The following is a 115,343-nucleotide window of genomic DNA, read 5'->3' as shown; positions in this document are numbered from 1 at the left end:
GATCGGCCAGTTCCTCTTCGAGTTCGGTATCTCGGTCGCGTCTGCCGTGCTGATTTCGCTCTTCGTCGCGTTGACCCTGACCCCCATGCTGTGTTCGCGGATCCTGAAAGTATCGCCCAAGCATGGCCGGATCTACGAGTTCCTCGAACGGGGCTTCAAATGGCTCGAGACCGCATACTCTAGGTCCCTCGACTGGGTTTTGCGGCACAAGATCCTGACCCTCACCCTCTCGACCATCGTCGTCGTCGCGAGCCTCGGGCTGGTGCCCTTCATCGGTGCCGAGTTCGCGCCCGCCGAGGACATGTCCGCGTTCATGGTTCGCGTCGAAGCGCCGGTCGGCACCTCGCTCGAGGCGATGGATCGCAAAATGCAGGAGGTCGAGCGGATCGTCCTCGGACAGCCGGAGATCCTCTCCGGCTTCGCAGCCCTCGACATCGAGGAGCGCGGCCAGGTCAACTCGGGCATCATGTTCGTGCAAATGTCCAAGCCCTCGCAGCGCGAGGCGCCGCAGTCCGAGATCGTGCAGCGATTGCGGCGCGATCTGGCCGAGATCGACGGGCTGCAGTCCGCGGTTATCGAGTTCAGCTTCTACAACGTGGGTGGCGAGGGCGGCGAGAGTGCCCTCGCCTACTCGATCCGCGGGCCCGACCTCGACGAGCTCGACCGGATCGGCAACCGGGTCATCGAACGCCTTTCGGCCGAGCCGGGATTCGTCGATCTCGACACCAACCTCGATCTCGAGCAGCCGCAGCTTTTCGTCAACGTCGACCGCGACCGCGCTGCCGACCTCGGCCTGGATGCGGCGACGATCTTCGAAACGGTCTACGCGCTCATCGCCGGGCGTGAGGTCGGGTCCTTCACCGACCAGGGCAAGCGATATGACGTACGGATCAAGGTCCACCCGACGCAGGCCATGACGCCGGAGGACATCGGACGGCTCGAAGTCCGGTCGAAGACCGGTGAGATGGTGCGCCTCGACTCGGTCGTGGAAATCAGCCACGGCGTCGGACCGATCAACATCAACCGCACCAACCGCGAGCGCAGCGTGCTGCTGACTGCGAACCTCGAGAACGTGCCGCTCAACCGGGCGCTGCAGACGGTCGACGCGATCTTCGCCGAGGAGCTGCCCGACGGATATCACGCCAAGGCCACCGGCCAGGCCGAGGAGTTTGCCGAGTCGATGAACTCGCTGCTCTTCGCACTCGGCCTCGCGATCCTCATCGTTTACATGCTGCTGGCGAGCCAGTTCGACTCGCTGCTCCACCCCTTCACCATCATGTTCGCCCTGCCGCCGGCGATGACAGGCGCCCTGCTCGCGCTCTTCGTGACCGGTTACACGATCAACATCATGTCGGTGATCGGCATCATCCTCCTCTTCGGCCTGGTGACCAAGAACTCGATCCTGCTGGTCGACCTGACGATCCAGAAACAGGAAACCGGCCTCGACCGCGAGGCGGCCCTGCGCGAGGCCTGCCCGATCCGACTACGTCCAATCCTGATGACTGCGGTGTCGATGATCTTCGGCGTGCTGCCGGTCGCACTGGCGATCGGCGAGGGCTCCGAGGCGCGGGCACCGATGGCGGTCGCGACCGCGGGTGGCATGACCACCTCCACCTTCCTCACCCTCTTCCTGGTGCCGGTGGTCTACTCCTACATGGATCGGATCGGTGAAAAGCTGCGCGGCAAGAGGGAAAAGCACGGGCGGGCCGAAACGGTGGCCGAGGAAGCGCAGTAATCCGGATGGGGAATTAGGAATGAGGAATTAGGAATTCCCGACCGTCCCCCCATGGTCGGATTGGCCCGGGCGGCTGGGTGACATTCCTAATTCCTACTTCCTAATTCCTACTTCCTAATTCCGATTTCAAGAACAAGCCCCGGTCCGAAGACCGGGGCGTTGATGTCACGAGGTGACGATTATCAGAAGCGAATACCGACCGAGAAGCGGTACAGGCGCGGGTTCTGGAAGCTGCCGTCGGTGGATGGCTCGCCGAAGTCCTCGTCTCTCTCCCAATCCACGCCTTCGACCGGGGTCGTGGTATAGGGATTGAAGTCGTTGAGGACATCTATAGTGGTAATGCCACCGTCCTGTGCGCCCTCGTTGAAGACGTTCAGCATGTCTCCCTGGAAGAACAGCTCGACGCTCTTGATGAAGAAGCCGTAATTGATCGAGAAGTCCGAGCGGTGGACGTTGTCCCAGTGCTCTGCGTTCCGGCCGCCGAAGTAATAGGTCAGCGAGTCGGGCGGGTCTTCGTAGCCCGGGTTGTCTACCCAATCGCTATCGATTTCGATGGTTGCGGTCAGGGAGTAGGGATTTCCGGACCAGAAGTTCTCCAACCAGCTGAGGCTCAGGTTGTGGCGCGAGGTCGATATCGCGTCCCACACTGCGTAGGCACGCAACCTGTGGCGCTGGTCGATGTCGAGGTAACCGGTCGGCACGTTCCACTGGTCCGAGCGGTACTCGGTGTACTCGTGCCATGTGCCCTGGACGGCGCCCGAGTTCCACGTTTCACCGTCGAAGTTGCCCTTCGATTTCGAGTACGTGTACGAGGCGCCGAGATCCCAGCGGTCACCGATGCGGTACTGGAAGTTGGTGTGCAGACCCTGGTATTTACGCTTGTAGAAACCGTCGTCGTTTTCCATCGTCGACAGGTCGGTCGGCCCCGAGGGAACCTCGACGGTTCGGTTGGGGACGGTTCGGTAGATATAGAAATCGTGGCCCTCACGGTTGACAAAATCAACCCGCAGGACGCCCCTGCTGCCGAGACGCTTGGTCAGACCGACGACGAACTCGGCAGTGTAGGGTGAGGACATCGATTCCAAGATCTGCGGCGTCAGCCCGCGGATCGTGGTCGAGGTGTTGTTTGGTGGATTCTCGTAGCCGCCGTTGGCGATGAACCAGTCATACCAGGCCTGGATGACCTCGTCCTGGGTCATGAGGTTCGAGTAGTCGCCGGTGAGGTAGGCGTCGCAGTTGAGGCAGGGCCCGTCATAGCGCGTGTTTTGGGAGTTGGCATTTCCGGCGGGCGAAGCGTCGTTCGCGATCCCGTTGGCGAGCGCGCCGACGTAGTGGGAGTACGAGGCGTTGAAGATCAGGTCGCCGTTGCCCTTGACGTCCCACGCCGCGCCCAGCCGCGGGCTCACGCGGCTGTCGTCCGAGACCTTGACACCGTTGCTGTCGACACCGTCGTTGCCGTCGTAACGCAGACCAACGTTGAAGGTCCATTTGTCGTTCAGGCGCCAGGTGTCGTTGACGAAGAGGGAGTTGGTCCGGAAGTCCGTGCCCTGCGATGTAGCGGCCATGTCGTACACGTAACCGTAGCTACCCCGACTGATTCCGTCGGGACGGTTGGCGCTGTAGTACGAGGCCATGACCGGGTAGATGGCGATGCCGCCTGGCTCATTGGGATCGTCGATCCAGATCGTGTCCGACACGTAGAGCCGGAAATCCCCCGCCTGCTGATAATTGTCAACCTTGCGGATGTCGTTGAAGGTGTCGAAACCGAAGACAATATCGTGGCTGCCGGCCGACGAGGATGTCAGGAAGTAGGAGGCCTTGAGCAGGCCGTTCTCGTTGTTGCGATCCTCGTCGCCGCACTCGGGTGCGGAGCAGAAGGTCGGCGTGTGGAAGCGGGCGCTGCTGTGTGAGCGGTCGAGCAGCAGAGTGCCGCGGAGCAGCGAAGTGTCGTCCCCACCCGAGCCGATGCCGATGATGTAGTTGCGCTCTGAGTACTGCCCCTCGATGAAGAAGTTGTCGGTGATCACGCCGGTGTAGTTGATCGAGGTAATGTCCTGCGGGTCCTCGCGGTGCGGGTTGACACTCGCCAGGTCGAGAACATCTCCGTAAACCGTGTTCGTCCGCACGTAATCGATCTCGGCGTAGGAGCCGATCACTCGGTGGCTCGGGGTGATCGACCAGGTCAGTTTCCCTTCGAGCCGCGTCTGCTCAGAGGTTTGCGGAAACTCGATGTTGGTGAGGTAGGTGGTGTCAGTCTCGGACCGCGAGAGGTCACGGCCGGCGGTGAAAAACCACAGCCTGTCCTTCAACACATAGCCGCCAAATGTCGCCTCGTAGGTGGTGTTGACCTTGTCGTCACGCTCGGGTGTGAGCTCGCCGGCGTTGCTGGACTGCCAGCTGTCGCTGTCGAGGTTGGCCCTGAAGGAGCCCGAGAACTGGTTGCCGCCGGACTTGGTGAGCATATTGACCACACCGCCCTGGAAGCGTCCGTACTCGGCCGACACGCCCGATGTCGAGGTCGTCGTCTCCTGGATCGCGTCCTCGATGTAGAGATCCAGCGGCTGGCCGCGAAGATTCTCGTTCACCACCACGCCATTGATCATGAACAGGTTTTCGAACGACATCGCGCCCGAGATCGTTATGTAGCCCGAAGAAGTCCCGGTGTTGGTGACGCCAGGAGTCATCAGCACCGTCGACTCGATTGTTCGCTGAATCGGCAACTGTTCGACCAGATCCAGCGTGTAGGTGGTGGAGGCCTCCGTCGAATCCGAAACCGTCTCGTAGGCCGAGGTCACCATGATCTCCTCAGCGTAGCTCTCGTCGTACATCTGCGCATCGACCCGGCGGCTCTGCGCGGCCGAGATCTTGACGTCGTACTCGAGGGTCTTGAAGCCGGCGAGCGCGAAGGTCACCGTGTAGGTGCCCGCCGGCAGACCGCGGAAGTTGTAGTCGCCGCTCGACCCGGTCACTTCGACGCGGGTACCCTGCAGCGAGGGCGAATCGACCGTCACGGTCACACCCGCCTGCGGCTGTCCTTCGTAGCTGACCCGTCCGGTCAACACGCCAGTCGGGTTCTGCGCGATCACCGGTGCGGCAACGGCGAGTGCCACCACCACGACCAGGGTCGCAAGTATGGTTCTCTTCATTGTCCTTCCTCCCAAACAGTCCTCAATGAATTGTCGGACTCCCTCCTCAAGAGACTCTGGTATCCCTGTGACCTCCTTCCTCGTGTATTGCTTCGACAGCAACAATCACCCCGGTCCCAGGTTCCGGTTCAGGTGAAGCGTCGGTCGTCGGAAGCACGATGCAAAGATCTACGCAAAAACCGTGCCTCGAGTTCAGCAAATCTCGCTACTCCTGTCTTTATTTTGAGACCAAGAATCGTTTCTGGACTCCTCACGCGTATCTTCTTTTCGATTCAGCGTTTTACTGGCGAGAGGCCCTTACTGGCTTTCCCAGAGGTGGCTGGCGAGTGGGGGCAGCCGTCAGTTGCGAAAAAAGATTATCCGAGAACCCGGAGTAACGGCGCCCGGATATACGGGTTTCCGAACACGAATTGCCGGGAACCCGGCTGTCTCAGTCACCGAGGAGGAACGGAATCTCGAGGACCGATTCCTCCAACTCGATGACCAGCTTCCACCTGCCCGGCTGGACGCCTCCCTGAACCGGGAAGCTCAGCATCCCGACGCACAGCTGGCGTTGGGTCACCCACACCGATGTCCGGGTCGTGCCGGTGCCCGGAATTCGCTGGAAATCGAGCTCGCAGGGGCGGCGTCCGCCCCGAGTCGCTTCGAGCGGCTCGCTCGCCACAAGGGCGCGGCGGAGAGTGCTCTGCAGCTCGGGGTACGCTTCGATGAACTCATCCTGGGGCGGCAGAGGAATGCTGCGGCCGTCCGGCGTGCGAACCGAGATCGATTGCTGCCGGATCTCGATCGCTTCACCCCGCAGACCACCGATGGCGACGGTGATGATCAGCCATTCGTCGCCCAGGTTGGCGTTGGCGAACTTGTAGCTCACCACGCCTTCCAGGTCCGCTCCGACGGCCTTCACCTGGTTCCGACCGATCTGCGAGACCCCGGGCGTTGACGACGGGCTGCCGGCGGCGTTACCGACCGAACCACAGCCCGTGTGCAACAGCAAAAGGAGACCGATTGCAGCGAGCGGAAAGGACACATATGCTTTCGACATCAGATCCTCCTCAGCGAGCCGGCTCGATCGGATTCGTCCCGCTCGGGCCTCCGAGCCGTTGCAGCTCGTCACCGAGCTCGATCCAATCGACATGTGAATCATAGAATACGTGCGCTTTCGGCGAACGGTCGATCGCGCCTTCCATGCAGGCGAGGGCGATGTGCACCTCATCGGCCCATCGCTCGCTCTCGAAAAAGATGGTCGAGCCGCATCGCGAGCAGAAACCGCGTCGCGCCGCCGGCGTCGACCGGTACCAAGACAGCTCATCGGCTCCGGTCACCAGCTCGAAGCTCGAACGTTCCACTCCGAACCAGGTCACGAAGGCTGCGCCGTGTGCTCGGCGGCAGAGCGAGCAATGACAGTGTGCGCACCACCTGGTCGGGGGCGTGACTTCGAATCGGATGGCGCCACAGAGGCATCCTCCGGTCAGAAAAGCGTCGGCTGCCATGATTGCCTCCACAAGTGATTCCACGGGCAAACGTGTTTCGAGATGCTGGATGCTGGATGCTGGATGCTGGGTTCAACAAATCGATAAGTCGTCAGGCTGGGTTGTCAAGGGGTGGGCGGGCGGATCGGGTATCCGACATCCAGTATCCAGTATCGGGCGGCGGAGCTACGACGCTCCCATGGCAGCGAGCTTCTGCATGATGGTATCCGCATGCGCGGCATCGATTGAAATGAAAGCGATTCCCACGTCGAAGGATCCGTCTTCGGCCGGCTTCTCCCACACAACTCTGCCGGTGGCTTCGACCTCTTCCGCCTCGATGGTGAGCTTCAGCCGGAGGTAGGAATCCACTCCCAGGGACTCGACGCTGGAGATCATGAGACCGCCGAGGCCGATCTGTCGCGCGGTCGTCTGCTCCTCCTCCTCAGCCGGGCCGAGGCGGTGGATCATCACGACGTCTTCGGACGGGACCCTGGGGAACTGCCGCCGGGTGGGTGTGAGTTCGTCTTCAAGCATGATCGATACCTCACCAAATATTGTACCCCGAAGACGCTCAAGACGACGTTTCGAATTCGAATTAGGAGTGAGGAGTCAGGAATTAGGAATGCCGCCCATACCGCCTCAGAACGGGAGGGCGGGTGGGAATTCCTAATTCCCAATTCCTAATTCTCGATTTTGCCGTTGACATGGTCATCAACGACCTTCCCGTCGCGGATCTCGATCACCCGGTTGGCGCGGTTGGCGAGGGCCTTGTCGTGCGTTACAACCACCAGGGTGGCCCCCCCTTCCCAGAGCTCCTGGAGGGCGCCCATGACGTCGGTTCCCGAGCCCGTGTCGAGGTTGCCGGTGGGCTCGTCGGCGAGGACGATGTCCGGCTCCATGGAAAGGGCACGGGCAATGGCGACGCGTTGCATCTGGCCGCCGGAGAGCTCGGTCGGCTTGTGCTCCACGCGATCGCCCAGTCCGACCGACTCGAGATGCTTCGCTGCGCGCTGTTTTCTTTCCTTGCGGCCGACGCCGCCGAAGAGCATCGGCATCTCGACGTTTTCGAGGGCCGTGAGCTGGGGCAGCAGGTTGAAATTCTGGAAGACGAATCCGACACGGCGGTTACGGATGTCGGCAAGCTGATCGCGATCGAGGCCGGCCACGGTCTCGCCGCTCAAGCGGTACTCGCCCCCGGTCGGCGTGTCGAGGCAGCCGAGAAGGTTGAGCAACGTCGACTTCCCGGACCCCGACGGCCCGACGATTGCAACGAACTCACCCTTCTTGACCTTCAGGTCGATGCCGCGGAGCGCTTCAACCTGGATCTTGCCGGTGTCATAGACCTTGGTGATCGCGTGCATGTCGATGATGTGGCCGTTCGACGCCGCGGCACCGTTCTTCTTCTTCATGGGCCAGTTCATATCAATCTCCCGAGTCCACCCCCCAGGGGTGGGTGGGTGGGAATTCCTAATTCCTCATTCCGAATTCCTAATTCATTATTCATAGCGAAGTGTCTCCGCCGGATCGACCGTCGCGGCGCGGCGCGCCGGGAAGTATCCGGCGAGGATGCCGATGCCACCGAGAATCCCCGCCGTCGCGAGCGCGATCTGCCACGAAAGGGTCGGCTTGCCGAGGAACTCGAGGGCCTGGTTGCCCTCGACCGGGATCAGGCCGAGGAGGATGATCAGAACCATCGCGATCACCAGACCGAGGGCGCCACCGACCAGGGTGTAGGAGAGCCCCTGGAGGACGAACGGGCCGGTGACCCACCCCCTGCGTGCGCCGAGCGCCATCTGCACGCCGATCTCCCGCGTCTTCTCCTTGACCACGGCGTACATGATGTTGGCGACGCCGATGCCGCCGATGAACAGGGTGAGGGCGCCGATGATGCCGAGGAAGCCCTGCAAGCCAATCATGATGTTGGCCATCACCTTGGCCCCCTCGACCGTGTCCCACAAGCCGGTCACCTGCTCGTCCGTCGGATCGAATCGGTACCTGGCGGCAAGCGATTCGTTGAACTGCTGCCGCGCCAACGGCATGTCCTCGGGGACGGGTACCTTGAAGACGATATTTGTCAGCCGTTGGCGACCGAACTGCGCCGCAAAGGTCGTGATGGGGATGATCGCACCGTCCTCGTCCGGTCCCTTGTAGGTCCCCATCTGCATCTTGTGCTGCATCACGCCGACAACCAGGTAGGGCACGCGATCGAGGAACATCGTCTCCCCGACCGGCTCGACATCACCGAAGATCTCCTCGGCGAGCGCGTCGCCGAGAAAGATCACCCGCCTCTTGTCTCGCTCGTCATTGGCGTTGATGAATCGCCCACCCGACTGCGGGAAGTGGTGGCGAATCTCCCCGTACTCCCAATGAGCTCCCGTCACCCGGCCGGTGATGGTCGTTTGGCCATAGGTCATCGAGGACGACCAACTGGTCATCTCTCCTATGACGCCCGAGGCGGCAGTCATCCGTCCCCGCAGGTAGTCAATGTCGTCGACTCGGGGACGGATAGGTCGGCCTTCCGGGAGCCCCTCCCAGACCTTCGAGGTCTCGTCGGGCCACCACACGGCGATGTTCTCGCCCATCCCTCTTTTGCCCTTCATGAGCTGGAGCTTGAGTCCCTCGCCAAAGGAGAGCAGCATGATGATGGCCACGGTCCCCCAGGCGATGGCGGCAACGGTCAAGGTCGCGCGCTTGCGCTGCAGCGACGAGGCCTTGAGGAAAAGCTGGCCCACGACCCGCCAATCGAGAAGCCTCATACGGCCCACCCCACGCATTTCGGATTTCGGATTTCGGATTTCGGATTTCCCACCCACATCCCCGGAAACACCGGTTGGGCGGCCGGGGGGGAAATTCGCAATTCGCAATTCGCAATTCGCAATTCGCTGCTCCAGTTCACAGTTTCATCGCCACCACCGGGTCGAGGTGAGAAGCGGAGCGCGCCGGGAAGTAACCGGCGATCAGGCCAACCAGTCCGAGAACCGAGGCGGTGAGCACGGCCAGCGCCGGCGAAAGCGTAGGCAGGCCGACGTACTCTTCGAGGTCGGTCGGAAAGGCGGTGCAGATTCCATAGGAGATAGCGAGCCCGATGGCACCACCGATCGCGGTCAACACCATGGTCTCGAGCATGAACTGTCCCAGCACCGACTTGCCGCGAGCGCCGAGCGCCATCTTGATGCCGATTTCTCGGGTCCGCTCCTCGACCACCACGTTCATGATGTTGGAGACGCCGATGCCACCGACGACCAGGGTCAGCACACCCATGATGCCGAGAAATACTTGAAAACCGAGCATGAACGCATCCATGAAGACGAACATCTCGCTGGTATCCCAGAGCTGGACCGCCTGGTCGTCATCGGGGTGAAATCGAAGGCGACCGCTGAGGGCTTGTCGTACCTGATCATTGAGGGTGTCGTTGAACTCCGGGCTCGGTGCCTTGTAGATGAAGTTGTCGATGTACTTCTGTCCGGTGATCGCGCGGAAGGTCGACTCCGGAACGATCATCTTCGAGTGATCCCGGCCCGAATAGGAGGAGTCCTGCTCCTTGGGCTGCAGTACGCCGACCACCAAAAACGGGGAGCCGTGGAGCATGACAGTCTCACCCACGGCCTCCTGAGTCCCGAACAGATCGTCGGCCAGCTCGTTGCCCACGAAGACCACCCGGCGGCGCTTCTCCACGTCGAGATCGTTGATAAAACGTCCACCCACCGCGGGGATCATGTTACGCATCGTTCCGTAGACCGGGGACACGCCGGACACGGATACAGACCGCTGCCGATCCCCGTAACGTGCCAGGAGGCTTTGTTCGTACTCCCCGGAGATTCCATCGATCAACTCGACATGAGCCTTCAGGTATTGAATGTCTTCTTCCATCATCCGCATCCGGCGGCCCTTGCCGAGGCCCTCGTAGACCATCGATGTGCGCATCGGCCAGGCGATGACGATCCGGTCGCCGAGACCTGCTGTGGTCTTGATCATCTGCCGGTGGAGGCCATTCCCGAACGCGAGCAACAGGCTCACCGCGACCGTGCCCCAAATGATGCCGAAGGTCGTGAGGAATGTGCGCAGCTTCTGGCTCCACAGGTCGCGTCCCAGCTGACGGAAGAAGGTGCCAAACCCCGTCATGGTCAGGCCTTCCGGCCCGAATTCCGAATTCTGAAGTCTGAATTCTGAATTACCAGCCACCCGACCACGCCGTCACAGCACAGGGCGAGCGGGAGTTCCGAATTCCGAAATCCGAAATCCGAATTCATCAGCTGATTTCTCTTGGTGGCCGCTGCACGACCTGGTCACCCGCGGTGACACCGGAAACGATCTCGACATTCAGGCCGTCCGACAATCCGAGCTCGACCTCAATCTTCTCCGGCTCGGCCTCGGGGCCGGTACCGGGGATCTCGACGAAGGTCTTTTCGTCTTCGAAGAGGACCAAGCGCTCCGGCAGGAGGACAATGTCGTTCTTTTCGCGAATCACGACGTCGGCATTCGCCGAGTATCCCGCGCGCAGGGTGACCTGCTGGTCCGGATCGAGCTCGATCTCGACATCGAAGAGGGTCGCACCCTCGTTCTTCTGGGCCTGGGGTGCGATGCGCGAGAGGCGGCCAGTAACGATGTCTTCGGGCAGGGCGCCAACCTTGATCCGGCACGGCATGCCGACCTCGATTTTGCCGACGTCGATCTCGTCTACCGTCCCCTTGAATATGAGGTCTCCCATGTCGGCCACTGCCGCGAGCTCGGTGCCGGGCTGGTACGAGGTCAGGGGCACTACCGGATCACCAACGTTGACCGCTCGGGAGAGAACGGTGCCGCTGGCGGTGGTCCGAATGATCGTTTCGACCTGGGTGTCGCCACCCGTGACACGACCGCTGCGGGTCAAATCGCGATTGTCGACCGCCTGCTGACGTGCGATCCGAGCGAGCTCGAAGCTCTCGCGGAGAGCATCGAGGTCACCCTTCGCCATCAGTCCATCGTCATGCAGCTCCTGGCCTCGTTCGAAATCCGCCTTGGCCTTCAGATACGTGGCCTCCGACGAGTGGACGCGATGGCTCACGTTCAGGAGCTCCTGCGGGGTGGGATCGGGCGCTATCTCGAAGAGGGCATCGCCCCGATCGACGGTGTCGCCAACCTCCACGAAGCAGCGCGCGACGATGCCGGAGATCTTCGATTTGACCTGGAATCGTTCGCGCGGCTCGATCTGGCCTACGGCCAGAGCCTTCTCGGTAATCGAGCCGATTTCGGCCTCGATCAGGGTGTTCCCGTTCTCATCCGTGTCGCGCGATCCGACCCACGCGTAGATGCCTCCGGCGGCGCCGGCGACAACCACTACAATCAAGAGAAATTTCAATACTTTTGCCATGCTCGACCTCCGCTCGTCTTCCGACCCTGCCTGCTAGTACGTAAATCCCGGGGAAGAAGTTCGGATGACCCGTGTCCGTCTTCGTCTGCGTCTCCGTGCCCGTTTTATTTGACGCTTCGAGGCGCCAAGAAGTTGCAGTCGGTCCGGCGGCCAGGGGCAGCGATTCCGCCCCCCACCCCGTCGGGGTCGGGAGCGGGATGGGGATCGGATGACGGGGGAACTTGACAGGCTTCGAGGCCTCGACGAATCTGGCACGCGGGGAGGATGCCCATGCGGAAGCACGTGACACTTATCACCGGCGCAAGCGGAGAGATCGGTCACGGCCTGATCGAGCGGCTCGCGGCCGACGGTGACACCGCGATCATCACCATCGACCTCAGGCCGCTGGAACCGGAAATCGCCGCATGCGTCGAGCAGGAGTACCTGGGTTCGATACTCGAGACCCATTTGCTCGAGCGGATTCTCTCGGAGTACGAGGTCGAGAGGATTTACCACCTCGCAGCCATTCTCTCCACACGGGCCGAGTTCACACCCGTCACAGGGCACCAGGTCAACGTCGAGGGCACCCTCAAGCTCCTCGACTTCGCCCAGTCGCAGGGTGAGTCCCACGGCAGGGCGGTGACCTTCCTCTACCCATCGTCGATCGCCGCTTACGGGCTGCCGAATCTCGAAACGAAGGCCAGCGAGGGAGCGGTGAAAGAGCACACGTGGAATAATCCAACCACGATGTACGGCTGTAACAAGCTGTACTGCGAACACCTCGGTCGCTACTACGACCATCACTACAAGCAACTCGCCGCCGAGACCTTGTCCGGCAAGGTGGACTTCCGTGCCATCCGGTTCCCGGGTCTCATCTCGGCGGTTACCGTGCCGTCAGGGGGCACCTCGGACTACGCCCCAGAAATGATCCACGCGGCGGCGAGGGGCGAGGCCTACGCGTGCTTCGTGCGCCCGGACACTCGCATCCCATTCATGGTGATGCCAGACGCGGTCGACGCGCTTCTGGACCTGGCCAAGGCGGACCGTTCGGCCCTCCGTCAAACCGTTTACAACATCACCGCGTTCAATCCTTCGGCCGAAGAGATCCGCTCGCTCGTGCTCGAGGGTTTTCCTGAGGCTGACATCAGTTTCGAACCAGACGTCAAACGGCAGGCGATCGTCGACAGCTGGCCGGCAGATGTGAATGACTCGGCAGCACGTTCGGACTGGGGGCTATCGCCCGTTCATGACCTTCAAAGCGGGTTCGCCGACTATCTCATCCCCCTCATCCGAAAGCTCTATCGCTCATGAACCCGGCCTTCGGCCGGTCCCGGACCGACAGGGCAGGGTGCCGAATCGACGTCGTCCACATCGCGATCGGAGGGCCATACGACGTCTCCTCTTCGGGTTCGATTTCGAGAAGAATTCGCGCTCTGCAATATGGGTCGAACCGGATGTTCAGAAGTGACTCATCAGTAAACACTTCCGGACCGAAAAAATTACTCCAAGACCGCAAGATATAGTGTTGACAACGGTTAGGAACGCAATATATAGTGGTCGGAGTCGAGCCTATTCTTGCCGCGAGCCGGTGCTTCTGGTACAGACTCAAGGGGGGATTTCTCGCGCCAAAAAGCGGGTTCTTGAGGGAGGACGAGGGCACAGTATGAAGGTCACGCGTCGCTTCACACGCGTCGGAGAAGACCCCTACGAAAACCTCAATTTCATCGAACGGTCGTCGGAGATCCGAAACCCGGACGGCACGCTCGTATTCTCGATGGATGGGGTCAGGGCGCCGGAGAGCTGGTCGCAGGTCGCGGTCGATGTCCTGGTCCAGAAGTATTTCCGCAAGGCGGGAGTGCCGCAGATCGGCGAAGACGGAACGCCGGAGATTTCCGAAAGCGGCGAGCCCCTGACCGGACCCGAGCGCGACGCGCGACAGGTGTTCGACCGTCTCGCCGGGTGTTGGACACACTGGGGCAGGGAGCACGGATACTTCGACACCGATGAGGACGCCGACGCCTTTCACGATGAGCTCAGTTTCATGCTGGCGTCCCAGTACGCGGCGCCCAACTCTCCGCAATGGTTCAACACCGGTCTGCACTGGGCGTACGGCATCACCGGCCCGGCCCAGGGTCACTGGTACGCCGACCCCAAGACCGGCAAGCTGAAAACCTCCTCCAGTGCCTACGAGCACCCGCAGCCCCACGCCTGCTTCATCCAGTCGGTAAACGACGACCTGGTCAACGACGGCGGCATCATGAACCTGTGGGTTCGCGAGGCGCGCCTCTTCAAGTACGGCTCTGGCACCGGCACGAACTTCTCGAGACTTCGCGGCTGTGGAGAACCCCTCTCCGGAGGTGGCCGTTCCTCGGGCCTGATGTCCTTCCTCAGAATCGGAGACCGAGCTGCCGGAGCCATAAAGTCAGGTGGCACGACCCGTCGCGCCGCGAAAATGGTGTGCCTTGATCTCGACCACCCGGACATCGAGGAGTTCATATCGTGGAAGGCGGTCGAAGAACGCAAGGTGGCTGCCCTGGTGGCGGGCTCACGGCTGCTGCGTCGGCAGCTGCAGGAGATCCTCGACGCGTGCTTCCCCGAAGACTCGTCCAAGCCTGTCATGGACATCAATAAGAACACCGAACTCCGCGGCCGCATCGTGATGGCGCGCCGCCGCGGCGTGCCCGACGGCTCGATCCAGCGGGTGCTCCAGCTGGCAACCCAGGGCGTGCGCACCTACCCGGTCGAGGAATACGACACCGACTGGGATTCCGACGCCTACTACACGGTGTCGGGGCAGAACGCCAACAACAGCGTACGCGTGCCGAATGCCTTCTTCTCGGCCCTCGAGGTCAACCGCAACTGGACTCTGATGAACCGCACCGACGGCGAGGTCGCAAAAAAGGTCCCGGCGGCCAAGCTGTGGAATGACATCACTCTCGCCGCCTGGGAATGTGCCGATCCCGGGCTCCAGTTTGACGACACCATCAACGAATGGCACACCTGCCCCGCGAGCGGCCGTATCAACGCGTCCAACCCGTGCTCGGAGTACATGTTTCTCGACGACACGGCCTGTAATCTGGCATCGTTGAACCTGGTCAAGTTCCTCCGTGAGGACGGGCACTTCGACATCGAGACCTTCCGCCACGCGGTGCGCCTGTGGACCATCGTCCTCGAGATTTCGGTGCTGATGGCATCTTTCCCGTCACGCCGCATCGCCGAGCTCAGCTATCGATACCGCACGCTCGGCCTCGGATTCGCCAACATCGGGTCGTTGTTGATGAGGATGGGCATACCCTACGACTCGGATGCCGGCCGCTCGATCTGTGGTGCCATCACCTCCATCATGACAGGTGAGGCCTATACGACCTCTGCCGAGATGGCCGGAGAACTCGGAGCCTTCCCGGGCTACCAGGAGAACCACGAGGACATGTTGCGGGTGATCGGGAACCACCGCCGGGCGGCGTACGATGCGCCGACGGAGATGTACGAGGGTCTGACGATCAAGCCAATGGGTCTGTCGGCCGACACGACGCCGCCGGACCTAGTGGCGGCTGCACGGGAGGTCTGGAACCGGGCCGTCGAGTTCGGCACCGAGCACGGCTTCCGCAACGCCCAGACCACGGTTGTCGCCCCGACCGGGACCATCGGCCTGGTAATGGATTGCGATACGACCGGGATCGAGCCCGACTTCGCACTCGTCAAGTTCAAGAAACTGGCCGGCGGCGGCTACTTCAAAATCATCAATCAGGGCATCCCGGCCGCGCTTTCGACGCTCGGCTACACCCCTGAGCAGATCGACGACATCGTCTCCTACACCGTCGGTCGCGGTACGCTCGAAGGCTGCCCAACGATAGATCACCAGGCGCTCAAGGATAAAGGATTCAACGACAAGGACATCGAGGCGATCGAAAAGAACCTTCCCACCAGCTTCGAGATCTCGAATGCGTTTGCTCCTCATGTGGTGGGGGAGGACAGGCTGCGTGAGCTCGGCTTGTCGAACGAGGAAATCGCCGATTGGAACCTCGACGTTCTCGCCCGTCTCGGTTTCAGCCCAGACGAAATCGAACAGGCCAATACCTGGGCCTGCGGAACCATGACCGTCGAAGGCGCGCCGCACCTTCAGGCCAAGCATCTCGCCGTCTTCGATTGCGCCAATCGCTGCGGCAAGCACGGCACGCGGTCGATCCAATACGACGGCCACATCCTGATGATGGCCGCCGCCCAGCCGTTTATCTCCGGCGCCATTTCGAAGACCATCAACATGCCGGCGGAGGCCACCCTCGACGATATCAAGCGCGCCTACTACCTGGCCTGGCAAAAAATGCTCAAGGCGGTCGCGCTCTATCGAGACGGTTCCAAGCTCAGCCAGCCGCTCAGCATCGCGATGGATGTCGAGGATGAGGAGGCGATCGCCGAAGCCGTCGCGACCGGGGATCCGGCAAGGGTCGCCGAGTCGATGGCCGAGCGCGTCGTCATCCGATACCAGGCGCGCCGCCACCGCCTCCCGGGCCGCCGCACCGGCTTCACCCAGAAAGCCTCGGTCGGAGGGCACAAGGTCTACATCCGCACTGGCGAGTACGAGGATGGCTCGGTCGGCGAAATCTTCCTCGATATGCACCGCGAAGGTGCCGCATTCCGCTCGCTGATGAACTGCTTCGCGATCGCTGTCTCGCTCGGCCTGCAGTACGGAGTGCCGCTCGAGGAGTACGTTGACGCCTTCGTCTTCACCCGCTTCGAGCCCTCGGGCATGGTCGGCGGCCACGATCGCATCAAAATGGCGACCTCGGTCATCGACTACATCTTCCGCGAGCTCGCCATCACCTACCTCGATCGCGACGACCTCGCCCAGGTGTCGCTCGAGGACCTACGCCACGACGCCGTCGGCACCGGTTCCGACCAGCACAAGCTGCCGCCCAATCCGGACGATATGGCCGAGGTCCGGCCGATCGCAGTCGGCCAGAGCCAAAGGGATGGAGCGACTGAGTCGGCGCCGATCGCAACCGGCCGCGCAGCCCTCGACAGAGAGCAGGCCGCGGCGCAAAAGGCACGCTATATGGGCTACGAAGGCGACCCCTGCCCAGAGTGCGGTGCGCTAACTTTGGTGCGCAACGGCACCTGCCTCAAGTGCGACTCGTGTGGGGGAACCACCGGTTGTTCCTGAGGGAGCGACAATTTTGAATTAGGAATTATGAATTTTGAATTCCCACCCACCCCGGGTGGGTTTGTGTTTCGCCACCACGACGCCACACACGCCAGGTGATAATTGGCTCATCATGAGGCGGCTACCGTTTCTGACAGGAAATGAGCGCAAGTATTGGCGATCGCAATCCGATGAGCGAGGTATTCATTCACGGAAGACCCTTGGCGGTCTTGGTGACTTGGTGGTTCAACCTCGGGTACGGGAATGGTGCCCGGAGCTGACTCCGTCTATGGCGCCCCGTATGGCCTCGGCGAAGCTTGCGGGGTCGCCGTTCAGGAACTGGCGCGACGGGAGACGGTGCGGGGGCTCGGGAGACCGTGATAGGAGTACGCAACCCACTCGAGCTGGCGCTTCAACGCGGCTTCAGAGTACCAGCGGCCTCGCGCCATGACCCCGACTCGCCGTTTCGCGTTTGACAGGAAATCGAGGGGATTGGCCTCGAGCAAGAGGAGATCGGCGCGCTTCCCCTCCTCGATCGTGCCGAACGCCTCCCCACCCGGAAGGTGCTCGTCCATGAAACGCCCGGCGTTCGCGGTGGCAAGCCTCAGCGCATCGAACCTGGTCATGAAACCGTCCGCGATCCTCATCTCGTCGTGCAATGACCAGCCTGGAACGCCGACAACCGGTGGTGCATCGGTGCCGAGCACCATCGGCACTCCGGCTTCATGGAGTTCTTCGGAGTACCAGAGAAGGAAGTCCCAGGCCTCCTCGATGTCGCCTCCTCTGCACCCGGCGGGATTCCACGAACCAGTCACCAGGTTGTACCAGTGGCCGATGATATCCGGGTGGATGAAACGCCAGTATTCCTGGAGGACATAACGCTCCAGGGCACCCACGTCGCCGCAGTACATATCCTTGTAGTTCCGGTTCAGAGAAAGAGTGGTCGCTACCCACGCCCCATGCGTGACCATGGGGTTCACGGCGTCGCTCAACCGGTTTTCATTCATCCCGCAGTCGAACGCGCGGCACCAGAAATCGTTGAGATGTGTCACCATCACAAGCCCGTCGGCCAGCGCCTGATTCAACCCAACTGCGCGCGGTACGTGGCCGACGACGGCCATCTCCTCCACCCGCGCCTGATCGGAGATGCCGGCGAAGGTCGCGGCGGTGGTCGAGGTGTAGACCTTCATGAAGTCGTAGCCGGCCACCTTGCTCGCGGTCACGAAATCGCGACCTTCGTTGGCGGTCGTGAAGGTATGTGAGGAACGGGCACCCGTGTCCGGCCCGTAGGCGATGCTTGCAGTGTAGATCGTGGGGCCGGGGCGGACGCCCCTGAGAATGTCGTCACGAAGCTCAATGAGCCCATCGCCCAGGGGGGTTATCTGGTCCCCGAGGTTGAAGATCGTCGTCACGCCGTTTGCCAGCCACAGCACCGCCTCGTTCGCCCCGTCCCCGAGCTCGATATCGAGGTGGGTGTGCATGTCGGCGAGGCCCGGCATCAGGAAGCGTCCCGAGCCGTCGATCGTGATCGCTCTGGCGGGGATTTCGATCTCATCCACCGGCCCAACGGCGTGAATCCTGCCGTGCATCGTCACCACAGTCTGGTGCTCGAGAACTCCATTAAACGTCATCGGGAGAACGGAGACGTCGACAAAGGCCACAGGTCGGGATGATGGCACGCGGTCGGGCGTGTACGGGCTATCAATCGTTGATTTGCGATCCTGAGCGGCCGCCCCGAACGCCAACGACGCGAGGACGCAAATACAGAACACTCGATGTCGATTCATCGTCCCACCTCGACGAGATACGCGCAAGATCGGCTCGAAACCCACAGTCACCCCGTCGCAGGAGAGATACGCAGGAACTCGCGGCCGGGTTGCCGGGCAGATCCTCCGAATCAGCTCAGCCGGCGGCAAGTCGATCGATGAGATCGATGTATGCCTGCATTGCAGCGTCGGAGGACATGCCGCGTCGTTTTTCCCAGGCGTCGTACTTGGCCGCGCCACGGAAATCGAAGCCGGACGGGCGCTCCCCTTCGACGTCGCCGACCGTGGCCTGCTTGTAGAGGCCGTAGAGCTCGAGCAGCGTCTCGTTCGACTGATCGGGCAGCCCCTTCGCCCTTTCGATCGAGCCTTCGAATTGTTCTTTCAATTCCATTCGTCGCACCTCCGGTGGATGGGCATTGTACCCGGAGTATGCGAGGTGCGAGAGCCCAGATGCTCGATGCTGGATGCTGGATGCTGGATGCTGGATGCTCGATGCTGGATCTGCACATCCACCCCGGAGGAAACCGCAGATCACGCAGATCGACGCAGATAATGAATGACAAGAAGCGGAAGTAACCCTGTGGCCAGGTCTTTATTCACTCCCTCCCCTCAGAAAACCGTCGCGCGAAGCGCGAGGATTTCTGAGGGTGGGTGGAGGGAGGGGGCGGGATGCAAACGGGCACGGTCGACACCGGCTTCGGCAGCGGCCCGCCGGCGCAGCGAAGCTGCGCAGCGGACGAGGGAGGATCGATCGACACGAGCGTGGTCGTGGAGATCGGGAGTCCCGAGGACGCGTGCCGCGATCGCAGATCGCGGCGGCGGGCCTTTCGGACCCGGGCTAGAACGGTGAAAAACCGGAGTCCGACCAGAAGTCCTGGCGGACGCCGTTGTAGAGACCCTGCAGCGCGTCGAGGTGTTGGCGCTCCCAGTCGGCGAGAAATTCGTAGAACTCCCGCACCTCCTTCTCGGCGGTGCTCTCGGCCGCACCCGTGAAATATTTGATGGCATTCGTCTCGAGCGTCATCCCGATCGAAAGCGCGCCGAGCTCGAAGTCCGCACCCTCGGCCTGCGTTTTGAACTCTTCGGTGAAGATGCTGGCGGTGAAGGCCCGCAGATCCGGATCGCGATGTTTGATGTTGAACGCGGCCAGCCCCTTTTCTTGGTAAGAGCCGATCACCGACTGCAGGTAGGCCTTGTGCTGTACCTCGTCGCGGGCGAGCTTGTCGAAGAGCTCCTGCACCGCGGGTTTGGACGCGCGATCGGCAGTCATCGAGTAAAAAGTGTAGCCATCGACTTCAATCTGGTACGCCTTCTTCAGAATCTCGAGAATCTCGTCGTGTGTTTGAGTCATTTATCGGCTCCGTTCCCGATCCCGATCCCGTTCCCGATCCCGGAAACGGGCACGGAATCCTCACAGCACTGAGGGGATCTCCAACGTCTCCCGATCCAACGGTTTTGGCGGGACCGCGGCTTCCTCCACCGGAACCCAGGCAATCGCTCCGGTCGGGCAGAAGGGCACGCATCGCGGGTCACCGCCGCAGAGATCGCACTTCTGGACGCAATGATAGGTTTCGTCCCACAGCATGTTGCCGAAGGGACAGGCGGCGACGCACATCCTGCATGAAATACACCGAGATCGCGCCATTTCGATCGCCCCGGTGTCGGCATTCCGAACCAGCGCCTCGGTCGGACAGACAGCAACGCACGCCGCCTCATCACACTGGAAGCAGACGATCGGTGTTCCCAGCTCCGGACCGCGACGATGGATGTTGATCCTGGTTTTCGACGGCCGGCCTTCCGATCCGTGGGCGAAAGCACAGGCCAGCTCGCACTTTCCGCACGCGATACAACGTTCCACGGAGACCTTGTAGATCATCTTCATCAGCGGCAGCTCCGTTCCCGCTCCCGCTCCCATTCCCACTCCCGAGGTGTCCGGGTGAGTCCCGGGATCGGGTTCGAATTTGGGTTCGGGATCGGATGCGTCATTGTCTGGCTCCCGAATCGAATACCGACAATTTTTCGAAGGTCTTCGCCATTTCCCGCCTCTTGCTTCGGTCGGAAGTCTCGAAGTACGACATCGGCACACCGGTTCGCTTCGCGAAATGCTCCGACTGCTCCTTCGTGATCACAGCCTCCCCGGTCTCGGGATCACGCAGCATCTCGAACTCCTTGCCCCATATCTGTCGCCGGCTGTTCGAGGTCTCGTACGGGATGCAATCCGTCGGGCAGATCTCGGCGCATGCCAGGCAGCCGATACAGTCCGGCGGCGGCTGGTTGAAGGGCGGCGCGATCTCCCTCCCCCATCCACGATTGACCGAGGCAATGGCGGACACACCAATGTGGTCACAGACCCTCGTGCAGAGTCCACAGAGAATGCAGTCGTCAGGCTCGGGGTTCGGCGTGTAGGAGGTCTTTTCGATACCGTACTCGCGCGCCCACCGCTGCACCAGCGGCGTGTCCGGGCAGCGTGCGAGCAGGAGATCGAGAACGACACGGCGGGTCTCGATGATGCGCTCCGAGTCGGTCACCACCGTCATGCCTTCCTTAACCGGATGGTTGCATGCAGTTACCACCTTGAACCAGTCGTCGTCCCAGTTGGCCTGCGACATGTCGACCACGCACAGGCGGCAGCCACCCCACGGCTCGAGCCCGTCGAAGTGACAGAGGGTCGGCACCTCGACCCCGGCCGCACGCGCGGCATCGAGAATGGTGGCATCGGAGGCCACCGTCACACTCCGTCCGTTGACCGTCAGGGTCGGCATCACACCACCTCCGCCTTCAGTTCTTTTTTGGGAAAGGTGCGGATGGAGTCCGTCGGACAGACCTCGAGGCAGGCGCCGCAGGAAATGCACGCCTCGTGGTCGATCACGTGCAGCTCCTTGACGATCCCGCTAATCGCGTCGACCGGGCACGCCTTGAAGCAGAGGTGGCAGCCGTCGCACTCATCCTCGATGATTTCGAAGGCGGTCAGCTCGCGGCATACCCCGGCCGGACAGGCGTGGTCGGCAATGTGGGCCTCGTACTCCGAACGGAAGTAGCGCAGGGTCGAGAGCACCGGGTTGGGCGCCGATTTGCCGAGCTCGCACAGGCTGGCGAGCTGCATCCCCCGGGCCAGGCGCTCGATCAGTTCGAGGTCGCCGTCCTCACCCAGGCCGGCGATGATCCGGTCGTAAATGTGGAGCATCTGCTTGAGGCCCTCGCGGCAGGGCGTGCACTTGCCGCAGCTCTCCTCCTCGAGGAAGGCGAGGAAAAAACGCGAGACGTCGACCATGCAGGTACGATCGTCCATCACGATCATGCCGCCCGATCCCATCATTGACCCGGCCTCGGTGAGCTCCTCGTAGTCGACCGGCAGGTCGAGCAGCTCCTCCGGCACGCAGCCTCCAGACGGGCCTCCAGTCTGCACCGCCTTAAACGGCCTGTCCTTGAGGATGCCACCGCCAATGTCGTAGATGATGCGGCGCAGGGAGGTGCCCATCGGCAGCTCGATCAGGCCGGTGTTCTTGACCTTGCCGACCAGAGAGAAAGCCTTGGTGCCCTTGGACCGCTCGGTCCCCATCGAGGCGAACCACGCACCGCCGCGCTCGACGATGGCGCCGATGCCGGCCCAGGTCTCGACGTTGTTGAGCACCGTCGGCAGGTCGAAGAGGCCCTTCTCAGTCGAGTGCACGTACTTTGCCCGCGGCTCACCGGTCTTGCCCTCGAGCGACCGCATGAGGGCCGATGACTCGCCGCAGACGAAGGCGCCGCCGCCTCGGGAGATCTCGATGTCGAAGTCGAAGCCCGATCCCATGATGTTCTTGCCGAGCAGGCCGTATTTCCGGGCTTCATTGATCGCGATGGTCAGGTTCACCACCGCCAGGGGGTATTCGTCACGAACGTAGATCCACCCCTGGTGAGCACCGACCGCATATGCGCCGATCACCATCCCTTCGAGGACCGAGTGTGGGTCACCCTCCATGATCGAGCGGTCCTTGAAGGCGCCAGGGTCGCCCTCGTCGCCGTTGCAGAGCACGAAGCGCTGCTCGCCCGGTGCATCCTTGCACGATTGCCACTTGCGGGCGGTGTTGAAGCCTGCGCCACCTCTGCCTCGCTGGCCCGCGGTGGCGACCTCACCGATCACTTCGTCCGGAGTCATATCGAAGAGGGCCTTGGCGGCGCCCGAGTAGGCGCCGTGGGCGACGGCGTCGAGGATGTCGGCCGGGTCGATGCGACCGATGTTGCGCATCGCGACCCGCACCTGGTTCTTGTAGAACGGCACCTCCTCGTACTTCTCCACCCGTTCGCCCGTCACCGGTTCCTTGTAGAGCAGGCCGGGAATGACCTCGCCAGCGACCAGGGTCTTCTCGACGATCTCCTCGACCCGGCCGGGTTTCACTTTGGTATAGAGGATGCCCTGGGGGTTGAGGACCACCAGCGGCCCACGCTCGCAGAAACCGTGGCAACCGGTCGACTTGACGAAGAGCTCGACCGAGGCGTCCACGCTGCGCTTGGCGATCTCTTCGGCAAAGGCCTCCGCCACCGCCTTCGCTCCCGATGCGAGACAACCGGTGCCGCAGCACACCAAGACTTGCTGCGTGCGGTTGGACTCACGCTCGAGAGACTGCTGCTTGAGCGCCATGAATTGGTCATATGACTCAATTCTCATCGGCGCCCCCCTCGTCGACGTACTTCGAGACCTTGGCCGGCTTCGCGCCGCCATAGTATTTCTCGCCGACGATCATCACCGGAGCCATCGCGCACGCCCCGACGCAGTTGACGGTCTTGACTGTGAACTTGAGGTCCTCGGTGGTCTCGTCGGGACCGATTCCGAGCTGCCTTTCGAGTTCCTCCACCAGCTGCCCGCCGCCACGGATGTGGCATGCGGTGCCCATGCACACCTTGATGATGGTGTCGCCCTGCGGTTCGAGCGAGAACGCCTTGTAGAAGGTTGAAACGGAGAAGACCTTGGCCAACGGAACGTCGAGGGCGTCGGCCACCCTCTCCAGCACATCGCACGGCAGGTAATTGTAGGCGCGATGCACGTCCTGCAAAACCTGGATCAGCGCCGGTTCCTCATGCGGATAGCGGCCGAGGATCTCTTCGGCCTTGCCGAGGTCAGAGCACGGGGTTTCAGCCATTCACCCTCCCCCTACACTTCCACCGCTGCGGGCTCGTTGGTTGCAGCGGCGCCGAGTTCGTAGCCCTTGCGCAGCGCTTCGATATTGACGTCGATCATCGCAGGCTTGGCGGCGAAAGTTTCTCGCACGACCTCTACAATCTCTTCCAGCGGTACCGCATCGGTCGCGCCCAGATAGGCCCCCAGCGCAACCATGTTGGCGCCGCGTGGATTGCCGAGCTCGGCGGCCATCTCGTTCGCCGGCACTTCGATCACCGTCAGGTCTTCCCGATCGGCACCGCGATTGATCAGCGAGGAGTTGATGAGCAACAGCCCTCCCTCACGGATGTCCGGCTCGAATTTCTCCAGCGACGGCTGGTTCATCGCAACCACGGCGCGCGGCGAGCGGATCACCGGCGAGCCCACCGGGTCATCTGAGATGACCACCGTACAGTTACAGGTCCCGCCGCGCATCTCGGGACCGTATGAGGGCAGCCAGGACACCTCCTTGCCGGCGTGCATGCCGGCGTAGGCCAACATTTTGCCAATCAGGAGGATTCCCTGTCCTCCGAAGCCCGCCATGATGACGTCGTTCTGCATTTCCAGCTCCCTCAGACGACCAGCGGCTTCGGTTCGCGACTGCCGCCTTGAGGCGTCTTGAACACCCCAACCGGGTAGTAGGGCAGCATGTTCTTCTCGAGCCAGCCGGTTGCCTCGACGGGCGGAACGCCCCAGTTGGTCGGACAGGTCGAGAGGATTTCGACCAGCGAGAAACAGGTGCCCTCCACCTGACAGGTGAAGGCCCGCCGCAACATCTCCTTGGCGTGAACCGCGACCAACGGGTTGTGCACCGTGGCGCGGGCCACGAATGCCGGCGTCCGCAGGGTCGAAATGAGCTCTGCGATGCGAATCGGGTAGCCCGCAAGCTCGACATCACGGCCGAGCTGGCAGGTTGTCGCCACCTGCCCGGGCATCGTCGTCGGCGCCATCTGGCCACCGGTCATGCCGTAAATGGCGTTGTTGACGAAGACCACGGTGACCTTTTCCCCTCGGTTGGCGCAGTGGACGATCTCGGCCATACCGATGGAGGCGAGGTCACCGTCGCCCTGATAGGCGAAGACGACCAGATCCGGCCGCGCACGTTTGATCCCGGTTGCCACCGCCGGCGCTCGCCCGTGAGATGCCTCGTGGAAGTCGACGTTGAAGTAGTTGTATGCGAGCACCGAACAACCGACCGGGGCGATTCCGACTGTGCGTTCACGCACCCCGAGCTCGTCGATGATCTCCGCCACGAGGCGGTGGATCACTCCGTGGGTACAGCCCGGGCAGTAGTGGGTCGAGACCTCGGCCAGGGCCGTCGGACGGGCAAAGACCGTCTCAGCCATGGTGCACCTCCTCCGAATTGCCATCGAGGATCGCATTGACCTTGTCGATGACCTCATCGGGCGAAACCAGGATGCCACCCATCCGGTTGAGAAAGTGGATTGGCCGGCTACCGGAAAGGGCGAGCCTGACGTCCTCGATCATCTGTCCGGCCGACAGCTCGACGACGAGCACTGCATTCGCCTTGAGGGCCGCCTCGCGAACCGCGTCGTAGGGGAACGGAAAGAGGGAGATTGGTCGGACCATGGCGACCGCCCTTCCGGCCTCCCGCAGCTCGTCGATAGCGGTCGAGCACACTCGGGCAACGGTGCCGTAGGCAACGATCAGGATGTCAAAGTCCCCGTCGGTACCATCCTCGGCGTAGCGCACCTCGTTCTCGACGATACGATCGTACTTGGCCTTGAGCCGGATGTTGTGTTGCTCGAGCTCTTCCGGATCGAGGAAGAGCGAGTTGATGATGTTCGTCGGTCGGCTTCCATCACACCCGGTCGTCGCCCAGGTTTTGGGTTGGAGATCCTTGATCGGCTTACGGTCATCCGAGAACTCGACCGGCTCCATCATCTGCCCGATCAGGCCGTCGCCGAGAATCATCACCGGATTGCGGTAGTAGTCGGCGAGATCGAACGCATCCTGCACCAGATCCGCGGCCTCCTGGATCGACCACGGCGCCAGCACCAGCACGCGGAAATCACCGTGCGCGAGGCCCTTGGTAGCCTGGAAATAGTCGCCCTGACTGGGGAGGATCCCTCCCAGCCCGGGTCCCGCACGCATGATGTTGACGATCACAACCGGCAGTTCCGATCCGGCGAGGTAGGAGATTCCCTCGGCCATCAGCGACACGCCGGGTGACGACGAGGAGGTCATCACGCGCTCGCCCGCGCCCGCTGCACCGTAGATCATGTTCGAAGCCGCGACCTCCGACTCGGCCTGGACAAAGGCGCCGCCGATCTGCGGCAGCCGCATCGACATGTACTCCGGGATCTCGTTCTGGGGAGTTATCGGATAGCCGAAGAAGAGCTTGCAGCCGGCCTGGACGGCGGCCTCGCCTATCGCCTCCGAACCTTTCATGAGTTTCTTGGTCATGGGAATCTCCGATCAACAACCCGCATCCGAGTCCGAGTCCGATCGGGCGTTTCCTCCCGGCACGTGGGTTCGGGCACGGACGCGGTCGCGGACGCGGACTCGGGTACGGTCGTCATCACCAATCCCATCAATAGCTGAAGTAGTGGTACATCGCCCCGTTGACCTGCATCTCGATGGCCATGTCGGGGCAGGTGATGCAGCACAGGCGGCAGCCGATGCAGCGCATCTGTTCCACCATCTCGGCGTAGTAATAGCCCTTGTTGTTGATCTGCTTGCCCATCCCGAGAATCTGCTGGGGGCAGGCCTGAACGCAGAGCTCGCAGCCCTTGCAGCGGTCAGGGCTGATCACGATCCGCGACATGGACGCTCCTTTCTCAGTTGACCACGAATAGCGGGCCGGTTGTCCTCCGCTCGAGGTTCTGGGCAAACGGAGGCTTCACGATGCGGTGAATCGGGACAACGGGACACTCCAGGTCCTCGTCTCTCAAATCAGCGGCGATATCCTCGGTCACGGTCACCGCCAACACCGGGACATCTGCCATTCGCGCGGCCTCGACTGCCCGGTCATAGCCGTCGAGCACGATCGCCGGTGTGGTCTCTTCCATGAGATGAGTATTTGAGATCAAACCGGAAACTCGCAACCTGCCGACCGCTTCGATTTCGCGCACCATTTCGAGCGCACGTTCGGGATCCGGAGTCGATGGACGACGAAAATTCAGTACCAGCCAGCAGTCGGTTTCGTCGGCCGGCACAACGTCAGACAACGAGCCCAGCACTCGGGCACCAACCTCGTCGCCGCCAACATCCATGAGCATCCGACGATCCGATTGGCGAAGGTGGCTGCGAATCTGGGGAACGATGATCGGCAGATCCGCGTAGACGTTGGCGCCGGTCGGAGCGAGAAGCTCGACACCGGCCTCGGCGAGGATCTCCCTCGCCGCACGCGATCGGAAGTAGGGCTTGACAACATCGAGATCGGCCAGAGTGACGCGCGCCCCCGCAGCGGCCAGATCAAGCGCGCCGTTGAGCGCGACCTCGGTCTTGCCGCTCCCGAAGTGGCCGACAAACACTGTCACCCGTTTCCGATACAAATCCCTTCTCCAGCTCGTGTTTTTCCCTGGCCCGCCCTCCTCACCAGGTTGGCGCTGCGACGAGAGACCGGGGCATCAGCATAACCCGGCCGAGATCTGCCCACAAGGTATGTGAAAAAAATCACGAATGCAAGTCTCTTATTGAGACACAGTTACAGCAAAGTCCTGCAACGACCCGGGATTCAGGTGGTTCTCCGTCAGAGGTCGTCGGAAGGAACGTCACTGTCCGCTGAACGGCTGTTTCCACCGCGAGGCTCAACCGCACTCCGGGCATGGATCAGCAGGTCTTGGAGGGCCTCATCCTCGGCACATGCATCCGACACCGGTTCGAGGACCTCGATCACTCGATACGGGTCAGGTTGAATCTCGGCGTGGATTCGAGCGAGATTGTAGGCCGCATCGCAGTAGCCGGGGAACGCCTCGAGAGCCAACCGATACCAACGCGCCGCGCCGGCAAAATCTCCCTGTGCACGGTAGGCTTCGGCCTCGTTGAAGAACGCCTGGGCGTCCGCCACCTCCAATGCGGGCAGAGGGCGTATCAGAACCGCTGTCGCCACCGCCGCGAGTACTGATACGAAAACTCGCATTCCGAGTTGTCGATCGAGCGGTCGGGATCGAAGCCAGCGGAACCACGCGACCACCGCAGCGGCGGCGAAGACAATGAGGACGGCCACCATGGGCATCCGAAAACGGCTGTTGACGAAAAACGACACGACTGTTGCCGAGTAGACGATAACGAAAAGCAGCAGAAGGTTTTTCTGCCTGCCCCTTCCCCCGCCGATCACGATCCCCGCAACAGCCAGGGGCAGGATCATCCAGAATCTGATGGTTGCCCGCGAGAAGATCGAAGAATGCCGGGTGACGAACTCGATGACCCTGTTGTTCGAGACCTCGTGCGCGTTGATCAGGTAGAGACCCTTACGAGCGACATGTCGGAAGGCCGCCACCGGTTCTTCACTGATCCAGTTCCAACCGCGGGTGTACCAGAAGTCCGACACGTCCTTCGGCGTCGCCTCGGGATCACCGAGCGCCTCTCGAGCGATTCGATCCTGGTCGGCCTGGGCACCACGGCGATCCGCTCTCAACCCTGGTGCGACTGCGGTGATGCCGTCAGATCGAGGGTTGTTGCCGATGAAGAAGTTGAATCCACCGTTGGAAGCAATCAGTACGAAATCGCCGTCCGCCAGATAATTGTGAACCGTCACCGGGAGAATCGGCATGGCCACGCCAGCCGCAAACAGGAGAGTCGAGCTCATCGCGGGCTTCAGCCTCTGCGATCGCCCTCCGGAGATCACGACCCACAGGCCGACAGCGGCCACGAAAGGAAGAATCGTCGGCCGCGCAATCGCCGAAATCCCGAAGACGAGACCCGCAGTCACCCACAGCCGTTGCCGCTCCCCTTCGACGGCAACCAGCAGGATATCGAGGCCGAGGAGGTCGAGGAAGACCAGGAGGGTGACGGCAAGGAGTTCATTCGCGAAGTACATATAGGTTCCGTAAACCGCAGCGATGGCGAGGGCGGTCCGGGCAATCGTCTGATCGAAAGTGCGTTCGGCCATCCGATAAATCAACCAGCAACTGGCGACACTGAGAAGTATCTGCAACAACTTGGCGAAGGTTTGGTTGGGTCCGAACACGGCGTAGACCACGCCGAGCGCCCACGGGTAGAGGGGCGCCTGAAAAAAGGTCTCGCCCGGCGACCAGCGTCCGTGCGCCACCTCGAGCGCTGCCTCGTGATAGACCTCCGAGTCGAGGGAAAGTGTGTTGCCGTACGGACTGGTGTACATCTCGAGGAAGAACACCACTCGCCATAGCAGCGCCACCGCCAGCAGCGCTATGGCAATCAGCGTCGCAGTTTCAATTCTCCGCTGGTGCACTGGCTCAGAGCTCGAATCCATCGACCCCATTGTGCACCACACCGAAACCGGGAGTTGGGAATTGAGAGTTGAGAGTTTCCACCCACCCTCCCAATATTTCGATGGGTGGGCGGGGGACAACTCTCAACTCTTCACTCTAAACTCTCAACTCTTGCTCTCGTCTGCAGCCATGCGTATGTGACGGGCGGCGCACTCGGCGAAGCCGGTACACCCCTTGCACACGTCGTCATCGACGAACCCGAACTCGGTTGGCGCACACACCGTGATCGACGGGTCCTTGGCCGCGTCAAGCTCGTCCAGCAGCGCCTGATCCTCGTCCGCAACCGCGGAGCCGGCACGCGCCCGCTCGGCTGCTGCCTTGACTGCAGCGTCCCACGCTCGGTTTCGGCTCTCGGCCTGCTGGTTTTCGGTACGAATGACCGCGTCGGCGCGCTTCTTCTTGATCTCAAAGGCGAACTTGCGGCGGCTCGGGAGCCGACGAGTGGCAAGGAAGAAGAGGTAGCCCGCCGAGACACCGGCGATGTTGGCGAGGCCACCGACGATCCCGAAGGAGAAGCTCGAGTAGACCAGGATCGCCGCCGCGATCACCGCCAGATACTTGACCTTGACCGGAATGATGAAAAAGAGTCGGAACTCCACCTCCGGGTAGAGCGTGGCGAAGGTGAAGAGAAGGCAGGTGCCGAAGCCCACATCTCCGAAGAGCGGTCGAGCCAGGGCGGCAGCGGTGAGCGACGCGCCGAAGGTCGACACCAGCCAGAACGCCAAAAACCGCGGCGAGCCCCAACTCTCCTCGATCGGGCGCGCCATGATCCAGAGCACGAGCATCGAAATGAAGAACCAGAACATACTGCTGCCGTGCACGAACTGGTAGGTCACGAGGGTCCAGGGACGAGCACCGATAGAGCCCGGGATGAGGGCCAGAGCCTGCAATCCTCCGGACATGGAAGCGCTCAGAATGAAGACTGCGAAGTGGGCGAATATGAGGCCCTCGGTCAGGTGCCAGTGCTCTCGCTGCATCAGCGTCTCCCGAGACGTCGTTCCATCTCCTCCTGGCTGAGCCGGAGAATGATGGGCCGCCCGTGCGGGCAGCGATAGGGGTTGTCCGTCTCGAACAGGTCATCGAGCAGAGCGTGCTGCTCGGGACGGGTCAGTCTATGGTTGATCTTGATCGCACCCCGACAAGAGAGGGAGGCTGCAAGCTCTTCTTCCAGTTCTTCGGCCGCCCGTTCCGGCACGCCGTCGAGTGCGGTGGCTCGGTCGAGGATCTCTTCGACCACCTGATCGACCGCCCCCGGGTCGAGCTCGGGCGGCACGGAGGTTACGCGGACGGTATCGATTCCGAATGCCTCGGCCTCGATGCCAACCCGTAGCAGTAGTTCCTCGGCCTCGGACAGGACCGCCGTCATCGCCTCACCGACCTCGAGCAACCGCGGCGTCAGCAACCTCTGCGACGGGGCCTCGCCCGCCTCCAGCCGACGATGGATGCGGTCGTAGAGAACCCGTTCGTGGGCCACGTGCTGATCGACGATCACCAGGCCGTGGTCATCTTCCAGAAGCAGGAAGGAGTCCCGATATTGACCAATGAGCCGCCCGAATGGCGTATCGGCCGGGCCGGGTTTGGCCCCTGATGCTCTTGATTCCGCATGGTGCCGGGCAACGGTTGTTTCGATGTCCGCGCCGCCGCCGATGACGCCTTCATCATCACTGCCATAGACCGGATGGGCGAAGAGCGGCGATCCAGCTGCGGCGGCATTCCCCTCGATCCCGGCGTAACTGCGTGCGGACGGCTCGGCAACCCCACCCGTTGCCAAGCTACCCTCTTCGAGCCGGTTTACCGCGATCCGTCCCTGCGAGGCCGCCACCCCGTCCCTCAGCGCCCGCTCGACGAGGCCAAAGACCGCACCCGCGTGGGCGAATCGGACCTCAGCTTTGGCCGGGTGGACGTTGACATCGACCGTTTCGGGCGGAAGCCTCAGATCGACGATGACTCGCGAACCACCGTAACCGCCGCCGCCCTCGCGCAGAACCCGAAGGACGGCGCCGACGAGCAGTCTGTCACGGACTGCGCGGCCGTTGACCAGCAGAACGAGGGTCGGCCGGCCGCGCCCTCTACCCGGAGCCAGGAGACCACGGACTTCCCCTCCGGCCCCCTGTGCCTCGAAACGGGTGACCCGATCCGTTCGACGCCATACATCCCGGAGTCTCTGGGAGTTGTCGGCAACGGCGGGCGCGTCAATCAACGTTCGATTTCCGTGACGGAGGATGAAGGCCACATCCGGCCGGGCCAGCGCGGCTCCCCACAGGGTTTCCTGGGCATGTCGGAGCTCGGTTTCGGGAGCCCGCAGGAACTTGCGCCGCGCTGGGGTGTTGAAAAAGAGGTCACGGACCTCGACGGTGGTGCCACGCGCACGCGCCGCCGCCTCCGCACCGAAAATTCGCCCCCCTTCGACCGTCACTCGAACCCCGCCCTCCGCGGGATCTTCGGCCGTGAGGAGCATGAATTTCGAGACCGCCGCTATCGAGGGCAACGCCTCGCCCCTGAAACCGAGCGTGCTGATGTGACCGAGATCCTCGACCGAGCCGATTTTCGATGTCGCATGACGTTCCAGGGCGAGCAGGGCGTCATCGGGATCCATTCCGCAGCCGTCGTCGGTCACCCGCACCAGGCTACGGCCCCCGGCTGCGAGCTCGACCTCGACGCGTTGTGCGGCAGCGTCGAGGCTGTTTTCCACCAACTCCTTGAGCACAGAAGCGGGACGCTCCACCACCTCGCCCGCGGCGATGCGGTTGACGAGGGGGTCGGAGAGGACTCGGATTCGAGGCACGAGGGACATCATACTCGTCCCGCCCGCCCATCCGATCCTGGATGCTGGATGTTGGATGTTGGATGTTGGATGTTGGATGTTGGATGTTGGATGTTGGATGTTGGATGTTGGATTCAACGAATCGATAAACTCTCCTGCTGAATTGTCAAGGGGTGGGCGGGCGGATCGAGTATCCAGCATCCAGTATCGAGCATCGGTCGGGTGGGCGGACTACGGATTCTCGAAGACCGAGATGTCCGGCTTGGAGTCGGGGGTGACGACGCGATTGGGATCCGCCAGGTCCTCTTTGATGAGTAAGTCGATGAGGTGGTCGCGAACTCCGGCCCGCCCCCGGCGTTTGTAGAGGGCCTGCACGGTACCCGGTTTCAGTTTGATGCCGGTCATGTGGTTGAGGTACTGACAGAACACGCGCGAGCGCGACATGAATGACGCCAGCAGGAGCAACAGCAGAACGGACACAACCGCGGCGGCACCGAGCTGATAGAGAGTGACCGGCGACAGACCGAGAACCTCCGATTCCATCATCACCTTCCGTCGTCGTTCGGGCGATCGTCGTTGAGAGCGTGCGTCTCGTCGACTTCACCGAAGTGGTTTTCGGGGACCAGCAACTCTCTTCCCTTCGATCCGGCCGGGGGGCCCACAATCCCTTCTCTCTCCATCATATCCAAGAGACGGGCCGAACGGGTGTAGCCGAGCCTCAACCGACGCTGAATGTATGAGGCAGAGGCCTTTCTGGTTTTGACAACCAGACGTGCGGCCGCATCGTACATCGGGTCCTCGATGTCTTCGGCCTCGTCCAGGGTTGTCGGCTTGCGGCCTCGCTCGGGCGGCCCCAACGGTGCGTGCGACAAGACCTCTCTCTGATATTCCGGCTTTCCGAAGCGTTTGACGTAGCGAACGACGCCGGCGATCTCCTTCTCCGTTACGAACGGTCCGTGGAGCCGCACTACGCTTGCGCTGCCGGGTGGCAGGAAGAGCATGTCGCCCCGCCCCAGAAGATGCTCCGCGCCCATCGAATCGAGAATCGTGCGTGAGTCGAACCGGGAACGCACCTGGTAGGCGATCCGACACGGGAAATTCGCCTTGATGATACCGGTCAGAATGTCCACCGATGGCCGCTGGGTCGCGCACACGAGATGAACTCCGACCGCTCGCGCCTTCTGTGCGAGCCTCGTGATGGACTCCTCGACGGCACGTGCCGAAGAGATCATCAGATCGGCGAGCTCATCGATGACGATGACGATGTAGGGCATCGGTTCGAGGGCCGGTTCATCGCCGTTGGCCTCTTCAGCGAGCTTCTTCTTCGCCTTTCGCAGGCGTACCGGATCTCTGAGCAGCTGGTTGTACTGCTGCAGATTCCGCACCCCGAGAGCCGCGAGCACCCGGTAGCGCTCATCCATCTCGGAGACCGCCCAGCCGAGCGCATTGGCCGCCTTCTTCGGGTTGGAGATGATCGGTGTCAAGAGGTGGGGAATGTCGGCATACACGCCGAGCTCGACCATTTTGGGGTCGACAAGGATGAACTTCACCTCGTCCGGCCTCGCCTTGTAGAGGATCGACATGATCATGGCGTTGAGGCCGACCGACTTCCCCGCGCCGGTGAATCCGCCGATCAGCAGGTGCGGCATTCGGCTGAGGTCCGAGTAGAAGGCCTTGCCACGGATATCGACGCCCAGGCTCAGAGTCAGTAGGGACTGTGCACGCTGGAACTCCGGCGCCGCGATCAGCTGCCGCAGGCGGATGATTTCGGGATCCGGATTCGGCACCTCGATACCGACGGTGGCGCGTCCTGGAATGCGTTCGATGCGCACGGAATCGGTTCGCAGGGCAAGGGCCAGATCCTCGGATAGATTCTGAACTGCCGAGATCTTGACTCCGGAGTCGAGGCGAAACTCGTAGGTGGTGATCACGGGACCCGTCCGGATGTTGACGACCTCACCCCCGACCTTGAACTCCTGGCATTTGGCGGTGATCAGCTTCGACATTTCGATCAGGGCTGCCGAATCCCGCTCCGGCACATCCTCCACGAGGTCGAGGAATGATTCCTTTGGCAGGTCGTAGCTCTCGAGGTCCTCTACGAAATCGAACTCCTCCTGTACCTTGGCCCGCTTGGTTTGCGCAGGCTTCTTGGCCGTCGGCTTCTGTTTGGCCGCGGCTTCCTCGGTCTTCGTTCGAACCTTCGATTCCGCCTTTTCTTCTTCGAACACTGGCTCGTGTTCCGCCTGCTTGCGGACGATGCGGAACCGTCCCCGTCCCTCGACCTCTTTCACCGTCAGCGAGCCCTGGTAATCTCCACTGCCCTCGAGGCGTCGCACCTGGCGATCGATGACGCGCTGGCTCGCACGCACCTTCTCTTTCTCCCGCCGACGTTCGTGAGCCGCTTGCCGCGCCTCGAACCAACGGGCGCGCAGGTTCTCCGAAAGACGGTCCGCAAACGCCCCCGCCGATGCACCGGAGAGCAACAGAATGCCAACCACGAGCAGGAAAATGAGCACCACGATGCCACCCACCGGACCGGCAAAACCTTTCAAGAGCTCAGTCTCGGCAAGGCCGACGTAGCCTCCCGCCGAGATGCGGCCTTCACGAAAGGGAATATCGTCGGCGACCAGGGAGGCAAAACCTGGCAGAGCGATCAGCAGCAACCCCCAACCGGCAGCCGCCAGCCTGGGGTTGGCCATCGGTGACCGGCGCAGCAGTCGCCAACCGAGGACCGCGGCCGCGATCGGCAAAACGAACGCGGTCACTCCGATGAAGCTGAAGAGGGCGGCGGAAAGCGTCGACCCGAGCCAACCGGCGAGGTTCTGCGGAGATTCCCGCAGAGTCGTGGCGTGGAATGGGCTCGGGTCCATCGGCGAGTGCGACACCAGGGCCACAGCGACCAGCAAGGCGCCGAGGAGTAGCGCGACCGCAACCGCCTCGCGGACAACCCGCTCGCGCATCACTGCCCTCCCCACACCAGGACGATCACCAACACGCCGAGCGGAATGCAGTACCACGCGAAGCGGTTGAACACCCGGCTCGACACAGTTGCGATCACCAGCTGGAGGGCAAAGAAGCCGGAGACCCCGGCAGCCACTGCTCCAATTGCGCACGCAACCAGGAACCCGTTTCCCGCAGCCATCACATCAGCCCGCCTTTCGAGGACCTGGCCGGCGGTCACCGCAGCGATGACGGGCACGCTGAGAAGGAATGAGAACCTCGCCGCCCATGCCCGTTCCAGACCGACTCCCAGGCTGGCGGCGATTGTCACTCCGGACCGCGACAGTCCGGGGAAGACCGCGAGGCCCTGCGCCAGACCGATCGCCAGCGCTTGCCGCCAGCTGACCGTCAACTGGTCGGACGATCCCCCCGGCAGAAACCTCGTGCTGCCCACCACCAGGCCAGTCAGCACGAGTCCGACGCCGACCCACGCGGGCTGCGAAAAGGCCGCCACCGCGATGTGCCGTAAGGGAAACGCAACGCCCACAGTCGCAACTGTGCCAAGCACGAGCAACGCCAACAGTCGTCTTCCCTGCAACGACCCGACCCAGTCGGCGATCTGCCGGCGTTCGAACCAGAGCACCGCGCACGCGGTGCCGAGGTGAAGCGTTGAATCGAAAACGACTCCGGGCTGCTCGAATCCCGGAATCAACATCTGGGCCAGAGCCAGGTGCCCCGACGAGGAGACCGGCAGGAACTCCGTCACGCCCTGCAGGACCCCCAGCATCGCGGCCTGCCAAAACGTCATCCCCGCACCACTGAAGGGCCGAGACGGGAAAGGTTATCGCTCAACACACCCATACCTTCAAAATGGTAACATTTAAGGCAAGTTATTGCCACCGGCTAACTTATGCTTCGATCGGCTGGTGTTCGGCGAGCCTGAGCCAGTCCTGAAGAGAGAGAGTCCCGGGCCGGGCGGCCGGATCCAGACCCGCTGCCTCGACGGTCGCGGCACTGACCTCCGACGACAACGCGTTGCGGAGCTTTTTTCGTGGAAGGGTGAGGGCTGCCGAGGCCAATCCAAGTGCTCTGTCAAGGATTTCGGTTTCACATACGGGACGCTTGAGATCGAGCGCCACGACGGTAGAAACGACCTTGGGCCGCGGGCGAAAGGCCACTGGCTGGACATCGAAGAGGAGTCTGGCGTCGGCCCAGGCTGCGCGCTCGAGAGCCAGCAGGCCATGTCCCTTTCCCCCCGGATCAGCCACAATTCTGTGGGCCACCTCACGCTGCAGCATGACAACCGCTCGGCTGAAGAGATCGTGACGGCGGAGAATACGACGAAGGATGGCGGTTCCCACCGAATACGGCAGGTTGGAGGCTACCTGCCACGGCGATTCGGCGGCTGCCAGAGAGTCCAGGTCGATCCTCAAGGCATCGGCATGCCGCACTTGAAGCCCGAGGCCGCCGAATCGCTGTTCAAGCTGTGGTACGAGGACTTCGTCGAGCTCGAGTGCGACAACACGTTCGAAACGCTCGAGCAAGTGTTCCGTCAACGCGCCGCGACCGGGTCCGATCTCGAGTACGCGGGGTGGTTCATCCGAGAGCTGGCTCGCGATCCTTTCGGCGACATTTCGATCGACGAGGAAGTTCTGGCCAAGGCGGCGACGTTTGGGTCTACCCATACAAAAGTCATGAGTTTTGAGTTAAGAGTTTTGGGTTGCCCCCGCCCGCCCAAGATTTCCGGAGGGGCGGGTGGGAACTCAAAACTGAAAACTCAACACTCAAAACTACCTCTTACACGCTGCGGCGAGCTCCCCGGCGAATGTCTCGATCTCGCTGACGAGTTCCTCACAGTCTCCCAGGGCGCCGATGCGGCTGACGATCGCCGACCCGACGACAACGCCGTCCGCCAACGCGGCCACCCGAGCCACCTGATCCGGCGAGGAGATACCGAACCCAACGGCGACCGGGAGTTTAGAAGCCTTTCCCGCCGTACGAACGTTGGATGCGAGCTCGGAGTCGAGGTCCTTCCGGACACCGGTGACCCCGGTTCTCGAAACGAGGTACAGGAACCCGCCGCCAAACCGAGCGGCAGCCTTCATCCGCCGCCGATCCGAGGTGGGGGTCACCAACATGATCAAGTCAATCCCGTGGGCACCCATCTGTTCTTCGAATGGGGCCATTTCCTCGGCCGGCACATCGGTCAACAGCACACCATCGACGCCGGCAGCCGAAGCATCTCGAGCAAACCGTTCCACCCCGTAACGAACCACAGGGTTAGCGTAGGTGAAGAGAACAATTGGAGTCTCGATTTCCCGACGGATCACCTCGACCGTTGCCAGCACACGAGTCAAGGTGGTTCCGGAAGCCAGAGCCCGTTCAGCCGCTCGCTGGTTGGTAGGCCCGTCGGCGATGGGATCCGAGAACGGTACACCGAGCTCGACAATGTCCGCGCCGGCATTCGCCAACGCCCGCACCAACTCCACCGTGCGCTCGAGACCCGGATCCCCGGCGGTGATATAGGGAATGAACGCCGCGCGCCGATCCCGTTTGGCCGCACGGAATGACTTTTCGATGCGGTTCACGTCACATCCCTTTCGGCCCGCGCGACCTCGGCCAGGTCCTTGTCTCCGCGGCCCGAGAGATTCACCAGGATGTCGCTGCTCAGGGGCATCGAGGGCGCCACTCGAACCGCATAAGCGACGGCGTGAGCAGACTCCAGCGCCGGCACGATGCCCTCGCTCTCCGAGAGCAGGTGAAACGCGTCGACCGCTTCGTCGTCGCCGACATGGGTGTAGACCACGCGCCCGCTCTCGCGCCAACTCGCGTGTTCGGGGCCGACCGCCGGGTAATCCAGCCCGGCCGAGATCGAGTGGGTGCGGAGGATCTGCCCGTCGTCATCCTGGAGGACCACGGTGCGCGTCCCGTGCAGGATTCCCGGGGCCCCGCCTTCGGAGAACCTGGCCGCGTGATCACCCGGCCGCATCCCGCGCCCTCCGGCCTCCACTCCGACCAGCCCAATCGATACCTGGGATACGAACGCCGAAAAAATCCCGGCGGCGTTGGAACCGCCTCCGACGCAGGCCACCACGAGATCAGGAAGCTTGCGAGCAGCTTTCTTGAACTGCGCTTGGGCCTCGCGTCCGATAACCGCCTGGAAATCGCGCACCATCATCGGGTAGGGGTGGGGTCCGAGGACCGACCCCAGGATGTAGTGGGTCGATCTGACATGGGTGACCCAATCGCGCAGCGCCTCGTTGATTGCATCCTTGAGGGTCTGCGACCCGGCGTCCACCGCAGTCACTTCCGCGCCCATCAGCCGCATGCGAACAACGTTGAGCTCCTGCCTCCTCATGTCCTCGGAACCCATATAGATCCTGCATTCGAGGCCGAGGAGAGCTGCCGCAGTCGCTACCGCCACACCGTGCTGCCCGGCCCCGGTTTCGGCGATCACCCGCTTCTTGCCCATTTCACAGGCGAGCAGAGCCTGACCCAGAGCGTTGTTGATCTTGTGCGCTCCGGTGTGGCACAGATCTTCACGCTTGAGCCAGATACGGGCACCTCCAAGTCGGGCGGACAGTCGGCGCGCAGAGTACAGCGGCGTTGGACGGCCGACGTAATGAACCAGGAGCTCGTCGAGCCGGCTGCGAAAACCGCGGTCGCGACCGGCCTTTCGATATGCCTCCTCGAGCTCTGCCAGAGGGGCCATCAGGGTTTCGGGCACGAACCGGCCACCAAAGTCGCCAAAGTATCCGCGGTCGTCGGGGATCTTCTTCATGAGAGCGACGATTCTACAGGATCGTGCTCGTGAGCGGTTTCCTCCTGCGAAACGTCTTCGGATCCTCGATGCTTGATGCTGGATACTCGATCCACCCACCCACCCCCATGAAAGGAGATCGGACGGGGGATATCGAGCAACGAGAGACGAGTAACGAGTATCAGATCCAAGCATTTGGCAAGGCACGGAACACCGTCCAGATCAGGGTCTCAGCTGCTCGATGACCTGTGAACTCACCCACCAGACGTCTGAACTCCCCCAACCCGCCGCCGGCAGCGATCAGAGGTCGACGCCGAAATGGAAGGGTGGCTGGCGGACGGCGATCGACCTCTCGCTGGCGGGGGCGGTTCGCGACGGCCGAAGGCCGTCTGCAAAGCTCCCCCACCTCAAGGTCGCAAAGCTTCGATGACCTGTGAACTCACCCACCAGACGTCTGAACTCCCCCAACCCGCCGCCGGCAGCGATCAGAGGTCGACGCCGAAATGGAAGGGCGGCTGGCGGACGGCGATCGACCTCTCGCTGGCGGGGGCGGTTCGCGACGGCCGAAGGCCGTCTGCAATGCTCCCCCACCTCAAGGTCGCAAAGCTTCGACGACCTGTGAACTCACCCACCAGACGTCTGAACTCCCCCACCCGGGTTGGGTGGAGAAATCGAGCAGATCCGTGATCGACGTGGCACGCAGCGGGATGTCAGTCTCTCCGTAGGCCCTCGAGGTCATGAAGAAGAGATATTTGCCATCAGGCGAGAGGGACGCCGACCATTCCCGGCCCTCCGGTTGGTTGATCGCCGGGCCCATGTTGACCGGTTCGGACCAGGTATCGTCCTGGTCGCGAAAGACCACGAAGTAATCCGCCCCGCCGAGGCTGTCCTCCCGGCCGACGGCCGGGACGATGGCAAAGCTCTCGTCCGGCGCGACGAAGACATTGAATCGGTTCGTGCCGCAGTTGACCTCGGGGCCGAGCTTTTCAGGCTCGGTGTAGGTTCCGTCGACGAAACGCGAGCGCCAGGTAGCCGACACCCTGCCCTCCCCCTCACGCGTGAAGTAGATGGTGTTGTCGGCGGTGACTGACGGAAAGTACTCGGGCGCGTCCGAGTTGACCGGTGGTCCGAGGTTGTGCGGCTCGGACCACGCATCGCCCTCGCGGTCCATCACCCAGATATCCTGGTAGACCCAGCCCGGCTTTTCCTCCTGCCCCTCCTGTGGGCGGGTCGAGAGAAAGAAGAACCGCTTGCCGTCCGGAGAGATGGCGGGTTCGACGTCCAGGTAACGGCCGGAGAACGGAGCCACCGCGGGTTCGGTCCAGACACCGTTCTTCTGATGGCTCTCCATGATCATCGTGCGGCCGCCGAGGGTGACCGAGAAGTACAGCTCGGTGCCGTCAGGAGTCATCGCGATGTCGCGCGTGGCAAGACCTGTCGAGACGATTCCGGGAGCGAAGATCTCGGGCTCAAGGCCCGGTGGCTCCTGCCCGAGATACGGTCCATGAAGCTCGGGAAAAGACGGTCCGGTCTCCACCTCATCACAACAGTTCGGCGAACAGGCGATAGGAAGCGCGCATAGCGCACACGCAAGCAGACGGACGGTTTTCATGAGCTTCTCCTTCAGAATGCCGTACGAATGGGACAATCGAGAGTTTTGAGTGTCGAGTTATGAGTTTCCCCCACCAGCGCAGTCGACACTTGATACTTGATTCTCGATACTCGGTCCACCCACCCACCCGAGCTGCCCACAGATCACACAGATAGACGCAGATGGGTTCAGACTCGTCCATCTGCGTTCTCCGCGGTTTCAAATTGGTGGGATACGGATCCTCTGTGTCTCTGTACCTCGGTGGTGGTTCGTGCGCGGCCGTCAGGGAAGTGCTGCTCGCGCCTCGGCGATGAAGTCACGGATCTTCTGGTGGTCCTTGATCCCCGGAGCGGCCTCCACACCGGATGAGACATCGACGAGTTCCGGTCGCACGATCCGAACAGCCTCGCCGACATTCTCCGGCGTGAGGCCGCCCGCAAGGCCGAAGCGCACTCCCGGCGGCCTCTCTCCCAGACCCTCCCACGCCCACGCGACGCCGTCTCCGGCACCGGGGTCGAAGAGCGGTAGGCACCGGGAACTGAGGTCCGCAATCCGCTTCCAGTCGATTTCAGGCTCGACCGGTACCCGGCGTATCACTCGACTCCCGATAGCATCCAAATAAGCGTCGGGCTCTTCGCCGTGCAGTTGAATCCAACCGAGGTCGAGAAGCTCCCGGACCGTCATTACTTCAGCGAGCGGTGCATCGAGAAACACACCCACCCTCGCTACACCATCAATCTCTCGGATCCACTCTGCAGACCGCGGAGCCAAGGCACGCGGCGTGCCCCGCCTGAAAACGAAACCGAGAAAATCCGCGCCGGCCTGGACGGCTGCCTCGGCATCTCCCGGAGTCGTGATTCCACAGATCTTGATCTTCACTGGTGTGCGTCCAGACTCCCGATCCCGATGAGATCCCGGACGGCTTGCTGCGGGTCTGTTGCCCTCACCAGGTGCTCCCCGACCAGGAAACCGTCGTAACCAACCCCGAGCAATCGCTGGAGGTCCTCCGCACCACGGATCCCGCTCTCGGCGATCCGCAGGCGCTCTTCGGGAAGTTCGGCCACCAAAGCCTCCACCCGGTCAAGGCGAACCTCGAAGGTGGCGAGATCGCGGGCATTGACGCCGAGGATCTGTGCCTCGGATTTCACAACCGCAGCCGGATCCTCGTCGGCAAAGACCTCGAGCAGCACCTCGAGATCGAGCCCCGACGCCGTCTCCAGAAGATCGGCCAAGGTTTCCTCATCAAGGATGCGCGCGATCAGGAGTACTGCATCGGCACCAAGGACTGCGGTCTCCAAGAGTTGCCGCCGGTCGAAGATGAAGTCCTTTCGCAGCACCGGGAGAGCGACGGCCTGGCGCACCTCGTCAATCCAATGAACACGACCTTTGAAGAAGGCGGGCTCGGTAACGACCGAAATGGCGGAGGCACCACCTGCTGCATACGCAGCAGCCAGAGCCGCCGCATCGAAGTCCTCGCGAATGACCCCCGCGGAGGGTGACGCCTTTTTGCACTCGGCGATCAGCGCGACCCCCGGTCGAGAGAGAGCTTCTGAGAGAGAGCGAAGGCCGGTGGCCCGGCGTTCCTCTACGGCCTTGAGTGCGGCTTCCTCGAGGCCGGGCGCCTCGGTAGATGCTTCGAGGCGCCGACGCACATCGGCGACAATTCGATCGAGTACTGAATCAGCTGTCATCACCCAGTTCCCGGGATCTCCGCACCCAATTCTCGAGAGTCTCGAGTGCAGCTCCCGAACGCTGTACGTCTCGAGCACGGCGAAAACCGCTTTCCAGATCGCTTGCCTCACCGGCTACGTAGAGCGCGGCCCCAGCGTTCAGCGCTACCGCATCTGCCGCCGCCGAATTCTCATCACCAGCAAGTATGGTGCGCAAGCGGCGCAGGTTTTCATTCACGTCGCCCCCCTTGAGAGAGTCCGGATCGTCAACCTCGATTCCGAGCTTTGCCGGATCGACCCGCCGCTCTTCGATGACCTCGCCGTCTCGGACCTCGATCACCGTCGTCGGCGCACAGACCGAGATTTCATCGAGTCCGTCGTCAGAGTGCACCACTAGGCCGTGTTTGGCGCCGAGCTCGGCCAATGCCGAAGCCATCAGGCCAAGCACATCCGAGCCCCAGACTCCGATCACCTGACGCTCCACGCCAGCCGGGTTGGTTAGCGGGCCCAGAAGGTTGAAGACCGTTCGGACACCGAGCGCCCGACGAACCGGCATGACCGCCTTCATCGCCGGATGGAGGCGCGGCGCGAAGAGAAAAGCGATACCGACCTCGTCGTGCAACGTGGCCATCGCCTGGGGGGTCAGGTCGAGCTGGATTCCAGCGGCCTCGAGCACATCGGCCGAACCACACCGGGAAGACACCGACCGGTTTCCATGCTTGGCGACCGGCACGCCCGCGGCAGACACCAGGAGCGCAGCTGCGGTCGAAATGTTGATCGTCTCGGCACCGTCGCCTCCGGTACCGCACGTATCGACGGACCTCGAGGGAGTCGCAACAGGAACCTCCAGAGCGCGTGATCGCATGGCACGCGCCGCCGCGGCCACCTCGACACCGGTTTCCCCCTTTGCCCGGAGAGCCGCCAGTACGGCCGCGACAACGACTTCGGCGACGGCTCCATCCATGACGAGGCCGATGAACGCTTCCATGACCTCTGGCTCGAGGTCCCGGCCGATGAGCAGGCGGTTGAGCATGGCTTTGTGGTCGATGAGCATCATCAATCCAATGAGGAATTAAGAGTTAGGAATGAGGAATGCCGCACACCCAACCACCCTCACTCCAAAGAACCACAAGACGTTCGGGCGAGAATTCCTCATTCCTCATCCTGTTTTCTTTTCCATTCTTCGCGCAATTGAATATCAGCGATGTCGAGGAAACGCGCCAGGATTTTCCTGCCGTCGACGCAGAGGTAAGATTCGGGGTGGAACTGGACACCGAAGTGGAGATTATCCCGGTCGCGCAATCCCATCACAACTCCGTCTTCGGTCCAGGCGGTGATTTCGAGGCGTTCTGGCCAGGTCTCGCGTTCCACGATCAGGGAATGGTACCGGGTGGCTTCGAAACCGTCAGCCAGTCCTTCGAAGATCCCGGCTCCGGCGTGAAAAATCGGGGACGTTTTCCCGTGAACCGGCTCGGACGCCCGCACCACGCGAGCGCCGCAGGCGACAGCAATCGCCTGGTGGCCAAGGCAAATCCCGAGTAACGGGAGATCGGCTGCAGCTCGGATCACATCGAGGGTGACTCCGGATTCTTCGGGAAGACCCGGACCGGGAGAAATCACCACCGCCTGAGGCCGTTGCTCCAGCAACTCTTCAGCGCTGGCGGCATCGTTCCGCACTACCTCGATCGGCGCCGAACCGACCTCCGAAAGCTCCTGCACCAGGTTGTAGGTGAAGGAGTCGTAGTTGTCGATCATCAGAATCACGACTCGCCCCCACACACGCCCAGATAAGGAATTAGGAAGTAGGAATTAGGAATGTCGGGCCGGCAACGCCCTTTGATTGCGGCAGGCTGAGCGGGGATTCCTAATTCCTCATTACTCATTCCTGATTCCATCGTGACCACGCTCCTACTCCTCGTGCACGCTTGTATTGGACGCCGCCTCTGCCATGGCGACGGCTTCCACCAGGGCGCTTGCCTTGGCCGAGCATTCAGCGAGCTCGTTTTCGGGCACAGAGTCGTAGACGATGCCGGCGCCAGCCTGGATCTGGACGTTTCCGCCGCGTTCCACCATTGTGCGAATCGCGATGCACGAGTCGAGATCGCCGTTGAGGTTGCGGTATCCGACTGCACCGCCGTAGACCCCGCGCAGGACTTCCTCCAGCTCGTCGATGATCTCCATTGCTCGAACCTTCGGCGCGCCGCTGAGCGTGCCGGCGGGAAAACAGGCGAATAGGGCGTCCCACGCATCGAGATCCTCGCGCAGCTTCCCCTCGACTTCGCTCACGAGATGCATGACGTGGCTGTAGCGCTCGACCTCCATCTCGCGCGTCACCCTGACCGTTCCCGGTTCCGCCACCCGACCGATGTCGTTGCGGCCCAGATCGACCAGCATGACGTGCTCGGCACGCTCTTTCGGGTCGGATTTCAGCTCCTCCTCGAGCGCGGCGTCCTCCGCCCGATCGCCGCCTCGCCGCCGGGTGCCCGCGATCGGACACGTCGTGACGGAGTCGCCATTCACCCGGACCAGCATCTCCGGACTCGATCCGAGAATCTGCGCCTGACCGGTGTCGAAGAGGAACATGTAGGGCGACGGGTTGGTCAACCGCAACATCCGATAGACCTCGGCGGTCGTGCAGCGCGGCATCTTACGCCAGCGTCGGGACAGCACGACCTGGAAGACATCGCCAGCAAGGATGTATTCTCGGGCCCTCGATACCGACGACATGTAGCTTTCCTCTGACGGGACTGCCCGCCACCCTTGCCAATTCGCCGCCGGTTCCGGAATGACGTGGGGACGGGGACTGGCACCGCCGCCAAGGAGGGCTCGGTGCATCGTACCGAGACGTTTTCGGGCGCCTTGCCAGGCCAAATCCGGGTCGTCGCCGATCCTCGCCGCCACCACGAGCAAAAGCCGTTGACGGGCCCTATCGAGTGCGACGACGCCGTCATAAACGCCGAACCAGGCCTCCGGAAGACCGCCCTCGTCTCGACCGCTTGAGGGAACGGACTCGACCAGCCGGACTGCATCGTAACCAAGGTAACCCATGGCTCCGCCGGCGAAAGGCGGCAGGCCTTCGACCGGCGCCACCGATCCAAAATCGGTTGCTCGCCGCAACTCCTCTATAGGAGGGCCTTCTCGGGGGGCCCCGTCGACGAAGACCGCGCCGCCTCGGATCTCAACGATCCGAAAGGGATCTACACCGACGAAGGAGTACCGCGCGGCGCGTTCACCGCCTTCGACACTCTCGAGCAGGAATGGGTTGCGACCGTTGGCCGCCAGGCGCGAGTAGACCGTGAACGGGGTCACCGTGTCCGAGGTCAGCTCCTGAACCACCGGCACGACATCGTAGTCACGCGCGTATTCGAGGAACTCGTCTTGATACGACCGAAGCTCCATGCTTCCCCCCGGGTGGTTCAACGAACTGTCATTGTGCCGCAGTCTGGCCGCGAGGTCTACTTTGGCGCCTCCGGTTGAATTCGCGACTCGAAATGGCCGCGGAACCGATCCTTGTCGGAGGGAAAGAGGAAGAAAAGGGGAAATTGGGGAAAAGAGAGAAAGGCAGGATAGGGAGATGGGACGGTCCCCCATGAACCCTGCTCCCATGCCCCCTCGCTCCTTCATGTACAATCCCCAATCCGGGAGGAGGACCATGTCACGCCCCGTCATCACCATTGCCGAGCTTGCTGAATACGAGGACCAGGAAGTCGCCATTCGCGGCTGGGTCTACAACTGGCGCAAGAAGGGAAAGCTGCGCTTCATCATCCTTCGCGACGGTTTCGGCTATCTGCAATGTGTGGTGTTCCGCCCCGAGGTGGAGGAAGCTGTGTGGGAGACGGCGGTCGAGCTGACCCAGGAGTCCTCGGTCGAGGTGACCGGCCTGATTGTTCCGGACGATCGCGCACCGGGCGGCTACGAGCTCAAGGTCTCGGACCTTCAGATCATTCAAGTAGCGCCGGAATTTCCGATCGGCAAGAAAGACCACGGCCCCGACTTCCTTCTCAACCACCGCCACCTGTGGCTGCGTTCCAGGCGTCAACACGCGATCATGCGGGTCCGCTCCGAGCTCGAGTACGCGATTCGCGATTTCTTCCAGAGCCGCGACTACACCCTGATCGATTCTCCAATTCTCACGCCGGCGGCGTGCGAGGGCACCTCGACGCTCTTCGAAACCGAGTACTTCGGCGATACCGCCTACCTCTCTCAGTCGGGACAGCTCTACCTGGAACCGGCCGCCGCCGCCCTCGGCAAGGTCTATTGCTTCGGACCGACCTTTCGCGCCGAGAAATCCAAAACCCGGCGCCATCTGACCGAGTTCTGGATGGTCGAGCCGGAGGTGGCATGGCTCCGGTTCGACGGGCTGCTCGATCTGTGCGAGGAGTTCCTCTCTTCGATCGTAGCCAGGGTGCTCGACCGGTGCAGCGACGACCTCGAGCGCCTGGAGCGAGAAGTTTCATTGCTCGAACCCACGACCCAGCGGCCCTATCCGCGGCTCGACTACGGCACTGCGATCGACAAGCTGAAGGAGCTGGGCTCCGACATCCAGTTCGGAGAAGATTTCGGCGGCGACGACGAAACGATGCTGACCGAGCTTTACGATCGGCCGCTGCTCGTCACTCGCTACCCGGCCGACATCAAGGCCTTCTACATGCAGCCTGACGCCGAGGATCCGAGCCGTGCCCTGGCAGTGGACGTGCTCGCGCCCGAAGGTTATGGCGAAATCATCGGTGGCTCGGAGCGGTCGGACTCGCTCGAGCACCTCGAGCGACAGATTGCTGTTCATAAACTTCCGAAAGAGGCCTTTGAGTGGTATCTGGACGTCCGCCGATACGGGTCCTTCCCCCATTCCGGCTTCGGCATGGGTATCGAGCGCTGCGTCGCCTGGATCTGCGGCATCGCCCACCTGCGAGAGGCCATCCCCTACCCCCGGCTCATCAACCGGCTTTACCCGTAGAGATTTCGGATCTCAGATTTGGAATTTGGGATTCAAGATGGTCTCTTGAGGTAGGCGATGGTGGCACCCCAGCCACCACGATCCGTGGGCGCGTCATGAAAACCCGAAACCAGCGGGTGGCGCGCAAGCAGCTTCTGGACACGATCGCGCTGCACGCCGATGCCACGCCCGTGAATCAGCCGCACCTCGGAGAAGCCCTTCTCAGCCGCGACCTCGAGGTAAGCATCGACGACGTCCGGCACGTCGCGGGGAGGAAACGGATGCAGGTCGATGCTGTCTTCGGCTGGAATGATGACCGGAACATCAGGATCGAGAAGCGCTTCACCACCGTTGTCCATGCGCAGGGTTTCGGATTCCTTCCTCTCCGGATCCTCCGCCGAACCCCCAAAAAGCACGGCCGCCGTGATTGCCGCCAGAAGAACGCCGAAGACACCAAGGCCGATCCATGCCTCCGGCCCGATGAGACGAGCCAGCGGCCAGGTCACGATGGCCGCAACCATGAAGACGCCGAATTTCGTCCCGACATATGCCCAGAGAACATTCGGGTCGCGAAATGCCGGTCGGAGCATCACCGCGTGCTACCCTGATAAAACGGGTCGGAAAATCAGGTTTCCAAAGCCCGAATTCACTTCTCTACTACCTCGGTTTTCAAACCAGTCACCGTGTAGCCGAGCTTTTCGATCTCGGCCTTGAGCTTCTCAACTTCGACCTTGCGCGGCCGGTAGACCGCCTCGGCAGTTCCCTTCTCGTGATCGGCCTGGGCCGAAACCACCCCGTCCACCCGTTCGAGAGTCGCGGTGATGGTGGAGGAGCACCCATCACAGTGCATCCCTTGGACGTTGAATACCGTCCTCACCTGCTCGGGCTTTTGATCGGCCTTTGCTTGAGCGACCATCAAACCTGCGGCCATCAATATCGCGATCACTGAGATGATCTGACGCATTTGTTACTCCTCCGCTCCGAGCTGTCGCCCGAGCAATTGGACCGTCGAGCGCCCCACCGAATTTTCGGCGATTCGATAATAGATCGTCATACCGTCGCGGCGCGACTGCACCAGCCGCCCGGACCGCAAGCGACTCAGATGCTGCGACACGGCTGCCGGGGTCATTTCGAGCACCGTAGCCAGGTCGCAGACGCACAGTTCGTCACTTTCGACGAGAAGCTCGATGATCTTGAGGCGGGTCTCACCTGCCAACAAGGCGAAGTGCTCCGCCATCTGCCGTAACCGTCCTGCGCGAGCCGCGAGCCGGTGTCTGAGGGAATCGAATTCCTCCGGAGATCGGTTGGACGATATGCGGTCAGAATCATCGCAATTCGACATATCGGCATTTTAGTAACTTCTTAATGAATGTCAAGCATCCTGCTGAGCTTGTCAGGCGAGGAAAACCATTCTATGAGCACCGACAATTCACGTGCCCTCGAAGTCTGGATCGACGGCGATTGCCGCCTTTGTCAGAGATCGAAAGCGTGGTGTGAGCATCGCGATCGCAACGCCCGCATTCGGTTCTTCGACTTTCGCTCCGCGGCAGATAGCGATCTGCCGGTCCGTCGAACCGACCACGAGGCCTCGGTCTGGGTTCGAAACGGCAGCGGCGAGCTGCTGGGAGGATTTGCCGCGTGGCAATGCATCGTTGCCGAGCTTCCCGGCTGGCGATGGCTGGCAACCACCACCTCCATCCCTCCCCTCAGCCGTGTCGGTCCGCCCCTGTATCGCCTGATTGCGAAGCTCCGTCTTTTTCGCCGGCGCTGAATCTGGCTCGTCAGGGACGCCACTCGTCGACCGACACCGGCTCGCCGAACTCGAAATCGCCCGAGACCGGCGCCACGAAAATATCTTCGTCCAGTTCGGGCGACCGGTATCTCGGCATGCAGAAGAAAACCCACCTTCCGTCGTCGGCAATCGCCGCCTGGGTAAACGGCACTCGGTGAGGTCCGGGCAACCTCAGCGAACGGATCTGCCGGTCCTTGAATAGGAGCTGCCGATCTCCGCGGTTGAAGAGAAGTTCGCCGTGGGGGCCGGTGCGGGGGCTCCACTCACTTCGCGCCGTGAATATGGGAGGTTCGAGCGGCGCCGGGCCCTGCTCGGTCTTCGGATCGAAGAAATAGAGATCGCTGTGCGTCCCACCGCCGCGGCTGGTCACGAATACGATCTTTGTACTGCTCCCGGTGAGGTACACCCCACCCTGCGCGTCCGGCCCGAGGGCGTCGAGCCGCTCCAGGGGAGACCAACTAGCGGAAGCTGAACTTCGCGTGGCCCGCCCGATCCAGGGAGATTCACCCTGCGTCGACACCGTTACGAGACACGCAGTCTCGTCGGCGGCGATCCAGGTCACCCGCACTTTGAGTGCGTCGCCGAGGTCAGGAAACCGAACCAGTTCCGGCGGCGACCATCCGTCGTCCGTGATTTCCGTACGGTAACTCCTCTCCCTGGAGTCCGCGCCGATCTCCGGGACCGACAGACCATCGCGGACTGCTCCGTGCCATCCGTCGTCCGGATTTGCCGGCCGGCGGAGGCGGGCCGAGAAGTACAGGACGGACCCGCCATCCAGGGGAAACGGCGCCGTCTCGGATCCGGACGAGTTGATCTGTGTGGAATCGTCGGCCACGTCCGCGACCGGGGAGTCGAGCTTCGGCAGGCGCCACCTTCGGTAGGTCGCGAAGTCCATGACCAAGCTCGCTTCGAGCCTGAGATCGTCCGAGCCATACATCTCGGTGGTCCCGGAGACCGGAAGCACCACGATTTCAGTGCCGGGATCGATGGCTTCGATCTCACCGGGCTGGTCCTGGACTACCACCACCGCGTCGCCGCCGACAGCAATTGTCGCAACCAGGCCTTCCTCGACCGTCGGCGTCGGTTTCCCGATGTCTTCGTCTGCCGACCTGACCGACCGGGGCGCTCCGACCTTGACGCGCAGGACCCACCTCCCGGGATCGTCGGCAGACCGTTCGACGTCGAGCAGATTGCCAAAGACTTCGGAATCCTGTTGCACGGTCGGTCGTGCGGGGTCCAGGACATCGCACCCGCTCGACATCACTACGCAGGAAACGGCCACCAGAATTGTCAGGACTCGCATCAGGCCCCCTTCAGAATCCAGATTACAGGAGCAGGCCGGCGATAGTCGCGGTCAGCCACGATGCGATGGCGCCACCAAACATCGCCTTCAGACCGAGGCTCGCCAGATCCGCCCTTCGGTTCGGCGCGACAGCGGCGATGCCGCCCAGCTGGATACCAATCGACGAGAAGTTGGCGAACCCGCAGAGGGCGTAGGTGGAAATGGTCACGGCCCGTGCGGACAACGCGCCTTCCTGAATGTAGGTACCGAGCAGCCCGTAGGCCACCAGCTCGTTCAGCGAGAGCTTGATGCCGAGCAGATTGCCGACCAGACCCGCATCATTCCAGGGAACCCCCATCACCCACGCCAGCGGCCTCAATACGACGCCGAAAAGCGTCTGCAGCGAGCCCGGAAAGATGCCTTTGAACTCGCTGACCACAGGCGACATTCCTCCCGAGCTGTAGGTCACGACCGCGCCGTTCAGCAATCTGCCGTCGATCAGCGAATCGAGCCAGTTGAGAGCCACGTCGAGCACGGCGATCAGAGCGATGAACCCGATCAACATCGCTCCCACGTTGACCGCGAGCTTGAGACCATCGGTGATGCCGTTGGCGGCTGCCTCGATGACATTGCCACCGGAGTCGATGTCCGGCATTTCGACGTCCCCGGCGGTCACCGAGTGCTCGAGCTCCGGATAAATGATCTTCCCGACCAGGAGCGCGGCCGGCGCCGACATCACGCTGGCAGCGATCAGATGGCCGGCATCGATCCCCATCGCGATATAGGCAGCCAGAACGCCACCGGCAATGGTCGCAAAACCACCGACCATGACGGTCAACAGTTCCGAGCGAGTCATGTCAGGCAGGAAGGGTTTGATCAGCAACGGCGCTTCGGTCTGTCCGACGAAAATGTTGGCCGTACAGGACAGAGTTTCTGCACCACTCGTTCCGACCGTCCACCGCATGAATCGAGCAAGGGTCTCGATCACGCGTTGCATGATTCCCAGGTAGTAAAGCACTGCCATGAAGCCGCCAAAGAAGATGATTGTCGGCAGGACCTTGAACGCGAACTGAAACCCGAAACCCGGCCAATTCGCCGCGCCCCCCGGAAAGAAGTACTGGCGGTCGGCGAGATTGCCGAAAAGAAAGCGCGCGCCATAGTCGGAGAGATCGAGAAAGGCTGCGACCTTCTGACTCAGGCCCTCGAAAATCACACGCCCGTGGAAACCTGATGCCACGAGCCAGGCCACGATCGAGGTCACCAGCAGGGCTCCGAGCGGAGCCTGCAGGGCGGGTGCCAACTTGAATCGAGTGTTCACCAGCAAGGCTATCAGGAGGATGATCACCCCGATTCCGACCACCGGGGGCCCGAGGAATCCTAGAACCGCGCTTACGGCGCTCGCGCCGACGAGAAGCGCAGCCACCGATCCATAGCCTCGATCCGACGTGACTGGATCGCGACGCAACACGTACACCGCCACGAGAACGCCGAGAACGCCCATTCCGACAAAACTCCAATAATCGTTGCGCAGGATGATCAGTGCAAACAGGAATTGAAGACCGAGACCCCACAAAACGACACGCGGCCGCACGTCTCGTTTGTGATACGACATCGCCCATGCCAGACCGAGCAGGACCATCACGCCGAGGACACCAATGAACCGCATGGAGGAACCTCCCTAGCCCGGACTATTCATGAAGCCTCTGCTGCGGTCGGCGATGCACCCCACCCAGCGGTGTTTGCTCGCCTCGGGGTGCTCAGCGTACCTTCAAGTACGCCTCCGCGCCCCTCGGGTCGCAAACCCCACTGGCCACAGTACCTCGCCGCCCTCGCCACGAGACCCCATAAATAGTCCGGACTCGGTGACACTTTACACCGACCGTTGTGCCTTTAACCCCTGAGAAATCGTTATAATGCCCTTGTTCATGGATCAGCCGAGGGGGGTGAGCTCAGCCATGGCACTGGACTTCGAAACTGTACGCACTCTGAGGATCATCATCGCAGCCGTCGGTTTCTTTGTGGGAGCAGCTGCCGGCTTCAAGTACTGGGACCTCACCGGAGCTCTGGTCGGTGGGGTGATCGGCGCGTTCGTCGGTTGGAACATTCCGGACTTCTTCAAGGGACGCGCGCAGAAGTGAGCCAGGAATTGGACCGGGCGGGCGACAGTCGCGCACACCTATGATGGACCGCGACCAGTTCGAGTCTGTCGTTGCCGACGCGCTCGACAGCCTGCCGCCCGAGTTCTCCGAGTTGATGTCCAACATCACCGTCCAGGTGCGTGAGGAGCCGGACATTGCCTCGATCGAAAGAGTGGGCCTCGACCCGCGACATCACACCCTCTTCGGCCTCTACACCGGGGTCCCCCTCGATGAGCGCGGCGGCTGGTACGGTAACGTCCTACCGGACGTCATCATCCTGTACCGCCGGCCGCTGCTGCGGGCATGCTCGGACCGGTCCGCTCTCGTCAGGCAGATACAGCTCACCCTTTTGCACGAGATCGGCCACCACTTCGGCTTCTCAGAGGAAGAGATGGATGCGTGGGAGCACGAGTTCGCGGGTCTTGTGGATGACGAGGTTGATTGAATTTCTGATGTTAGATATTCGATTATGGATGTTGGCGCGCGCTATTCGAGCGAACCGAGGTCGACTTTCACGATAGCTTTCCAGGTTCCTGATCTGCCGGTTTCGGACATACAAACAAGATCTAAGATCCAATATCCAACATCGGGTGGGCGGGCGGATCGAGCAACGAGCATCGAGTAACGGGCCTCGCGTTCGTTGGAGTTCGGTATCCTTCCCTCGATGGCATCCGGAAACGACACACTTCACCCTATCGAGGCCTCTCACCTCCAGGCTCGGCGCGAACGCGTCTTCCTGATTTTCGCCGGGATCTTCCTTGGCACCCTGGCAATGCTCAACATCCTCGGCATCAGCCGATTCATAAAACTCTACGAGATCCAGACCGCTGGAGGAACACCGCTGATATTCGCCATCGCAGTCGGCGTTCTGCCTTACCCGATGACCTTTCTCTGCACCGATTTCATCAGCGAATTCTACGGTCGCCGTCGCGCCAACTTCGTCGTCTTCGTCGGCCTCCTGCTGAACATCTGGGTGGTCGTGATCATGTGGCTCGGTGGAGTATTGCCCGGTTTCGAGCAAATCGACCCTGCGACCGGCGAAATCATCCGCGACGCCGCCGGGCGATTACCGGTATTTTTCGAAATCCGCGCCCTGACCTTCGGCGCCGTGACGGCATCGATGATCGCCTACCTGGCAGCGCAGTTCTGCGATGTCTGGGTCTTCCACTTTTGGAAGCGTGTCACCAAGGGGCGTCTCTTGTGGGTACGGAACAATGGTTCGACGATGATCAGCCAGCTTGTCGACACGACGGCGGTCATCCTCATCACCCACTACTATGCCCACGCCCTGCCGGTGGATCCCGCTCACCCCATAGGGCGACAACTCGCCCTGTTCATCCTCACTGGCTATGCCTTCAAATTCATCATTGCCGCGCTCGACACCATTCCGTTCTACATCGGGGTTCACTACCTCAGAGATTACCTCCAGATAGACCCACTTCGAGAGCACGATCTGCACGACAACGATCCGCCCGAATAGCAGAGGTGCGGAGGTGAAAAGGAGCAGGGGAGAACGAGCATGCTTCAGTATTTCGCGGCGATGGGGTAACGCCGGCCGACGCCGAAGGCTTTTGCGGTGATTTTGATCCCTGGAGCGGCCTGCCGACGCTTATACTCGTTTTTCGCGATCAAGCCGACGACTTTACGCACCACTGCTTCATCGATCCCCTCATCAACGATCTCGTCCACCGAGCGGTGTTCCTCCACCCATGCTTCGACGATTCGATCGAGCACCTCATAGGCCGGCAGCGAATCCTGATCGGCCTGTCCGGGACGCAGCTCGGCCGACGGTGGTTTGGTGAGGGTTGCCTCCGGGATGATCTCGTTGTCGGAGTTGAGATAGCGAGCGAGGTCGTAAACCAGGGTCTTGGGTACGTCGGAAATAACCGCCAGTCCCCCGGCCATGTCGCCGTAGAGAGTGCAATATCCGACCGCCAGCTCGGATTTGTTGCCGGTCGCGAGCAGCATGTGGCCTAACTTGTTCGAGAATGCCATCAGCACCCCGGCACGGACACGTGCCTGGATATTTTCCTCCGTGACATCCTCTTCACAGCCTTCGAAATGCGGCGCAAGCTCATCCAGATAGGCCTGAAATATGTCGTCGATCGGCGCCGTCAAGAACCCGATCCCGAGGTTGCCAGCCAGCGCCTCGGCATCGGACACGCTGCCTTCCGACGAGTAGCGTGTCGGCATCGCCACTCCGAGCACCTTGTCGGGCCCGAGTGCCCGCGCGGCGATCACAGCCGTCAGTGCGGAATCAATTCCGCCGGAGAGCCCGAGGAGCACCTTGTCGAAGCCGCATTTCTGAACGTAGTCCCGAAGCCCGAGCTCGAGAGCCGCCAGGGCCTCGGCATTTCGAGAATCTGCAACCGGCCGAATCTCTCCCGTCGGCCCTTCGGCGCCTTTCGTCTCCCCAAGTGCCTCTTCAGGAATCTCGTAAAGGAGCAAATCTTCCTCGAAATCCTTCGCTCGAGCCACCACCCGTCCTTTGCCATCGAAGACCATCGAATGGCCGTCGAAAACCAGATCGTCGTTACCGCCGACCTGATTGGCATATATGAAGAATCGGCCGGAATCCTCGGCGTATCGCCGCATCAGGTCGCGACGCTCACTCGCCTTGCCGAGTTCGAACGGACTTGCCGATAGATTGACCAGGAGCTGCGCCCCACGATGGATCAATTCGAGCACCGGGTCACGGTGGTAGATGCTGCTTCCGTCCAGGTCGGGGTCGGCCCACACGTCCTCACAGACCGAAACCCCGATGCGAACACCCTTGAACTCGACGGGACGCACGTCAACCCCGGGCTCGAAATACCGCGCCTCATCGAACACGTCATACGTGGGCAGGAGACATTTGCGATAACGATTGACGACCTTTCCCTCGTGGCACAAAGCGACAGCGTTGTGGAGGCCCTTCCCGGCGCCCGAGTCGTTGCGGTCGACAAAACCGACGAGGATCCCGAGGCCGGAATCCGAAAGCCTCGCTATGGCATCGAGCTGGGCGAGGTTTTGATCGACGAAGTCAGGTCGTTCCAGGAGATCGCCCGGTGGATAGCCGGTCGTCGCGAGCTCGGTAAAAATCACGAGATCCGAGGATTTACGGCGCGCCCGCTCGACCGCGACCGTCATCACTTCGAGATTGGCGTCGAAGGCTCCAATCGTGTAGTCGAGTTGGGCAACGGCTATCCGCATCAGCAATCCTCCCGGGAAGACAGGATATAACGACCGCAATTGTCGACAAACAACGGCCACCAAGAACAGCGGATACACCAAACCCCGCCGGAGGGCCAGCGGGGTTGGTGAGGAAGGAGGTGAGTCAAAGGAAAATCAAAATCCCCGATCTCATCTTCGTCTACGGATCGCCCTCCGACGGCGTTTAGCCGGCCGCACCCCTCGTGCTAGCATCCAATAAGGTCAGAATTTCTTGTCGGCTACCGAAGGAGCCCGGGATGATGGATCGCATCGGCCATTACAAAATCGTCGCCGAGCTCGGCCGAGGCGGCATGGGCATCGTCTACAAGGCGCACGAAGAATCTCTCAATCGCTACGTCGCCATCAAGGTCCTCGGCGAGCATCTGACAGAGGACCCCGCCCACGTCGAGCGGTTCCTTCGCGAAGCGCGCAGCGCCGCCAGTCTCAACCATCCGAACATCGTCCAGATCTATGCAGTCAGCGAGGACGGCGGCCGCCATTTTTTCGCCATGGAGTACGTCCCCGGTCGGAGCCTGCAGCAGATTCTCAAATCTTCGGGCCCGCTCGAGCCGATCCAGGTCGCACGCATCGCCATCCAGACCGCTTCCGGGCTCCGAGCGGCCCACGACCAGGGCATCATCCACCGTGACGTCAAGCCGGCCAACCTTCTTATCGATGAAAGAGGTCTGGTCAAGATCGCCGACTTCGGTCTCGCCCTGGCGTCCAGTGGCGTTTCCCGGCTCACGGCAACTGGGATGTTCATGGGGACCCCGGGCTACCTCTCGCCCGAGCAGTGCCTGGACCAGAATCCGGACCATCGCACCGACATCTACTCGCTCGGAGTCACTCTTTACGAGGCATTGTGCGGCAAGGCTCCGTTCACGGCCGACAGCCCCCTCGCCCTTCTGCGCCAGATCGTCGAAGTCGATCCCCCAAACCTCGGCGAACTGAATCCCGACCTTGACCCCGCACTGCGATCGATCGTCACCCGCATGATGGCCAAGGATCGCGAGCACCGGACCTCGAGCTGCGCGGAGCTGATCGGCGAATTGCAGGCCTTCCTCGAGAGCAAAGGGGCATCCGGAAGCCTCGTGGAGAGGGTTGCCGCCGGCGCCGCCATTCCTGCCTCGCAGGATTCGGCTCCAGCAACCGATCACGAGCTCGACTTTCTGCCCACCGAAAAGGTACCGAGCGATGCCATCGCTGCCGGGGCGAGGCAAGTGACCGCACCGGCGGTCGAGACCGAGGCGCCGGTGCTCGAAACTTCGGCCGCCGAAGAGCCGATAAACGGTTCCGGCAATCGTCTGGCATTGGTGGCGGTCCTGATTGTTCTCTTCGGATTCGTCGTCATCGTCGGCGCGGCGTTCGTCGCTTGGCGCAACGGAATCTTCCAGGCTGATACGGGTCCGCTGGAGACTTCCGTCGCTGCCGATCCCGGGTCTCGGACAATCACCGAGAGAACCGTCGCTTTGCCTGAACCTGCAGGCGAGGCCGAGGATCCGGGTCCCGCCGCAGGAGTTTCGGACGATGAACAGGCTGGATCGGTGTCCGCAAGGCCGACCGCATCGGCCGAACCCGTCGCGGATGCTCCCGGCGAGCACGAGGCCTCGGCGGTTGAGCCCGTAGTGGGCCAGGTCACCGCGTCCGACCAACCTCGGCGCGAACCGGTGCAGGATCCGCTCCCTCCTCCACCGGTGCAGCTTCCTCCCGAAGGCACCGTCGTGATCGCGGTCGGCGAGCCGGTGCTCGCGGGTGAGGCGGAAACCTTTATCGAGACCGCCCTGGCGCGAGCCGGAATACCGCTGGTCGATGAACACGGAGTCCCCGCACTTGCGGCCCTGATCGGCTCGGGCACCGTACCGGAACCGGGCGAGGTCCGGCGGTTATTGACTCCATTTGCATCCCAGCTGATTCTGATCCGGGTCGAACACCTTGGCGAACGCCCGCTGGTGTACATGGGCCAGAGGGACGTCGCATACCAGGCTCGGCTGGTGATCGTTCCGATCGACATCCAGGATGGAGCGGTCCTGGCTCAACCAGTGAGGATCCGGACCGAGTACACCCATCTCAACGCGCAACGGGTCGCCGAACGAGAGCTCCGCCGGCCTGCCTATCGTCTGTCGCAGTTGCTGGCCGCGAGACAATAGCCAAACTCGCGATCCGGATATTCGTATCAGATGAAAAGGCCACGAAGAAATGCACGTCGCCCTGATTTTCGCGACCGTTCTTCAAGTTGCGGCCTCCCAGCAACCAAAGGTCGCGGCATGTTCTTTCCGAGGTGCGGCTGCAGAACGGTTTCTGAAAAACTCGCAGATTGTCGCCGTCGGAGACTTCGACTCTCTCGCGGTCACCAAACCCAAGAAAGTCGAGCTCACCGACGGTCATCGAACCTGCTTCGCGTTATTCAAGACGATCGATGAGCGTGCATCCGTAAAGAGATTCGCGAACGGGAGCAACGAGCTCCGATTTTCCGACCGGTACACGTACGAGATTGCCGCTTACGAGCTGGACAAGTTGCTCGACCTCGGCATCGTTCCTCCAACCGTCGAGCGGCGCATCAGCCGAGAGGTCGGCTCGCTCAGCCTCTGGATCGAGGACGCGATCACCGAATGGGAGCGTCACAGGGTGCGGAACGTCCATCCTCCGGACCTAGGGCAATGGAACCACCAGATGTTCACCGTTCGGCTTTTCCAGCAGCTGATCTACGACACTGACTACCGAAACACCAACAATCTGTTAGTGACGCCGGACTGGAAGATCTACAAGATCGATTCGTCCCGTGCATTTCGAACCCACAAATGCCTGCGTCGTGAGGCATCCCTCACCAGATTCTCGCGCTCCGTGCTCGACTCGCTTCGAAGGCTCTCGAAGGAGCAACTGAAAGAACATCTCCGGCCGTGGTTGTCAAACGACCAGGTCGAAGCGCTGTGGGTTCGACGCAACCTCGTCCTCGAGCTCGCGGATCGCCGGATCGCCGAGTTCGGCGAGGAAGCGGCCCTCTTTGATTGAGCCCTGGCCAGATACAAGATGCTGGATACTGGATACTGGATGCTGGATGCTGGATGCTGGATGCTGGATGCTGGATGCTGGATGCTGGATGCTGGATGCACCCGGAGCCTGAAGATTTCTCCGCCATTGTCAAACGGCGACTCGTCCCGGTATGTCCGAAGGCGAAGCCCGATGGCCGGATCCAGTATCCAGCATCCAGTATCGGATGCGCGGTTGGTCAATCCCTGCTGCCCCCCAGGAGGCCTGAACGGACCAGGAAATAGAGGAGCGTGGTCAGTGATGACGCGACCGCCGCTACATAGGTCATGGCCGCGGCGTTGAGAACCTTATCCATGCCCCGCCGTTCGGCCGCAGCAACGATCCCGTTCTCGACAACCAGAGCCTTGGCCCGATTCGACGCGTCGAACTCGACCGGCAGCGTTACGATCTGGAATACCAGCACCGCCGAGAAGAGAACTGCGCCGACCATCACCATGTTCTGCGAGGCGAGAAAGAGGCCCAGCAGCATCACGATATATCCCAGGTTGGATCCGATGCTCGCAGTCGGCACGAGCATCGAACGAAGCTTGAGCGGGCCGTAGCCCTTCGAGTGTTGGATCGCATGCCCCGCTTCGTGGGCGGCGATGCCCACAGCGGCCAGCGATCGTGAATCGAAGACGCCGTCCGACAGCGCGAGGGTCTTGCTGGCGGGGTTGTAGTGGTCACTCAACAAGCCACGTGAGCGGCTGATCGCAACATCTGTGATACCAGAGCTTTGTAACACTCTCTCGGCCGCCTCTGCGCCGCTCATGCCGGACGACACCGGCACCTTGGAATAGGTCTTGAAATTGGCCTTAGTGCGCCAGCTCGCCCAGAGCGAGAAGACAAACGCAGGCAAGATGAACAGAAAGTACATCGGATCGAAGTACATTCGATTTCCTCCATTGGCGATCGACGTCCAGGACCGTCGATTCGCACCACATAATACCGTTTTTCGTGCCGGGATATTCCTCGCATGACGCGTTCGGCGAGGCTACCATCCCAGCCTGGAGGCAATATGAGTTCACGACCCGGCCGGTTTCTGCTCCACGCATCGATCACTCTCGGCATGCTGGCCATCGCACTTCTCTTCTACTCGCGGTTTGGCAACGGTGACATAGCCTTCGGCGATCTCGTACTACGCACCCAGAAAGGCATCTCGTATCCTCTCGAGGCGCCGTCGAGTTCGATTCTCCGTCCGCATCGATCGTCGCTGCCCGCGGTAGACAGCGACGCTCCCCAGGTCAGCAATGTCGTTATTTTCATCGGTGACGGCATGGGGGTCGGTACCGTCAGCGCAGCGTCTACCCTTCTCGATCGGCCCGGCAGCGTTCTCAACATGATGGAAACATCGTTCATCGGCCTCGTCAGGACCTGGGCGGCCAACACCCTCGTCACTGACTCGGCCGCCTCCGGTACGGCCCTCGCGACCGGTTTCAAGACCGACAAGAAGATCGTCAGCGTACTTCCGGACGGTTCGGTTCCCGTTTCTCTCTTCGAGGCGGCGCAAAATCAGGGTCTGACAACCGGTGTGATCACGACTTCCGGTCTGGTCGACGCCACACCGGCCTGTTTTTCTGCCCACGTCCCCGATCGCGACCACCACGACCAGATTCTCGAACAGATGCTCGACTCTGGAACATCCGTACTGATCGGCGGCGACTGGTCCAACAACGACAAGGCGAAGCGCAACCGGCGATATAGCGAGATGGAATCGCGCGCGGAAGAGCTGGGTGCGGCGCGTGGCTACCACGTTGTCCGCAATTCCGACGCCTTGATCTCGGCGCCTCTTCCCATCCTGGCCCTGTTTCCTCCCCGCACCGGCTATGCCGAGCAGCACGGACCGCCACTGGACGTCAGCGCACGCCACGTCGTCGAGCTGTTGCTCCAGAAGGGGAATCGATTCCTGCTCCTCATCGAGTCCGAGGTGATCGACGGGACAGCCCACGAAAACGACATCGAGAAGACGATGGCAGGGATGCGAGAGCTGGATGAGGCGGTCGGCGAAGTCCTCGCTCTGGTTTCCGCGCGAGGCGATACTCTCGTGTTGGTGACCGCGGATCATGACACGGGCGGCCTTTCGCTGGTCGACGGAGATTACGACGATGGAGCCGCCACCGTCCGTTGGTCGACCAGAGAGCACACCTTGGAGTGGGTGCCGCTCTTCGCCTTCGGCCCGGGAGCCGGGGCGTTCGTCGGAGTCATCGACAACACCGAGGTCGCAATCCGGATCGCGCAGACGCTCAATCTGCGTCCTTTCCCCCATGTGGCCGAATCTGTAGCCAATTGACCGAATTCGCCCTTTCTGATAAACTTCCGGCGCTTTACGCGGCATCCCGTCCGCAGAGGAGATGGCAGCATGAATCTTCGTAGAAGTCTCAAACGACTTGTTCTCGGGCCTGAGCAGCAGGCGATTCCCGTGCTCGGTCGCAACGACCGATGCTGGTGCGGATCGGGCAAGAAGTACAAGGCGTGCCACCTCGCCACGGACGACCGCAAGCGTTCGGCAGAACGCACCGCCGCGGGGGGGCCCCGCAACGGCGGAATGTTCTAGTCTTCAGAGTCAACCCGCGCAACTCTTTTCGAATACACGTTCAGGGGAAGGTGCGTTTCAGTTCCTCGGCGTGAACCGCCCCAACGCACACATCAATTGGGACTAAGAGCCGTATATCAAGTGTTGCACGGGGGGGAGCACAGAATGGCAAAACTTCAAGTCTTCGAGCCCGAGGGACACGACCACGGCGGGAGCGCGATCGATACCGCACTCACAGAGGTGGTGGACCAGATGCAGGACCAGGCCGACAGTCTGGCGACCCCGTTAAAGAAGACCTTTTCCGGCCACCCTCTCCCGTCGCGCGGTGAGGTCGAGAAAATGGTGGAGCTCCTGCAGTCGGTGATCTTCCCCGGTTACATCGGAAATCGTGACGTGACCGAGGAGAGCCTCGGTTACCACATGGGTTCGAATCTGCACCAGGCGTCCCTCATCATGGTCGATGAGATCCACCGCGGTTTGTGCTTCGCCTGCCAGCTGGGCGAAAGCGACCGAAGCCCGGCTGCCTGCCTCGAGCGGGCCCGCCGGACCACGGTTGCCTTTCTTCGCGAGCTTCCGGAAATCCGGCGCAGGCTGGCTCTTGACGCTGTCGCTGCATACGAGGGCGACCCGGCGGCCTCGAGCCCGTCCGAGGCGATCTTCTGCTACCCGGGAGTCCTCGCGCTGACCTGCCACCGCATCGCACACATCCTCTATTCTTCCGGGGTACCGCTCATACCGCGCATCATCGCCGAGCATGCTCACAGCAAGACCGGCATCGACATCCATCCGGGGGCCCATATCGGCGAGAAGATCTTCATCGATCACGGTACAGGTGTGGTGATCGGAGAGACGGCGATCATCGGCGATCGGGTCCGCATTTATCAGGGAGTCACTCTGGGCGCGAAGAGTTTTCCTCTCGATGAGGACGGAAATCCGATCAAGGGCATCGACCGCCACCCGATCATTAAGGACGACGTGACGATCTACTCCGGGGCCACCATTCTCGGGAGAGTGACCATCGGCAAGGGGGCGGTCATCGGTGGCAACGTCTGGTTGACTCGCGACGTGCCACCGGGCGCCACCATTTCCCAGTCACGGCCGAAGACCGAAATATTCGAAAACGGCGGCGGTATTTGAGCCGTCCTGCTTGAATCCGGAATGAGGAAATCGGAACACCCGTCGGGAGTGTCACGAACATCACAACCGGCGCACGCGAAGTTGCGGCCAGAGCGGTATTCAGCTCATCGTGAGTAGTACGGGTTGGCGCCCGACTCGTGATCGGTATCGTCAAGCACCTGCTTGATCTCCGGCACCTCCTGCAGAATCGCCGCCTCGATGCCATCCTTGAGGGTGACCTGCGACATGCCACATCCCTGGCACCCACCACCGAACTGAATCGTCGCAGTCTCACCATCGACCTTCAGAAGCTCCACCCAACCGCCGTGACCGGCAAGCGACGGTGCGATGCGTTCGTCGATCACCTTCTGGACCTTCTGCGCGAGTGGATCGTCCCAGTGCACCTCGGCCTGAGGATTGGTGAACATGAAACCCGTGCCAGTCGTGTCGGACACGAAATCAACCGACGTCCCATCCAAAAACTCGGCACTTTGGGGATCGATGAACACCTTGAATTCGCCCACATCTACGACGACATCGTTCTCGGAGCTCTCGCCCTCCGCGACCAGAGCCAGCTCGTAGCGAAATTGGTGGCGTCCGAAGCGATGCGCAACCACTCTCACACCAAGGCTCGCGGCCTCACTCATGTCCATGTACTCACGCACTTTCTTCTGTGCGGTATCGGTGAATGTGATCATTTCTTACCCCTTTCTAGCCCGCAATATTCATGAATGATGCAGGCCGACGGCCACGAGGCAGCGCACCCATCCTACCAGACGGTTTCTCGCCTATCGCGCGCCGAGCACCGCCTCGATGATCTGCTGCTCACCCGCTCTTAGAACCGTCACCTCCACCGCATCGCCGGGAGCCCGAGCCTTGAGCAACTCCGAGTAGGAGCGAAGATCGGTGACCGGCTCGCCGTCCACTGCCACGATCACGTCTCCCATGGTGATGCCGGCGTCGTCAGCTGCCGAGCCCGGCATCACCTGATGAACCCGCACTCCCGGGCCCTCGAAGGCAAAGTCAGGCATGGTGCCCAGGCTGGCTCGTCGCTTCGCTTGTTGATCCGGAGGAGGTACGCCACCTCCTCGAGCTGCCGCGATGGTCACTGTCATTGGATCGGTGCGCTCCGCGAGATAGCCCACCGCTTCATGTGCTGCAGTGGTCACCACTACCATGCCCTCGGCATCGATGATTTCGGCACGATCCGACGGCCGGTGGTAGTCGGGGGTCGGCCCGGTGAAGAGTTGGACTGCCGGAATTCCTTTTTCAATGCAAGCCACCTGGTCGGAGGCGTCGAGCGGCTCGGATACCACCGCTACTGGTGCTCCAGTGGTGTAGCCCACTCCCATGAAGATGAACCTCCACTCACGTGCGGTGTCGGTGTTGAGCACGTAGAGCTTGCCGTCCGCCAGCCGGCCGACCGTATCGAGATTGACGCAGGCAAAAGGTTTCACATCCTCCGGCAGCGAACCTACCAGATGCCTGGATCCGAGCAGGCCGGCCTCCTCGCCGGTAACCACCGCGAAGATAACGGGCCGTGGGCGCGGAGGCTCCGCTGCCATCGTCCGAGCGAGCTCGAGCAGCACCGCCACCCCGGAGGCGTTGTCGTCGGCCCCGGGATGAACCCGGCCCTGGTTGCCTTCGCGCACGTCTGGCCAGCCCTTCCCGAGGTGATCGATGTGCGCCAGCACCATAACCGGCTGATCGCGGAGCGTCGGATCGCGGCCAGGGATGCGAGCGACGAGGTTGACGAGCTCCATCTGGCTCTCCTGCTCACCTCCGGTCCACGACCAGCTCTGACGGAAGCCATCATCACCAGCCGGACGAAGGCCGGAAGATTCGAGCATCGATTCGACCAGCGCGGTCGCCTTCACGAGTCCTTCTGAGCCCAGGCCGCGCCCTTCGAGCGACGGATCCGCGAGGATCGTCACTGTCCGCCTCAGAACCTCCGAGTCGTAGGCGGGCGGCAACTCCGCCAGTGGTGTTCTCGGCGGCAAAACCAACTCCGGCATCTCATCGTCCGAGAGGTTGCGCACCAGAGGAGAGGACAGTGGCTGCCACATTCCTTTGGCCACGTTGTCGGGCTCGGATCCGTGAAATCCGAGATAGGAGTACCTGGTGTAGTGGGGCAGCTTGCGGGCGAGGCCCGGGATCGCATTCGTTGGTGCCGCCGAAATCCACCCGACTGCAGATGCCGGATCGCCGGTGACACGAGCAACCAGGACCAGTGAATGATCGGCTCGCTCCAGCCGATCACCCACCAGTTTGACCGAGGTGGCGTCGACCGAGATACCTTGGTCGATCAGTCGGCCGGCAATCTCGGTGCCAAAACGGTTGCTCCAGCCGAGCACCCACGCCGGAGAGTCGGGTAGCTTGCCGAGCTCCGAATCGAGCACGATGCGTGGTTGATCCGGTTTCGCCCAATCGGCTGCCAGCTGGCGCCACGCCTCTTCCTCCTCGTCCGAAGCAGCCGCGGGCAGAACAAACAGCGGATCCTCGGCACCGAAAACCGTCGAGAGGGCTGGCGGCACCTCGAGGGGGTCGAGCCGACGCATGACGTCGAATGCCGGATCGACATCGACCCGCAGCGGGCGCGACAGGCACGGTATCTCGACGATGCAGTCCCTTCCGCAGTTGGCGGCTTCGCTCCAGACCGACTCCTCCTGGCCCTCGACGGTGACCGCAACCGGTACGGACACCGGATACGGATCATCGTCCTGCACCTGGCGGAGATGGACGGCGACCCGCCACGGTGCTTCACCCGGGGCACCCTCCTCGACCCGCGCTTCCCGGATTTCGAAGCTTGGAGCCCCTTTGCGCTTGACCCATTCCTCGATGAACGGGCCCCAGTCACCTCCGGTCTCGTCGGTGAAGGCGTTTGCGATGTCGGCAAAGGCAGCGCGGCTGAAACGGTGCGAACGGTCGAATTGTGCGAGCGCCGCCAGGAACGCCTCGTCTCCAACCGCGCGACGTGCCATGTGGAAGAGCATCAAGCTCTTTCCGTAACCGACCGCTTCCGACGCCGCCGACTGGCGGGAACCGAACTCGGCCAGTGGGAAGTCCTCACCCGCCGAGACCATATCCGAGAACTTCTTGAGAGTCGCGCGGCGATAGGTCGCCCCTTCACCACGCTGCTCGGCAAAAAGGTGATCCGCCATGTACGCGGTTAGACCCTCGCACCAGTTGCCATGCGCGAAGTCCACGTAGACCGAGTTTCCCCACCAGTTGTGCAGCAGCTCGTGGGGATAGGAAGACGTCAAGATCCACGGGAAGCGGATCACCTGGGGACCGAGGAGAGTGAACCCTGGCATGCCGTAGCCGGTCTCCCAGAAGTTCTCGACCAGGGCAAAAGAGGCGTACGGGTACGGCGGCAGCATGTGCTCGTAGAGATCGAGATAGCGCGCCGTAGCGTCGAGATATCGCTGGGCGAGGGCCGCGTCATCCTCACGAAGGAATGCATAGGCCTCGACCTTGCCGGCGACACGTCCGTACTCGTACCAGGGACCCGCTATGAGGTAGATCTCCTCGGTCGGGTGCGCGAGCCGCCATTCCGTCGTCCTGATTCCTTCCGAGTCCGTCTCGTGACTGGTGCGCCGTCCCTGCGAGACCACGTCCCACGGCGGGTGCAGCCCGCCGACCTCGAGATCGAAGGTCAGAAGCCCGTCACCGAACGTCGGCACCCAGAAGCTCGCTCCGGCAAGGAACACCCCCCGCTGATCGATGATCCCCGGTGTCTCCGAGAAGCTGCGCTGGTACTCCTCTCCCTGGGTGGAGAGCGGGTGGTGGATCTCGCCCCCGTAGTGGAGAACCACGGATCCAGAAGCCTCACCCTCGGGAATCAGGAGAAAGGCCTCCAACGGAACGTTTTCAGAAACGGTGTCGGTGGTCGCGTTGATGCCCAGAAAATTGGCCTCGACCGGCCCGTCCTGTTTTTCCAGCTGCCATCCCGGGGTCGCCACTTTCGGTTCGAGTCCGGCGTGCAGCACGAACCGAAAGGCCCCTGCATCGTCCGCCACCACGGCTTCGGCGAAGCTGACCCGATCGACGACCTGAAGGAGGCGCTCGGTGGGCTCGATACGAACCTTGATGTCGTGATGTACCGTAGCTGCTGCGGCGGTAGTGCAAAACGCGCAGAGCATCGCGAACAGGATCGAAAGACGATTCAAGCTGATCATCATGGCTCCCCCCGGCGGTCATTCTAACCCGCATCATTCATGAAGCGGACTCATGTGATTCAACGGTGGGAGCTGAGCTCGAGGGTCACGCTGGAGATCCGATTTCGATCTGATGTGCGAAGATCGCGTAACCTGTGGTGGCGACCACAGCATTGGAGACACCCATGATTACCGTCATATCAGGCACCAATCGGCCAGCTTCGAACTCCCGAAAGGTCGCCGCATTGTTATGCGAGATGCTCAACGAGGCCGGAGAAAGCACCGCCCTGCTCGACCTCGCCGAACTGCCACTCGAAGTGTTCGAGAGCACCAGCTACGCATCGGTTCCGCGCTCTTTCGCTACTTTTCAGTCGAAAATGCTTGAGACCGACGGTCTGCTGATGGTGGTCCCCGAGTACAACGGCTCATTCCCTGGTGTCGTCAAATACTTTATCGACATGCTCAGCTTCCCGGATAGCCTGAACGACAAACCCGCAGCATTCATCGGCATCTCAGCGGGCCGTTGGGGCGGTGTGCGAGCCGTCGAGCAGCTCGAGCTGGTCTTCCATTACCGCCGAGCTCACCTGTTCGGGAAACGTTGTTTCATCCCTTCCATCGGCCAAATTCTCGATGGCTCCGGGAAAATCACCGATCCGGAGATAGCCGATCGGCTTCGCGAAACGACCCTGGATTTTGCCCTATTCTGCAGGCAATTGTGTCGCGACACGGAATAATTCTGGACCGGATCCGGAGCCCAGGCCGGCTCGCAGTAGTGACTTCATGAATAATGCGGGCTAAAATCCCCGGTCAACGTGCAGAGTGAATTGGAGGCCCTGATGCTCATTCGCAGAATCCTCGTCATCACCGTCGCGGCCCTTCTGACCACAGGAATCGCGGTCGCCGACATGAAGATCGTGAAACAGACCCACCAGGACGGATTCACCATAATGGGCCAGACCCAGCCGCCCGAGGACAGGGAACAGACGACCTGGATCGGTAGCGACCGGATGCACATGGATCAGGGCGAACGCGCAACCATCGTTCGGCTTGACACTATGAAGCTGTACGTGATTGATCACGACACCCAGACGTATCACGTACTCGATCTTCCGATCGACCTCTCGACCTTGGTTCCGCCCGAGATGCAGCCGATGCTGGCAATGATGCAGTTCGAGGTGACGGTAACTCCGACCGACGAACACCAGAAGATTGGCGAGTGGAACACGACGCGTTTCGACATGACCATGTCGTCGCAGATGTTCACCATGAAGTCCACGTTGTGGGTTGCCAAGGTCGACGGTTATGACGCGGAGCAGTACTACTCGATGTACTCTCACCTCAATAGCCTGCAGCCCGGGATGGCCGATGCGGTCAACCAGATGCGCAAGATCGACGGCCTCGTCGTCGAACAGACCTCTGTCATGACCATGATGGGTAACGACGTCGGCACTGCGGAAAAGACGATTTCCATTGAAACCGTCGATGCGCCCTCCGGCACCTATGATCCGCCTGCCGGTTACACCGAAAAGCCCTTCGATTTCATGCAGCAGATGCAGGCGGGGCGCTAGCCCCCGTTATTCAGTTTTCGGGTTGCCAGGAGGCGGCGAGCAGCGTGACGTCGTCGTAAGGTGTGTGCCCATCGGTGAAGGCCTCGACCTCTTCCAGCAGGTAGCTGATCGCTCGATCCGGATCCGAGGGCGACTCCGCAACAACCCGTAACAGGCGGTCTTCACCGAAGAACTCTCCCTGCGGCGATTGAGCTTCGACCAGACCGTCCGAATAGGCAACAATCAGATCTCCCGGGTCCAGCCTGCCCTCCAGTATCTGGTGGCCGCCAATTCTCAGAGCTCCCAGCGGTACCCGATGTTTCGGCATGACGAGACACTCGACCTTTCCGGATCTCCGACGCACGATTGGAGGCGGTTGCCCCGCCAGGGTGTAGGAGAAGCTGCCCGTACCGGGACGGAATCCGAGATATCCGAGAGCAACGAAGCTCCCGCCTCGGATTTCGGTCCGTTCTCTCGCGCCGCGAAGAATGTAGAGTCGTTCGTTGGCCAGGCGTAGGAGCTTTTCGGGCTCGGGATTCGCGAGCGCCACGGAGTTTAACACCTCGTGAGCAGCCATCATCATCAGTGCTCCCGAGATCGATTTCCCCGAGACGTCACCGTAGACGACTACATGCTCTTCGTCGATCCGCCCCGGCAGCTCGGTGAAAAAATCGCCACCCACTTCCTGCGCCGGGCGGCATACCGCCGCCAGTTGCCAGCCGTCGGCCGTGCGGAGTTTGTCCGGCAACAATGATTCCTGGATAGATGCGGCAATCTTGAGTTCCCTTTCGAGCTCTGCACGGCGCGTACGCTCGTCGAGCAGAATGCTGGTCTCGAGAGCGATCGAGGCCTGATTGAGCAGACCCCGCAGCAGCTGCAACTCCTCGTTTTCGAACGCCGTTTGCCCGGTTTTTCCGGCGAGCAGAATCACTCCCACCGATCTGCGGGTGGTTGCCAGCAACCCGGTCAGCTCTACTCCGGAGGCACCGAGGCTCGACGCAAGATCCTCGACCTCGGGCGAGAGAAGGCGAAGGGGTGCGAGTTCATCGACCCTCACCAATGATCCCTGGCGTTTGAGCTGGTCGTGGAGAATACCGATGATCGGCAGCTCCTCCGGCAGGGTTTCCGGTCCCGCCTGGCGAACCAGCTTCCCCTCTGATACCAAATAGAGGGCCGAGAAGTGCAGGCGCAGGAGCTCCGGGAGCCGATCAACGAGCTGGGTCACGACCGGGCCGATCTCCACCTCCCGGGTGAACGCTTCCCCCATCTCGACCATCGCCCGTTGCAGCCGCAGCCTCTCTGCGAAGAAGAACCGATCCACCGGACCTTGGAGTCGTTGCCGGAGCGGTTCGAAGAGCAGCACGATCGCGAGGGCAAAGATGACCGGAAAATATGGGGACGCTGCGAGCTTTGTACCGCTGAAAATGAGATTGAATGAGGCGATCCCGAGGGCGTAGACCGCAGTCACCATGGCGGTGGTCACGGTGTAGAGCAGACTTTTTCGCAGTATCACCCTGATGTCGAGGAAACCGAATCGGATGATGGCGTAGGCGAAGGTAATCGGCACCAGGATCAAGGGAACGACACCGTAGAAGAGATAACGCTCAGTGTTCAAAAGCGTTGGGAACCCTACCGCCAGCACGATGAACGGCGCGACCCCGAAGAGGGTTCCGAGGAAGACCAGACCGGCGCCCCGACGCTGGGCTGCGTCCGGCAGATGTCTCGCCGAAAGGTAGAGCGCACCAAGGCCCAGAATCATGTAGCCAACCATCACCCACCAGTTGGTCATCGGCGCACCGCTGATCAAAGCCAGCGAGTTGCCCGTGAATCTGGCCCACAGAACTGTCCCCAGGTAGACCAGCGGCGGCACCAGATAGAGCGGCAGCATCCGGCTGCTGATCCGGTAGATCTTTCCGAGGAAGTCCGCGATCGGATCTCGTCTCCACTCCCAGATCGGACGGGGGAAGATCAGGAAGAAATGAAGAAATGCCGCCGGCAGAAACAGCAGGGCCATGGTGCCGGCCGTGATGACGAAATCATCAACCCACGAGTAGGAGGCCGGACGCAGGCGGCACACCAGGAATAGCATGAAGAGGGCGCACATCGTGAAAAAGACCCGCGCCGCCGGCATCCGGGGTTGCCGAAGGACGACAAACGTGCCGATGCCGAAGAAGAGAAAACCGAGCAGGGCGGCGTAGAGGTAGCTCGTATCACCGATTCGGCGACGGCCAAGCTCGACATCGACCTCAAAAATGCTCCCCCCCGATCGAACGAGGTACGAAACCGTATCGCCGATTTCGTGTTCGTTGAGGATCTCCTGAGCGTGGATATCCGAGTCGAGAAAGTTTCGGTCGATGCCAACTATCACGTCGGCGGGACGTATCCCCGCGCGGTCAGCGCCCGATCCGGGCACCACTGCCCTCACCACCCGCGCACCGGGGACATCCGCCTCCAGGATGACGCCGTCATACGGGTGCGGAAGGAACATGTCCGCAACCGACAGAGCGGCGATGAGGAAGGCGAGAATCCCTGGCGCCAACGTCAAGGTCAGACGCCGTTGCGATCGCTGCATCACAACATCATACGCTCGCAGAGGCAATCTTGTTCGCGACGACGTCTCAATTTTTTCAACATTCTCACATCTGTGATATGCCTACAGCTACTGTCTCAGTTTGATTTCAGTTGTGCCTCAATCCCGAAAAGCTGGTCCATCCACCGGCACAGCAAGGCGTTCAAAGGCAGCCACCAACGTCGCTCGCTGAACGCAGAGGACACCCTGCAGGCGGTCCCCATCGTATAGACGCAACCCGAAAACATCTTCCTCGTGGCTTGGCAGGAGACCGACAGAAATCACCCGACCTCCAACCATCCGGAATCGCACCATCCCTCGATTGGGGCACTTGTGGCCGCATCCCGGCTCGGCCCCTATGATGACCGCCACCAGTGATTCCAACCGCGGGTCATCGCCATCGATGTCGGTTTCGAATCCGGGATGAGAATCCCGAGGGTAGAGGTCGACGTGGACGACCTCGGCGTCGTCCGTCGCAAGGGCAGATGATAGATCCCGTGTACCGGCTTCGGCCGAAAGGGAGTGGATGAGCGTTACGAACACCAGGAACAGAATTCGGATCTCGCTTTTCACGTCGCGGCCTCCGCATGATCTCTTTCAAGCTTTGAGACCGTGCCGCCGGAAAAAGGTTCCATCACATGACCGCATCGAACTCGCCTCGATACCTCGCCACACCGCCGGCGGCGGGCAGTACGCCCGGCTGGAGTACGAGGATCATGAAGGCTTCATCCGGGACGCCTTCCCATTGACTGGTGAGGTCGTACCGCGACGCTCTCTCGAAACCGAAACGCGGGTAATAGTCCGGATGTCCGAGGACAATCACGAAGGGACATGATCGAGAACGGAGCATCTCGAGACCATGATTCACGAGATCCGAGCCGATGCCGTTTCCCTGGAGGTCGGGCAGGACGGCCATTGGCGCCAGACCCACCCCCTCGACATCGCCCTCCCCGCTCTGAATGACGACCGGTGTGAAGAGGATGTGGCCGACGACTCGTCCCTCGTCTTCGGCCACCAGAGAAAGGTAGTCCGGGCAGGAGGCTCTCAAGGAGTCGACCAACGCCGCTTCGGGACCGCCCTCGAATGCCGCCAGATTGAGGTCATGAACCGCCTCGAAATCCCCCGGTTCTTCACGCCGTATCGAGATCATCCGGAGGCCACGCCCGCTCGTTTGATCGATTTCAGTTCCGAGTTCGAAAATCCGAAATTCGAAATTCGCAATCCGAAATCAGAATTCGGCGACGTCACCTCACCCAACTCTGGTTGTAATTGATGTCCTCCACCGCATCTGCGAACGGTGTCGGCAACAGGGGCTTGAATGTGTCGATCATGACCGCCAGCTCATCGGTGCGCTCCCTTCCGATCGAAGCCTCGTAGGTGCCTGGATGTGGGCCGTGCGGAAGGCCTCGCGGATGCAGAGTCAGCGACGCAGGTCCCACTCCTTTTCGCGAGGTAAAGTTTCCATCGACGTAGAATATGACCTCATCGCAATCCGGCGAGGAGTGGGGGTAGGGACACGGGATCGCACCCTCCGCAAAATCCACCACCCGCGGTACGAACGAGCAGACGACGTACCCGTTGCCAGCAAATGTGGTGTGGACCGTCGGTGGCAGGTGGATGGCTCCTGTCTTGGGTTGGAAGGCGAGAATAGGAAAGGCAAATGGCCAGACCTGCCCGTCCCACCCAACGACGTCGAACGGATGATGGGACATCTCGAAGGCAGTCAGCACGCCACCGTTCTGGACAATGAGCCTGCGCGGGGCCTCGCGCTTCTCCATACCCCCGTCCGGCCATTCGGGCTCTACGAAGTCGTGGTGGGTGAACGGCGCATACATCGAAAGCTGCCCCTCCGGCGCCCGATACTGCGTGGGCACGCGCAAGGGTGAGCGCGCCTCGATTGTCAGGAGTGTCGCCGCCCCGTCAAGCAGCCAACGGTGCGGCAGGCCGTGCGGCACGTAGACGTAGTCCTTCTCCGTAAAAGGCACCACGCCGAGCGCGCACTCGATCCGACCGGAGCCACGATGCACGAAGGTCAGTTCATCTCCGTCGGCATTGGCGACCAGAGTCGGCTCGCTTTCCGTCGGCCGACTCAACCACACGCCGATGTCGGAATTCGAAAAAAAGAGCTGGCGTGAGAGCAGCGGGCTTCCGCCCCCGCCGCCCTTCTCGCCCAGGTAGTGACTTCGGCGCAAGGGTCCGGTGCGGATACCCTCGGCCCAGCCTGGATGACGTCCGAGGTCTTCCTCCGTCTCCACCCAGTGTGGGGGGCTCCGGTGCCAGAGCATCGTGTAGATCGATTCGAACCCGGCACGGGTGAAACAGTGTTCGTAGGTGAGCTTGCCTTCGACCTCGAACACGGTGTGAGGCTTCCTCGGGACATCGCCACGTGTGAGCCTGTGGATCATTTGTTATCACCACTTCCCGATTTTGGATTTTCACCACCCTCCCCGCCCGGGTGACGGGCGGTTGGGCCCCAAATCCGAAATCCGAAATTCGAAATCCGAAATTCCGTCTTCATGATCCTGCTCCCGCATCGAGCTGTTTCTGAGCCGCTTCACGTTCGACCTGGTCGCGCTCGATCGATTCGAAGAGCGCGCGAAAATTCCCCTCGCCGAAACCCCGAGCACCGAACCGCTGAATCACCTCGTAGAAGAAAGGACCTGCGATGTAATCATCGTAGAGCAATCCACCCTCGACCATAAAGATCTGAAGAAGGTACCGGTCGTCGCTACCGTCCGCCAGGAGACCGAGGCGCCTCAGTTCATCCACGTCATGGTCGAAGTTGTGCACCTTTTGGCGAACCAGACGCTCGGGAAGCATGTCGTAGTAGGTTCCCGGGGTGTCGAGAAACTGGATGCCAGCGCTCCTCAGCTGATCGACCGCGGTCGAGATGGCCGGCACGTGGAACGCGACGTGCTGTACCCCGGGACCCTGGTTGGCCTCGACAAAGGTGTAGATCTGGCTCGCTTCGTAACAAGGCGTCACCGGTTCGTTGTTGGCGAGCTTGATGCCAGACTCAGGATCCCACATGACGGTGGACGCGAGTCCCGACCCCCCTGTGTCGGGGTTGATGTCCGCGGTGTGGAAGTGAACTCGCCAGTATTCTTCGAAACCCATCACATCTCGAAGCCAGGTCACGTGAGGCTCGAGGGTCAGGAAGTTGGACGTGATGTGATCGATGACCTGAAAGCCGTTCGAGTTCTGCTCCGAAGCAGTGCTGTTCAGAGAAAAGCCGGGTGGAAGTGCGTCCGACGCGCGTTCAACGAACCGGAAACGGACGTCCCCCAACGGGGTGGCGATGTCGAAGAAGCGATACGGTCGATCCTCCCCGTCGGTCGCGTCAATCACATCAGATACGAAGGTTGCGTTCCGCTCGGCGAGGATCGCCCTCGTCGCGTTGACGTTTCGCACTCTGAAGCCGACAACTCTGACGCCATCGGGGTGCCGATTGAGCCAGCGATCGGACGCCGAGTCCCTCTCTCGCGGCGTGACACAGACACATTGTGCCTTGCCGGCAGCAAACATCACGGCGTCCTCGCCCCGGAGCGCCGCCTCATGCTCATCGAGGCTGGCAATCTCGGGCACATCTATCATTTCGCTGTAGAACCGCCGGCTTCGTTCCAGGTCTGCAACCACGAACTCGTAGGTGTCGTAGCCGATGATTCCAATGCCGGAGCCCTTTTTCTCGCCCATCTTTCGCCTCCTCAAGAAGTGCCCCAGCATAACAAAGCGGGGACTGAGACGCGATCACTCGAGAGCGCAGAGGAGCAGAGGGGGCGGTCCATTTACCTCTCCTTTTCTTCTTTTCCCGTTTTCCCTTTTTCGTCACCGCCCTCGGTGGCGATCGCAAGCCCCATGACTGAATTGACCGCTCCGGCAAGGGCAATGACTACACCTGCCGGTCCATCTCGAAAGCCGCGGCGGATGAGGTACGAGTACGCAAACGCCCAGGAGGCGCGCGCGGCAAGAACCGGACCCGAAGAACGGCGGCCCTCGTCGCGATAACGCCTGGCCTTGATTCGGTGGTAGTCCATGCGAATAACCTCACCGAGGTCCCGGTAGCTGTAGTGGTGCAGGCTCCCTGGAAGGGTCCTCACAGTCCCTTTTGGCGACACCGTCTCGTGAACCGCTGCAGCCGAAAAGTCGTGGTGCCCTCGGTGAAACAGTCGTACCACCCAATCCGGATTCCAGTGGCCGTGGCGGATCTCCCGCCGCCCGATAAAGGGCCGCCGCCTGATCCGCCAACACACCGACGGATCCTGATCGCACCAGTCGATGGTCTCAATGGCCGAAGCGGCCTCGTGATCGAGCACTTCGTCGGCATCGACAGACAGAATCCAGTCGTGGGCGGCCCGAACCACTGCGTGTCGCTTCTGCGACCCGTACCCATTGAACGGCCGTTCGAACCAGCTCGCACCGTGATTATCCGCGATCTGGCGAGTGCCATCAGTCGAACCGGAGTCCAGAACGAGGATTTCGCCGCAGCAATGGAGGGCGGCCAGCACCCTGTCGAGATACTCTTCGGCGTTCCGTGTGATCACCACTCCCGTCAGTGGTGGCAAAGAGCTCACGCGGGCTCCAGCGCGGTCCCCGCCCGGCGGATCACACCCTCGTACGCGGAAAGGACTCCAGCTGTCATCGCTCCAGGAGTCCACCTGGCAACGCGCTGACGTCCGAGCTCTCGGAGTTCGCGCCGTGCGCGCGGATCTCGTAGCAAGCTCACCACCGCCTCCGCCAGGGCTTCGACATCCGTCGCCCCGACGGACAGCCCGGCATTACCGAGCACCTCCGAGTTGCCCGGAAGATCGGACGCGACAACCGGCGTTCCGAGGGCCATGGCTTCCTTGATGACCGCACTCGACCCTTCCCCGTCAACACTCGGTGCGACGAGAACCGTGCATGCCTGCATCAGGGCTGGAACATCACTCTGAAAACCCGTGAATCGGACCGACAGCTCCAACCCGGCCCTTCGCACCTTGTGCTCGAGGCGGCGCCGTGCCCGGCCCTCACCAACGAAGAGAACGATTGCGTTGGGCGTGGAGGCGAGAATTCTCGGCGTCGCGTCGATCAGTGTTCGCTGTCCTTTCTGACGCACCAGTGCACCGACCAATCCGACAACCGGCGCCTCTGGTTCGATTGCGAATTTCGCCTTGACGAACGCCTTGGCCTCGGCGGACTCGCTGTTCCGCAGATCATCGAGATCGACTGCCGACGGCACGATGTGGCAGTCCTCCACGCCTGCGCGGCGCAGCATTCCGCCGATTTCGGAGCTGACAGCGATCCACCGATCGACGCAACGGTATTTCCATCGCTGGCCGGAAACACCGTGCAGGGGGTATGCAACGCGGCGGTGACAGACGACCTTGAGATGCGCGTGCACCAATCGCGCCAATGCAGCCAGACTCAGGGCGTGCGAATCATGGGCGTGGACGATATCCGCGGTGCGAGTCTTGAGGGCGGCCGCGGCGGCGCCAGACGGGAACCAGGCATTCAGGAGCGGGATCGGTTCGACCGGCAGACCGGCCGTTTCACAGCGACGATGCAGGGCACCCCCGGAACGCGCGAAGAGTCGACTCGCGACGCCCACGCGGAGAAGCTCCCGATGTAGGAGGAAGACCTGGAGCTGACCGCCCCGCCAGCTTCTGGAGGTGTCGATGTGAACGACTTCCAGCATGGATTCGGACTATACCCGAAATGGGCGGCGCAGCTGTGCTGCGAACCGCGGTACGATGACCTCCGTGCGCTTCAGACACCTCGGTCCCTGGCTCGCCGTTGTCCTCTGGGTCGGACTGATCTACCTCGCAATTCCATTCGTAAGGAAGCTTCGGGAGTTATTCGTCGCCCACTGGCCGGCTGAGTTCATCGCTTACACGGTGATGGTCGTCGTGGTATGCGCTGTAGCCACAGCTCTCATCCTGCTCGGGCGGCAGCAGTCGCGGGTGGCTCCAGCCGACGTCATGTGGCTGATCGCTGTCGCGGCTGTTGTCGTCCTATGGACCCGACGTCTGATGGGTCAACCTGAGGAAGCGGTTCACTTCATCGAGTACGGTGTGCTCGGTATCCTTCTCTTCCGCGCCCTCTCTGGACCGGTGAAGGACGCCACGGTCTACGTGGTCGTGACGCTGGTCGGGCTCCTCGTCGGTACGGTGGATGAGCTGATCCAGTGGCTCGTGCCAAGCAGGTTCTGGGACCTCCGCGACATCTTCCTCAACGGGGGTGCGGTGGCCCTGATCCAGGTCGCGATCTGGCGGCTGGCCCCGCCTCGGCCCGTGTCGGTGAACAGGTCATCCATGCGACTCGCGTGCCGCCTTGCCGCGGCCGAGGTTTTGCTGCTTCTTCTCTGCCTGTCGGCGACGCCACAGCGTGTGGCCCGCATCGCGGAATTCCTTCCGATTCCGAACCGGCTGGCGCTGGGCCACGAGGCCATCTGCGAATACGGTTTTTTTCATGTGGTGGACGAGTTGACCGCCTTCCGCTCACGCCTTTCAGCGCAAGACCTCGCGACGTCTGACCGGCAACGATCGACCGATATCATCCACTACCTCGACCCGCCCAGACCTGCCGATGGATCGCCGCGCGAGACTGCTTCGCCGGTCACTGACCCATTCCTCTACGAATTCCGGGTTCACCTGTTTGCCAGAAATCGGAATTTCAACAGGGCGCGGACGGCAGACCAGGCCTCTGAGATCTACCGTCGGCGAATGACGATTGCCTGGCGCGAGAATCTGATCCTCGAGACCTCCTTCGGCCGGACCCTGACGCGGGCCGCCCGCCGATGGGGCCCGGACAGGCGAAGATCGGTCGAGGCGGAGCAGGACCCGGACCAGCAATTCGTCAGCCGCGTCGGCGGCCATCTCGTCACGACCTTCAGCGAAGCTCAGCTGCGGGCACTGATGCTGACCCTGCTCGCCGTTTTCGTCGTCTGCGATCTCTCGATCGCTACTCGGCCGCCGCGGGCAGCTCCGCCATCGTGAAAAGATCGAACTCGGGATCGAATTGGGTCAGGAACTCGACGCTCCATATGCGGTAAGTGACCCACAACGGAAGCAGAATGACGGTTCCGACGTACGGCAACGCGACCACACAACAGGTGAGCATGCACACGACCGCGAAAATCGCGGCAAAGACGAAGACCAGTCCCAGAACCAGCAGGGCGTAGAGGACGAAATGCCCCGGGCGGTATTTCAGCCATGGCAGGAGGTAGTTCCACGCCTCCGTCGCCTTGAGGTCGAACTTGTACATGATCGGGATCACGAAAGCCTCGAGCATGAGCGCCACGAATCCGGCAATGATTCCGAAACAGATCAGGACGATCACGCCGAAGATCATGGCGGCGTACGACAACCCCGCCAGCGCGTCGGTGAAGGAAAACGTCGCAGCGGGCGCGAAGAAGACCAATAAAAGCACCATCGCCACCAGTCCGCAGACGACGATGAAGCCAATTCTCCACAGAAAGAGCGAGTTCCCGAGGGTCCGCAACCGATTCCAGGGTTCGACGATCTCTGCGCGGTTGTGCACGACGTTGTCCAGGTAGATGAATTTCGCCCGTGAAGACACCCACAAAACCAGCACGAGAATCGCGGCGATCGCCATGATCAGGATAAAGGCCAGCGGCAGCCAGACCAAGGCGTTCCCGATCTCCTCGTGGGACATCCACCCGTTACAGCGCCCAAATCGGCCTGGAAAGTCTTCCTCGTCAACAATCCACTTCCAACCCCCGCCTCCGGCACCGTCGGCCAGACCGGCGAGCCAGCACGAGAAGCCGAGCACGAGCCACTTCGCGAGATCGAACGGGCGCCACAGGATGAGCTTCATCCTTTCCCAGGCTCGAGTCAGCGGTTCGAAGTACGCAATCCTCATCAGTCCTCCAGTCGGCGTCCCACCGATTGTAGCCGGAGCCAACCGCCGGCGGGTCCGATCCAGTCGTCAACCGCGCCTCTGGGGCGCCGTTCAACCCTTCAAACGGGAAAGAACATGATTGGGTTCTCAGAAGGTGTCAACGCCGTGTCAAAACCAGCCCGACCCTCAAAAAGGAGAAAAGGGCAGGGGGAAAAGGAGGACCGTGGCTTTACCTCCGCCACTTTTCCCCTTTTCTCCTTTTCCACATGGTCGCAGCCGCCTCGGTAGCTATTGTTCAAGGCTCGTCAGCTCTTCGTAGACGGCTCGCCAGAAATTCGGCGAGATGGAGAGGACGGGCATCGGTGAGGTCGGCAACCTGGTGCCGGCAGCTGGTTCCCGAGGCGACAACCGCGGTGTCCTCCGGCAAACCTCTGATCGCTGCCACCAATGGTTCCGCAACCTTGTGCGACAACTCCCTGTGTCCACTCTCCATGCCGAACGCACCCGCCATGCCGCAGCAACCCACATCGAGGAGCCGCGGCACCGAATCGGGAATCCGCTCCAGCAGATCCAGGACTGTTTTCGAGTCGGCCAGGGCGTCCGCGTGGCAATGGGTGTGCAACGCCACCTCACCGCCAGCTTCAAACATTGCCGCCGTCAAAGCTCCCTCATCGAAGAGGCCTGCGACAAACTCCTCGAACAGGAGGCAACGATCCGCTACGCCTTCAACCCCTTCGACTCCGAGCTGGAGGTACTCGTCCACGAAGACCGACCAACACGAGGGCTCGAGGAAGACAATCGGCTCGATGGTGTCGCGGAGCAGAGGGATGTTGTGCTCAGCTGCCCGACGCAGCTCGTCCAGCATTCCGCGGCTCGCGGCCGGCCGGCCGCAACAGACCCGATCCTCGACCAGGGCCACCTCGAACCCGGCCGCCTCCAGCACCGCGACCGCCGCGCGTCCGATCGATGGTTCGTGATAACGCACCCAGGTGTCGTCCCAGAGAAGCACCCGGCTCCTGCTCCCTGCACCTACAGGAACCTTTCGTCGAAACCACCGATCGAACCTTTGGCGGGCGAACGGGGGCAGGGGGGCGCCGACGTCAACACCCAGGCCCTTCTCCATGAGCTCGCGAAACGGCCGCCAGCCTAGCAGGGCATTCGCGATTCCAGGTGTCAGTGTTCCGAGACGGCCGAGCAGATCAGCGTTCGCTATCAAGCGATCGATCAGGCCCGCGCTGCGTTCGCGGTGCCGGGCGTGCACCAGTTCCGCCTTGAGGTGCGCCATGTCCACATTCGAGGGACATTCCACGACACATGCCTTGCACGAGAGACAACTCGACAGGACCTCCGAAAGCTCTGTAGACACGACACCTGATGAGCCTTCGAAACGGCCTTCGAGGGCGGCACGGATCGTGTTGGCGCGCCCGCGGGTCGACAAGGCCTCGTCGCCTGTGGCCAAGAACGTCGGGCACATGGTTGGCGCCGCCTTGAGGCAGCCGCCACAGCCGTTGCACTGCTCCAAGTTAGCAACGAAACCATCGTCTCGTCCGATCCAGGCATACGTCTGCCCGAACGGCAGGACAATCTCCGAGCCTTCCCCGAGGCGGAGGTCGCCATCGATGCGATATCGCCCGTCATCGATGATCTTCCCCGGGTTCATGACCCCGGTGGGGTCGAACAACCGCTTGATCTGACCTGCCGCGTCAATCAGGTCCGTTCCAATCTGCGCCTCGACGAATTCCGTCCGCGCGAGACCAACGCCGTGCTCGGCGGTGAGAGAGCCGCTGAAACGCCTGCACAGATCCGCGACCTGCTCCGCCACTCGCCGTAACTTCGAAATGTCCTCGGTGCGATGCAGGTCAAGCACCGGACGGACGTGGAGCTCTCCCGACGCGGCGTGGCCGTAAAACGAGGCCTCCAAGCCGAGTGGATCGAGGATCTCCCGCAAGCCCTCGACGTACTCCGGCAGCCGTTCCGGACGTACGCAGACATCTTCGATGAAGCCCCACGGCTTTGCCGGGCCAGCACGGCTGGTCAACAATGAAAGCCCGGCGCGGCGCAATCCCCACACCAGTTCCTGCTCACCGGGATCGCGCAACAGCTGACGGCGTCGCCCCGGGGCCCGGCGATCGAGCTCTGCAAGCCCAGAATCGTCGTCAAAGAACTCGACCAGCAACATCGCCTCGCACGGCTCTTCATCGAGGCGCAGAAGGGAGCGTGCGGCGGCGAAGGCGCGATTCCCCACCGTCTGATCGAGTGCTGCGCGGTCCAAATGTTCGATCGCGGCCGCACCGAGTTCGGCGAACTCGACCGACGATCGCAACGCATCCATGACCGATCCGAAGAACACGACCCCGAGATACCGCGTCTCGGGCCTGGGCACCACTCCCAAGACCGCCGAGGCGATGCCCGCCAGCGTACCCTCACTTCCCGCCACCAGCTGAGTGAGATCGCCGGGAGAGCGGAGCGCGCGGTCGAACCCGTATCCGGGCCACCGTTTCATCAGACCTTCGGGCAGTCGTTCAGCGATTGCCTCTGCGTACCGTTCAACGATGACATCCGCACGTTGTCGGATGGCGGGAAGACCGTCATCGTCTGGGCCGACAACCGCCACCGTCCCGTCGGCCAGCACGACCTCCAGCGCGACCACATGATCTGCAGTCGTGCCGTAGACCGGGGCGTGCGCTCCGGAGGAGTTGTTGGCGATCATCCCTCCGAGAGTGGCCCGTGACGATGTGGCCACGTCGGGCCCGAACCACATCCCGTGTTGCGCGAGCTCGGCGTTGAGCTGATCGAGCACCACGCCCGCCCCGACCCGAACGGTTCGACTTTCAGCGTCGTAGTCGGAGATACGTCGGTTGTGGCGCGCGAAATCGACCACCAAACCCCTGCCCAGCGCTCCACCGGCGAGTCCTGTCCCGGCGCCGCGAGGGGTGATCTCGACACCGCCATCCGCCGCGGCACGCAGCACGGTCGCTGCCTCGACTGCCGAACGTGGAAAGGCGACCGCCGCCGGCTCGACCCGGTAGATCGAGGCATCGACTGCGTAGAGGCATCGGGTGAGCATGTCGGTGCGCACTTCGCAACCGGAGGTTACGAGCGCCTGTCGTTGGAGGTCTGTCAGTTCGGCCATGCAGTCATTCTATCCGTGCGGGATGTTGGATGTTGGATGTTGGATGTTGGAACTTGGATGCTGGATGCTGGATGCTGGATGCTGGATGCTGGATGCTGGATGCTGGATGCTGGATGCTGGATGCAACAAATCCATAAGTCGTCTCGCTGCATTGGCAAGGGGCTCGCCACGGCGAAGCCTGTGGGCGAAGCCGGGTGGGCGGCTGTATCGAGAAACAAGTATCGAGAGACGAGTATCTAGCGTGTGAGCGGTCGAACGTTACAATCACGCCATGATTCAACGATCGCGGAGGATCCCGGTTGACCTGTCCCTCAACCGCCTGGCTGAGGCGAGGCAGAGGATCGGCGAGATCCCGTACGACCTCACGGTCAGCAACCCGACGGCGTGTGGGTTCTCGTATCCGGAAACCCTCCTTTCGCCGCTGGCCGCTCGTCGCGGGTTGGTCTACGAACCCGATGCCCGAGGGCCAATGGTTGCCCGCGCTGCGGTGGCCGGGGAGTACGCGCGATGGGGCGTTGGTGCCGACGCGCAGCATGTCCTTCTCACCGCCTCGACGAGTGAGGCCTACTCCTTTCTCTTCCGCCTCTTCTGCAACCCGGGCGAACAGGTGTTGGTGCCATCGCCCTCCTACCCTCTCTTCGATCATCTCGCAAAGCTCGACGGCATCAACGCGACATCTTATGCTCTCGACCCGGAGGCAAACTGGAGAATCGACTTCTCGGCTCTCGAGGACGGATCCGAGGAAGCCAGAGCGGTAATTGTCGTCCAACCCAACAATCCCACCGGCTCATTCATCCATCCCGACGATCGCCAGCGCCTGGTCGATCTGTGTCGCCATCGCGGTTGGGCCCTGATCGCGGACGAGGTGTTCCTCCTTTTCCCGCTCGATGGAGGCCCCGGCTCCGACCAGAGCTTCGCATCAGTCGATGATTGTCTGTGTTGCACACTCGGTGGTCTGTCCAAGAGTGTCGGGCTGCCGCAGCTCAAGCTCTCGTGGATTGTTGTAACCGGCCCTTCGGAGCTCGTCGAACCGGTCCTCGAAGGACTCGACTACGTCGCCGATGCCTATCTTTCGGTCTCGACACCCGTTGCCCTCGCCTCGCCCCAGATCCTCGCCGATGCAGTCCTGATTCGAGAAGAAATTGCCACCCGATGTCAGGCGAACCTCGACGCCCTGCGTCGCCTTGCCAGCGTCCACCCGGAGATCGACGTCGGTCCCATCGGTGGCGGCTGGAGCGCCCCGGTCAGGGTGCCTTCGGTGATCGACGAGGAGGACCTGTGCGTGAAGCTGCTGCTCGAGCGCGGCGTCGCCGTCCATCCCGGCGGTTTCTTCGGTTTCGCGCGCGACGGCTGGCTGGTTCTCAGCCTGCTCCTGCCGCCCGAGGTCTTTCACCGTGGCGTGTGGCTTCTGTTCGACGCGATTGCCGATACTGTCAAATTTCGGTCCGATTCAGCCGGCGGGTGAGCAGCATCACCACCGCGCACAAGACGAGGAGCAGGACGGTGCCCATCAACAATGCCATCTCTTCGAACTGGAGCATGATGAACAGGCTTCCATAGACCGCCGCCAGCACAGCTCCGCAGAGCACGGTCAAAGCGGGCGACCTGACGATAGCGTGTATGTAAGCAGACACCATCGCAATGATGACGAAGCTGGCAACCGCGTATGCCGGGTTGAAGCCGACGAGCTCTGACAACGAGAGCAGCAACATGTAGAAGATGCACAGGGCAAACCCGATCACCACGTATTGCAACGCGTGAATCGAGGTCTCTCCTCCGACCTCGACAGCGAAGAAACCGAGGAGCGTCAGCAGGGAGAAGAGGATCGAGTACTTCACCGTCCTCGTGGTCCGTTGATACGCGTCGACCGGGAAGAGCAGGCGCACGCCGAATGACGAGCTCATAAGAGTATCGCCGTGACAACTGCCTGGATCATCCTCGGAGAGCCAATGTTGAGGCACTTCGCGGTGGAGCGAAAGGACCCTCCAAGACGACCTGAAGCCCGTATCGTCTATGGTTCTCACGTCAGGCAGGAACGCGCCGTCAAAGCTCGGGTCGGGCCACGACGCGCCGAGCTGAACCTCGGTCTCGCGCGCCATCGGCAAGAAATGCAGGCTTTCACTCCCCGCCAGCTCGACCTCGATCTCGAACGGCAACTCCTCGTACCGTCCCTGACTGTAAGGCTGGAGGTCCACCTTTGCTCCGAGCCCTTCCGGGAACGGCCCCCGCCCCTCCCCCGGCTCGGGTGAGAGCGGCGCCTTGCTCAGCTTGATCTGCGGGACCTCCCTGAGACCTTTGGGATCCGAGACCCCGAAGGTGAGCACCGCTCGATCCCAGCGGACATCGATCGGCTCCACCCCCCATCGAGACGGATCGAGAGGTGGAAAGCGGCCGCTGAGGCGCAATTGACCTCGGTAGAGGACGATCTCATATATCGCCCGGTAGCGGACCTCGGGCTCGAGCTGTCCCTCGATCATCAGCGACTCCGGGAGTTGGTGAATCCACACGGTTTTCTCCACTGGATTCCGGTCGGCGTCCTCGCTCCATCTGGTCACGGGGACCGAGAGCACCGGCCCCTGCACGACCTGAGCCCGGCCCCAGGTAGCGGAAACCTCACCGACAATGTCGTCCCGTCGATCGGCACGATCTTTGACTACGAAGCCAACCATCGACGTCGGGATCCACAGAGCGACACCGAGGATCCCGATCACGATGAGCTTGAGGGTCAACATGGAGTCGCTGGAAAGGGGGCGCATCTCGACCTCCCGAAATACCGTTGACACCATAAGAGACCCCGACGATGGCAACAGCGAGGCAGATCCTTGGTCTGGCTCGGGCAAAAAAAGGCATCGAGGCCGTGTCGCGGTTCACCCCATCATCTCGCGCGAGTCACGAGAGGTGTGGTGTCACCAACCTCCTCACCTCGGACCCGGTGAGCACTTTGTGAACCAACAGCTCACCAGCGAGCATCTCGACCGCAGACCAGTGTCGCCGGAGTTCTCTTTCCATTTCGGCGCGAGTCTCCTCGAGCAACGGCATCACGTCCTCGCAATCGTCGACCAGGCGCATGGCGAGACGGACCGCCGTGTCGAGATCCTGGTTCGAATCGTCCCATTGCTCACGACCCGAGATGATTCCTTCGGCAACGATGCCCGCGAGAATGACCTTGAGACGACGCACCACCTCCTCGGCCTCGTCCTCGGGGCGGTCGAACTCCGCAGGGTCGGGGAGATACGCCAGCGACTGAACGCTGCCGGTATGCTCGCGGTCGCCGATGATCTCAACCTCGGTCACGTGCCGGCCGCAGAGCTGTGCCATGACTGCGTGCCCCGCCTCGTGGTAGGCCGAGAGACGTTCTGCGAAATCGGGCGCCATGGGGTCGTCCAGCATCGGCAAATGGTAGCGCAGCGCCGTTCCGTCACGGGTGCAGCGGCTCGACGGTAAGACGGTAAGACGGCTGGACGGAAATACGGCCCGACGGTTACACGGCTCGACGGCTAAGGGGCACCACGTTCCCGTCTCGCGTCGGCGTCTTTCCCTCCGCCTGCGGAATTGTCGTACGGTTAGCTGGTCGGGGAAAACCGTACCGTCGTTTGGCGGTCCTGCCGTTTGGTTGCGAGCGTCAGCGAGCGGCGGGCGGGCGGCGAGGTAGCGGGATCAATCGCGGAGGCGCCACTTCATTCGACGATCCTGCATCCAGCGCACGGCGAGAGCGTCGCGCAGGCCTGAGAAGGCGCGGTCCCAGGTGCCATACTTGCTCTTCCCGGCGGTGCGCTCGGTGTGGCGCACCGGTATCTGCGTGACGGTGTAGCCCTCCATCCGCAACAGCGTGGGCAGGAATCGGTGCATCCCGGTGAAGATCTTCACCTGTCTGATCGCGTCGGCCCGGAAGACCTTGATCGGGCAGCCGGTATCCTGAATGTCCTCGCGGGTGAGCCAGTTTCGGACACCGTTGGCAAAGCTGGAGCTGAACCTTTTCCAGCCGCTATCGTGACGTTCGGCACGGATCCCCACTACAGCGTCGACGCCCTCGTTTTCGAGCAGGTCAATCAGTTGCGGCAGATCTTCGGGGTATGTCTGGAGGTCGGCATCGAGGAGGGCAACCAACCGCCCGCGAGCATGCTCGAACCCCGCGTCGAGCCCCGCAGACTGGCCGCAGTTTTCTTTAAAATGCAGGACCTTCAGCCGCTCTTCACCGGCAGCCAGCTCATCGAGCCGCTCGCCAGATCCGTCATTCGAGCCGTCGTCTACCGCAAGCATCTCCCACGATCGTCCGGCGCCGTCCAAGGTCGAGCGCACACGGTCGACCAGGGCGTCGACATTGTCCCTCTCGTTGTAGATCGGAACCACGATCGACAGGTCCGGCCGATCATCGGAGTTGGTCGTCATGCCCATCAGGGTAGCGCAAAACGCCACGACCAGGGACGGTACTCGAAGGCAACCGTGTGGCGACCGGCCGGTACGACAACGCCGATGCCGGCGATGTTCGTCCGCACCAGTCCCTCGGGTTCGCCGTCGACCGAGGCCCGCCAGCCTGGCGCCCACGCCTGAGCGGCGACCACCAGGCAGGGCCCGTCGCACTCCGCCGTCGCCTCGATCGATGTCGGCGTCCGTCGCCAGAGCTCGCAAGCAAAGACGTCCGCACCCACCCCTTCTTCGCCACTCACGAGGGCAGTGGTCTCGAAATCGATGGCTTCTACAAGCTCGAGAAGACGCGAAGTGTTTTCGGGCTCCTCGACGACGCGGCCCACAACGCGTACTTCAGGGAGGACCCGAGGATTCGACCAGATGGCGCCATCGCGGTCGCGGTACTCCGGCCGCCAACCCTCGAGCTCCCGGCCGGGCGGGGTCACCGCAAGGCCCACCCCCCAGGCCCCACACAGCCCCGCCGGCAGGCGTTCCAGGGGTCCTCCGAGAATCGTTGCCGGCTCGCCGAGAACCCCCGTCAGACGGACAAAGGTGGACGGTCTGAGAGGACCGAAGGCGCGCAGGTCGCGGAGTCCGTAGCGACTGGCGAGGTTTGGCGAAAAAGCACGACCGAGGCCGACGATTCGAGTTGGCTCTTCGGCCTCGAGCTCGACCAGCCGCTCGACCAGCGGAGGCGTCGGCAGCCGATCAGAAGTGCTCGCAACCGGGTTGATCCCCACCGCCAGCAGGGCGAGCTCGATCGTCACCAACACCGGTGCAAGCGAACCTCGCCCGAAAATCCCGACGACTCCAGCCATACCGACCGACAACACCACCAGCGCCGCATCAACCGGAGCGAGAGAACCGGGCGCTGCCCACGTCGCCGCAATCGCCAATCCGACGGCCGGGAGAAGCCGGACAGGAAGCAAACGCGCTCTGCCCCACATCGCCCCGTCCAACGCGAGTACCGCGAGCACGATGACACCCCACGGAATGAGAACGCCGAACCGTGGGAGCGTCATCTGATCGAGCGGCGGGATGCGCACGAGCAACGATTCGATCGGCGGAATGCGCAGGAGAAGAGTCAGGCCGAGCAAGGCCGAGGCGCCGGCCGCAAAAACCCACCGTCGATACCGGTTTCGTGGCCGGCCACTCGCGAGCAGGGCCAGTACGACGCCTCCCACCCCGACCGCGCCGGGCGCGTGCGGGTACTCCGGCCGCCAGTCTCCGCGTCCGGGGTGGCCCATGGAGGCCGGCAGAATCATTTGCCGAGCCAAATCGCTCTGTATGGATGGCGGCAACCCCTCCCGGTTGGCCTCGCCATCGGCACCCAAAGCATGTCTCGACGAGGCCTGGATGTAGCCCACCGTCGGCCACGCCAGTGCGAGCGCCGTGAGGCCGGCAATTCCGGCCACCGCTACCGCCTTCCACCAACGACGCGGGTGGCAGCAGAGCAGCGCCAACAGGGCTGAGCCGCAGACGACGGCGGCGGATTCCGGATGAAGACCCGCCCCCATCAGCCATCCGAAACCCAGTCCTACTAGGACCGCACCCCTGAACGAACCCTGCCGGCGGCTAACCCACCAGACCGCCCACCACGTCCACGGCAACGCAGCCACCGCCCACGCCAACGGCACCAGCAACCAACCGACGAGATAGGGAGCACCGGCCCAGGCCACGCCACCGACCGCGGCTGCCCGCCACCGAAGGCGCAACGCCGTGGCGAAGAATAGGAATGCGCCCAGGCCCGCCAACTCGATCTTCCAGAAAGCCATGATGGTCGTGCCGCGCTCCGGACCGTGAAGCCATACCGGCACCATCATCGGCGCCCAGATGCCCGTCTGGCCGTTGGCCATCAGCGGCAACCCACCGCCAACGCCGGGCTGGATCGAGGGGAACTCTCCTCGACGCATCTGGCGGCCCGTTTCGTCCCACCACGGGTGGAACTGGTAGACGAGGTCTCCCTGAGTGGGCTGAAAGCCCGCAGTCCTCGACCACTCCACATGGCGAAACGGTGGCGAACCCTTGATCGTCGTGACCGGGTTGAGGTCACCGCCGACCAGCAGAGCCGGGCCAACGATCGTCGCCACAATCACATCGAGCAGGAGCTGAAAACGGAAGGTCGCCCTGTGCCGCCGAAACAGCCATAGGTGGAGGATGATCAGCGGAAACAGGGTCCAGCCGAAAAGGGACATCTGACAGAGTGTGGTCGGGTCGCCGTGACCCGTCAAGCCTTGTCAACGGGTGTTGCTCGCGATCCGTATTAAACTCGCACGACGTAGAGATGTTGCGACACTCACTCTTCCTGCTCGGCGAGTTCACCCGCCGCGATTTCAAGGGCCGTTACGCCGGCTCGGTGATGGGCTTTCTCTGGTCCTTCGTGCAGCCGTTGTGGATGCTGGCACTGTTCACATTCGTTTTTTCGGTCGTCATGCGAATCCCGCGAGGAACTCTGGAGCTGACCGACAGCTTTGCGGTCTTTCTCTTCTGCGGCCTGCTGCCCTGGATGGCGGTGCAGGAAGGCATCACTCGCGCTACGACGGCGATCACCGAAAACGCGGCACTGGTCAAGAAGATGTCGTTCCCGTCGGCGCTCCTGGTGTGGGCGGTCGTTCTGGCCGCGCTGTTGCATGAGGCGATTGCGCTCGCTCTCTTCGTGATTGTGCTTGGAATTTCTGGAGAGCTTTCGCTTTCGGGAATCTGGATCCTCATCATCGCAGTTCCGCTGCAGGTCGCGCTAACGGCGGGCATCGGTTTTTTCTCGGCCGCCATCAACGTTTTCTTCCGGGACACGGCGCAGATTGCGAATCTGTTGCTGCAAGGCTGGTTCTACCTGACGCCGATCGTCTACCCGATCGGACTGGTCCCCGAGCGGTACCAGTTCTACCTGGCCCTCAATCCGCTCACACCGCTGGCCGACCTGTACCGCCAGGCCCTGCTCGGCGGCTCGATGCCGCCACTGGCGACGCTGACACCACTGGTCATCGCCTCGGTTTTTGCCCTGGTGGTCGGCACCTGGGTGTTTCGCCGGCTCAAACCGGTGTTCGCGGACGAGATCTGAGGGTGCCGTGAGCAGACCGATCGTCTCTGCCCGCGACCTCACGAAGACCTACAAGGTCTACGCCCGGCCAGTGGATCGATTGATCGAAGGCATGACCCGCCAGACCCGGCACGCACCGTTCCAGGCACTTCGGGGTATTGACTTTGAGGTCGACCGGGGCGAAGGCCTCGGCATCATCGGCGAGAACGGTGCCGGCAAGAGCACGCTGCTCAAGATACTCGCCGGCATCACGGCGCCGACCTCCGGATCGTGCCACCTTGGAGGGTCGGTGGCATCGATTCTCGAGCTCGGATCCGCCTTTCACGGAGAGCTTACCGGACGGCAGAACATCGCTCTCAACGCGGCCATGTTCGGCCTCGACCGTCAACAGGTCATCGAGCACACTCCGGGAATCATCGAGTTTTCCGAGCTCGGCCAATTCGTCGACCAGCCCATCAAGACCTACTCCACCGGCATGGTGATGCGCCTCGGGTTCGCGATCGCCATCCAGGTGAGTCCGGACGTTTTGATTATCGACGAGGCGCTGTCGGTGGGCGACGGCTACTTCCAGAAGAAATGCATGGTCCATCTCAAGAGCTATGTCGAGGGCGGCGGCACGCTCCTGATCTGCTCGCACGCGATGTACTACATTTCCGCCTTCTGCCGACGGGCTCTGTGGCTCAATGGGGGGCGGATCGAGGCCCTTGGACCGACTCAGGACGTCGTTCCCCGTTACGAAGCGTTCCTGGATGCCAAAAGCAGTCGAGCCGAGGAGGGCAGAGAGGTCGTCGAAGCGACTCCTGAATCGCCGGCGCGAATCACCGATGTCCGACTCTCGACCGGAGCCGAGTATCGACAGGGGGATCCATTGGAACTCGAGATCGACTGGCAGACCGAGGATCCGAGTCTGGAATTCCACGTCTGTGTCGGTCTCAACCGACCGGACGAAGTGGAGGTGGCCTCGTTTCTCTCGCACCGGGACGGTGTCGAACCCTGGACCGGAAGCACACGACACTCGGTGCGGCTCGAAATTCCAGAGCTGCCGCTTGTCAAGGGCACCTTCAAGCTCTATATCTTCCTGCTCGCAGAGGACGGGCTTCACATATATGACACCCGCATCATCGAGGACGCCTTCGCGGTATCCTATGACGAATACCCCTTCGGAATATGCAAAATACGGCATAGCTGGGGCCCCAGGGATGAGCGATGACCGGTGATCAAAAGTATGGCGATCGGTGGAGGGCGAGTCCCTTCATCCACGTGGCGAGCGGCGGTTTGTACAACCCTCACACCGGACGCGGCATCCCCGCCGAGGACCCGCGGTACGCCGGGCTGCGCCAATTCGCATTGAGCGGTGAGCTCATCGCAGACCTCGATCCGACTCAGAAACAACTGGCCAATGAGGGATGGTTGGTGCCGGAGAACGAGGATCTCTCTCGTGCCTACCGTATTCGCTGGGTCTCGCTGGAGGCCCACTCCGTCTGCAACCAACGCTGCTTTTTCTGCCCGGTGTCGGTGGCGCCTCGCGAACAATATTTCATGCCCACAGAACTCTACGAGCGGATCATCGCTGAGATCGCCGACCTCGACCAACCGATCGAGGTCGTGGCAATGATCCAATACAACGAGCCGACACTCGATCGTCGATTCGTGAGCCAGGTAAAGACCATCAAGGATGCCGGGCTACCGCCAGCCGTACTTTCGAATGGATCGGGGCTGACGCCCGACAAGGTCGATGCACTGGTCGAAATCGGCGGTTTGTCGTACTTCTCGGTCAACCTGTCGACCCTGGATCCGGAGCGTTACGCCAGGGACCGGGGCCGCAATCACCTCGAACGGGTGCTTGCGAATCTGGACTATGCCAAGGATAAGAGGATCGCGGACGAGATGGTCATTGTAGTTCTCGGAGTCGATGAAGAGCAGCACGCCCGGGACTTCAAGGAAATCACAGAACGATTCGCGGGCTCGAACTTCGTCGTTCAAGATTTCGAGGCAAACGATCGTGCGGGATACCTCGACGTCGGACTCGCGGCAGAGGGACGCGACCTGATGGTTCGCGGATGTGATTACATGGGCTCGCGGCCGATCGAACATGTCCATATTACGGCAGCGGCGAACATCGTCCTCTGTTGCCAGGACTACGAGGAGAGCTGGGTCCTCGGTAACCTGAAGAATCAGAGCCTGCGCGAAATCCTCGACGGCGAAGCATTCGCCCGGGCGCGTCGCCAGGTGTACGGGATTGAAGCCCCACCTGAGGACTTCATCTGCGACAACTGCAGGTACGCTCTTCGGCGTTGAGGCGACCCGATGACGACGCCTCTATCCGTGGCTTACCTCCTCGAAGACACCGTGCTCTTCGGAGGCGTCAAGGTCATCCTCAACCAGGCCAACCTGTTGGCCGAACGCGGACATCGAGTCGCGGTGATATCGCTCGGACCGGCGCCGGATTGGATGACGATCAATGCCGATTTCCAGCAGGTCGGAGATTTCGACCAACTCGGAACGGTTCACGCCGACGTCACTGTAGCCACCTACTGGACCACAATCGCTCCAGCGATGAAGATCGCGAGAGGAGAGGTCGCTCACTACTGTCAAGGTTTCGAGGCCACGTACACTCACAACACCGCTGACCACCCGGCGATCATCGACGCCTACCACCATCCGATTCCCGCGTTCGTGGTCTCGCCCCACCTCGGCCAGCTGCTCGAGGAAATGTTCGACCGGCCCTCACGCCTCGTTCTGCAGCCACTGGAATCTTTCTGGAGGGTCGCCTCGAAGTCCAAACGACAGCCTGCCGCCATTCCACGGATTCTTGTCGTCGGACCCTGGGAGGGGGACTGGAAGGGTGTGGCGACCGCGCTCGACGCCTTCGGCCACATGCGCCGAGCCGGGCGGGATCTCCGCCTGGTCCGCCTCTCTCAGTACCCGATTACCGACGAGGAACATTCGCGCCTGCTCGCGGACGAATATCACCACCACCTCGCGCCCGAAGAAGCCGCTTCATTGGTCGCCGGATGTGATCTGTTGCTTGCCCCATCGTGGGAACAGGAGGGATTCGGCCTTCCGGTTCTCGAAGCGTTCGCCTCGGGCATTCCGGTCGTAGCCTCCGATATCTCTTGTTTCCAATCTTTTGCTTCGGAGGCAGCAACGCTCGTACCGGCTCACGCAGCCGAAGCGTTCGCGAATGCCGGCTCGGCGATTCTCGACGATCCGGCGCTATGGCAGCGCCGCAGAATCGCGGGATTGCAGGTGGCGGCACGGTACTCTCCGCAGCGGGCCGTCGAGTCCGCGGAGGAAGCGCTTCGATGGGTTGCCACCGGAGCGTGGCGGAACGAATAAAAACTCACGAAATGTGAATCACGAGGTAGAAACCGTGCGTCGACAGGCTCTCGGCGTCGATCTCGACGCTATCCGGCAGCCCGTCCAGCCATTCGGGCGGTTCGGTTGATTGTGGGATGATCTCAAAATCGTGCAGCCCCGCAGCGTGGAGCATGTCCTCGAGGGTACGACGCGTGAAGAACCGGTAGTGAGTCGAACACAGAAGACCGACCGGCAAATAGTCCCAGCGCCCGGCAAGCAGGTCCTCGACAATCGAATGGTGGCCAACGTTCGGCACCGACAGAACGGCACGCCCGCCCGGTCGAATCCACCGCCGAAGGCGTTCGAAGAAGACTTCGCCTTCAGTCAGGTGCTCGAAAAGCTCGCAGGCCACGACCACGTCAAAATTTTCTCCCGGATCAATTCTGAGCACATCGCCGACAATCACTCGGTGTAGGCGTTCCGCGGCAGCTCGAGCCACCACTGGATTGAGCTCGATTCCTGTGACTCTGCAACCGATCTGTTCTTGGATGAATGCACCCGTGGAACCCCGCCCACAGCCCACCTCGAGGACGTCACGGCAATCTTTGCCCAGGAGCGGCAGTATGTCATCTCGAACCTCGCCGTAGTAATCGATGAACTCGTGGCAGAGCCCCGCCACCACAGGTTCAACCGGAAGATCATCGCCACTCAGTATCGACGCCGGTGACGGGTGATCCAACCGGGAAACGACTGGCTGCGAGACGAGCATCGCCGGGTACGGCGCTTTTGCAGCCTCCAGATTCCGGGCGCGCGAAAGAGCGGCTTCTTCCGCTCTTTCGATTCCTCTAAGGGTTCTGATCCGGTGGAGATCCGGCAGACCGGACTCCGCGAGTCGATGCGGAACGACGGCAGTAACCCCGGCCTCGATAGCCTGACGCATCGCCCCCAGCGTTCGTCGACCTACCAGGCTACGCTCACCGACGATCAGAAGTGGGGCTTCCGCACCGAGCGAAAACAGATCATCGACCGTCTCGACTTCGTCCCAGACCTGTTCGGCCTGTGCTCTCACCCACCCCTGGAGCCATCGAAACTCGGGCGCTTCCCTGAATTCGGGGCTCCAGTCGATGGCCAGCACGATACGAGAACTCGTTTTCATTGCGTCACACCAGATCCGCGTCCGCCATCGTGGTGTACACCCCTCCTGGAGCGAAGGATTCCGCCTTGAGGTCTTCGCTCAAAAACTTCACGACTCGCACGACTCCACTCGGGTCTGGCCTGCTCTCGAATCCGAATACCTCGAGCCACCGCGCCGCTTCCGGATCTCCGTCCAGCCACAGTTCTTCGCGTTCGGCGCCGGTCTGCTCCGCAAGCCCGCGAGAAAGAAGGTCGACCAGCTCGAGGGACCCCGGCCGGCCGTCCCACACCAGCTCGACCCATCGAATGACGCCTCCGTCGGCTCGAAAGGCAACGAATGCGGCCGGGGCGGACGACCATCGGGGCCGCACAATGAACCGATGGTAGCGCACCGTCGGATGCCCCGTGAGACGTCGCCTCACGTGATTGCCGTCGCGCACCACCGACACCGGGTAGCGGTTGCTCGCACGCGCCCACAGCCTGTCGACGATCGAGTAGTGCTCCCCGACGAGCCGCGCGCTGAAGAGCCTCGAGGCCGCCGACCTGCCGGCCGGGCGGCGATGCCGGGTGAGCAGCGGGATCCTCCGAGGCGACACCGAATCCCATTGCGCCCGGGCAACCATGTGACTGATGGCACGCCCCCCGGTGAATCCGTAGAGCAGTGACGCACCGAATTCGTCGGCGGCTAACTCAGCGAACCGTTCCATCACCTGCTGCCACGCTCCACGCCACTCGGGGTTCCGCTCGGCGGCTGCCAGAGAGAAGGTATCGGCACCCTGGATCGCCAGAGTTTGCTGGCCATAGACCTGGTAATCAGCAGCAACGCCACCGTTGTGGGCGGCCAACTGTTGACCGTCCCACGCAGCCACGATCGGGTACGGGGGATCGCCTGCCCGGTACTTCCACGCCCACTCCTGGACGCTCCTTTGCTTGCCGAACGCTCGGTTGAATCCGTCATTGATGGCCTGCTCGTCACCATCGCGGTAAAGGCGGACCACCGGCTTCATCAGATACGCCTCCCGACATCCGCCAGAGTCAGGTAGGCCCCCTCGACAAATGCGGAGACGTCGACATCCGGCGCGATCGACCTGGCCGAAACGATTGGAACCGGCAGCGAGTCGTCGCCTGCGAATCCTCGCTTCGCCAACAAGGCAAGGCCCTCGGCGTCACCCACCATCCACACCTCCTCGTGATTGGCTCCCAGCTGTCCGGCCAGGCGGCCGGAGAGATTCGCCAGCAGCTCCAGAGCACCCGGGTGGTCATGGTCCCACACGAGATCCACCCAGCGACAGCGGGACCGTTCACCGGCGAGGACGCCGAAGGCGACAGCGTGGCTGGAGAATCTCGGGCACACGATGAATCGATGGTGGCGGACCGTCGGATGACCCGCGAATCTCCGCAGAGCGTACTCCGCGTCGCGTACCGCCGCGTTCGGATACGAACCTCGCGCTCGCCGCCAGAGCTCGTCGAGCCGCGGCTCCCAGTCCCGGGCGGGCTCCGCCCGATATCTCAGGTGAATGCGTGATGCTGGTACGAAACGCTCACGAACAAACGCCTGCGAGCATCGATCGGATCGGCTCACGAACCCGGGGATGTGTGCAATATCGGGAAAATGCGACGAAACAACCAGGGCGCATCGACCATCCGTGCCAAACACCTTGACCAAGCAATCGACCGCCTTGCCGGCCACCTCATCGGTTTCCGCGACAAGATGCCGAATCTCTATCGCCGGCCACTCTCGGCCGTTGATCTCGACCTGCAGCCGCGCTCCACCGCACACGGCTGTCACTTCACCGGCTTCCTCGCCCACCACGATGCTGCGGCCGGGTTCCTCGTACGGATGGAGCCAGGCCCACTCATCGAGTGTGCAGCGGATGCTGCCCTGCTCGTTCAGGAGTTCGAGGATCGAGGCCTCGTCCCCTTCCCGGTAGGGGCGGAACTGAAGATTCTCGAAGCTCATGAAGGTTTCCACGTCCACGCGCGGTCGATCTTCCACCGTCCTCCGGGGCGCGACGCTGTAGCGACCACCCAGCGCCAGGCCCGACAGAAATCGACGAAATCTGGCGGCAGCGACGGTGATCTGACGACCCCGAGAGCAGGCATCAGGTGGGGGTTCGGCGAGGCCAGCCAGAGGTCGTTCTCGATTTCGGGGGGTGAGCCGCCCTGGACGAGCCGAATGGGCTTCAACGGACTCCGGTGGTGACGGCCGCCGGACCCCAGAACTCGCCGCCACACGGGGCTGTAGTTTCGCTCCACGAAACGCCGGCGCGAGCGTTCCTCCTGTCCGACTTCTCCATTGTTTTGCCCGGTGGCGTGGCCCCAACGATGTTGGACCCTGGAGGTGCCGACCAGTGCCAGCCGCGCACCGCGGCGACGTGCCCTCCACAACCACTCCGTCTCCTCGTAGTAAAGAAAATAACCCTCATCGAATGGTCCGAAACGGTCGAGCGTCTCCCGGGTGACCGCAAGCAGTGCGCCGCGCAGGCAGGCGACGTCTCGTGCACCATCAGCCGTCCACAGCCGCCACTCCCGGTCGAGTGAAAGCGGCAGACCGGCCAACCACGCTCGCGGCGAGCGCCGTCGGACGGCGCGCACGAGCTCGGCGTGAGGCGCCGGGTCTTCAGCCGCCGGCAACAGGACCTCACCGTCCTCGTCCCAGACGAATTGCGGACCAACGACGTCGTAGCCCAAGCCGAGAGCGTCGAGGAGGGCGGCAAGACTTCCCTCGAAGAAGCTGATGTCCGGGTTGGCCAGCAGCAACATTTCTCCCGTGGCTGCCCGGGCGCCCGCGTTCAATCCGGCGGCATAACCACGATTCGGCAGCTCGAGCACACGATCAACCCCGGCAGCCCGGACCCGGTCGAGCTCGGCCGGATCCTCTGAGTGCTCCACCGCAATGATTTCCGTCTCGACGCCGGCCGTCGCTGCCTCGCGCCGAAAGCTTCCGACACACCCCGGAAGCACACGGGATGACCGATGGCAGACAATGACGAGCGAGACGTCCATTTCTCGAACGGAACCTACCACAGTGGGGTCAGGAGGTTGGCGCGTCCAGCTCCGGAAAAGAAATCAGCTGGAGCCGGCGCATGGACCGAATATACGCCCCGAGTCGTTCCTCGAGCTGATCGCAGCTGTCCGGGAAGGCGTCGCGCATCGCCAAAGCAAGGGTCCTCATTTTGGTCGTGCCGTCGAGCCGCCTCCAGGCGAAGCTGCCAATCTCGTCGAGCCTGATTCGCCGCGGGGCCATCATCCAGCTGACCCGGCGGAAGATACCGTTGAGTCCATCGATCGGCGGTCGGGGACGGTCGATGATCACCCGGCCGTCCTCACGCTCGAGCCAGACAGCGCACCGGACCGGCGCCAGCTCGAGCAGATCGATTGCCCGCGTGACCCTGGCCTTTCGCCCAGGTCTAAGCATCGTTACCGCCGCTGCCCATTCTGCTCAACGGCAGCCACACCAACAGAACCAGAAGCAGGGGATACACCAGGAGGCCGCCCCAGAAGCTGTTGGCGAGGTGCGGCAGCAGGTGTTCGGTCTCCGCCATGCCAAGCTTGGCCTGTTCGTAGAGGACGACGAACGCAAGCAAAACGGCCATCAGGGATTGGCCGGCGATCAGTCCCGAAGAAACCAGAATTCCCGAGTTTTCGGCCCGGGTCCGTTGTTCGTCGGTGGCATCCTTCTTCTTCAGGAACCAGTCGAGAATGGAACGGATGACACCCCCGGCGAACACCGCCGAGGTGGTCGAAAACGGCAGGTACATCCCGACCGCGATCAGCATCGGTGCCGGAGCCTTGATGAGGATGAGGGCCACACCGAGGAGCATTCCGACGATGACCAGCGGCCACGCCATTTCGCCGCCGACGATGCCCTGAGCCATCAGGGCCATCAGCCCGGCCTGCGGCGCCGGTAGCTCGGCGGAGCCGATGGTATACGCCTGGTTGAGGACCATCAGGAGCACCGGCAACGCAATGGCTGCCGCGACCACGCCGACGATCTCACCAACCTGCATCTTCCATGGGGTGCCGCCGAGAATGTGGCCGACCTTGAAGTCCTGCATCATGTCGCCCGCAACGCCAGCCGCACAACACACCACGCCTGCAACGCCGAGAACTGCTGCCACCCCAGCGATCCCGGTGACGCCCATCAGCACCATGAGCACCGCTGAAATGACGAGCGCGGACAGCGTCAGACCGGAGATGGGATTGTTGGAATTGCCAACCAATCCGACCAGGTATCCGGCCACCGCCGCGAAGAGGATTCCCAGGATCAGCATCACGACCGTGAGCACGAGGGCGCCGCCGGTCGACTCGGAAAAGTATTGGTAGAGCAGGAACATCGGGATTGCCATCACGCCGATTGCCACCAGGACCCACTTGAGGTTGAGATCCCGCTCGGTACGATCGACTTCAGCCGAAGCATCGCCGCTGCGGAACACGGCCAGGACCTTTCGGATCCCGTCCATCAGCGACTCACGCAAACTGTAGAGGGTGTAGAACGCAGAGACGATCATCGTGCCCACTGCGAGCGGCCTGATCTGTTTGAACCAGACCTCCACTGCAAGGTCCGCATACCCGGTGTCGGCACCGAGAGCCGCGAGATCTGGATTGAGGAAGAGAGCCAGCGGCACCAGCACCAGCCATCCGATGACGGCGCCGCAGAAGAGCACTGCCGAGATCCTGAGGCCGACGATGAAGCCGACGCCCATGACCATCGGCGATGCCTCCGGTGTCGACAGCAGCATGCCCCCGGTGTACTCGATCCTGCGTCCGAGCAGATCGATGGTCGAGCGACCGAACTGGACGAAGTGGGATGCCTTGTCTTGAATCAGCTGCACGCCGGCGTCGTTCTTGATGAACTCCCACACAGCGGCAATTCCCATTGCGCCGAAGACGAGGCCTGCACCTGTCTGGCCCTTCTGCCCAGCCTTCACGATTTCGGCAGCGGCAACGCTTTCAGGAAAAGGAAGCTCGGCCTCAACCACCAACGGACGACGGAGGAGGATCACGAAGAGAACGCCGAGCACCCCACCGATACCCATGATCATCATCGCGTCCTGCAGGTTGAACTCGGGCCAGGCACCGGAGATCACGAAGGCGGGAATCGTAAAGATGGCGCCCGCCACCAGGGATTCACCGACCGACGCGGTGGTTCGCGCCAGGTTCTCCTCGAGGATGTTGCCGCCGAAGATCCGCAACGCAGCCATCGCCACGACCGCCGCCGGAAAGGTGGCGGCCACCGTCAATCCCACTTTCATGCCGAGGTAAGCGTTGGCGGCACCGAGCACAATCGCCATCACAACACCGAGGAACAAGGCCTTGAAGGTCAGCTCCGGCATGGTCGATTCGTCCGGGACGTAAGGTACGAAGGGCTTCTCCGCCATTAGCGCCTCCCTATTTTTGAGCGCAATGATTCTAGCCTATCCATACGCGTCGCCAGATGCTAGATGCTGGATGCTGGATGTTGGATGTTGGATGTTGGATGTTGGATTCGGCGAGCCGATCGAAGCATCCGTGACGAATTCAAGAGATGGGCGTCCAGATCCAATATCGAAAATCAAATATCGAACATCCTGACACTGGGTGGGCGGATCGAGTATCTAGAATCGAGAATTGGGCGGACGGAAGGGGCGCTACTCCCGCAGCTTCTGCTCCAACAGCTCCCCCGCGATCCGCATCAGCTGGCTCTCGGTCAGGACGCCCACCAGGTGGTCGTCTTTGACCACCGGCATGCACGCCCAACCGTTTTCGCGCATGACGGCGATCGCATCCACTGTCGGCGTTTCCGGGGTTACGGTTACCGGATCGTGTTGCATGATGTCGCTCACCGGCATCGGGTCGTCGCGCTCTTCCGGGTGATAGGTGCCGATCAGACTCAGCAGCTTGCGCTGGGAGACCATTCCGACCAGTCGATTTTCGTCGTCTTCTACCATCACGTGACGGATGTTCTTCCAGACCATGAGGTTCGCGACGAGATCGACTGGCTCGTGTTGGTTGACGGTGACGATATCGGTGTCCATGCAGTGCTCGACCGTCGAATAGCTCTGCTTCCATCCCGCACCCTCTTCGAGACGAGCAAGCTCCCATGTGTGAACCGGGTTGCCCTCGCGCTGCCGATCCGCCATCGCCGCAGTGATCGCCGACAGACGTTCCGCCATCGGCCCCTGATCGGTAAGATCGGCCATCGATTGCAGCTGCCACTGGGAGCCGGTGCATCTCGCACCGACCCGCTCTTCGATCACGCCGAGGTAGAGCTCGATGTTCTCGGAGTCGAGTCCCGCGGTTTCGAGGCCTTCACGGGCCATCGGCAGGAACTCCTCGAGAAGCAGATCGTCGACCGGCGCAGGGTCCCTGCCGCACCACGCCAACTGAGAGTCGATGCCGTGCCTGGCGGCGGCCAGGAAATTGCTTCGGGCGTCGTCGAACGACATGTGCTCAGAGATATTTCCGTAGCGCTCGAGGACGCCGCTGATGAGGCCGAACCAAAAGGCTGCATTCGAAATTTCGTCGCGTGGCGTGGGACCGGCCGGCAAAATCCGGTTTTCGATTCTCAGGTGAGGCTTGCCGTCCGATATGCCGTAGCAAACACGGTTCCACCGATAGACGGTGCTGTTGTGCAGGCGCAGGGCCTTCAGGCTCGGCGCACGTCCGCTCTCGAGCTCCTCGAACGGATCGTCTTCGATGTCCGTCGAAATGAGGGCACGGAAGCGGGTGATGTCCTCCTGAAAAATCTCCAGCGCCGACGACTCGACCCAATGGCGGCCGAAGCTCACGCGAGGTGTCTGCTCGCGCAGGTGCGGCGTGGTTCGCCGGGTGTCGATCGACTGCTGGAAGAGGCCGATGCGGGTTTCGGCCCAAAGCCGTTTGCCGAACAGCATCGGCGAGTTGGCGCACGCCGCGAGCAGAGGGCCCGCAACCGCCTGGGCGGCGTTGTAAAGTTTCGCGAACTCATCCGGCGAGACCTGGAAATGTACCTGGAAGCTGGTGTTGGCGGCCTCGACCAGGATCGAGTCGTGGTGCAGGTGAAGCTCGTCAAGCCCCTGGAGGTAGAACTCGTAGGCGCCCCCTCGGAGACGGTTCATCGCATCGTTGAGTGCGTAGTAGCGCGGGTTGGGAGTCATGTTGATGAACTCGAGATCGGTCTTCTTGAGGGTCGGGAGGATGCCCGTCATCACGACGTCGCCACCGCAGCTCCGCGCGGCCTCACGCACCCTGCCCAACAGCTCTCCAAGCTGCCACTCCATGTCGCGCAGGCAGGAGCCACCGAACACGTGTGGATCGAGGTTGAACTCGAGGTTGAACCGGGCCAGTTCCGTCGTGAAGTGAGGGTCTTTCACGGCCTCCAGAACCTCGGTTGCAATCGGCGCGGGCCGCCAGAGGGAGTCGACCAGAAAGAGCTCCTGTTCGGCGCCGATTCGCCGCACGCCGGTTTCGAACCGCCCCTCCTCGAGCATTCTTTCGAATGCGCGGACATCTTTCAGGAGGTGCCGTAGAAAGACCCGTATCTCCTCGGCCTTCGACTGCTCACGTACGTCCTGCTCGCCCATTGCTGCTATCGGGACTCCTTCTTCCTCGGCAGCATTGTACTCCGAGCGTGAGGCCTCCGCTCGCGGCTCGAACCCGAGCCCGTGCGTGCTTTCATATTCGAACAAATGGCCGACATCGCCACCCCCTCGTGTCAGTGGATTTCACATTTGAAATTGTCCAATGTTAGAGCACGTCACCCAAAGATATGATAATAATATTATCAAATAAGTCAGAAAAATACTTGACAAATCAATACTCAGATATTATCTTATCTATAGGCCTCACGGGCCTTTCCAAGGAGGAAAACTCGATGAACGGGCAGAATCAATACACAGTGAAAGCGTCTGAAGCCTTGCAGGAGGCGTTCACCTCGGCCGGCGCCCGTGGCAACCCCGAGGCGACACCGACGCATTTGCTTCTCGCGCTGATGCAGCAGGAGAACGGGGTCGTACCCCGCCTGCTGGCCAAGGTCGGAGTCCCGGCCTCACAGTTCGAAGCCGAGCTCAAAGAGGCTCTTGATCGCCTTCCGGCCGCCGAGGGCGGTGCTGAACCACAGCCCTCACGCAGTCTTCGCCAGGTCCTGGACCAGGCGAAGAAGCTCGCACCCCAGTTTCAGGACCAGTACGTTTCGGTCGAGCACCTACTGATGGCGATCGTGTCGGTGGCGGATTCGGCTGCAGCACGCGCACTGCAGGTGCACGGAGTGACCAAGGAGTCTCTCCTTTCGGCGATCCAAGATCTACGGGGATCACATCGCGTCACCGATGCCAACCCAGAAGACAAGTACGAAGCACTCGCGAACTATGGGCGCGATCTCACCGAGCTTGCCAAGAACGGAAAGCTCGATCCGGTGATCGGCCGCGACGACGAGATTCGTCGTGTGATGCAAGTGCTGACTCGGCGCACGAAGAACAACCCGGTGCTCATCGGAGAGCCCGGCGTCGGCAAGACGGCGGTCGCCGAAGGCCTTGCCCAGCGGATCGCTTCCGGCGACGTGCCTGAGATTCTCAAGAACCGGCGCATCGTTTCGCTCGACATGGGAGCCCTGATCGCGGGCGCCAAGTATCGCGGAGAGTTCGAGGACCGGCTCAAGGCGGTGGTCAAAGAAGTTGTCGACTCGGATGGCGAGGTCATTCTCTTCATCGACGAGCTCCACACCCTGGTTGGTGCAGGCGCCTCCGAGGGCGCGATGGATGCGGCCAACATCCTGAAGCCGGCGCTAGCCCGAGGAGAGCTGCGTGCCATCGGAGCCACGACCCTGTCTGAATACCGTAAGTACGTCGAAAAAGACGCGGCACTCGAGCGGCGATTCCAACCGGTGATGCTGGACGAGCCGACGGTCGAGGAGACCATCGCCATCCTGCGTGGACTCAAGGAGAAGTACGAGGTCCACCATGGAGTCCGGATTGCGGACACCGCCTTGGTCGCGGCGGCGGCGCTCTCCAACCGCTACATCACCGACCGGTTCCTGCCGGATAAGGCCATCGACCTGGTCGACGAAGCCGCGTCCAGACTGAGAATCGAGATCGACTCGATGCCGACCGAGATCGACCAGCTCGATCGGCGTGCACTCCAGCTCGAGATCGAGAAACGAGCGCTGGCCAAGGAGAAGGACAAGAGCTCGAAGGAACGGCGAGCCGCCATCGAAGAGGAGCTGGGTGGGCTCAAGGAACAGATCAGCGGGCTCAAGGCCCAGTGGCAGAAGGAGAAGGAGCTCATCTCCAAGCTCCAGGAGCTCAAAGAGCGCCTCGAAGAGACCCGCGAGGCGGCCGATCGCGCCGAACGCGACGGTGACCTCGAGCGTGCCGCCCAGCTTCGTTACGGCGAGTTGGTGGATCTCGAGCAGGAACTCGAACAGGCATCGGAAGCCCTCAAGGCACACCAATCGGAGCACGGCACGATGCTCGCGGAGGAGGTCGCCGAGGAGGACATCGCCCGCGCAGTCTCGAAGTGGACCGGAATTCCGGTTTCACGCCTGCTCGAGGGCGAGAAAGACAAGCTCCTTCACATGGAAGATCGTATCGCCGAGCGGGTAATCGGGCAGGAGGACGCAGTGACTGCGGTGGCCGCGGCGGTGCGCCGTGCCCGCGCCGGGCTCAAGGACCCGAACCGGCCGATCGGCTCATTCCTGTTCCTCGGCCCGACCGGTGTCGGCAAAACCGAGGTGGCTCGCGCCCTGGCCGAATTCCTCTTCGACGACGAGCGCGCCATGGTCCGCATCGACATGTCCGAGTACATGGAAAAGCACTCGGTTGCGCGCCTGATCGGCGCCCCTCCGGGATACGTGGGTTACGACGAGGGCGGGCAGCTCACCGAGGCGGTGCGCCGGAGACCGTACTCCGTGCTCCTCTTCGACGAGATCGAGAAGGCCCACCCCGACGTCTTCAACGTGCTCTTGCAGGTGCTCGACGAAGGCCGATTGACCGACGGCAAGGGGCGAACCGTGGATTTCCGCAACACCGTGGTTATCATGACCTCGAACATTGCATCGAGCATCATTCAGGAGCTGCCGGAATCGGAGCGCGACCGGATGACGACCCTGGTCGAGGCGGAGCTCAAGCAGCACTTCCGGCCGGAGTTCCTCAACCGGATCGATGAGATCCTGATCTTCCACCGTCTCTCCGAAGAGGACGTCCAGAAGATCGTCCACATCCAGCTCGAAAATCTGAACAAGCTTCTGGCGGATCAGGGCCTGAAGGTCGAGGCGACCGACGCCGCAGCCAAGCTCCTAGCACACGAGGGCTTCGATCCGGATTTTGGCGCCCGACCGCTCAAACGCACCATTCAGCGTCTGGTCCAGGACCCTCTGGCACGCATGGTACTTGCAGGCGAGCTTATGCCGAATGCGAGCATTTTGCTGGACGACGAGGGTGGAACCCTCGTCCTCCGTGCTTCGGCGCTGACAGCCGACGAAAGTGAAAGTGAGTAACTGCGCGAAATAACCGAGCAACCAGGAAACATCAATCCCCCGGCCCGGCCGGGGGATTTTCTGACTCGGAGAATGAGATATTTCCTCCCACTCCCATCGCGCTCATCTTTTTCAGAAATTGAATCCTACCTCCATTCCGAATTCCGAATTCCGAATTCGAATCAGTTACACTCCCAGGCGTAGTGTCTCTCGAACAGTGAAGACCTCTTCGAAAGGGGAAAGACATGGAACCAGAAGAACCTCGCGTGATCGACATCGGCTCCTTCCGATCCAAGAGGCCCCCAACCAGGGTCATCCTCACCGGAGCACTCATCGTGATCGGTCTGGTCCTCGTGCTCAGCGTCGTGTTCACCATTCAGCCGGAGGAGGTCGGCATCGTTCTCCGCTTCGGGAAATACGTGCGCACCGCAGACCCTGGTCTCAACTTCAAGCTGCCCGCACCCGTCGAAAGCGTTCTCAAGGTTCCGGTGCAACGGCAGCTCAAGCAGGAGTTTGGTTTCCAGACGGTGGAGGCCGGAGTCAAGACGAGGTACTCGGATCGCGATTTCGACTACGAGTCTCTGATGCTCACCGGTGACCTCAACGTCGCCGACGTCGAGTGGATCGCCCAGTATCGTGTGGACGATCCGTACAAATATCTCTTCAGAGTTCGCAACGTCGACAAGACGTTCCGTGACATGAACGAGGCAGTCATGCGGGCGGTGGTCGGTGACCGCTCTGTCGACGAGGTCCTCACCGTCGGCCGCCTCGAGGTCGAGGATGAGTCCAAGCTCAAGCTGCAGGAGCTCTGTGACCGCTATGAGACGGGAATTGTGGTCGATCAGATCGTCCTGCAAAACGTCACACCCCCCGATCCGGTCAAACCCTCGTTCAACGAGGTCAACCAGGCCGAGCAAGATCGCGAACGCGAGATCAACGACGCCCGGGGCGAGTACAACCGCGTCATCCCGAAGGCTCGTGGCCAGGCGGCCCAGATTGTCGAACAGGCACGCGGCTATGCGATCAACCGGGTCAACAGCGCGCAGGGCGACGCGGCACTCTTCGAAGAGGTTTATGCAGCGTATCGACGCGCACCGGAGGTCACCAGACGGCGCATATTCCTCGAGACGATGGAATCGATCTACCCGGCCATGGAGCGCAAGATCTTGCTCGACAATGGTCTCGAAGGAGTGCTTCCACTCCTCCAGCTCACCGGGCCGGAGGTGAAGCAATGAAACAGCTCTCCTTCATCCTGATAGCCGTTCTCGCGTTGCTCGCGGTGGCCGCGATCGGCGGTGCGTTCTTCATCGTCAACGAGGCCCAGCAGGTCATCATCACCCAGTTCGGCAAGCCCGTCGGCGAGCCCATCACGACGCCAGGGCTGAAAATGAAAATGCCGTTCGTCCAGAAGGCCAACTACTTCGAAAAGCGATTTCTCGAGTGGGACGGCAAGCCGAACGAGGTACCGACGAAGGACAAGCGCTTCATCTACGTCGACACCTACGCACGCTGGCGAATTTCAGACCCGCTTCTCTTCTTCCAGCGCCTGCGCGACGAACGCGGTGCCCAGTCCCGTCTCGACGATATCCTAGACGGCGAGACCCGCAACACGATAGCCAAGCATGATCTCATCGAAGTCGTTCGTTCCACCAATCGTGAGTTCGTCGTGTCCTCCGCACTCGAGGAGGGCAGCCACCAGATCATCGCTGGTCGCGTGGCGCTCGAGAAGGAGGTCCTCGATAACGCTTCCAGGCGCACCGACGTGCTCGGCATCGAGATCCTCGACTTCCAGTTCAAGCGGACCAACTACTCGGAGGTGGACCGTCCGAAAGTCTATGAGCGCATGATCTCCGAACGGAAACGGATCGCGGAAGAGTACCGATCCGAAGGAGCCGGTGAAGCGGCGCGAATCCTCGGTGACAAGGACCGCGATCTCCAGCAGATCAACTCGGAAGCCTACCGTGAAGCACAGGAGATCAAGGGTCTCGCCGACGCCGAAGCGGCGGACATTTATGCCCAGGCGTACAACCGGGATCCCGACTTCTACCGCTTCCTGAAGACGATGGAGGTCTACACCCGGACAATGGACGAGGACACCATCTTGTTGCTATCTACTGATGGGGAGTTCCTGCGATACCTGGAACGCGACCGCTAGAGCTCGATGCTGGATGCTGGATGCTGGATGCTGGACGAGTAGATTTTGGATCTTAGATATTAGATATTGGATGTTGGATGCTGTGAGCCGATCGAACCACCGTTGCAGACACTCGGGTATGGGCTTGCAGATCCAAGATCGAAAATCATAAGAGGAATATTCCTAGTGCGTGTGGGAAAGCGGTACCAGAATCCAGGATCTAGCATCTAGCTTCTGCTGACGCTCGGTACTTCTGCTGATGGGCTTACTGTTCCGAGGTCGATTCGAGCCTGCGCATGACGAGCTTGAGATCTTCCCACACGTCCCTCTTCGCCTTCGGGTTGCGGAGCAGGAAAGCGGGATGGAACATCGGCATCAGGGGAACGCCCCGGTAGGACGACCAGCGCCCCCGCAGGGCGCCCATCGGTTTGGCGGTCCCGGTCAGGCGTCTGGAGGCAGGCTTGCCGAGGGCCACCAGGACCTTCGGACGGATGAGATCGATCTGCCGGTCGAGGTAGGCCGCGCAAGCTGCGACCTCGTCTTCCTTGGGGTCCCGGTTGCCGGGCGGCCGACACTTCACGACGTTTGCGATATAGACCTCTTCGCGCTCGAGCCCCATCGCGAAGATCATGCGATCGAGGAGCTTCCCCGCCTGGCCGACAAATGGCCGGCCGGTCCGGTCCTCTTCGGCCCCCGGGCCCTCTCCGACAAACATCACGGCGGCGTTCTCGTCTCCCTCACCAAAAACCACCGATTGGCGATGATCGCTGAGCCGGCACAGGGTGCACCCCGCTGCGGAGGCAGCGAGGTCTTGCAGGGTTTCGCTGTCGGCTTTCGCCGCACCGGAGTCCTTCACCTGCATTTGGGGGGGGACAGGAGGCTGTCGCCAGCCGAGATCACCGAGATAGCGGTTCAGGTCCTTGGCCCGCAAATCATGCCACCTCGCCTACCCTGTTGGTTCGAGCAATCTTCACTCGTGAGGGTCGGGGATCAGTCCTCCTCCTCATCATCCGAATCGTCCGCGTCCGCAAGTTCTTCCTCATCGTCAGACGATCCGTCATCCTCCGCCGAGCCTGGCGTGCGGGCCATTCCGAGCAGGCGCTGCAGCCGTTCGAGCTCGTCATCTCGCTCTTCGTCGTCCTCCACCGGTTCGAGAGTGTCGGCGGTCGGCAACACATCGGGAATTGGCTCGGTCGGCTGCTCGCTGGCGGCATCTACTTCAGCGCGAAACTGTTCCACCAGCGCCTGGCGGTGGGCATCGAGCTCCTCCTGGGTGAGCACACGCCAGGTGACCTCGCCCGCCTCGACATCGTCGCGCGCGACCAGGGTTGGTTTCAGGTGCCGGCTCTCGGAACGCGGCTTGGCACCGTTGATGAGCTGCTCGGCGCGCTGGGATACCACCACGATGTAGCGAAATATTGAGTCAAACTCTTCCGGAAGTTGGATCATTGGGCGAAGTCCTTCTCGAGCGATTCCTGGAACGCCTGGCGAATGGCGTTCAGTTCGGCTTTCATGCGGGTCGGTTTCTGGTGTTCGGCAATGCAGATTCCGAACAGGGCGTTCACCGCCTCCGCGAGACGGTCGTTGATAATAGCATAATCAAACTCTCCGGCGACCTGAAACTCGCGCAGAGCCCATTGCAGGCGCCGTCGGATGGCTTCCCGAGGGTCCTGCCTGCGTTCCTTGAGGCGGGCCTCGAGGACCTCGTATGACGGTGGGTAGACGAAGATCTTGACCACCTCCGGAACCAGGGTCTTGACCTGGTTGGCACCCTGTACCTCGATGTCGAGAAAGACATCACAGCCCGCCGACAACTGCTCCTCCACCGCCCGACGGGAGGTGCCGTAACGGTATCCTGCATACTCCGCCCACTCGAGGAACTCCCCACGCTGCACCATCTGCTCGAAGGTGGCGTCATTCACAAAGTGATAGTCCACGCCATCGGTCTCGGCCGGTCGGGGCGGCCTCGTGGTGTGGGATATCGAAAAATGGCCGACGATGCCGTGCTCCGCCAACCGGGCAATGGTTTCGCGGATCAAGGTCGTCTTGCCGCCGCCCGACGGTGACGAAACGATGAATAGAACTCCGCGTTCCTGGGTTCCCATGCTTCAGCACCTCGCAGCCCGCATTCTACGTCATCGCTCTCCCGGTCCGAGATTCGGCAATCCGGTCTCGTCGTCAGATGGCCACATAAAGGCCTGATTTTTTGCGGGACTGCGGCATCGTCGTCGAGAGCCCCTGACACCGCAGGATGACGCCCCGTCCCCTATCGAGGCCAAGCCGAGGGTCATCCGGGATTCCGATTACGGGATCCGGGTTCCCTAAAACAGGATCCGTTCCACGCCCACTGCGGGGCAAAAACCTCGAAGCCACCGGGCACGTTTCTTGCTTTTTGTTTTTGACAGAGACGAACAATGAGTCGGGACGATCACCTCGAACCTCCGTCGCGGACGCTGGCTTTCGGAACCGAAGATCCGGGCTCCGACCGGCCCCGCGTCGTCATCTTCGAACTCGAGAGCGGGCCGCGAGTGGAAATTCTCGAGCTGCCGGAGTCGGCGACTCTCGGAGATCGCTTCTGCCATAGCGGCACCGAATGGCGGGTCATGGCGACACGCACCGGAGATCGAGTCCTCATCGCTCGTCCAATTACTGCCTGATCCACCACATATCTGTAGAATGTCCCCGTTTCACTCGATACGGGAGATTCATGATGCAACGATTCCGAATCGCCTCGGTGGTCTTGATGACTACACTCGCGGCCTGCGCCACCGGTGGTCTTCACCAGACAGACCTGATGAAGCGGAGCGATCTCACCATCTCGGCGGCAATACTGAAGGTCCAGGTTCGATCGTTGGCCCCTCGGTTCTCCGGTCTCATGGAGGAGGCCGGGGAAGAGGCGCTGCAATTCGAAATGGATCCGCAGGAACGCCGCAACGTCCTCCTCTGGCTGAGCAACGGCATACCTGCGATGCAGCAGGCGCTCTTCCAGCCCGATCCTCTCGCCGCCCTCTTCGACGCCTGGTTCCTGATTGCCCAGCTACGGGACCACTTCGAACGTTCTTTGGAGGGCGGCATGTCGAAGCGGAGCTTCGCGCTCGCAAATCGCGTCCTCGATGACATGGAGGCGGATCTCAAGCGGATTATCGACAACGCCGGGCCGGCCACCAATTACGAGCGCGGCCGGCAGCTGGTGTATGAGAAGTCGAAAGACCACCCTGTGAACGCGAGCTTTGCTTCCCGCCGCGGATCGGCGGCGGATCTCGCCGAGTTCACGACCCAGTCCGGCTGGGGTGCCATGAAATCCCTCGAGACGGTCACCGAGTCGGTCGAAGACCTCGCGATCCGCATCGATCTCAACGCCGAATACCTGCCCAAGATCGCCCGCTGGCAGGCGATGATCTTCCTGATGGATTCAGGATTCGACGCTGCGGCAGAGACGGTCCTCGAGAATCTTCAGTACGTCGAGTTTTTCGCGGCCGAGGTCGAAAGGCTGTCGCCCGTCATCGAGTCGTTCCCGGATTTCGCCTCCAGCGAACGTGTCGCCGTGCTCGAGGCGCTCGACGCCTCCCTGACGAGAACCCTGAGCTTCGTCAACCAGCAACGGGAAATTCTGATGAACGAGGATGTTCGCGCCGAGCGCGAGGCGGTCCTCGCCGCCATCGAAGAGGAGAGGATTGCGGTGTTCGAGGCGATCGCCGAAGAGCGGGCCATCGTCCTCGAGGCGCTCCATGAGGAGCGGGCCGTCATCTTCGAGGACCTGGACGCGCTGATCGACGACGCGTTCAGCCGCGAACTCAACAAGATCTTCGTTCGCGGTCTGCTCCTCATCGGAATCTTCCTCGCGGGGTTCGCGCTTGTCGTCTATCTCGGCCTGCGCGCGCTCAAGACGCGGGAGGAATAGCCCACATGACGACCGGGTCAATCCACTGCGGCTGCGGACGGTAGAACGCACCGTGGCCTCCCCCGAGATCGAGCAAAATCTCGGTGTGGTCGTGTCCACTCGGACTTCTCTCGAACAGGCCTTCACAGGACCCGACGAGCTCATCCGAAGACTCGCGCAGTGACAGCAACCGGCCCCGGGCGACGATCTCGGGGTGCGAATCGAGCCAAGGGCTACAGGCAGCCATGAAGACGAAATTGACGTCGTCCTCCGCCAGCATCGACGAGGCAGCAATGGCAATGCCGCCGCCCTTTGAGAAGCCGACGACCGTGATATGGCCGTCTGGCACATCGGCCTCGAGGAGCTTGCGCACCTGATCGGCGACCCGCGCTGCGTACAGCATCCCGTCGGTGCCCTCGGGCCGCGCCTCTGAAATCACGACGAAACCCTTGTCTGCAAAGACCTCGAGTATTTTTCTGTACTCGTAAACGCCGTACTGCGGATGGGTGGGCCGTTCTCCTTCATGTTCGATGATCGCCCCGTGGAGGTAGATGAGGTACCGGGCGTTGGGGTCATTCTCCGCCGGCACATCAGTGAAGATCCGCGGATTGGCTGCGATCGCCGGGTCCTGCGCGGCACACGCGGATGTCAGCAACGCGAGACACGCCAGAATCGGGCCTGCTTTCCGAATCGTCATGATCCACCTCGATGAAGCATCGTGCACGCTGATTGCGGCACCCGGGCGACGAACACGCAGTGGATGTTGCTCCGTGTATTGATCTGCGGGCCAGAAATCCCCAGACTCCTCGCTTGTCGAGGCTGTCACGCCTTCAACTCCCTGGCGAGGGTCCGCTGGAGGGCCTTGCCATAGGGAGGCTGGAGGCCCAGGAGCTTCCAAAGATTGAGTCGTGGAGACGTGAAGACGGCTCGCGGATGACTGAAGGACTTGAAGCCGTCGACTCCCCGGTACACGCCCATGCCGCTCGAGCCGATACCCCCGAAGGGCAGCTGCTCGATCAGAGCATGGATGAGGACATCGTTGACAGTGACACCTCCGGAAGTGGTTCTCGACAGCACGCGGATTCTTTCCTCTGCGTCATCACCAAAGTAATAGAGACACAGCGGTCGCGGCCTCTCGTTGATGTAGGCGATGACCTCTTCGATAGATCGATAGCTCTTGATTGGCAGAATCGGGCCGAAAATTTCCTCCCGCATCAGCTGTAGCTTGTCGTCCGGTTCGATCACCAGCGTTGGAGCGAGCTTGCGGAGCGGATCATCCGCCAGTTCTTCGTTTGCCGGATTGATCTCCCTCACTTCTGCTCCGGAGCCGCGCGCCTCTTCCACGACCTCCCTGAGGCGAGCATAGTGGCTCTGGTTGACGACAGACGTGTACTCGGCGTTGTCCCTGAGCGACGGGTACATCGACCGGATCTGTTCCTCGACCGCCATAACAAAGTCATTCACGCTCTCGGCGGGCACGAATGCGTAGTCCGGAGCAATGCAAACCTGACCCGCGTTGAGTAGCTTGCCCATCGTCACCCGCAGCGCCGCACGCCCGATATCGGTCGATCGCCCCACGATAACCGGTGACTTTCCACCCAGTTCGAGGGTTACCGGTACGAGATTGTCGGCGGCGGCCCGCATCACGCGGCGACCTACAGATGTTCCACCGGTGAAAAGCAGGTGATCGAAGGGCAGAGCGCTGAAATCCTGCCCGACCTCGGGTCCTCCCGTGCACACCGCGACCTCGGTCTCATCGAAGGTTTGGCCGATCAGTTCTTCCAGGAGCTTGGCAGTTACCGGCGTGTGCTCCGACGGCTTGATCATGGCGCGGTTTCCGGCAGCAAGTGCGCCCGAAAGAGGCAGAAAAACCAGGAACACTGGGAAATTCCACGGACTGATAATTCCCATCACGCCCTTGGGTACATACTCAACATGAGCCCTGCAGCCGAGTGGACCGAACGGGAAGTCCAGTTTCCGTCGCTCAGGCCGCATCCACTGGCGCACACGCTTGCGCGCATATTTCAATGGACCGATGCACGCCGCCGCCTCGGTGAAACGGGACAGGTCGCGAGGGCGGCAACCGTAGTCTTCGGAGAGGGCATCCGCGATTTTTCCCTCGTTACTGGAGAGCAAGTCAATCGCGCGATCCATACGGTCGATTCTCGTGGCCAGCGTCACCGGCAACTCGGCGAGAAACGCCGTTCTTTGGCGATCGAGAAGTGCTTTCATCGATTCGGCTGTCCATGAAGTTGGATTGGTGGCTTCGTCCATAGTCCCGTCTCCTTACATTGGCGCGGAACAGCCGGCCGGCAGACCGGAGTCACGGACAATCCATAACGGCGCGCCATGTTCATCCATTCGATACGCGTTGCTGAACTCTGTTGCAGAGAGGATACAGCAGGCAGGGATGGCCGTCTCACGTGCGGGTCGCTCAGTCTTCGGTATTGTCGAAATCGATCGACGTCTCATACAATACGTGCTACAGGGTCACATGGAGGGGTCGGGAGTCTGGACAATGTCCACCTATACATTTTCCCTCAGGGCGGACGGCGGACGGAACGTCATGTACATCGAACAACGGGGGCTCGCGACAGCCGCCGATTTCGAGGATCTCAAGCGAGCATTTCTCGCCGAGGTCGGCAAGCTCAGCCCGGGGTTCGCAATCATCAACGATCAGCGCGAACTCGAGCCCTACGGGGACGAGGCCATGGAAGTGGCCAAGGAACTCGTCGAAATCACTAACCAGTACCAGGCATCCAGAGTGATTCGCATCGTGCCGGCCGATCTGCTCTCCACCGTCCAGCTTTCATCGACCCTGATTTCCGGCAGAAGCCGTTACACCTCGATCCGCGTGGCAACGCCGGAAGAAGCCGAGGAGGCGCTCGAGGCGCTCTCGGATCACTGATTCCCTCCGACGGCCCTCGACGCAACCGGACGCATCCCCGAACGAGCCGGACTACGGATTCAAAGGAGTCGATTCCACCGAATCCGACTGGTTGCCAAAAAGGGCTACTCAACGAGTAACCCTCGTCAATCCATCGTTTAGAACCGCCAGCCTACGCCGGCGCCAAAGACCCACGGGTCGATGTCGACGCCGATCGTTCCCAGGGCGTCACTTCCGGCCATGACGTCGACGTCCGTTCCGATCTTGATGTACTTGAGGTCGACGTTGATCAAGAGGTTGTCCCCGAGGTTGAAGTTCATACCGATGTTTCCGGCGAGACCGAAGGACTCGTCAAACTCCAGATCGGTGACGCCGAGCCCCGCAAGATCGGCGGAGAGGTCGTAGCTATAGAACAGGGTGAAGTTCACTCCGCCCCCGAAATAGAGGTCGAAGAGACCACCGGGAAGGGGATGGAACTGAAGCACCGCGGTCGGCGGCAGGACCTTGACGTCCCCAAGAGAGGCTCCAGCGAGGTCGCCGCCCGCGGCGGAAAGATCGTGTCCGGTTGTAGCGGCGATGACCTCGAGACCCAGGCGTTTGCTGAACATATAGGTGACATCCACCTCGAGGGTTGTGGCCGAGTCGACCCCGACCTCGCCGCCGAAGCTCAGAATCGGCCCGCTCGATTCGTTCGGCGAAACGTTGATGACCCTGGCGCGCAGGATCCAGTCTCCATCTCCCGCGTTCGCCGCCACCGGCATGGCGATCAACGCGACGACTACAACGATCAGTGCCTTTGTCCTCATCGGTTCTTCCTCCCCTTTCGAAATTTCAGTACGAGGGCGCGGCCCGGGTTCAGCACCCCAGGGTACGCGGCCAGGATTCACGATGAATATGATTCTACGGCGAAATTCTACTACAGAGATTTCGAAAAAGCACCTCTGAGATGCAGCATTTTTTTGAGATTTCGTCTTTTTCCGACACCCTCCTACAGCGTATCCGAGCACTGCGTCGGTGTGGTTCGGAAGAGTCCAAACGGGCCGGGAAGAGCCGACGCAGACAAGCTCAGAATGAAGAACCCAGCATCACGGTGTCGCCCCATTCCAAGAGAATGCAGCATCTCTCGGTGTTTTTGGTGAGCCAAGTCATCGCTGAGGCGCGTACGCGCCACGCCAGCCGCGGCCCTAGGGCACCTCTCGCATGTGGTCCGAGTAGGGGTCTCGGGGCGGTGCCGGCGGTATCTCAGCGGGGTAACCCATCGCCAACAGGGCAACGACGGTTTCGCCTTCATCGACTCCGAGGACGCCTCGCACCGGCGGCGCCACCCCCAGGGACAGCCAGACCGCGCCGACGCCCTCGTCCCAGGCCGCGAGGCACATGTTGTGGACAGCGACCGCCGTGCTCAGCGGATTTTCCACCTTCTCGAGATCGTCGGACCCGTGACGCGAGAGGACCGCCACCATGAACGGCGCACCGCCGAAGTCCTCTTTGAGATTGGAGATGCTCCTTCTCTTAGGCTCCGGCAGGTCCGGGTCCGCCAGCATCTCCTCGGCCTTCGCGCGGAAGATGGAGAGTAGTTTTGCCCGCGCCTCCGGGCCGACGACGACGAACTCCCAGGGCTGGGCATTGGCGTGCGACGGCGCCCACATGGCGGCCTCGAAGATGGCGGCCAGAGTGTTTCCTGGGATGGCGTCCGGTTTGAACCGACGTACGGTCCGCCGTTGCTTGAGATGATCGTGGATGTCCATTGCAACCTCCCGCTCGTCCTGCCACCAGCCTACCCTGTCCGGAACACGGACGCCACGTATCGTTGTTCGACGTTTATGGCGCCTCACAAATGGTGCAGCATTGGCGCAGCCGACCCCGATGCGGACGCATTTTCTCAATACCATCTAGAAGGTATCCGGGGCCGATCCGGAACTCACCCATCCAGCAACTGCATCGCCTCTTCTGGATATCGGGTGCCGACTGCCATATCTTTCGGTATGACCAGGTCGATTTCCGCAAGCTCTTCCTCGCTCAGCGTGATCTCAGCCGCGGCCGCATTCTCCTCGAGGCGCTTGCGGCTCCGAGTGCCGGGGATCGGTGCCACGTCCGGCCCCTGCGCCAGAACCCAGGCGAGGGCCAGCTGTGCGGGCGTGCATCCTTTGGCGGCCGCAAGTTGCTCGACTCGGTCCACGAGCTCGAGGTTCTTGCCGAAGTTTTCGCCCTGAAAGCGCGGCATGAAACGTCGCCAGTCGTCCTCATCCAAATCGTCGAGGCTCTTGATGGCCCCGCTGAGGAAACCCCGACCGAGGGGACTGTAGGCGACGACACCGATGCCGAGCTCGCGACAGACGGGCATGATCTCGGCCTCGATATCACGACTCCACAACGAGAGCTCTGACTGTAACGCCGCGATCGGGTGGACCTCGCTGGCGCGGCGAAGGGTATTCGCTCCAGCTTCCGACAGGCCGAGGTGACGCACCTTGCCGGCGGTCACCAACCCAGCCATTGCACCAACGGTTTCTTCAATCGGTACCGCCGGATCCACTCGATGCTGATAATAGAGGTCGATGTGATCCACGCCGAGCCTTTGAAGGCTGTTGTCGCAGGCCTCGCGCACGTACTCCGGACGGCCGCTCACACCGAGAAAGCCCCCGTCCTCGCCACGAAGAACGGCGAATTTGGTCGCCAACACGACTTTGTCACGACGGCCTTCGAGGGCCTTGCCGACAAGTCGCTCGTTGCCACCAGAACCGTACATATCCGCCGTGTCCCAGAATTTCACACCGATATCGATGGCGTGGTGCAGCACGGCGACCGATGCAGCGTCGTCGCCCGATCCGTAGAACTCCGACATGCCCATGCAGCCGAGCCCGACCGCTGACACTTCGAGGCCATCCCGGCCCAGGGTGCGTGATTGCATATCTGCCTCCTCATGGAGAATTTGGTGTCTATTCTGCAACAGTGCGGATGGGGCAGGTATTCTGACTGGATCACCACCGGC

Annotated in this window: 99 protein-coding genes and 1 pseudogene (1 of these 100 running past the window's edge); 28 read left to right on the top strand and 72 right to left on the bottom strand. The window is 61.9% G+C overall.

The genetic code is table 11. The annotated features are described in order from the left end of the window. On the top strand, positions 1-1,735 hold the 3' portion of the coding sequence (locus LJE93_10970; protein ID MCG6949423.1) for an efflux RND transporter permease subunit. It extends 1,355 nt beyond the left edge of the window; the window shows 1,735 of its 3,090 coding nt (coding positions 1,356-3,090); the start codon falls outside the window, past its left edge; the stop codon is at positions 1,733-1,735. A 182-nt stretch (positions 1,736-1,917) separates the two neighbouring features. Here LJE93_10970 and LJE93_10965 read toward each other — a convergent pair whose 3' ends face one another. The 8 genes from LJE93_10965 to LJE93_10930 form a co-directional block, all read right to left on the bottom strand. Continuing rightward, the gene (locus tag LJE93_10965; protein ID MCG6949422.1) at positions 1,918-4,881 is read right to left on the bottom strand and encodes a TonB-dependent receptor; all 2,964 of its coding nucleotides are present in this window, start codon (positions 4,879-4,881) and stop codon (positions 1,918-1,920) included. Positions 4,882-5,311: 430 nt separating this feature from the next. Further along, on the bottom strand, positions 5,312-5,923 hold the full coding sequence (locus tag LJE93_10960) for a hypothetical protein (protein MCG6949421.1): 612 nt from the start codon (positions 5,921-5,923) through the stop codon (positions 5,312-5,314). A gap of 10 nt (positions 5,924-5,933) precedes the next feature. Continuing rightward, positions 5,934-6,371 (bottom strand): GFA family protein, encoded by a 438-nt coding sequence (locus LJE93_10955; protein MCG6949420.1) that lies wholly within the window; start codon positions 6,369-6,371, stop codon positions 5,934-5,936. A gap of 165 nt (positions 6,372-6,536) precedes the next feature. Next, positions 6,537-6,884, bottom strand: coding sequence for a PilZ domain-containing protein (locus LJE93_10950; protein ID MCG6949419.1), 348 nt, complete (start codon positions 6,882-6,884; stop codon positions 6,537-6,539). Positions 6,885-7,030: 146 nt separating this feature from the next. After that, positions 7,031-7,771, bottom strand: a complete 741-nt coding sequence (locus tag LJE93_10945) for an ABC transporter ATP-binding protein (protein ID MCG6949418.1) — start codon at positions 7,769-7,771, stop codon at positions 7,031-7,033. Positions 7,772-7,846: 75 nt separating this feature from the next. Continuing rightward, positions 7,847-9,106, bottom strand: coding sequence for an ABC transporter permease (locus LJE93_10940; protein MCG6949417.1), 1,260 nt, complete (start codon positions 9,104-9,106; stop codon positions 7,847-7,849). A 136-nt stretch (positions 9,107-9,242) separates the two neighbouring features. Then, positions 9,243-10,472 carry an ABC transporter permease gene (locus LJE93_10935; GenBank protein MCG6949416.1) on the bottom strand — a complete coding sequence of 410 codons (1,230 nt, stop codon included), beginning with the start codon at positions 10,470-10,472 and terminating at the stop codon, positions 9,243-9,245. Between the two features lie 127 nt (positions 10,473-10,599). Beyond that, positions 10,600-11,700 carry an efflux RND transporter periplasmic adaptor subunit gene (locus LJE93_10930; GenBank protein MCG6949415.1) on the bottom strand — a complete coding sequence of 367 codons (1,101 nt, stop codon included), beginning with the start codon at positions 11,698-11,700 and terminating at the stop codon, positions 10,600-10,602. A gap of 270 nt (positions 11,701-11,970) precedes the next feature. Between LJE93_10930 and LJE93_10925 the strand changes: the two genes are divergently transcribed. Then, positions 11,971-12,990, top strand: coding sequence for a GDP-mannose 4,6-dehydratase (locus LJE93_10925; protein ID MCG6949414.1), 1,020 nt, complete (start codon positions 11,971-11,973; stop codon positions 12,988-12,990). 352 nt (positions 12,991-13,342) lie between these two features. Then, on the top strand, positions 13,343-16,840 hold the full coding sequence (locus LJE93_10920; GenBank protein MCG6949413.1) for a vitamin B12-dependent ribonucleotide reductase: 3,498 nt from the start codon (positions 13,343-13,345) through the stop codon (positions 16,838-16,840). 311 nt (positions 16,841-17,151) lie between these two features. Here the strand turns inward: LJE93_10920 and LJE93_10915 are convergent, their stop codons facing one another. The 21 genes from LJE93_10915 to trpB form a co-directional block, all read right to left on the bottom strand. Next, a complete protein-coding gene (locus LJE93_10915) occupies positions 17,152-18,606 on the bottom strand; it encodes an amidohydrolase family protein (protein ID MCG6949412.1) in 1,455 nt (484 codons plus the stop codon). Between the two features lie 115 nt (positions 18,607-18,721). Continuing rightward, positions 18,722-18,976 carry an acyl-CoA-binding protein gene (locus tag LJE93_10910; protein MCG6949411.1) on the bottom strand — a complete coding sequence of 85 codons (255 nt, stop codon included), beginning with the start codon at positions 18,974-18,976 and terminating at the stop codon, positions 18,722-18,724. 447 nt (positions 18,977-19,423) lie between these two features. Next, on the bottom strand, positions 19,424-19,936 hold the full coding sequence (locus LJE93_10905) for a ferritin family protein (protein ID MCG6949410.1): 513 nt from the start codon (positions 19,934-19,936) through the stop codon (positions 19,424-19,426). Between the two features lie 60 nt (positions 19,937-19,996). Beyond that, positions 19,997-20,500, bottom strand: a complete 504-nt coding sequence (locus LJE93_10900) for a 4Fe-4S dicluster domain-containing protein (protein ID MCG6949409.1) — start codon at positions 20,498-20,500, stop codon at positions 19,997-19,999. A gap of 67 nt (positions 20,501-20,567) precedes the next feature. After that, positions 20,568-21,347, bottom strand: a complete 780-nt coding sequence (locus tag LJE93_10895; protein ID MCG6949408.1) for a (2Fe-2S)-binding protein — start codon at positions 21,345-21,347, stop codon at positions 20,568-20,570. Then, positions 21,347-23,233, bottom strand: coding sequence for a 4Fe-4S binding protein (locus tag LJE93_10890; GenBank protein ID MCG6949407.1), 1,887 nt, complete (start codon positions 23,231-23,233; stop codon positions 21,347-21,349). Before LJE93_10890 ends, LJE93_10895 begins: the two co-directional genes overlap by 1 nt. Continuing rightward, a complete protein-coding gene (locus tag LJE93_10885) occupies positions 23,223-23,705 on the bottom strand; it encodes an NAD(P)H-dependent oxidoreductase subunit E (protein MCG6949406.1) in 483 nt (160 codons plus the stop codon). The genes LJE93_10890 and LJE93_10885 overlap by 11 nt, the downstream gene beginning before the upstream one ends. A gap of 11 nt (positions 23,706-23,716) precedes the next feature. Next, a complete protein-coding gene (locus LJE93_10880; GenBank protein MCG6949405.1) occupies positions 23,717-24,283 on the bottom strand; it encodes a 2-oxoacid:acceptor oxidoreductase family protein in 567 nt (188 codons plus the stop codon). Positions 24,284-24,294: 11 nt separating this feature from the next. Continuing rightward, entirely contained in the window at positions 24,295-25,068 is a 774-nt protein-coding gene (locus LJE93_10875; GenBank protein ID MCG6949404.1) for a thiamine pyrophosphate-dependent enzyme, read from the bottom strand. Next, positions 25,061-26,149: a 3-methyl-2-oxobutanoate dehydrogenase subunit VorB gene (locus LJE93_10870; GenBank protein MCG6949403.1), complete on the bottom strand. Its 1,089-nt coding sequence runs from the start codon at positions 26,147-26,149 to the stop codon at positions 25,061-25,063. Before LJE93_10870 ends, LJE93_10875 begins: the two co-directional genes overlap by 8 nt. Before the next feature lie 127 nt (positions 26,150-26,276). After that, a complete protein-coding gene (locus tag LJE93_10865; GenBank protein ID MCG6949402.1) occupies positions 26,277-26,510 on the bottom strand; it encodes a 4Fe-4S binding protein in 234 nt (77 codons plus the stop codon). A 13-nt stretch (positions 26,511-26,523) separates the two neighbouring features. Continuing rightward, a complete protein-coding gene (locus LJE93_10860) occupies positions 26,524-27,240 on the bottom strand; it encodes a hypothetical protein (protein MCG6949401.1) in 717 nt (238 codons plus the stop codon). 197 nt (positions 27,241-27,437) lie between these two features. Beyond that, on the bottom strand, positions 27,438-29,138 hold the full coding sequence (locus tag LJE93_10855) for a glycosyltransferase family 39 protein (GenBank protein MCG6949400.1): 1,701 nt from the start codon (positions 29,136-29,138) through the stop codon (positions 27,438-27,440). Between the two features lie 123 nt (positions 29,139-29,261). After that, positions 29,262-30,134, bottom strand: coding sequence for a rhomboid family intramembrane serine protease (locus LJE93_10850; GenBank protein ID MCG6949399.1), 873 nt, complete (start codon positions 30,132-30,134; stop codon positions 29,262-29,264). Then, positions 30,134-31,942: a DNA mismatch repair endonuclease MutL gene (gene mutL / locus LJE93_10845; GenBank protein MCG6949398.1), complete on the bottom strand. Its 1,809-nt coding sequence runs from the start codon at positions 31,940-31,942 to the stop codon at positions 30,134-30,136. Before mutL ends, LJE93_10850 begins: the two co-directional genes overlap by 1 nt. 210 nt (positions 31,943-32,152) lie before the next feature. After that, complete coding sequence (locus tag LJE93_10840; protein MCG6949397.1) at positions 32,153-32,464, bottom strand: hypothetical protein; 312 nt, start codon at positions 32,462-32,464, stop codon at positions 32,153-32,155. A 2-nt stretch (positions 32,465-32,466) separates the two neighbouring features. Next, the gene (locus LJE93_10835) at positions 32,467-34,881 is read right to left on the bottom strand and encodes a DNA translocase FtsK 4TM domain-containing protein (protein ID MCG6949396.1); all 2,415 of its coding nucleotides are present in this window, start codon (positions 34,879-34,881) and stop codon (positions 32,467-32,469) included. Then, a complete protein-coding gene (locus LJE93_10830; GenBank protein MCG6949395.1) occupies positions 34,881-35,669 on the bottom strand; it encodes an undecaprenyl-diphosphate phosphatase in 789 nt (262 codons plus the stop codon). Before LJE93_10830 ends, LJE93_10835 begins: the two co-directional genes overlap by 1 nt. A 100-nt stretch (positions 35,670-35,769) precedes the next feature. Continuing rightward, positions 35,770-36,546 carry a 16S rRNA (adenine(1518)-N(6)/adenine(1519)-N(6))-dimethyltransferase RsmA gene (gene rsmA / locus LJE93_10825; GenBank protein ID MCG6949394.1) on the bottom strand — a complete coding sequence of 259 codons (777 nt, stop codon included), beginning with the start codon at positions 36,544-36,546 and terminating at the stop codon, positions 35,770-35,772. Positions 36,547-36,651: 105 nt separating this feature from the next. Further along, a complete protein-coding gene (gene trpA, locus LJE93_10820) occupies positions 36,652-37,449 on the bottom strand; it encodes a tryptophan synthase subunit alpha (protein MCG6949393.1) in 798 nt (265 codons plus the stop codon). Then, positions 37,446-38,642, bottom strand: a complete 1,197-nt coding sequence (gene trpB / locus LJE93_10815) for a tryptophan synthase subunit beta (protein MCG6949392.1) — start codon at positions 38,640-38,642, stop codon at positions 37,446-37,448. The genes trpA and trpB overlap by 4 nt, the downstream gene beginning before the upstream one ends. A gap of 220 nt (positions 38,643-38,862) precedes the next feature. Between trpB and LJE93_10810 the strand changes: the two genes are divergently transcribed. Beyond that, positions 38,863-39,051, top strand: coding sequence for a hypothetical protein (locus tag LJE93_10810; GenBank protein ID MCG6949391.1), 189 nt, complete (start codon positions 38,863-38,865; stop codon positions 39,049-39,051). 162 nt (positions 39,052-39,213) lie between these two features. On the opposite strand, the gene LJE93_10805 is transcribed toward LJE93_10810, so the two are convergent. The 6 genes from LJE93_10805 to trpE form a co-directional block, all read right to left on the bottom strand. Continuing rightward, the gene (locus LJE93_10805) at positions 39,214-40,233 is read right to left on the bottom strand and encodes a hypothetical protein (protein MCG6949390.1); all 1,020 of its coding nucleotides are present in this window, start codon (positions 40,231-40,233) and stop codon (positions 39,214-39,216) included. 261 nt (positions 40,234-40,494) lie between these two features. After that, positions 40,495-41,091, bottom strand: coding sequence for a phosphoribosylanthranilate isomerase (locus LJE93_10800; GenBank protein ID MCG6949389.1), 597 nt, complete (start codon positions 41,089-41,091; stop codon positions 40,495-40,497). Then, entirely contained in the window at positions 41,088-41,903 is an 816-nt protein-coding gene (trpC, locus tag LJE93_10795) for an indole-3-glycerol phosphate synthase TrpC (GenBank protein MCG6949388.1), read from the bottom strand. Before trpC ends, LJE93_10800 begins: the two co-directional genes overlap by 4 nt. Beyond that, the gene (gene trpD / locus LJE93_10790) at positions 41,893-42,939 is read right to left on the bottom strand and encodes an anthranilate phosphoribosyltransferase (protein ID MCG6949387.1); all 1,047 of its coding nucleotides are present in this window, start codon (positions 42,937-42,939) and stop codon (positions 41,893-41,895) included. The genes trpC and trpD overlap by 11 nt, the downstream gene beginning before the upstream one ends. A gap of 95 nt (positions 42,940-43,034) precedes the next feature. After that, positions 43,035-43,646, bottom strand: a complete 612-nt coding sequence (locus tag LJE93_10785; GenBank protein ID MCG6949386.1) for an aminodeoxychorismate/anthranilate synthase component II — start codon at positions 43,644-43,646, stop codon at positions 43,035-43,037. A 144-nt stretch (positions 43,647-43,790) separates the two neighbouring features. After that, complete coding sequence (trpE, locus tag LJE93_10780) at positions 43,791-45,281, bottom strand: anthranilate synthase component I (GenBank protein MCG6949385.1); 1,491 nt, start codon at positions 45,279-45,281, stop codon at positions 43,791-43,793. Positions 45,282-45,534: 253 nt separating this feature from the next. On the opposite strand from trpE, the gene asnS reads away from it, so the two are divergent. After that, entirely contained in the window at positions 45,535-46,836 is a 1,302-nt protein-coding gene (asnS, locus tag LJE93_10775; GenBank protein ID MCG6949384.1) for an asparagine--tRNA ligase, read from the top strand. 32 nt (positions 46,837-46,868) lie between these two features. Here asnS and LJE93_10770 read toward each other — a convergent pair whose 3' ends face one another. From LJE93_10770 to LJE93_10760, 3 genes are read right to left on the bottom strand one after another with little or no spacing between them, the layout of a single operon-like run. Then, positions 46,869-47,405: a Smr/MutS family protein gene (locus LJE93_10770; protein MCG6949383.1), complete on the bottom strand. Its 537-nt coding sequence runs from the start codon at positions 47,403-47,405 to the stop codon at positions 46,869-46,871. A gap of 56 nt (positions 47,406-47,461) precedes the next feature. After that, on the bottom strand, positions 47,462-47,779 hold the full coding sequence (locus tag LJE93_10765; GenBank protein ID MCG6949382.1) for a cation transporter: 318 nt from the start codon (positions 47,777-47,779) through the stop codon (positions 47,462-47,464). A 3-nt stretch (positions 47,780-47,782) separates the two neighbouring features. Then, entirely contained in the window at positions 47,783-48,052 is a 270-nt protein-coding gene (locus tag LJE93_10760) for a metalloregulator ArsR/SmtB family transcription factor (protein ID MCG6949381.1), read from the bottom strand. A 177-nt stretch (positions 48,053-48,229) separates the two neighbouring features. On the opposite strand from LJE93_10760, the gene LJE93_10755 reads away from it, so the two are divergent. Beyond that, complete coding sequence (locus LJE93_10755; GenBank protein ID MCG6949380.1) at positions 48,230-48,586, top strand: DUF393 domain-containing protein; 357 nt, start codon at positions 48,230-48,232, stop codon at positions 48,584-48,586. Between the two features lie 10 nt (positions 48,587-48,596). Here the strand turns inward: LJE93_10755 and LJE93_10750 are convergent, their stop codons facing one another. Then, positions 48,597-49,910 carry a hypothetical protein gene (locus LJE93_10750; protein ID MCG6949379.1) on the bottom strand — a complete coding sequence of 438 codons (1,314 nt, stop codon included), beginning with the start codon at positions 49,908-49,910 and terminating at the stop codon, positions 48,597-48,599. Positions 49,911-49,932: 22 nt separating this feature from the next. Beyond that, complete coding sequence (locus LJE93_10745) at positions 49,933-51,555, bottom strand: NupC/NupG family nucleoside CNT transporter (protein ID MCG6949378.1); 1,623 nt, start codon at positions 51,553-51,555, stop codon at positions 49,933-49,935. 259 nt (positions 51,556-51,814) lie between these two features. Between LJE93_10745 and LJE93_10740 the strand changes: the two genes are divergently transcribed. The 3 genes from LJE93_10740 (at position 51,815) to LJE93_10730 (ending at position 53,507) form a co-directional block, all read left to right on the top strand. Beyond that, a complete protein-coding gene (locus LJE93_10740) occupies positions 51,815-52,027 on the top strand; it encodes a hypothetical protein (GenBank protein ID MCG6949377.1) in 213 nt (70 codons plus the stop codon). A gap of 40 nt (positions 52,028-52,067) precedes the next feature. Next, positions 52,068-52,472, top strand: coding sequence for a metallopeptidase family protein (locus LJE93_10735; GenBank protein ID MCG6949376.1), 405 nt, complete (start codon positions 52,068-52,070; stop codon positions 52,470-52,472). 219 nt (positions 52,473-52,691) lie between these two features. Then, complete coding sequence (locus tag LJE93_10730; protein ID MCG6949375.1) at positions 52,692-53,507, top strand: queuosine precursor transporter; 816 nt, start codon at positions 52,692-52,694, stop codon at positions 53,505-53,507. Positions 53,508-53,551: 44 nt separating this feature from the next. On the opposite strand, the gene LJE93_10725 is transcribed toward LJE93_10730, so the two are convergent. Next, entirely contained in the window at positions 53,552-55,219 is a 1,668-nt protein-coding gene (locus LJE93_10725; protein ID MCG6949374.1) for an NAD+ synthase, read from the bottom strand. 257 nt (positions 55,220-55,476) lie between these two features. Here LJE93_10725 and LJE93_10720 point away from each other — a divergent pair, with 257 nt between their 5' ends. Next, a complete protein-coding gene (locus LJE93_10720) occupies positions 55,477-57,366 on the top strand; it encodes a protein kinase (GenBank protein MCG6949373.1) in 1,890 nt (629 codons plus the stop codon). A 49-nt stretch (positions 57,367-57,415) separates the two neighbouring features. Next, a complete protein-coding gene (locus LJE93_10715) occupies positions 57,416-58,228 on the top strand; it encodes a hypothetical protein (protein ID MCG6949372.1) in 813 nt (270 codons plus the stop codon). 217 nt (positions 58,229-58,445) lie between these two features. On the opposite strand, the gene LJE93_10710 is transcribed toward LJE93_10715, so the two are convergent. Beyond that, positions 58,446-59,138 (bottom strand): zinc metallopeptidase, encoded by a 693-nt coding sequence (locus LJE93_10710; protein MCG6949371.1) that lies wholly within the window; start codon positions 59,136-59,138, stop codon positions 58,446-58,448. A 126-nt stretch (positions 59,139-59,264) separates the two neighbouring features. Between LJE93_10710 and LJE93_10705 the strand changes: the two genes are divergently transcribed. The 3 genes and pseudogenes from LJE93_10705 to LJE93_10695 all read left to right on the top strand — a co-directional run bounded on the left by LJE93_10705 (position 59,265) and on the right by LJE93_10695 (position 61,916). Then, complete coding sequence (locus tag LJE93_10705) at positions 59,265-60,536, top strand: alkaline phosphatase (GenBank protein ID MCG6949370.1); 1,272 nt, start codon at positions 59,265-59,267, stop codon at positions 60,534-60,536. A gap of 69 nt (positions 60,537-60,605) precedes the next feature. Then, positions 60,606-60,743, top strand: a pseudogene (locus LJE93_10700) (SEC-C domain-containing protein). A gap of 288 nt (positions 60,744-61,031) precedes the next feature. Continuing rightward, entirely contained in the window at positions 61,032-61,916 is an 885-nt protein-coding gene (locus LJE93_10695; protein MCG6949369.1) for a serine acetyltransferase, read from the top strand. 104 nt (positions 61,917-62,020) lie between these two features. On the opposite strand, the gene LJE93_10690 is transcribed toward LJE93_10695, so the two are convergent. Continuing rightward, a complete protein-coding gene (locus tag LJE93_10690; GenBank protein MCG6949368.1) occupies positions 62,021-62,593 on the bottom strand; it encodes an iron-sulfur cluster assembly accessory protein in 573 nt (190 codons plus the stop codon). Positions 62,594-62,683: 90 nt separating this feature from the next. Then, positions 62,684-66,076, bottom strand: a complete 3,393-nt coding sequence (locus LJE93_10685; protein ID MCG6949367.1) for a M20/M25/M40 family metallo-hydrolase — start codon at positions 66,074-66,076, stop codon at positions 62,684-62,686. A 161-nt stretch (positions 66,077-66,237) separates the two neighbouring features. Here LJE93_10685 and LJE93_10680 point away from each other — a divergent pair, with 161 nt between their 5' ends. After that, entirely contained in the window at positions 66,238-66,786 is a 549-nt protein-coding gene (locus tag LJE93_10680; GenBank protein ID MCG6949366.1) for an NAD(P)H-dependent oxidoreductase, read from the top strand. Between the two features lie 102 nt (positions 66,787-66,888). Beyond that, a complete protein-coding gene (locus LJE93_10675; GenBank protein ID MCG6949365.1) occupies positions 66,889-67,620 on the top strand; it encodes a hypothetical protein in 732 nt (243 codons plus the stop codon). Between the two features lie 10 nt (positions 67,621-67,630). Here LJE93_10675 and LJE93_10670 read toward each other — a convergent pair whose 3' ends face one another. The 7 genes from LJE93_10670 to LJE93_10640 all read right to left on the bottom strand — a co-directional run bounded on the left by LJE93_10670 (position 67,631) and on the right by LJE93_10640 (position 75,842). Continuing rightward, positions 67,631-70,171, bottom strand: a complete 2,541-nt coding sequence (locus tag LJE93_10670; GenBank protein MCG6949364.1) for a SpoIIE family protein phosphatase — start codon at positions 70,169-70,171, stop codon at positions 67,631-67,633. 117 nt (positions 70,172-70,288) lie between these two features. After that, positions 70,289-70,741 (bottom strand): hypothetical protein, encoded by a 453-nt coding sequence (locus LJE93_10665; protein ID MCG6949363.1) that lies wholly within the window; start codon positions 70,739-70,741, stop codon positions 70,289-70,291. A 61-nt stretch (positions 70,742-70,802) separates the two neighbouring features. Further along, the gene (locus tag LJE93_10660) at positions 70,803-71,318 is read right to left on the bottom strand and encodes an N-acetyltransferase (GenBank protein MCG6949362.1); all 516 of its coding nucleotides are present in this window, start codon (positions 71,316-71,318) and stop codon (positions 70,803-70,805) included. A 94-nt stretch (positions 71,319-71,412) separates the two neighbouring features. Further along, positions 71,413-72,573 carry a homogentisate 1,2-dioxygenase gene (locus LJE93_10655; GenBank protein MCG6949361.1) on the bottom strand — a complete coding sequence of 387 codons (1,161 nt, stop codon included), beginning with the start codon at positions 72,571-72,573 and terminating at the stop codon, positions 71,413-71,415. 109 nt (positions 72,574-72,682) lie between these two features. Further along, positions 72,683-73,861: a VOC family protein gene (locus LJE93_10650; GenBank protein MCG6949360.1), complete on the bottom strand. Its 1,179-nt coding sequence runs from the start codon at positions 73,859-73,861 to the stop codon at positions 72,683-72,685. Positions 73,862-73,953: 92 nt separating this feature from the next. After that, a complete protein-coding gene (locus LJE93_10645; GenBank protein ID MCG6949359.1) occupies positions 73,954-74,739 on the bottom strand; it encodes a glycosyltransferase family 2 protein in 786 nt (261 codons plus the stop codon). Continuing rightward, positions 74,736-75,842, bottom strand: a complete 1,107-nt coding sequence (locus tag LJE93_10640; GenBank protein ID MCG6949358.1) for a glycosyltransferase family 4 protein — start codon at positions 75,840-75,842, stop codon at positions 74,736-74,738. Before LJE93_10640 ends, LJE93_10645 begins: the two co-directional genes overlap by 4 nt. A 64-nt stretch (positions 75,843-75,906) precedes the next feature. Between LJE93_10640 and LJE93_10635 the strand changes: the two genes are divergently transcribed. Continuing rightward, positions 75,907-77,142 (top strand): VanZ family protein, encoded by a 1,236-nt coding sequence (locus tag LJE93_10635; GenBank protein ID MCG6949357.1) that lies wholly within the window; start codon positions 75,907-75,909, stop codon positions 77,140-77,142. Here LJE93_10635 and LJE93_10630 read toward each other — a convergent pair. Further along, complete coding sequence (locus LJE93_10630; GenBank protein ID MCG6949356.1) at positions 77,108-78,028, bottom strand: hypothetical protein; 921 nt, start codon at positions 78,026-78,028, stop codon at positions 77,108-77,110. The two genes, LJE93_10635 and LJE93_10630, sit on opposite strands and share 35 nt — an antisense overlap. A gap of 274 nt (positions 78,029-78,302) precedes the next feature. Next, a complete protein-coding gene (locus LJE93_10625) occupies positions 78,303-81,140 on the bottom strand; it encodes an FAD-binding protein (protein MCG6949355.1) in 2,838 nt (945 codons plus the stop codon). Positions 81,141-81,411: 271 nt separating this feature from the next. Here LJE93_10625 and LJE93_10620 point away from each other — a divergent pair, with 271 nt between their 5' ends. Continuing rightward, the gene (locus tag LJE93_10620) at positions 81,412-82,605 is read left to right on the top strand and encodes a pyridoxal phosphate-dependent aminotransferase (GenBank protein ID MCG6949354.1); all 1,194 of its coding nucleotides are present in this window, start codon (positions 81,412-81,414) and stop codon (positions 82,603-82,605) included. Here LJE93_10620 and creD read toward each other — a convergent pair. The 4 genes from creD to LJE93_10600 form a co-directional block, all read right to left on the bottom strand. After that, a complete protein-coding gene (gene creD / locus LJE93_10615; protein ID MCG6949353.1) occupies positions 82,574-83,896 on the bottom strand; it encodes a cell envelope integrity protein CreD in 1,323 nt (440 codons plus the stop codon). The two genes, LJE93_10620 and creD, sit on opposite strands and share 32 nt — an antisense overlap. Before the next feature lie 133 nt (positions 83,897-84,029). Further along, positions 84,030-84,530 carry a hypothetical protein gene (locus tag LJE93_10610; GenBank protein MCG6949352.1) on the bottom strand — a complete coding sequence of 167 codons (501 nt, stop codon included), beginning with the start codon at positions 84,528-84,530 and terminating at the stop codon, positions 84,030-84,032. A gap of 267 nt (positions 84,531-84,797) precedes the next feature. Next, positions 84,798-85,529: a glycosyltransferase family 2 protein gene (locus tag LJE93_10605; protein MCG6949351.1), complete on the bottom strand. Its 732-nt coding sequence runs from the start codon at positions 85,527-85,529 to the stop codon at positions 84,798-84,800. A 5-nt stretch (positions 85,530-85,534) separates the two neighbouring features. Beyond that, complete coding sequence (locus LJE93_10600; protein MCG6949350.1) at positions 85,535-87,742, bottom strand: YfhO family protein; 2,208 nt, start codon at positions 87,740-87,742, stop codon at positions 85,535-85,537. An 89-nt stretch (positions 87,743-87,831) separates the two neighbouring features. Between LJE93_10600 and LJE93_10595 the strand changes: the two genes are divergently transcribed. The 4 genes from LJE93_10595 to LJE93_10580 are packed head-to-tail and all read left to right on the top strand — an operon-like array spanning position 87,832 to position 91,926. Continuing rightward, complete coding sequence (locus LJE93_10595) at positions 87,832-88,608, top strand: ABC transporter permease (protein ID MCG6949349.1); 777 nt, start codon at positions 87,832-87,834, stop codon at positions 88,606-88,608. 7 nt (positions 88,609-88,615) lie between these two features. Then, positions 88,616-89,797, top strand: coding sequence for an ATP-binding cassette domain-containing protein (locus LJE93_10590; protein ID MCG6949348.1), 1,182 nt, complete (start codon positions 88,616-88,618; stop codon positions 89,795-89,797). After that, the gene (locus tag LJE93_10585) at positions 89,794-90,885 is read left to right on the top strand and encodes a radical SAM protein (protein ID MCG6949347.1); all 1,092 of its coding nucleotides are present in this window, start codon (positions 89,794-89,796) and stop codon (positions 90,883-90,885) included. Before LJE93_10590 ends, LJE93_10585 begins: the two co-directional genes overlap by 4 nt. 9 nt (positions 90,886-90,894) lie before the next feature. Then, the gene (locus LJE93_10580) at positions 90,895-91,926 is read left to right on the top strand and encodes a glycosyltransferase (protein ID MCG6949346.1); all 1,032 of its coding nucleotides are present in this window, start codon (positions 90,895-90,897) and stop codon (positions 91,924-91,926) included. A 4-nt stretch (positions 91,927-91,930) separates the two neighbouring features. Here LJE93_10580 and LJE93_10575 read toward each other — a convergent pair whose 3' ends face one another. The 7 genes from LJE93_10575 to LJE93_10545 form a co-directional block, all read right to left on the bottom strand. Beyond that, entirely contained in the window at positions 91,931-93,043 is a 1,113-nt protein-coding gene (locus LJE93_10575) for a class I SAM-dependent methyltransferase (protein ID MCG6949345.1), read from the bottom strand. A gap of 4 nt (positions 93,044-93,047) precedes the next feature. Then, positions 93,048-94,028, bottom strand: a complete 981-nt coding sequence (locus tag LJE93_10570) for a GNAT family N-acetyltransferase (GenBank protein MCG6949344.1) — start codon at positions 94,026-94,028, stop codon at positions 93,048-93,050. Beyond that, positions 94,028-94,981 (bottom strand): hypothetical protein, encoded by a 954-nt coding sequence (locus LJE93_10565; protein ID MCG6949343.1) that lies wholly within the window; start codon positions 94,979-94,981, stop codon positions 94,028-94,030. Before LJE93_10565 ends, LJE93_10570 begins: the two co-directional genes overlap by 1 nt. After that, positions 94,978-96,027 (bottom strand): glycosyltransferase, encoded by a 1,050-nt coding sequence (locus LJE93_10560; protein ID MCG6949342.1) that lies wholly within the window; start codon positions 96,025-96,027, stop codon positions 94,978-94,980. The genes LJE93_10565 and LJE93_10560 overlap by 4 nt, the downstream gene beginning before the upstream one ends. A 28-nt stretch (positions 96,028-96,055) precedes the next feature. After that, positions 96,056-96,439 (bottom strand): PqqD family protein, encoded by a 384-nt coding sequence (locus LJE93_10555; protein MCG6949341.1) that lies wholly within the window; start codon positions 96,437-96,439, stop codon positions 96,056-96,058. Next, complete coding sequence (locus tag LJE93_10550; protein ID MCG6949340.1) at positions 96,432-98,402, bottom strand: oligopeptide transporter, OPT family; 1,971 nt, start codon at positions 98,400-98,402, stop codon at positions 96,432-96,434. The genes LJE93_10555 and LJE93_10550 overlap by 8 nt, the downstream gene beginning before the upstream one ends. Before the next feature lie 249 nt (positions 98,403-98,651). Next, complete coding sequence (locus tag LJE93_10545) at positions 98,652-100,565, bottom strand: CBS domain-containing protein (protein MCG6949339.1); 1,914 nt, start codon at positions 100,563-100,565, stop codon at positions 98,652-98,654. 290 nt (positions 100,566-100,855) lie between these two features. Between LJE93_10545 and clpB the strand changes: the two genes are divergently transcribed. The 3 genes from clpB to hflC all read left to right on the top strand — a co-directional run bounded on the left by clpB (position 100,856) and on the right by hflC (position 105,608). Beyond that, complete coding sequence (clpB, locus tag LJE93_10540) at positions 100,856-103,474, top strand: ATP-dependent chaperone ClpB (GenBank protein ID MCG6949338.1); 2,619 nt, start codon at positions 100,856-100,858, stop codon at positions 103,472-103,474. Positions 103,475-103,698: 224 nt separating this feature from the next. Beyond that, a complete protein-coding gene (gene hflK / locus LJE93_10535; protein ID MCG6949337.1) occupies positions 103,699-104,688 on the top strand; it encodes an FtsH protease activity modulator HflK in 990 nt (329 codons plus the stop codon). Beyond that, a complete protein-coding gene (gene hflC / locus LJE93_10530; protein ID MCG6949336.1) occupies positions 104,685-105,608 on the top strand; it encodes a protease modulator HflC in 924 nt (307 codons plus the stop codon). Before hflK ends, hflC begins: the two co-directional genes overlap by 4 nt. Positions 105,609-105,852: 244 nt before the next feature. On the opposite strand, the gene LJE93_10525 is transcribed toward hflC, so the two are convergent. The 3 genes from LJE93_10525 to gmk are packed head-to-tail and all read right to left on the bottom strand — an operon-like array spanning position 105,853 to position 107,692. Then, complete coding sequence (locus tag LJE93_10525; protein MCG6949335.1) at positions 105,853-106,518, bottom strand: uracil-DNA glycosylase; 666 nt, start codon at positions 106,516-106,518, stop codon at positions 105,853-105,855. 59 nt (positions 106,519-106,577) lie between these two features. Further along, positions 106,578-107,036 (bottom strand): DNA-directed RNA polymerase subunit omega, encoded by a 459-nt coding sequence (locus tag LJE93_10520; GenBank protein MCG6949334.1) that lies wholly within the window; start codon positions 107,034-107,036, stop codon positions 106,578-106,580. Continuing rightward, complete coding sequence (gene gmk, locus LJE93_10515; GenBank protein MCG6949333.1) at positions 107,033-107,692, bottom strand: guanylate kinase; 660 nt, start codon at positions 107,690-107,692, stop codon at positions 107,033-107,035. The genes LJE93_10520 and gmk overlap by 4 nt, the downstream gene beginning before the upstream one ends. A gap of 309 nt (positions 107,693-108,001) precedes the next feature. Between gmk and LJE93_10510 the strand changes: the two genes are divergently transcribed. Further along, positions 108,002-108,244: a hypothetical protein gene (locus LJE93_10510; GenBank protein ID MCG6949332.1), complete on the top strand. Its 243-nt coding sequence runs from the start codon at positions 108,002-108,004 to the stop codon at positions 108,242-108,244. Positions 108,245-108,297: 53 nt separating this feature from the next. Then, on the top strand, positions 108,298-109,488 hold the full coding sequence (locus tag LJE93_10505) for a hypothetical protein (protein MCG6949331.1): 1,191 nt from the start codon (positions 108,298-108,300) through the stop codon (positions 109,486-109,488). On the opposite strand, the gene LJE93_10500 is transcribed toward LJE93_10505, so the two are convergent. Together LJE93_10500 and LJE93_10495 are read right to left on the bottom strand one after the other, a co-directional pair. Next, complete coding sequence (locus LJE93_10500; GenBank protein MCG6949330.1) at positions 109,469-110,164, bottom strand: alpha/beta hydrolase; 696 nt, start codon at positions 110,162-110,164, stop codon at positions 109,469-109,471. The genes LJE93_10505 and LJE93_10500 overlap by 20 nt on opposite strands. Before the next feature lie 125 nt (positions 110,165-110,289). Then, positions 110,290-111,741: a coniferyl aldehyde dehydrogenase gene (locus LJE93_10495; GenBank protein ID MCG6949329.1), complete on the bottom strand. Its 1,452-nt coding sequence runs from the start codon at positions 111,739-111,741 to the stop codon at positions 110,290-110,292. A gap of 244 nt (positions 111,742-111,985) precedes the next feature. Between LJE93_10495 and LJE93_10490 the strand changes: the two genes are divergently transcribed. After that, entirely contained in the window at positions 111,986-112,375 is a 390-nt protein-coding gene (locus LJE93_10490; GenBank protein ID MCG6949328.1) for a hypothetical protein, read from the top strand. Between the two features lie 137 nt (positions 112,376-112,512). Here LJE93_10490 and LJE93_10485 read toward each other — a convergent pair whose 3' ends face one another. The 3 genes from LJE93_10485 to LJE93_10475 form a co-directional block, all read right to left on the bottom strand. Beyond that, positions 112,513-113,160: an outer membrane beta-barrel protein gene (locus tag LJE93_10485; GenBank protein ID MCG6949327.1), complete on the bottom strand. Its 648-nt coding sequence runs from the start codon at positions 113,158-113,160 to the stop codon at positions 112,513-112,515. 378 nt (positions 113,161-113,538) lie between these two features. Further along, complete coding sequence (locus LJE93_10480) at positions 113,539-114,102, bottom strand: nitroreductase (GenBank protein MCG6949326.1); 564 nt, start codon at positions 114,100-114,102, stop codon at positions 113,539-113,541. 173 nt (positions 114,103-114,275) lie between these two features. Further along, complete coding sequence (locus LJE93_10475) at positions 114,276-115,262, bottom strand: aldo/keto reductase (protein MCG6949325.1); 987 nt, start codon at positions 115,260-115,262, stop codon at positions 114,276-114,278. Positions 115,263-115,343 lie beyond the last annotated feature (81 nt).

This window comes from Acidobacteriota bacterium (assembly GCA_022340665.1).
GTDB lineage: Bacteria > Acidobacteriota > Thermoanaerobaculia > Thermoanaerobaculales > Sulfomarinibacteraceae > Sulfomarinibacter.
Note: the sequence above shows the minus strand (reverse complement) of the source record. Positions and strands in the feature narration are given on the sequence as shown.

Bases quoted from the DNA above. Each gene is read 5' to 3' on its own strand.
- LJE93_10840 (MCG6949397.1), bottom strand. From the start codon at position 32,464: ATGGAATCGGAGGTTCTCGGTCTGTCGCCGGTCACTCTCTATCAGCTC.
- LJE93_10955 (MCG6949420.1), bottom strand. From the start codon at position 6,371: ATGGCAGCCGACGCTTTTCTGACCGGAGGATGCCTCTGTGGCGCCATC.
- LJE93_10765 (MCG6949382.1), bottom strand. From the start codon at position 47,779: ATGCGTCAGATCATCTCAGTGATCGCGATATTGATGGCCGCAGGTTTG.
- LJE93_10705 (MCG6949370.1), top strand. From the start codon at position 59,265: ATGAGTTCACGACCCGGCCGGTTTCTGCTCCACGCATCGATCACTCTC.
- LJE93_10625 (MCG6949355.1), bottom strand. From the start codon at position 81,140: ATGGCCGAACTGACAGACCTCCAACGACAGGCGCTCGTAACCTCCGGT.
- gmk (MCG6949333.1), bottom strand. From the start codon at position 107,692: ATGGGAACCCAGGAACGCGGAGTTCTATTCATCGTTTCGTCACCGTCG.
- LJE93_10905 (MCG6949410.1), bottom strand. From the start codon at position 19,936: ATGACTCAAACACACGACGAGATTCTCGAGATTCTGAAGAAGGCGTAC.
- LJE93_10760 (MCG6949381.1), bottom strand. From the start codon at position 48,052: ATGGCGGAGCACTTCGCCTTGTTGGCAGGTGAGACCCGCCTCAAGATC.
- LJE93_10910 (MCG6949411.1), bottom strand. From the start codon at position 18,976: ATGGAATTGAAAGAACAATTCGAAGGCTCGATCGAAAGGGCGAAGGGG.
- LJE93_10495 (MCG6949329.1), bottom strand. From the start codon at position 111,741: ATGGACGAAGCCACCAATCCAACTTCATGGACAGCCGAATCGATGAAA.
- LJE93_10940 (MCG6949417.1), bottom strand. From the start codon at position 9,106: ATGAGGCTTCTCGATTGGCGGGTCGTGGGCCAGCTTTTCCTCAAGGCC.
- LJE93_10895 (MCG6949408.1), bottom strand. From the start codon at position 21,347: ATGCCGACCCTGACGGTCAACGGACGGAGTGTGACGGTGGCCTCCGAT.
- LJE93_10585 (MCG6949347.1), top strand. From the start codon at position 89,794: ATGACCGGTGATCAAAAGTATGGCGATCGGTGGAGGGCGAGTCCCTTC.
- LJE93_10880 (MCG6949405.1), bottom strand. From the start codon at position 24,283: ATGCAGAACGACGTCATCATGGCGGGCTTCGGAGGACAGGGAATCCTC.
- LJE93_10755 (MCG6949380.1), top strand. From the start codon at position 48,230: ATGAGCACCGACAATTCACGTGCCCTCGAAGTCTGGATCGACGGCGAT.
- LJE93_10555 (MCG6949341.1), bottom strand. From the start codon at position 96,439: ATGCTTAGACCTGGGCGAAAGGCCAGGGTCACGCGGGCAATCGATCTG.
- LJE93_10685 (MCG6949367.1), bottom strand. From the start codon at position 66,076: ATGATGATCAGCTTGAATCGTCTTTCGATCCTGTTCGCGATGCTCTGC.
- LJE93_10675 (MCG6949365.1), top strand. From the start codon at position 66,889: ATGCTCATTCGCAGAATCCTCGTCATCACCGTCGCGGCCCTTCTGACC.
- LJE93_10475 (MCG6949325.1), bottom strand. From the start codon at position 115,262: ATGCAATCACGCACCCTGGGCCGGGATGGCCTCGAAGTGTCAGCGGTC.
- LJE93_10485 (MCG6949327.1), bottom strand. From the start codon at position 113,160: ATGAGGACAAAGGCACTGATCGTTGTAGTCGTCGCGTTGATCGCCATG.
- LJE93_10965 (MCG6949422.1), bottom strand. From the start codon at position 4,881: ATGAAGAGAACCATACTTGCGACCCTGGTCGTGGTGGTGGCACTCGCC.
- LJE93_10565 (MCG6949343.1), bottom strand. From the start codon at position 94,981: ATGAGCTTCGAGAATCTTCAGTTCCGCCCCTACCGGGAAGGGGACGAG.
- LJE93_10680 (MCG6949366.1), top strand. From the start codon at position 66,238: ATGATTACCGTCATATCAGGCACCAATCGGCCAGCTTCGAACTCCCGA.
- LJE93_10900 (MCG6949409.1), bottom strand. From the start codon at position 20,500: ATGGGAGCGGGAGCGGGAACGGAGCTGCCGCTGATGAAGATGATCTAC.
- LJE93_10725 (MCG6949374.1), bottom strand. From the start codon at position 55,219: ATGCGGATAGCCGTTGCCCAACTCGACTACACGATTGGAGCCTTCGAC.
- LJE93_10550 (MCG6949340.1), bottom strand. From the start codon at position 98,402: ATGGCGGAGAAGCCCTTCGTACCTTACGTCCCGGACGAATCGACCATG.
- LJE93_10950 (MCG6949419.1), bottom strand. From the start codon at position 6,884: ATGCTTGAAGACGAACTCACACCCACCCGGCGGCAGTTCCCCAGGGTC.
- LJE93_10660 (MCG6949362.1), bottom strand. From the start codon at position 71,318: ATGATCTCGATACGGCGTGAAGAACCGGGGGATTTCGAGGCGGTTCAT.
- LJE93_10580 (MCG6949346.1), top strand. From the start codon at position 90,895: ATGACGACGCCTCTATCCGTGGCTTACCTCCTCGAAGACACCGTGCTC.
- trpB (MCG6949392.1), bottom strand. From the start codon at position 38,642: ATGAAGAAGATCCCCGACGACCGCGGATACTTTGGCGACTTTGGTGGC.
- LJE93_10695 (MCG6949369.1), top strand. From the start codon at position 61,032: ATGCAGGACCAGGCCGACAGTCTGGCGACCCCGTTAAAGAAGACCTTT.
- LJE93_10865 (MCG6949402.1), bottom strand. From the start codon at position 26,510: ATGTCGCGGATCGTGATCAGCCCTGACCGCTGCAAGGGCTGCGAGCTC.
- trpE (MCG6949385.1), bottom strand. From the start codon at position 45,281: ATGGAGCTTCGGTCGTATCAAGACGAGTTCCTCGAATACGCGCGTGAC.
- LJE93_10500 (MCG6949330.1), bottom strand. From the start codon at position 110,164: ATGACGATTCGGAAAGCAGGCCCGATTCTGGCGTGTCTCGCGTTGCTG.
- trpC (MCG6949388.1), bottom strand. From the start codon at position 41,903: ATGACAGCTGATTCAGTACTCGATCGAATTGTCGCCGATGTGCGTCGG.
- LJE93_10670 (MCG6949364.1), bottom strand. From the start codon at position 70,171: ATGCAGCGATCGCAACGGCGTCTGACCTTGACGTTGGCGCCAGGGATT.
- clpB (MCG6949338.1), top strand. From the start codon at position 100,856: ATGAACGGGCAGAATCAATACACAGTGAAAGCGTCTGAAGCCTTGCAG.
- LJE93_10730 (MCG6949375.1), top strand. From the start codon at position 52,692: ATGGCATCCGGAAACGACACACTTCACCCTATCGAGGCCTCTCACCTC.
- LJE93_10710 (MCG6949371.1), bottom strand. From the start codon at position 59,138: ATGTACTTCGATCCGATGTACTTTCTGTTCATCTTGCCTGCGTTTGTC.
- LJE93_10920 (MCG6949413.1), top strand. From the start codon at position 13,343: ATGAAGGTCACGCGTCGCTTCACACGCGTCGGAGAAGACCCCTACGAA.
- LJE93_10740 (MCG6949377.1), top strand. From the start codon at position 51,815: ATGGATCAGCCGAGGGGGGTGAGCTCAGCCATGGCACTGGACTTCGAA.
- LJE93_10925 (MCG6949414.1), top strand. From the start codon at position 11,971: ATGCGGAAGCACGTGACACTTATCACCGGCGCAAGCGGAGAGATCGGT.
- LJE93_10875 (MCG6949404.1), bottom strand. From the start codon at position 25,068: ATGGCTGAGACGGTCTTTGCCCGTCCGACGGCCCTGGCCGAGGTCTCG.
- LJE93_10600 (MCG6949350.1), bottom strand. From the start codon at position 87,742: ATGTCCCTTTTCGGCTGGACCCTGTTTCCGCTGATCATCCTCCACCTA.
- LJE93_10935 (MCG6949416.1), bottom strand. From the start codon at position 10,472: ATGACGGGGTTTGGCACCTTCTTCCGTCAGCTGGGACGCGACCTGTGG.
- creD (MCG6949353.1), bottom strand. From the start codon at position 83,896: ATGCGCCCCCTTTCCAGCGACTCCATGTTGACCCTCAAGCTCATCGTG.
- LJE93_10835 (MCG6949396.1), bottom strand. From the start codon at position 34,881: ATGCGCGAGCGGGTTGTCCGCGAGGCGGTTGCGGTCGCGCTACTCCTC.
- LJE93_10605 (MCG6949351.1), bottom strand. From the start codon at position 85,529: ATGACGACCAACTCCGATGATCGGCCGGACCTGTCGATCGTGGTTCCG.
- LJE93_10490 (MCG6949328.1), top strand. From the start codon at position 111,986: ATGTCCACCTATACATTTTCCCTCAGGGCGGACGGCGGACGGAACGTC.
- LJE93_10480 (MCG6949326.1), bottom strand. From the start codon at position 114,102: ATGGACATCCACGATCATCTCAAGCAACGGCGGACCGTACGTCGGTTC.
- LJE93_10595 (MCG6949349.1), top strand. From the start codon at position 87,832: ATGTTGCGACACTCACTCTTCCTGCTCGGCGAGTTCACCCGCCGCGAT.
- LJE93_10930 (MCG6949415.1), bottom strand. From the start codon at position 11,700: ATGGCAAAAGTATTGAAATTTCTCTTGATTGTAGTGGTTGTCGCCGGC.
- LJE93_10520 (MCG6949334.1), bottom strand. From the start codon at position 107,036: ATGATCCAACTTCCGGAAGAGTTTGACTCAATATTTCGCTACATCGTG.
- LJE93_10655 (MCG6949361.1), bottom strand. From the start codon at position 72,573: ATGATCCACAGGCTCACACGTGGCGATGTCCCGAGGAAGCCTCACACC.
- LJE93_10890 (MCG6949407.1), bottom strand. From the start codon at position 23,233: ATGAGAATTGAGTCATATGACCAATTCATGGCGCTCAAGCAGCAGTCT.
- LJE93_10915 (MCG6949412.1), bottom strand. From the start codon at position 18,606: ATGAATCGACATCGAGTGTTCTGTATTTGCGTCCTCGCGTCGTTGGCG.
- LJE93_10960 (MCG6949421.1), bottom strand. From the start codon at position 5,923: ATGTCGAAAGCATATGTGTCCTTTCCGCTCGCTGCAATCGGTCTCCTT.
- LJE93_10750 (MCG6949379.1), bottom strand. From the start codon at position 49,910: ATGCGAGTCCTGACAATTCTGGTGGCCGTTTCCTGCGTAGTGATGTCG.
- hflC (MCG6949336.1), top strand. From the start codon at position 104,685: ATGAAACAGCTCTCCTTCATCCTGATAGCCGTTCTCGCGTTGCTCGCG.
- LJE93_10505 (MCG6949331.1), top strand. From the start codon at position 108,298: ATGCAACGATTCCGAATCGCCTCGGTGGTCTTGATGACTACACTCGCG.
- LJE93_10510 (MCG6949332.1), top strand. From the start codon at position 108,002: ATGAGTCGGGACGATCACCTCGAACCTCCGTCGCGGACGCTGGCTTTC.
- LJE93_10715 (MCG6949372.1), top strand. From the start codon at position 57,416: ATGCACGTCGCCCTGATTTTCGCGACCGTTCTTCAAGTTGCGGCCTCC.
- LJE93_10810 (MCG6949391.1), top strand. From the start codon at position 38,863: ATGACCTGTGAACTCACCCACCAGACGTCTGAACTCCCCCAACCCGCC.
- LJE93_10650 (MCG6949360.1), bottom strand. From the start codon at position 73,861: ATGGGCGAGAAAAAGGGCTCCGGCATTGGAATCATCGGCTACGACACC.
- LJE93_10945 (MCG6949418.1), bottom strand. From the start codon at position 7,771: ATGAACTGGCCCATGAAGAAGAAGAACGGTGCCGCGGCGTCGAACGGC.
- LJE93_10545 (MCG6949339.1), bottom strand. From the start codon at position 100,565: ATGGGCGAGCAGGACGTACGTGAGCAGTCGAAGGCCGAGGAGATACGG.
- LJE93_10610 (MCG6949352.1), bottom strand. From the start codon at position 84,530: ATGCTGGACGACCCCATGGCGCCCGATTTCGCAGAACGTCTCTCGGCC.
- LJE93_10620 (MCG6949354.1), top strand. From the start codon at position 81,412: ATGATTCAACGATCGCGGAGGATCCCGGTTGACCTGTCCCTCAACCGC.
- LJE93_10850 (MCG6949399.1), bottom strand. From the start codon at position 30,134: ATGCAGCGAGAGCACTGGCACCTGACCGAGGGCCTCATATTCGCCCAC.
- LJE93_10885 (MCG6949406.1), bottom strand. From the start codon at position 23,705: ATGGCTGAAACCCCGTGCTCTGACCTCGGCAAGGCCGAAGAGATCCTC.
- hflK (MCG6949337.1), top strand. From the start codon at position 103,699: ATGGAACCAGAAGAACCTCGCGTGATCGACATCGGCTCCTTCCGATCC.
- LJE93_10855 (MCG6949400.1), bottom strand. From the start codon at position 29,138: ATGGATTCGAGCTCTGAGCCAGTGCACCAGCGGAGAATTGAAACTGCG.
- LJE93_10805 (MCG6949390.1), bottom strand. From the start codon at position 40,233: ATGAAAACCGTCCGTCTGCTTGCGTGTGCGCTATGCGCGCTTCCTATC.
- LJE93_10570 (MCG6949344.1), bottom strand. From the start codon at position 94,028: ATGAAGCCGGTGGTCCGCCTTTACCGCGATGGTGACGAGCAGGCCATC.
- trpD (MCG6949387.1), bottom strand. From the start codon at position 42,939: ATGATGCTCATCGACCACAAAGCCATGCTCAACCGCCTGCTCATCGGC.
- LJE93_10640 (MCG6949358.1), bottom strand. From the start codon at position 75,842: ATGCTGGAAGTCGTTCACATCGACACCTCCAGAAGCTGGCGGGGCGGT.
- asnS (MCG6949384.1), top strand. From the start codon at position 45,535: ATGTCACGCCCCGTCATCACCATTGCCGAGCTTGCTGAATACGAGGAC.
- LJE93_10560 (MCG6949342.1), bottom strand. From the start codon at position 96,027: ATGGACGTCTCGCTCGTCATTGTCTGCCATCGGTCATCCCGTGTGCTT.
- LJE93_10630 (MCG6949356.1), bottom strand. From the start codon at position 78,028: ATGAGGATTGCGTACTTCGAACCGCTGACTCGAGCCTGGGAAAGGATG.
- LJE93_10830 (MCG6949395.1), bottom strand. From the start codon at position 35,669: ATGACGTTTTGGCAGGCCGCGATGCTGGGGGTCCTGCAGGGCGTGACG.
- LJE93_10735 (MCG6949376.1), top strand. From the start codon at position 52,068: ATGATGGACCGCGACCAGTTCGAGTCTGTCGTTGCCGACGCGCTCGAC.
- LJE93_10690 (MCG6949368.1), bottom strand. From the start codon at position 62,593: ATGATCACATTCACCGATACCGCACAGAAGAAAGTGCGTGAGTACATG.
- LJE93_10745 (MCG6949378.1), bottom strand. From the start codon at position 51,555: ATGCGGTTCATTGGTGTCCTCGGCGTGATGGTCCTGCTCGGTCTGGCA.
- LJE93_10770 (MCG6949383.1), bottom strand. From the start codon at position 47,405: ATGCTCCGACCGGCATTTCGCGACCCGAATGTTCTCTGGGCATATGTC.
- LJE93_10870 (MCG6949403.1), bottom strand. From the start codon at position 26,149: ATGACCAAGAAACTCATGAAAGGTTCGGAGGCGATAGGCGAGGCCGCC.
- LJE93_10720 (MCG6949373.1), top strand. From the start codon at position 55,477: ATGATGGATCGCATCGGCCATTACAAAATCGTCGCCGAGCTCGGCCGA.
- rsmA (MCG6949394.1), bottom strand. From the start codon at position 36,546: ATGGGTAGACCCAAACGTCGCCGCCTTGGCCAGAACTTCCTCGTCGAT.
- LJE93_10575 (MCG6949345.1), bottom strand. From the start codon at position 93,043: ATGAAAACGAGTTCTCGTATCGTGCTGGCCATCGACTGGAGCCCCGAA.